At 68.7% G+C, this 113,151-nt stretch carries 108 protein-coding genes, 5 tRNA genes, 1 pseudogene and 1 riboswitch (1 of these 115 only partly in view); of the genes and pseudogenes, 39 read left to right on the top strand and 75 right to left on the bottom strand.

What is annotated here, in order from left to right:
• The 35 genes and pseudogenes from rpsN to PCA_RS17500 all read right to left on the bottom strand — a co-directional run.
• Positions 1-8 carry the beginning of a 30S ribosomal protein S14 gene (rpsN, locus tag PCA_RS03500; protein ID WP_181300999.1) on the bottom strand. Its footprint begins 298 nt before the window's first position, so the window shows 8 of its 306 coding nt (coding positions 1-8); the start codon lies at positions 6-8; its stop codon lies beyond the left edge, outside the window.
• A gap of 34 nt (positions 9-42) precedes the next feature.
• Positions 43-582, bottom strand: coding sequence for a 50S ribosomal protein L5 (gene rplE / locus PCA_RS03495; protein WP_181300992.1), 540 nt, complete (start codon positions 580-582; stop codon positions 43-45).
• A gap of 11 nt (positions 583-593) precedes the next feature.
• Positions 594-908, bottom strand: a complete 315-nt coding sequence (gene rplX, locus PCA_RS03490; protein WP_181300990.1) for a 50S ribosomal protein L24 — start codon at positions 906-908, stop codon at positions 594-596.
• A 14-nt stretch (positions 909-922) separates the two neighbouring features.
• Positions 923-1,291 carry a 50S ribosomal protein L14 gene (gene rplN / locus PCA_RS03485; RefSeq protein ID WP_007513359.1) on the bottom strand — a complete coding sequence of 123 codons (369 nt, stop codon included), beginning with the start codon at positions 1,289-1,291 and terminating at the stop codon, positions 923-925.
• Between the two features lie 15 nt (positions 1,292-1,306).
• Positions 1,307-1,567: a 30S ribosomal protein S17 gene (gene rpsQ / locus PCA_RS03480; RefSeq protein WP_181300988.1), complete on the bottom strand. Its 261-nt coding sequence runs from the start codon at positions 1,565-1,567 to the stop codon at positions 1,307-1,309.
• A gap of 12 nt (positions 1,568-1,579) precedes the next feature.
• Positions 1,580-1,765, bottom strand: a complete 186-nt coding sequence (gene rpmC / locus PCA_RS03475; RefSeq protein ID WP_181300986.1) for a 50S ribosomal protein L29 — start codon at positions 1,763-1,765, stop codon at positions 1,580-1,582.
• 1 nt (position 1,766) lies between these two features.
• On the bottom strand, positions 1,767-2,180 hold the full coding sequence (gene rplP / locus PCA_RS03470) for a 50S ribosomal protein L16 (protein ID WP_181300984.1): 414 nt from the start codon (positions 2,178-2,180) through the stop codon (positions 1,767-1,769).
• Positions 2,181-2,191: 11 nt separating this feature from the next.
• Positions 2,192-2,965, bottom strand: coding sequence for a 30S ribosomal protein S3 (gene rpsC, locus PCA_RS03465; RefSeq protein ID WP_181300983.1), 774 nt, complete (start codon positions 2,963-2,965; stop codon positions 2,192-2,194).
• 13 nt (positions 2,966-2,978) lie between these two features.
• Positions 2,979-3,314, bottom strand: coding sequence for a 50S ribosomal protein L22 (rplV, locus tag PCA_RS03460; protein ID WP_181300981.1), 336 nt, complete (start codon positions 3,312-3,314; stop codon positions 2,979-2,981).
• Positions 3,314-3,586, bottom strand: coding sequence for a 30S ribosomal protein S19 (gene rpsS, locus PCA_RS03455; RefSeq protein WP_077481308.1), 273 nt, complete (start codon positions 3,584-3,586; stop codon positions 3,314-3,316). Before rpsS ends, rplV begins: the two co-directional genes overlap by 1 nt.
• A gap of 12 nt (positions 3,587-3,598) precedes the next feature.
• Positions 3,599-4,420 (bottom strand): 50S ribosomal protein L2, encoded by an 822-nt coding sequence (rplB, locus tag PCA_RS03450; RefSeq protein WP_181300975.1) that lies wholly within the window; start codon positions 4,418-4,420, stop codon positions 3,599-3,601.
• A gap of 18 nt (positions 4,421-4,438) precedes the next feature.
• Positions 4,439-4,732, bottom strand: coding sequence for a 50S ribosomal protein L23 (gene rplW / locus PCA_RS03445; protein WP_181300973.1), 294 nt, complete (start codon positions 4,730-4,732; stop codon positions 4,439-4,441).
• A complete protein-coding gene (rplD, locus tag PCA_RS03440) occupies positions 4,729-5,331 on the bottom strand; it encodes a 50S ribosomal protein L4 (RefSeq protein ID WP_181300971.1) in 603 nt (200 codons plus the stop codon). The genes rplW and rplD overlap by 4 nt, the downstream gene beginning before the upstream one ends.
• Positions 5,332-5,342: 11 nt before the next feature.
• A complete protein-coding gene (gene rplC / locus PCA_RS03435; protein WP_181300969.1) occupies positions 5,343-5,984 on the bottom strand; it encodes a 50S ribosomal protein L3 in 642 nt (213 codons plus the stop codon).
• 20 nt (positions 5,985-6,004) lie between these two features.
• Positions 6,005-6,316: a 30S ribosomal protein S10 gene (rpsJ, locus tag PCA_RS03430; protein WP_014402136.1), complete on the bottom strand. Its 312-nt coding sequence runs from the start codon at positions 6,314-6,316 to the stop codon at positions 6,005-6,007.
• 419 nt (positions 6,317-6,735) lie between these two features.
• Entirely contained in the window at positions 6,736-7,926 is a 1,191-nt protein-coding gene (gene tuf / locus PCA_RS03425; RefSeq protein ID WP_181300935.1) for an elongation factor Tu, read from the bottom strand.
• 123 nt (positions 7,927-8,049) lie between these two features.
• Positions 8,050-10,179 carry an elongation factor G gene (gene fusA / locus PCA_RS03420; RefSeq protein ID WP_181300967.1) on the bottom strand — a complete coding sequence of 710 codons (2,130 nt, stop codon included), beginning with the start codon at positions 10,177-10,179 and terminating at the stop codon, positions 8,050-8,052.
• Between the two features lie 133 nt (positions 10,180-10,312).
• A complete protein-coding gene (rpsG, locus tag PCA_RS03415) occupies positions 10,313-10,780 on the bottom strand; it encodes a 30S ribosomal protein S7 (protein WP_181300965.1) in 468 nt (155 codons plus the stop codon).
• 65 nt (positions 10,781-10,845) lie between these two features.
• Positions 10,846-11,220 carry a 30S ribosomal protein S12 gene (rpsL, locus tag PCA_RS03410; RefSeq protein ID WP_181300951.1) on the bottom strand — a complete coding sequence of 125 codons (375 nt, stop codon included), beginning with the start codon at positions 11,218-11,220 and terminating at the stop codon, positions 10,846-10,848.
• A gap of 178 nt (positions 11,221-11,398) precedes the next feature.
• Positions 11,399-15,613: a DNA-directed RNA polymerase subunit beta' gene (gene rpoC / locus PCA_RS03405; protein WP_181300949.1), complete on the bottom strand. Its 4,215-nt coding sequence runs from the start codon at positions 15,611-15,613 to the stop codon at positions 11,399-11,401.
• 100 nt (positions 15,614-15,713) lie between these two features.
• Positions 15,714-19,874, bottom strand: coding sequence for a DNA-directed RNA polymerase subunit beta (rpoB, locus tag PCA_RS03400; protein WP_181300947.1), 4,161 nt, complete (start codon positions 19,872-19,874; stop codon positions 15,714-15,716).
• A gap of 350 nt (positions 19,875-20,224) precedes the next feature.
• Positions 20,225-20,596: a 50S ribosomal protein L7/L12 gene (rplL, locus tag PCA_RS03395; protein ID WP_181300945.1), complete on the bottom strand. Its 372-nt coding sequence runs from the start codon at positions 20,594-20,596 to the stop codon at positions 20,225-20,227.
• Between the two features lie 46 nt (positions 20,597-20,642).
• Positions 20,643-21,167, bottom strand: a complete 525-nt coding sequence (gene rplJ / locus PCA_RS03390) for a 50S ribosomal protein L10 (RefSeq protein WP_181300943.1) — start codon at positions 21,165-21,167, stop codon at positions 20,643-20,645.
• 340 nt (positions 21,168-21,507) lie between these two features.
• Positions 21,508-22,215 (bottom strand): 50S ribosomal protein L1, encoded by a 708-nt coding sequence (gene rplA, locus PCA_RS03385; protein ID WP_181300941.1) that lies wholly within the window; start codon positions 22,213-22,215, stop codon positions 21,508-21,510.
• Between the two features lie 3 nt (positions 22,216-22,218).
• Positions 22,219-22,647, bottom strand: coding sequence for a 50S ribosomal protein L11 (rplK, locus tag PCA_RS03380; RefSeq protein WP_077481280.1), 429 nt, complete (start codon positions 22,645-22,647; stop codon positions 22,219-22,221).
• A 370-nt stretch (positions 22,648-23,017) separates the two neighbouring features.
• Positions 23,018-23,578, bottom strand: coding sequence for a transcription termination/antitermination protein NusG (nusG, locus tag PCA_RS03375; protein WP_181300939.1), 561 nt, complete (start codon positions 23,576-23,578; stop codon positions 23,018-23,020).
• 10 nt (positions 23,579-23,588) lie between these two features.
• Entirely contained in the window at positions 23,589-23,978 is a 390-nt protein-coding gene (secE, locus tag PCA_RS03370; RefSeq protein WP_181300937.1) for a preprotein translocase subunit SecE, read from the bottom strand.
• Positions 23,979-24,059: 81 nt separating this feature from the next.
• Positions 24,060-24,135: transfer RNA gene (locus PCA_RS03365), tRNA-Trp, on the bottom strand.
• 102 nt (positions 24,136-24,237) lie between these two features.
• Positions 24,238-25,428: an elongation factor Tu gene (gene tuf / locus PCA_RS03360; RefSeq protein ID WP_181300935.1), complete on the bottom strand. Its 1,191-nt coding sequence runs from the start codon at positions 25,426-25,428 to the stop codon at positions 24,238-24,240.
• A gap of 66 nt (positions 25,429-25,494) precedes the next feature.
• Positions 25,495-25,570: transfer RNA gene (locus PCA_RS03355), tRNA-Thr, on the bottom strand.
• A gap of 137 nt (positions 25,571-25,707) precedes the next feature.
• A tRNA-Gly gene (locus tag PCA_RS03350) sits at positions 25,708-25,781 on the bottom strand.
• Between the two features lie 77 nt (positions 25,782-25,858).
• A tRNA-Tyr gene (locus PCA_RS03345) sits at positions 25,859-25,944 on the bottom strand.
• A 93-nt stretch (positions 25,945-26,037) separates the two neighbouring features.
• Positions 26,038-26,538, bottom strand: coding sequence for an acyl-CoA thioesterase (locus tag PCA_RS03340; RefSeq protein ID WP_181300933.1), 501 nt, complete (start codon positions 26,536-26,538; stop codon positions 26,038-26,040).
• A 34-nt stretch (positions 26,539-26,572) separates the two neighbouring features.
• On the bottom strand, positions 26,573-27,601 hold the full coding sequence (locus tag PCA_RS17505) for an isoaspartyl peptidase/L-asparaginase (RefSeq protein WP_343204400.1): 1,029 nt from the start codon (positions 27,599-27,601) through the stop codon (positions 26,573-26,575).
• A 198-nt stretch (positions 27,602-27,799) separates the two neighbouring features.
• Positions 27,800-28,399: pseudogene (locus tag PCA_RS17500) on the bottom strand (cyanophycinase); the annotation flags it as partial.
• 336 nt (positions 28,400-28,735) lie between these two features.
• Here PCA_RS17500 and PCA_RS03330 point away from each other — a divergent pair.
• From PCA_RS03330 to PCA_RS17770, 4 genes are all read left to right on the top strand, one after another.
• Positions 28,736-29,323 carry a sigma-70 family RNA polymerase sigma factor gene (locus PCA_RS03330; RefSeq protein ID WP_181300931.1) on the top strand — a complete coding sequence of 196 codons (588 nt, stop codon included), beginning with the start codon at positions 28,736-28,738 and terminating at the stop codon, positions 29,321-29,323.
• Entirely contained in the window at positions 29,301-30,332 is a 1,032-nt protein-coding gene (locus tag PCA_RS03325) for a FecR domain-containing protein (RefSeq protein ID WP_181300929.1), read from the top strand. The genes PCA_RS03330 and PCA_RS03325 overlap by 23 nt, the downstream gene beginning before the upstream one ends.
• 197 nt (positions 30,333-30,529) lie before the next feature.
• On the top strand, positions 30,530-33,481 hold the full coding sequence (locus PCA_RS03320) for a TonB-dependent receptor (RefSeq protein WP_181300927.1): 2,952 nt from the start codon (positions 30,530-30,532) through the stop codon (positions 33,479-33,481).
• Complete coding sequence (locus PCA_RS17770) at positions 33,474-35,546, top strand: S9 family peptidase (protein ID WP_181300924.1); 2,073 nt, start codon at positions 33,474-33,476, stop codon at positions 35,544-35,546. Before PCA_RS03320 ends, PCA_RS17770 begins: the two co-directional genes overlap by 8 nt.
• Before the next feature lie 95 nt (positions 35,547-35,641).
• Here the strand turns inward: PCA_RS17770 and ychF are convergent, their stop codons facing one another.
• From ychF to PCA_RS03275, 8 genes are all read right to left on the bottom strand, one after another.
• The gene (gene ychF / locus PCA_RS03310) at positions 35,642-36,733 is read right to left on the bottom strand and encodes a redox-regulated ATPase YchF (protein WP_181300922.1); all 1,092 of its coding nucleotides are present in this window, start codon (positions 36,731-36,733) and stop codon (positions 35,642-35,644) included.
• An 83-nt stretch (positions 36,734-36,816) separates the two neighbouring features.
• Entirely contained in the window at positions 36,817-37,401 is a 585-nt protein-coding gene (gene pth, locus PCA_RS03305) for an aminoacyl-tRNA hydrolase (protein ID WP_181300920.1), read from the bottom strand.
• 54 nt (positions 37,402-37,455) lie between these two features.
• Positions 37,456-38,130 (bottom strand): 50S ribosomal protein L25/general stress protein Ctc, encoded by a 675-nt coding sequence (locus PCA_RS03300; RefSeq protein WP_181300918.1) that lies wholly within the window; start codon positions 38,128-38,130, stop codon positions 37,456-37,458.
• A gap of 165 nt (positions 38,131-38,295) precedes the next feature.
• Positions 38,296-39,237, bottom strand: coding sequence for a ribose-phosphate diphosphokinase (locus PCA_RS03295; protein WP_181301144.1), 942 nt, complete (start codon positions 39,235-39,237; stop codon positions 38,296-38,298).
• 57 nt (positions 39,238-39,294) lie between these two features.
• Positions 39,295-39,371, bottom strand: a tRNA-Gln gene (locus PCA_RS03290).
• A gap of 100 nt (positions 39,372-39,471) precedes the next feature.
• Positions 39,472-40,869 (bottom strand): 4-(cytidine 5'-diphospho)-2-C-methyl-D-erythritol kinase, encoded by a 1,398-nt coding sequence (gene ispE / locus PCA_RS03285; protein ID WP_181300916.1) that lies wholly within the window; start codon positions 40,867-40,869, stop codon positions 39,472-39,474.
• Between the two features lie 28 nt (positions 40,870-40,897).
• A complete protein-coding gene (lolB, locus tag PCA_RS03280; protein ID WP_181300914.1) occupies positions 40,898-41,503 on the bottom strand; it encodes a lipoprotein insertase outer membrane protein LolB in 606 nt (201 codons plus the stop codon).
• Positions 41,500-43,218 (bottom strand): tetratricopeptide repeat protein, encoded by a 1,719-nt coding sequence (locus PCA_RS03275; RefSeq protein ID WP_181300912.1) that lies wholly within the window; start codon positions 43,216-43,218, stop codon positions 41,500-41,502. Before PCA_RS03275 ends, lolB begins: the two co-directional genes overlap by 4 nt.
• Before the next feature lie 148 nt (positions 43,219-43,366).
• Here PCA_RS03275 and hemA point away from each other — a divergent pair, with 148 nt between their 5' ends.
• From hemA to ppk2, 3 genes are all read left to right on the top strand, one after another.
• The gene (gene hemA, locus PCA_RS03270; RefSeq protein WP_181300910.1) at positions 43,367-44,644 is read left to right on the top strand and encodes a glutamyl-tRNA reductase; all 1,278 of its coding nucleotides are present in this window, start codon (positions 43,367-43,369) and stop codon (positions 44,642-44,644) included.
• Between the two features lie 81 nt (positions 44,645-44,725).
• Positions 44,726-45,805 (top strand): peptide chain release factor 1, encoded by a 1,080-nt coding sequence (gene prfA / locus PCA_RS03265; RefSeq protein WP_181300908.1) that lies wholly within the window; start codon positions 44,726-44,728, stop codon positions 45,803-45,805.
• Positions 45,806-45,866: 61 nt separating this feature from the next.
• A complete protein-coding gene (gene ppk2 / locus PCA_RS03260; RefSeq protein WP_181300906.1) occupies positions 45,867-46,637 on the top strand; it encodes a polyphosphate kinase 2 in 771 nt (256 codons plus the stop codon).
• Between the two features lie 10 nt (positions 46,638-46,647).
• On the opposite strand, the gene PCA_RS03255 is transcribed toward ppk2, so the two are convergent.
• Genes PCA_RS03255 through PCA_RS03245 form a run of 3 tightly spaced genes read right to left on the bottom strand, consistent with a single transcriptional unit; the run spans position 46,648 to position 48,664 of the window.
• Positions 46,648-46,914: an acylphosphatase gene (locus tag PCA_RS03255; protein ID WP_181300904.1), complete on the bottom strand. Its 267-nt coding sequence runs from the start codon at positions 46,912-46,914 to the stop codon at positions 46,648-46,650.
• The gene (locus PCA_RS03250; protein ID WP_181300902.1) at positions 46,914-47,393 is read right to left on the bottom strand and encodes a TlpA disulfide reductase family protein; all 480 of its coding nucleotides are present in this window, start codon (positions 47,391-47,393) and stop codon (positions 46,914-46,916) included. The genes PCA_RS03255 and PCA_RS03250 overlap by 1 nt, the downstream gene beginning before the upstream one ends.
• On the bottom strand, positions 47,390-48,664 hold the full coding sequence (locus PCA_RS03245; RefSeq protein WP_181300901.1) for a YihY family inner membrane protein: 1,275 nt from the start codon (positions 48,662-48,664) through the stop codon (positions 47,390-47,392). Before PCA_RS03245 ends, PCA_RS03250 begins: the two co-directional genes overlap by 4 nt.
• 182 nt (positions 48,665-48,846) lie before the next feature.
• On the opposite strand from PCA_RS03245, the gene wrbA reads away from it, so the two are divergent.
• From wrbA to PCA_RS03215, 6 genes are all read left to right on the top strand, one after another.
• Positions 48,847-49,446, top strand: coding sequence for an NAD(P)H:quinone oxidoreductase (wrbA, locus tag PCA_RS03240; RefSeq protein ID WP_181300899.1), 600 nt, complete (start codon positions 48,847-48,849; stop codon positions 49,444-49,446).
• On the top strand, positions 49,443-49,790 hold the full coding sequence (locus PCA_RS03235) for a DUF2069 domain-containing protein (RefSeq protein ID WP_181300897.1): 348 nt from the start codon (positions 49,443-49,445) through the stop codon (positions 49,788-49,790). Before wrbA ends, PCA_RS03235 begins: the two co-directional genes overlap by 4 nt.
• Before the next feature lie 31 nt (positions 49,791-49,821).
• Positions 49,822-50,289: a cupin domain-containing protein gene (locus tag PCA_RS03230; RefSeq protein WP_181300895.1), complete on the top strand. Its 468-nt coding sequence runs from the start codon at positions 49,822-49,824 to the stop codon at positions 50,287-50,289.
• Between the two features lie 146 nt (positions 50,290-50,435).
• Positions 50,436-52,076: an acyl-CoA dehydrogenase family protein gene (locus tag PCA_RS03225; RefSeq protein ID WP_181300893.1), complete on the top strand. Its 1,641-nt coding sequence runs from the start codon at positions 50,436-50,438 to the stop codon at positions 52,074-52,076.
• On the top strand, positions 52,076-52,633 hold the full coding sequence (locus PCA_RS17490; protein ID WP_255436620.1) for an AAA family ATPase: 558 nt from the start codon (positions 52,076-52,078) through the stop codon (positions 52,631-52,633). The genes PCA_RS03225 and PCA_RS17490 overlap by 1 nt, the downstream gene beginning before the upstream one ends.
• Positions 52,634-52,716: 83 nt before the next feature.
• The gene (locus PCA_RS03215) at positions 52,717-53,208 is read left to right on the top strand and encodes an asparaginase domain-containing protein (protein ID WP_181300891.1); all 492 of its coding nucleotides are present in this window, start codon (positions 52,717-52,719) and stop codon (positions 53,206-53,208) included.
• A gap of 106 nt (positions 53,209-53,314) precedes the next feature.
• On the opposite strand, the gene PCA_RS03210 is transcribed toward PCA_RS03215, so the two are convergent.
• From PCA_RS03210 to sufT, 8 genes are all read right to left on the bottom strand, one after another.
• Positions 53,315-54,610, bottom strand: coding sequence for a TolC family protein (locus tag PCA_RS03210; protein WP_181300890.1), 1,296 nt, complete (start codon positions 54,608-54,610; stop codon positions 53,315-53,317).
• Positions 54,607-54,918: a DUF3240 family protein gene (locus PCA_RS03205; protein ID WP_181300888.1), complete on the bottom strand. Its 312-nt coding sequence runs from the start codon at positions 54,916-54,918 to the stop codon at positions 54,607-54,609. The genes PCA_RS03210 and PCA_RS03205 overlap by 4 nt, the downstream gene beginning before the upstream one ends.
• Before the next feature lie 3 nt (positions 54,919-54,921).
• Positions 54,922-57,993 (bottom strand): CusA/CzcA family heavy metal efflux RND transporter, encoded by a 3,072-nt coding sequence (locus PCA_RS03200; protein WP_181300886.1) that lies wholly within the window; start codon positions 57,991-57,993, stop codon positions 54,922-54,924.
• Position 57,994: 1 nt separating this feature from the next.
• Positions 57,995-58,945: an efflux RND transporter periplasmic adaptor subunit gene (locus PCA_RS03195; RefSeq protein ID WP_181300884.1), complete on the bottom strand. Its 951-nt coding sequence runs from the start codon at positions 58,943-58,945 to the stop codon at positions 57,995-57,997.
• Positions 58,946-59,148: 203 nt separating this feature from the next.
• Complete coding sequence (locus tag PCA_RS03190; protein WP_181300882.1) at positions 59,149-59,697, bottom strand: cytochrome b; 549 nt, start codon at positions 59,695-59,697, stop codon at positions 59,149-59,151.
• Between the two features lie 202 nt (positions 59,698-59,899).
• Complete coding sequence (locus PCA_RS03185) at positions 59,900-61,270, bottom strand: histidine kinase dimerization/phospho-acceptor domain-containing protein (protein ID WP_181300880.1); 1,371 nt, start codon at positions 61,268-61,270, stop codon at positions 59,900-59,902.
• Positions 61,257-61,919 carry a response regulator transcription factor gene (locus PCA_RS03180; RefSeq protein ID WP_181300878.1) on the bottom strand — a complete coding sequence of 221 codons (663 nt, stop codon included), beginning with the start codon at positions 61,917-61,919 and terminating at the stop codon, positions 61,257-61,259. The genes PCA_RS03185 and PCA_RS03180 overlap by 14 nt, the downstream gene beginning before the upstream one ends.
• A 167-nt stretch (positions 61,920-62,086) precedes the next feature.
• Entirely contained in the window at positions 62,087-62,644 is a 558-nt protein-coding gene (gene sufT, locus PCA_RS03175; protein ID WP_181300876.1) for a putative Fe-S cluster assembly protein SufT, read from the bottom strand.
• 228 nt (positions 62,645-62,872) lie between these two features.
• Here sufT and PCA_RS03170 point away from each other — a divergent pair, with 228 nt between their 5' ends.
• Positions 62,873-63,295: a hypothetical protein gene (locus PCA_RS03170; RefSeq protein WP_181300874.1), complete on the top strand. Its 423-nt coding sequence runs from the start codon at positions 62,873-62,875 to the stop codon at positions 63,293-63,295.
• A gap of 286 nt (positions 63,296-63,581) precedes the next feature.
• On the opposite strand, the gene PCA_RS03165 is transcribed toward PCA_RS03170, so the two are convergent.
• The gene (locus tag PCA_RS03165) at positions 63,582-65,057 is read right to left on the bottom strand and encodes an NAD(P)(+) transhydrogenase (Re/Si-specific) subunit beta (RefSeq protein ID WP_181300873.1); all 1,476 of its coding nucleotides are present in this window, start codon (positions 65,055-65,057) and stop codon (positions 63,582-63,584) included.
• Positions 65,054-65,356: an NAD(P) transhydrogenase subunit alpha gene (locus tag PCA_RS03160; RefSeq protein ID WP_181300871.1), complete on the bottom strand. Its 303-nt coding sequence runs from the start codon at positions 65,354-65,356 to the stop codon at positions 65,054-65,056. The genes PCA_RS03165 and PCA_RS03160 overlap by 4 nt, the downstream gene beginning before the upstream one ends.
• Positions 65,357-65,509: 153 nt before the next feature.
• Here PCA_RS03160 and PCA_RS03155 point away from each other — a divergent pair, with 153 nt between their 5' ends.
• The 3 genes from PCA_RS03155 to PCA_RS03145 are packed head-to-tail and all read left to right on the top strand — an operon-like array spanning position 65,510 to position 67,029.
• A complete protein-coding gene (locus PCA_RS03155) occupies positions 65,510-66,097 on the top strand; it encodes an RNA polymerase sigma factor (RefSeq protein ID WP_343204399.1) in 588 nt (195 codons plus the stop codon).
• Entirely contained in the window at positions 66,094-66,507 is a 414-nt protein-coding gene (locus tag PCA_RS03150) for a hypothetical protein (RefSeq protein WP_181300870.1), read from the top strand. Before PCA_RS03155 ends, PCA_RS03150 begins: the two co-directional genes overlap by 4 nt.
• Before the next feature lie 3 nt (positions 66,508-66,510).
• Entirely contained in the window at positions 66,511-67,029 is a 519-nt protein-coding gene (locus PCA_RS03145) for a DUF3106 domain-containing protein (protein ID WP_181300868.1), read from the top strand.
• A 15-nt stretch (positions 67,030-67,044) separates the two neighbouring features.
• Here PCA_RS03145 and PCA_RS03140 read toward each other — a convergent pair whose 3' ends face one another.
• On the bottom strand, positions 67,045-68,145 hold the full coding sequence (locus PCA_RS03140) for an NAD(P) transhydrogenase subunit alpha (protein ID WP_181300866.1): 1,101 nt from the start codon (positions 68,143-68,145) through the stop codon (positions 67,045-67,047).
• Between the two features lie 134 nt (positions 68,146-68,279).
• Here PCA_RS03140 and PCA_RS03135 point away from each other — a divergent pair, with 134 nt between their 5' ends.
• Genes PCA_RS03135 through PCA_RS03115 form a run of 5 tightly spaced genes read left to right on the top strand, consistent with a single transcriptional unit; the run spans position 68,280 to position 72,103 of the window.
• Positions 68,280-68,690: a cytidine deaminase gene (locus PCA_RS03135; protein WP_181300864.1), complete on the top strand. Its 411-nt coding sequence runs from the start codon at positions 68,280-68,282 to the stop codon at positions 68,688-68,690.
• Positions 68,691-68,741: 51 nt separating this feature from the next.
• Positions 68,742-69,311 carry a nitroreductase gene (locus PCA_RS03130; RefSeq protein ID WP_181300862.1) on the top strand — a complete coding sequence of 190 codons (570 nt, stop codon included), beginning with the start codon at positions 68,742-68,744 and terminating at the stop codon, positions 69,309-69,311.
• Entirely contained in the window at positions 69,308-70,219 is a 912-nt protein-coding gene (locus PCA_RS03125) for a 5'-3' exonuclease H3TH domain-containing protein (RefSeq protein WP_181300860.1), read from the top strand. Before PCA_RS03130 ends, PCA_RS03125 begins: the two co-directional genes overlap by 4 nt.
• 26 nt (positions 70,220-70,245) lie before the next feature.
• The gene (locus PCA_RS03120) at positions 70,246-71,082 is read left to right on the top strand and encodes an AraC family transcriptional regulator (protein WP_181300858.1); all 837 of its coding nucleotides are present in this window, start codon (positions 70,246-70,248) and stop codon (positions 71,080-71,082) included.
• Positions 71,083-71,128: 46 nt separating this feature from the next.
• Positions 71,129-72,103: a DMT family transporter gene (locus PCA_RS03115; RefSeq protein WP_181300856.1), complete on the top strand. Its 975-nt coding sequence runs from the start codon at positions 71,129-71,131 to the stop codon at positions 72,101-72,103.
• Between the two features lie 38 nt (positions 72,104-72,141).
• On the opposite strand, the gene PCA_RS03110 is transcribed toward PCA_RS03115, so the two are convergent.
• Positions 72,142-72,717 carry a hypothetical protein gene (locus PCA_RS03110; RefSeq protein ID WP_181300854.1) on the bottom strand — a complete coding sequence of 192 codons (576 nt, stop codon included), beginning with the start codon at positions 72,715-72,717 and terminating at the stop codon, positions 72,142-72,144.
• Between the two features lie 141 nt (positions 72,718-72,858).
• On the opposite strand from PCA_RS03110, the gene PCA_RS03105 reads away from it, so the two are divergent.
• Positions 72,859-73,512, top strand: a complete 654-nt coding sequence (locus PCA_RS03105; RefSeq protein ID WP_181300852.1) for a glutathione S-transferase family protein — start codon at positions 72,859-72,861, stop codon at positions 73,510-73,512.
• A gap of 3 nt (positions 73,513-73,515) precedes the next feature.
• On the opposite strand, the gene PCA_RS03100 is transcribed toward PCA_RS03105, so the two are convergent.
• The 3 genes from PCA_RS03100 to PCA_RS03090 are packed head-to-tail and all read right to left on the bottom strand — an operon-like array spanning position 73,516 to position 76,863.
• Positions 73,516-74,601, bottom strand: a complete 1,086-nt coding sequence (locus PCA_RS03100; protein WP_181300850.1) for a homoserine dehydrogenase — start codon at positions 74,599-74,601, stop codon at positions 73,516-73,518.
• A complete protein-coding gene (gene metB, locus PCA_RS03095) occupies positions 74,598-75,788 on the bottom strand; it encodes a cystathionine gamma-synthase (RefSeq protein WP_181300848.1) in 1,191 nt (396 codons plus the stop codon). Before metB ends, PCA_RS03100 begins: the two co-directional genes overlap by 4 nt.
• 52 nt (positions 75,789-75,840) lie before the next feature.
• Positions 75,841-76,863: a homoserine O-succinyltransferase gene (locus PCA_RS03090; protein ID WP_181300846.1), complete on the bottom strand. Its 1,023-nt coding sequence runs from the start codon at positions 76,861-76,863 to the stop codon at positions 75,841-75,843.
• Between the two features lie 79 nt (positions 76,864-76,942).
• Positions 76,943-77,054, bottom strand: a riboswitch (SAM riboswitch).
• A 142-nt stretch (positions 77,055-77,196) separates the two neighbouring features.
• Here PCA_RS03090 and PCA_RS03085 point away from each other — a divergent pair.
• The 6 genes from PCA_RS03085 to PCA_RS03060 all read left to right on the top strand — a co-directional run bounded on the left by PCA_RS03085 (position 77,197) and on the right by PCA_RS03060 (position 85,594).
• A complete protein-coding gene (locus PCA_RS03085) occupies positions 77,197-77,832 on the top strand; it encodes a peroxiredoxin (RefSeq protein WP_181300844.1) in 636 nt (211 codons plus the stop codon).
• Positions 77,833-77,894: 62 nt separating this feature from the next.
• Positions 77,895-78,974, top strand: coding sequence for a cysteine synthase A (locus PCA_RS03080; RefSeq protein WP_181300842.1), 1,080 nt, complete (start codon positions 77,895-77,897; stop codon positions 78,972-78,974).
• A 75-nt stretch (positions 78,975-79,049) separates the two neighbouring features.
• Positions 79,050-79,769: a 2OG-Fe dioxygenase family protein gene (locus PCA_RS03075; protein ID WP_181300840.1), complete on the top strand. Its 720-nt coding sequence runs from the start codon at positions 79,050-79,052 to the stop codon at positions 79,767-79,769.
• A gap of 252 nt (positions 79,770-80,021) precedes the next feature.
• Complete coding sequence (locus tag PCA_RS03070; protein ID WP_255436618.1) at positions 80,022-82,874, top strand: TonB-dependent receptor; 2,853 nt, start codon at positions 80,022-80,024, stop codon at positions 82,872-82,874.
• 122 nt (positions 82,875-82,996) lie between these two features.
• Positions 82,997-84,598, top strand: coding sequence for a peptide chain release factor 3 (locus PCA_RS03065; RefSeq protein ID WP_181300837.1), 1,602 nt, complete (start codon positions 82,997-82,999; stop codon positions 84,596-84,598).
• A gap of 84 nt (positions 84,599-84,682) precedes the next feature.
• On the top strand, positions 84,683-85,594 hold the full coding sequence (locus PCA_RS03060; protein WP_181300835.1) for a type II CAAX endopeptidase family protein: 912 nt from the start codon (positions 84,683-84,685) through the stop codon (positions 85,592-85,594).
• Between the two features lie 43 nt (positions 85,595-85,637).
• Here PCA_RS03060 and PCA_RS03055 read toward each other — a convergent pair whose 3' ends face one another.
• The 3 genes from PCA_RS03055 to PCA_RS03045 are packed head-to-tail and all read right to left on the bottom strand — an operon-like array spanning position 85,638 to position 89,443.
• Positions 85,638-86,030: a hypothetical protein gene (locus tag PCA_RS03055; RefSeq protein WP_181300833.1), complete on the bottom strand. Its 393-nt coding sequence runs from the start codon at positions 86,028-86,030 to the stop codon at positions 85,638-85,640.
• Positions 86,031-86,034: 4 nt separating this feature from the next.
• Entirely contained in the window at positions 86,035-88,506 is a 2,472-nt protein-coding gene (locus PCA_RS03050; RefSeq protein WP_181300831.1) for an acyl-CoA dehydrogenase, read from the bottom strand.
• Between the two features lie 19 nt (positions 88,507-88,525).
• Positions 88,526-89,443: an alpha/beta hydrolase gene (locus PCA_RS03045; RefSeq protein ID WP_181300829.1), complete on the bottom strand. Its 918-nt coding sequence runs from the start codon at positions 89,441-89,443 to the stop codon at positions 88,526-88,528.
• Between the two features lie 98 nt (positions 89,444-89,541).
• Here PCA_RS03045 and PCA_RS03040 point away from each other — a divergent pair, with 98 nt between their 5' ends.
• From PCA_RS03040 to PCA_RS03020, 5 genes are all read left to right on the top strand, one after another.
• Positions 89,542-90,120 (top strand): TetR/AcrR family transcriptional regulator, encoded by a 579-nt coding sequence (locus PCA_RS03040; RefSeq protein ID WP_181300827.1) that lies wholly within the window; start codon positions 89,542-89,544, stop codon positions 90,118-90,120.
• A 70-nt stretch (positions 90,121-90,190) separates the two neighbouring features.
• A complete protein-coding gene (locus PCA_RS03035; RefSeq protein WP_255436617.1) occupies positions 90,191-92,029 on the top strand; it encodes a phosphoenolpyruvate carboxykinase (GTP) in 1,839 nt (612 codons plus the stop codon).
• A 112-nt stretch (positions 92,030-92,141) separates the two neighbouring features.
• On the top strand, positions 92,142-92,690 hold the full coding sequence (locus PCA_RS03030) for a sigma-70 family RNA polymerase sigma factor (RefSeq protein ID WP_181300823.1): 549 nt from the start codon (positions 92,142-92,144) through the stop codon (positions 92,688-92,690).
• The gene (locus PCA_RS03025) at positions 92,687-93,130 is read left to right on the top strand and encodes a hypothetical protein (protein ID WP_181300821.1); all 444 of its coding nucleotides are present in this window, start codon (positions 92,687-92,689) and stop codon (positions 93,128-93,130) included. The genes PCA_RS03030 and PCA_RS03025 overlap by 4 nt, the downstream gene beginning before the upstream one ends.
• Positions 93,131-93,148: 18 nt before the next feature.
• On the top strand, positions 93,149-94,051 hold the full coding sequence (locus tag PCA_RS03020; RefSeq protein ID WP_181300819.1) for a DUF4097 family beta strand repeat-containing protein: 903 nt from the start codon (positions 93,149-93,151) through the stop codon (positions 94,049-94,051).
• 76 nt (positions 94,052-94,127) lie between these two features.
• Here the strand turns inward: PCA_RS03020 and PCA_RS03015 are convergent, their stop codons facing one another.
• Complete coding sequence (locus PCA_RS03015) at positions 94,128-95,039, bottom strand: hypothetical protein (protein ID WP_181300817.1); 912 nt, start codon at positions 95,037-95,039, stop codon at positions 94,128-94,130.
• Positions 95,040-95,270: 231 nt separating this feature from the next.
• Here PCA_RS03015 and PCA_RS03010 point away from each other — a divergent pair, with 231 nt between their 5' ends.
• A complete protein-coding gene (locus PCA_RS03010; protein WP_181300815.1) occupies positions 95,271-98,189 on the top strand; it encodes an EAL domain-containing protein in 2,919 nt (972 codons plus the stop codon).
• On the opposite strand, the gene hslO is transcribed toward PCA_RS03010, so the two are convergent.
• Positions 98,183-99,082, bottom strand: coding sequence for an Hsp33 family molecular chaperone HslO (gene hslO / locus PCA_RS03005; protein WP_181300813.1), 900 nt, complete (start codon positions 99,080-99,082; stop codon positions 98,183-98,185). The genes PCA_RS03010 and hslO overlap by 7 nt on opposite strands.
• A 98-nt stretch (positions 99,083-99,180) precedes the next feature.
• Between hslO and mtgA the strand changes: the two genes are divergently transcribed.
• Positions 99,181-99,894 carry a monofunctional biosynthetic peptidoglycan transglycosylase gene (gene mtgA, locus PCA_RS03000; protein WP_181300811.1) on the top strand — a complete coding sequence of 238 codons (714 nt, stop codon included), beginning with the start codon at positions 99,181-99,183 and terminating at the stop codon, positions 99,892-99,894.
• A 159-nt stretch (positions 99,895-100,053) separates the two neighbouring features.
• Entirely contained in the window at positions 100,054-100,482 is a 429-nt protein-coding gene (locus PCA_RS02995; RefSeq protein WP_181300809.1) for a CBS domain-containing protein, read from the top strand.
• Between the two features lie 3 nt (positions 100,483-100,485).
• On the opposite strand, the gene PCA_RS02990 is transcribed toward PCA_RS02995, so the two are convergent.
• Positions 100,486-101,799 (bottom strand): MFS transporter, encoded by a 1,314-nt coding sequence (locus PCA_RS02990; RefSeq protein WP_343204398.1) that lies wholly within the window; start codon positions 101,797-101,799, stop codon positions 100,486-100,488.
• Positions 101,800-102,022: 223 nt separating this feature from the next.
• Between PCA_RS02990 and PCA_RS02985 the strand changes: the two genes are divergently transcribed.
• Complete coding sequence (locus PCA_RS02985) at positions 102,023-103,327, top strand: serine hydrolase domain-containing protein (RefSeq protein WP_181300805.1); 1,305 nt, start codon at positions 102,023-102,025, stop codon at positions 103,325-103,327.
• An 81-nt stretch (positions 103,328-103,408) separates the two neighbouring features.
• On the opposite strand, the gene PCA_RS02980 is transcribed toward PCA_RS02985, so the two are convergent.
• The 8 genes from PCA_RS02980 to PCA_RS02945 form a co-directional block, all read right to left on the bottom strand.
• Positions 103,409-104,431, bottom strand: a complete 1,023-nt coding sequence (locus PCA_RS02980; protein WP_181300803.1) for an energy transducer TonB — start codon at positions 104,429-104,431, stop codon at positions 103,409-103,411.
• Positions 104,432-104,770: 339 nt separating this feature from the next.
• Positions 104,771-105,304 (bottom strand): met regulon transcriptional regulator MetJ, encoded by a 534-nt coding sequence (gene metJ, locus PCA_RS02975; RefSeq protein ID WP_181300801.1) that lies wholly within the window; start codon positions 105,302-105,304, stop codon positions 104,771-104,773.
• Positions 105,305-105,888: 584 nt separating this feature from the next.
• Positions 105,889-106,284: a glycine cleavage system protein GcvH gene (gene gcvH / locus PCA_RS02970; RefSeq protein WP_181300799.1), complete on the bottom strand. Its 396-nt coding sequence runs from the start codon at positions 106,282-106,284 to the stop codon at positions 105,889-105,891.
• A 76-nt stretch (positions 106,285-106,360) separates the two neighbouring features.
• Complete coding sequence (gcvT, locus tag PCA_RS02965; RefSeq protein WP_181300796.1) at positions 106,361-107,461, bottom strand: glycine cleavage system aminomethyltransferase GcvT; 1,101 nt, start codon at positions 107,459-107,461, stop codon at positions 106,361-106,363.
• A 71-nt stretch (positions 107,462-107,532) separates the two neighbouring features.
• Complete coding sequence (locus tag PCA_RS02960) at positions 107,533-108,159, bottom strand: alpha-ketoglutarate-dependent dioxygenase AlkB (RefSeq protein WP_181300795.1); 627 nt, start codon at positions 108,157-108,159, stop codon at positions 107,533-107,535.
• A gap of 3 nt (positions 108,160-108,162) precedes the next feature.
• On the bottom strand, positions 108,163-110,046 hold the full coding sequence (cysC, locus tag PCA_RS02955) for an adenylyl-sulfate kinase (RefSeq protein ID WP_181300793.1): 1,884 nt from the start codon (positions 110,044-110,046) through the stop codon (positions 108,163-108,165).
• Positions 110,046-110,963, bottom strand: a complete 918-nt coding sequence (gene cysD / locus PCA_RS02950; protein WP_219918486.1) for a sulfate adenylyltransferase subunit CysD — start codon at positions 110,961-110,963, stop codon at positions 110,046-110,048. Before cysD ends, cysC begins: the two co-directional genes overlap by 1 nt.
• Before the next feature lie 359 nt (positions 110,964-111,322).
• Positions 111,323-112,720, bottom strand: a complete 1,398-nt coding sequence (locus tag PCA_RS02945) for an amidase (protein ID WP_181300791.1) — start codon at positions 112,718-112,720, stop codon at positions 111,323-111,325.
• A 165-nt stretch (positions 112,721-112,885) separates the two neighbouring features.
• Here PCA_RS02945 and PCA_RS17485 point away from each other — a divergent pair.
• Positions 112,886-113,151: NAD(P)-binding protein (locus tag PCA_RS17485; protein ID WP_255436616.1), on the top strand; the 266-nt coding region annotated here is incomplete at its 3' end.

Here is a 113,151-nt window from a genome sequence, read left to right as displayed (position 1 = left end):
TTTGCCATATCTATTCTCTCGCGTCTATCAGTTGCAGCGCGCTTAATTGCGGAAGGGGAAGTTGAACGCTTCCAGCAACGCCTTGGCCTCGGCGTCGGTCTTCGCGGTCGTGGTGATCGCGATGTCCATGCCGCGCATCGCGTCGACGGCGTCGAAGTCGATCTCCGGGAAGATGATCTGTTCCCTCACGCCGAAGTTGAAGTTGCCGCGGCCGTCGAACGCGCGGCCCGACACGCCGCGGAAGTCGCGGGTACGGGGCAGCGAGATGTTGATCAGGCGGTCGAGGAACTCGAACATCTGGGCGCGGCGCAGGGTGACCTTGCAGCCGATCGGCCAGCCGTCGCGGATCTTGAACGAGGCCACGGAAACGCGCGCCTTGGTCGTGATCGGCTTCTGGCCCGAGATCTTCGCCATGTCGGCCACGGCGTTCTCGAGGATCTTCTTGTTGCCCGCGGCTTCGCCCACGCCCATGTTCAGCGTGATCTTGGTGATGCGGGGAACCTGCATCACGTTCTGGTAGCCGAACTTCTCGGTGAGCTTCGGCACTACCTGCTCTTTGTAAAACGTCTCAAGGCGCGTCATGTCATTAATCCTTACGCGTCCACGACCTCGCCATTCGAACGGAACACGCGGACCTTGCGCCCATCAGCGAGCGTCTTGGTGCCAACGCGTTCACCCTTGTTCGTGGCGGGGTTGAACAGCTGCACATTGGAGAGATGGATCGAAGCCTCGCGCTCGACGATGCCGCCGGCCTGGTTGGCCTGCGGATTCGGCTTGGTGTGGCGCTTGACCAGGTTCACGTTGGAGACGAACACGCGGTCGTCTGCAACACGCAGCACTTCGCCGCGCTGACCCTTGTTCTTGCCGGCGATCACGAGGACCTGATCGCCTTTGCGGATACGGTTCATGTTCTTGACTCCGCTCAGAGCACTTCGGGCGCGAGCGAGACGATCTTCATGAACTTCTCGCTGCGCAGCTCGCGGGTGACCGGCCCGAAGATACGGGTGCCGATCGGCTCGAGCTTGTTGTTGAGGAGCACCGCTGCATTGCCGTCGAAACGGATCAGCGAGCCATCGGGACGGCGGACGCCCTTGGCGGTACGCACCACCACGGCATTGTACACCTCGCCCTTCTTCACCTTGCCGCGGGGAATGGCATCCTTCACGGTGACCTTGATCACGTCGCCGATCGCGGCGTAACGGCGCTTGGAGCCGCCGAGCACCTTGATGCACATCAGTTCCTTGGCACCGCTGTTGTCCGCCGCGGAGAGCGTGCTTTGCATCTGGATCATGTCTGCACCCTCCTCTTAGACGGCCGCGCGGGTGACGATTTCGACCACGCGGTGATGCTTGGTCTTGGACAGCGGACGGCACTCGGCGATGCGCACCAGGTCGCCCTCGTTCGCGCCGAGGTCGTCCTGCGCATGCAGCTTGGTCGACCGGCGCACGATCTTGCCCAGCAGGCCGTGCTGCACCTGGCGCTCGATCAGGACGGTGACCGTCTTGTCCATCTTGTTGCTGATGACGCGGCCCTCGAGGGTGCGCGCCTGCTTCTGGTTGTCGCTCATGTCGGCGGTCCCTTACTTCTTGCCGCCGAGCACGAACTTCGTGCGGGCGATGTCGCGCCGGACGCGGCGCAGCTGATGCGGCTGGCTGAGCTGGCCGGCACCCTTCTGCATGCGCAGGTTGAACTGCTCCTTGCGCAGGTCCAGCAGGTGCTGATTGAGCTCTTCGGCCGACTTGGTGGTCAGATCTTTGATGGCCATGTCACATCACCGCCCGGGTCACGAACTGGGTCTGCACCGAGAGCTTGGCGGCGGCCAGGCGGAACGCCTCGCGTGCCGAAACCTCGTCGATGCCCTCGATTTCATAAAGCATGCGGCCGGGCTGGATCGGGGCGACCCAGAACTCCACGCCGCCCTTGCCGGCGCCCATACGCACTTCGATCGGCTTCTTGGTGATCGGCTTGTCGGGGAACACGCGGATCCACAACTTGCCGCCGCGCTTCACGAAGCGGGTGATGCAACGGCGGCCGGCCTCGATCTGGCGCGCGGTGAGCGCGCCGTGGGTGGTCGCCTTCAGGCCGAATTCGCCGAAGCTCACGAGGTTGGCGCACTGCGCCAGACCGTCGTTGCGGCCCTTGAACTGCTTGCGGTATTTGGTTCGCTTGGGTTGCAGCATGGCAACTCTCCTTACTTCGCCGCGCGGTCGCGACGGCCTTCGCCATCACGACGCGAATCGCGGTCACGACGACCTTCGCCACCCTCGCGGCCTTCACGGCCCTCGCGGCGCGACGGTGCGGGGGACTCGTCCTTCGGCTCCTGGCCGATCTGGGCCACGTCGAAGACTTCGCCCTTGTAGACCCACACCTTGATGCCGATGATGCCGTACTGGGTCTTCGCTTCGGCGGTGCCGTAGTCGATGTCCGCACGCAGGGTGTGCAGCGGTACGCGGCCTTCGCGGGCCCACTCGGAACGGGCGATCTCGGCGCCGTTCAGACGGCCGGACACGTTGATCTTGATGCCCAGCGCGCCCAGGCGCATCGCATTGCCGACCGAGCGCTTCATCGCACGGCGGAACATGATGCGGCGCTCGAGCTGCTGCGCGATCGACTCGGCCACCAGCTGGGCGTCCAGCTCGGGCTTGCGCACTTCGTTGACGTTGATGTGCGTGGGGACGCCCATCAGGTCGCTGACTTCCTTGCGCAGCTTCTCGATGTCCTCGCCCTTCTTGCCGATCACCACGCCCGGACGGGCGGTGTGGATCGTCACGCGCGCGGTCTTGGCCGGGCGCTCGATCTGGATCTTCGAGATGCCGGCGGCGGCCAGCTTCTTCTTCAGCATCTCGCGGACCTTGATGTCCGCCACGAGATACTTCGCGTAGTCGCCCTTGTTGGCGTACCACTTGGCGTTCCAGTCCTTGGCGATGCCGAGGCGGATGCCGGTGGGATGAACTTTGTGACCCATCGTCTTCTTCCTCTTACTCGCCAACGACCACGGTGATGTGGCTGGTGCGCTTCAGGATGCGGGAACCGCGGCCTTTGGCCCGGGCATACATGCGCTTCATCGCCGGACCTTCGTCCACGAAGATGCGCGAGACCTTCAGCTCGTCGACATCGGCGCCGAGGTTGTTCTCGGCGTTGGCGACGGCCGACAGCAGCACCTTGCGGACAAGGTGGGCGGCCTTCTTGTTGGTGAACTGGAGCACGTCGCTGGCCCGGCCCACGGGCATGCCGCGGACCAGGTCTGCCACCAGGCGTGCCTTCTGCGCCGAGATGCGGGCGCTGCGCAGGATCGCTTTGGCTTCGGTGCTCATCACTTGCCCTTCTTGTCGCCGACGTGGCCCTTGAAGGTGCGGGTCACCGCGAACTCGCCGAGCTTGTGCCCGACCATGTTCTCGTTGACGAGCACCGGCACGTGCTGGCGGCCGTTGTGGATGGCGATGGTCAGGCCCACCATTTCGGGCAGGATCATCGAGCGGCGCGACCAGGTCTTGATCGGACGCTTGTTGTTGGCGGAAACCGCGGCTTCCACCTTCTTGGCGAGGTGAAGGTCGACGAACGGACCTTTCTTCAGAGAGCGTGGCATGTCGGTTTCCTGTTACTTGCGGCGACGCACGATGAACTGCTGCGTGCGCTTGTTGTTGCGGGTCTTGTAACCCTTGGTCGGCGTGCCCCACGGGCTGACCGGATGACGGCCGCCGGAGGTACGGCCTTCACCACCGCCGTGCGGATGGTCGACCGGGTTCATCACCACGCCGCGCACGGTCGGGCGGATGCCCAGCCAGCGCTTGGCGCCGGCCTTGCCGAGCTTCTTCAGGCTGTGCTCGCCGTTGCCGACTTCGCCGATGGTGGCGCGGCACTCGACCGGCACGCGGCGCATTTCGCCGGAGCGCAGGCGGAGCGTGGCGTAGCCGGACTCGCGGGCCACCAGCTGCACCGAGGCGCCGGCGCTGCGGGCGATCTGCGCGCCCTTGCCGGGCTTCATCTCGATGCAGTGGATCGTGGAACCCACCGGGATGCTGCGCAGCTGCAGGCAGTTGCCGGCCTTGATCGGCGCGTCGTGGCCCGACAGCAGGCGGTCGCCCACCTGCACGCCCTTCGGCGCGATAATGTAGCGGCGCTCGCCGTCGGCGTAGCACAGCAGCGCGATGTGCGCGGTGCGGTTCGGATCGTATTCGATGCGCTCGACCTTGGCGGCAATGCCTTCCTTGTCGCGCTTGAAGTCGATGATGCGGTAATGCTGCTTGTGACCGCCGCCACGATGACGCGTGGTGATGCGGCCGAAGTGGTTGCGGCCGCCGGTCTTGGACTGCGACTCGGTCAACGCCGCGTACGGCGCGCCCTTGTGCAGGCCCTCGGTGCGGACGCTGACTGCGTCGCGACGACCGGGCGAGGTCGGCTTGTGAGTGATCAGTGCCATCTCAATTCAACTCCTGGCTCAGGCCTTGGCCGACACGTCGATGGTCTGGCCATCGGCGAGGCGCACATAAGCCTTGCGCTTGCCCTGGCGGCTGCCAGCGCGGAAACGGAAGGACTTGACCTTGCCCTTGCTGTTGACGAGGTTCACCTGCTCGACCTTGACGTCGAACATCTGCTCCACCGCCGCGCGGACATCGGCCTTGGTCGCCTCGGGGGCCACCACGAAAACGTACTGGTTGTGCTCGCTGACGCGAGCCGACTTCTCGGAGATGTGCGGCGCGCGCAGCGTGTCGAGAATGCGTTCGTTGCTCATGCCAGCCACTCCTCGATCTTCTTCACGGCCTCGACCGTCATCACCACGTGGTCGGAACCGACCAGGCTGACGGGGTTCAGCGCCATCACGTCCAGCACATGCAGGTACGGGATGTTGCGCGCGGCCAGGTACAGCGCCTCGTTCGCATCCTCGGACACCAGCAGCACGCGACCGGACACTTCCAGCTCGGCGAGCTTGGCGACCATCGCCTTGGTCTTGGGCTGGTCGACGCCGAAGCTCTCGACCACCTTGATGCGACCCTGGCGGTTCAGCTCGGAAAGGATCGAGCGGATCGCCACGCGATAGGCCTTGCGGTTGACCTTCTGCTCGAAGCTGCGGGGCTTCGCGGCAAAGGCCACGCCGCCGCCCACGAAGATCGGGGCGCGGTAGTCGCCGTGACGGGCGCCGCCGCCCTTCTGCTTCTTGAACTTCTTGGTGGTGCCCGACAGCTCGCCACGCGACAGCTGCGCCTTGGTGCCGGCGCGACCGCCGGCCTGGTACGCAACCACCACCTGGTGGATCAGGGCCTGCTTGAACTCGCCGCCGAACACTTCGTCCGACACGCTGAGCGGCTTGGCGCCAATGACATTCAGTTCCATGGCGTCTCTCCTCAACCCTTGGTGGTCGGACGGATGACGACGTCGCCACCGGTCGCGCCGGGGACAGCGCCCTTCACCGCGATCAGGTGACGCTCGGCGTCGACCCTGACCACTTCCAGACCCTGCTGCGTGCGGTTCACCGCACCCATGTGGCCGGCCATCTTCTTGCCCGGGAACACGCGGCCCGGCGTCTGGCGCTGGCCGATCGAACCCGGCGCGCGGTGCGACAGCGAGTTGCCGTGCGTCGCATCGCCCATCTTGAAGTTGTGGCGCTTGATGGTGCCCTGGAAGCCCTTGCCCTTCGAGACGCCGGCGACGTCGACGATCTGGCCGACCGAGAACACTTCCTCGGCCTTGATCTCCGCGCCCACGCTGTACTTGCCGAGGTCTTCCGCGGTCACGCGGAACTCCCACAGGCCGCGGCCCGGCTCGACCTTGGCCTTGGCGTAATGGCCCTTCATCGGCGCCGTCAGCAGACTGGCGCGCTTCACGCCCGTCGCGACCTGCACCGCGCTGTAGCCGTCGTTGTCTTCCGTCTTCAGCTGGGTGACGCGATTCGGGGTGGCCTCAATCAGGGTCACCGGAATCGAGCGTCCGTCTTCAGTGAAGAGCCGGCTCATGCCGCACTTGCGGCCTACCAGTCCGATACTCATGTTCGTATCCTGTCTGTCGCTCAACCGAGCTTGATCTGAACATCGACGCCAGCGGCGAGATCAAGCTTCATGAGCGCGTCCACGGTCTTGTCGTTGGGGTCGACGATGTCGAGCACGCGCTTGTGCGTACGGGTCTCGTACTGGTCGCGTGCATCCTTGTCGACGTGCGGCGACACCAGAATGGTGTAGCGCTCGATCTTGGTCGGGAGCGGGATCGGGCCGAGCACCGTGGCGCCCGTGCGCTTGGCCGTCTCGACGATCTCGCTGGCCGAACGGTCGATCAGACGATGATCGAACGCCTTGAGGCGGATGCGAATCTTCTGGTTCGCCATAAAACCGTGTCCTGTTATCAAAAGAACTTGAATGTGCAACGAGGCGGCTTCTCACCGCATCGCACTGCTCTCTGGAACCATCGGGACCGTACGGAACCCAATCCCGACCTGAAAAACGCCAAGCGAGCACATGTGGGCTCGCCTGGCGCAAATCCTGCTGCGCAATGGACGTGGCGACGGGCGGGACCCGGAACTGCGCCGCATGCGATGACCGTCCACGGTCTGCGAACTCGAAGCACTTCCTGTGCCTCATTTCGCTGTAAGTCGAACCAGAATGTCATCTGGCTGACAAGTGAGCTGCGAAGTATATCCGCAAACTCCCCCGAAGGGAATAGGGTCCGGAAGAGGAACCCGGTCCATGCGGAAAGGCGTGCCTTTCCGTATCCCGAATCCCGCCTCCCGAATCCCCGCTTTGTTGCTTACTTGATGACCTTCGCCACCACGCCGGCGCCGACGGTGCGGCCGCCTTCGCGGATCGCGAAACGCAGGCCCTGGTCCATCGCGATCGGGTGGATCAGCGTCACCACCATCTTGATGTTGTCGCCCGGCATGACCATTTCCACGCCTTCCGGCAGCTCGATCGCACCGGTCACGTCGGTGGTGCGGAAGTAGAACTGCGGGCGGTAGCCCTTGAAGAACGGGGTGTGACGGCCGCCTTCGTCCTTCGACAGCACGTACACCTCGGCCTCGAACTCCGTGTGCGGGGTGATCGTGCCCGGCTTCGCCAGCACCTGGCCACGCTCCACGTCGTCGCGCTTCAGGCCGCGCAGCAGCAGGCCGGCGTTGTCGCCCGCCTGACCCTGGTCCAGCAGCTTGCGGAACATTTCCACGCCGGTCACGGTGGTCTTCTGCGTCGGACGGATGCCGACCACTTCGATTTCGTCGCCCACCTTGATCACGCCGCGCTCGATACGGCCGGTCACCACGGTGCCGCGGCCCGAGATCGAGAACACGTCTTCCACCGGCATCAGGAACGGCTGGTCGATCGCGCGCTGCGGCTCCGGAATGTAGGTGTCCAGCGCGTCCACCAGCGAGATGATCGCCGGCACGCCGATTTCCGACTGGTCGCCTTCCAGCGCCAGCTTCGCCGAACCCTTGATGATCGGCGTGTCGTCGCCCGGGAAGTCGTACTTCGACAGCAGCTCGCGCACTTCCATCTCGACCAGCTCGAGCAGCTCGGCGTCGTCCACCATGTCGGCCTTGTTCAGGAACACGACGATGTACGGCACGCCCACCTGGCGCGACAGCAGGATGTGTTCGCGCGTCTGCGGCATCGGGCCGTCCGCGGCCGAACACACCAGGATCGCGCCGTCCATCTGCGCCGCGCCCGTGATCATGTTCTTCACGTAGTCGGCGTGGCCCGGGCAGTCCACGTGCGCGTAGTGGCGCGTCGGCGACTCGTATTCCACGTGCGCCGTCGAGATCGTGATGCCGCGCGCCTTTTCTTCCGGCGCCGCGTCGATCGCGTCGTAGGCCTTGAATTCGCCGCCGAAGCGTTCCGCACCGACCTTCGTCAGCGCCGCCGTCAGCGTCGTCTTGCCGTGGTCCACGTGACCGATCGTGCCCACGTTCACGTGGGGCTTGGTGCGCTCGAACTTGCCCTTTGCCATGACTTGAGACCTCTGGATAGAACTTCTGTCAGTGCGGCGATTGCCGCGTCGCTTGATTCACGCGACCCGCAGGCCGCACTGGTTTTTTCTTCTGAAAGTGCGGCCACGGATGGCCGCAAAGGTTTAAGCCTTCTTCACCACCTGCTCGGCGATGTTGTTCGGCGCCTCGGCGTAGTGGTCGAACTCCATCGTGAAGGTGGCGCGACCCTGGGTCAGCGACCGGATGGTGGTCGCGTAACCGAACATCTCGCCCAGCGGAACGAACGCGTCGACGGTCTTGCCCGACGGCGTGTCTTCCTGGCCGCGCAGGATGCCGCGACGACGGCTCATGTCGCCCATCACGTCGCCCACGTATTCCTCCGGCGTCACCACCTCGACCTTCATGATCGGCTCGAGCAGCACCGGCGAGGCCTTCGCGAAGCCCTGCTTGAACGCCATGGAGGCGGCCAGCTTGAACGCCATTTCGGACGAGTCGACGTCGTGGTACGAACCGAACACCAGCTTGACCTTGACGCCCACCACCGGGAAGCCCGCCAGCGGACCGCTGGTGATGGTTTCGCGCAGACCCTTTTCGACCGAGGGGATGAACTCCTTCGGAATCACGCCGCCGGTGATCTCGTTCTGGAACAGGAAGTCGTCCTTGATCTGCGAGGACAGCTTCTCGTCGGCGCGGTCGGCCTCGCTGATCGGCGACATCTCGATCACCACGTGACCGTACTGGCCCTTGCCGCCGGACTGCTTGGCGTGCTTGTAGTCGGACTTCACGTCGCTGCTGCGGATCGTCTCGCGGTAGGCCACCTGCGGCTTGCCCACGTTCGCTTCCACGTTGAACTCGCGCTTCATGCGGTCGACGATGATGTCGAGGTGCAGCTCGCCCATGCCGGAGATGATGGTCTGGCCCGACTCCTCGTCGGTGCGCACGCGGAAGGACGGATCCTCCGCGGCCAGGCGACCGAGCGCGATGCCCATCTTTTCCTGGTCGGACTTGGTCTTCGGCTCGACCGCCATCGAGATCACCGGCTCCGGGAACGTCATGCGCTCCAGGGTGATGATGTGATCCTGCGCGCACAGCGTGTCGCCGGTCGTCACGTCCTTCAGGCCGACCGCGGCGGCGATGTCGCCTGCGCGGACTTCCTTCAGTTCATGACGATCGTTCGCGTGCATCTGCAGCATGCGGCCGATGCGCTCCTTCTTCGACTTCACCGGGTTGTAGACGGCGTCGCCGGCATTCAGCACGCCCGAATAGACGCGGAAGAACGTCAGCGAACCGACGAACGGGTCGGTCATGATCTTGAACGCGAGCGCGGAGAACGGCGCGGCGTCGTCCGCCTTGCGGGTCGCCTCCTGGTCGTTCTCGTCCATGCCGGCCACCGGCGGACGATCCACCGGCGACGGCAGCAGGTGCACCACCGCGTCCAGCATCGCCTGCACGCCCTTGTTCTTGAACGCGGTGCCGCAGTAGACCGGAATGATCTCGCTGGCCAGCGTGCGCGCGCGCAGGCCGCTGATGATCTCGTCCTCGGTGAGGGTGCCCTCTTCGAGGTACTTGTTCATCAGCTCCTCGGTCGCCTCGGCGGCCGACTCGACCATGAAGTTGTGCGCCTCGGCGGACTTGTCCGCGAGGTTCGCCGGGATGTCCTGGTACTCGAACTTCATCCCCTGGGACGCCATGTCCCAGATGATCGCCTTCATCTTGAGCAGGTCGACCACGCCCTCGAAGTCGTCCTCGGCGCCGATCGGCACCACCATCGGCACCGGGTTCGCGCCCAGGCGCGCCTTCAGCTGGCCGACGACCTTGTCGAAGTTCGCGCCGGTGCGGTCCATCTTGTTGACGAACGCGAGGCGCGGCACCTTGTACTTGTTGGCCTGGCGCCACACGGTCTCGGACTGCGGCTGCACGCCGCCGACCGCGCACAGCACGAACACCGCGCCGTCGAGCACGCGCAGCGAACGCTCCACCTCGATGGTGAAGTCGACGTGCCCGGGGGTGTCGATGATGTTGAAGCGGTACTGGTCCATCGACCCGTCCATGCCCTTCCAGAACGCCGTGGTGGCGGCGGAAGTGATGGTGATGCCGCGCTCCTGCTCCTGCTCCATCCAGTCCATGGTGGCCGCACCGTCGTGCACCTCGCCGATCTTGTGCGAGACGCCGGTGTAGAACAGGATGCGCTCCGTGGTCGTGGTCTTGCCGGCATCGATGTGGGCCATGATGCCGAAGTTGCGGTAGCGCTCGATGGGAGTGGTGCGTGCCATAGTCGTATCCGACGGAGATCCATCCCCGAATGGGCAAGAGCGGCCATCCTGGCCGCGCTGTCGTGAAAAAAATCCGGCAGGCATGCCGGTTCACTCGGCGTCGCCCGTCATGGGCGACGCGGCATGCCGCCGATTACCAGCGGTAGTGCGAGAACGCCTTGTTCGCTTCCGCCATGCGGTGGGTTTCCTCGCGCTTCTTGGCGGCGCCGCCGCGGCTCTCGGAAGCCTCCTGCAGCTCGGCAGCCAGCTTGCGCGGCATCGAGGTCTCGCCGCGCTTGCGCGCCGCCTCGATCACCCAGCGCATGGCCAGCGCCATGCGGCGACCCGGACGCACTTCGACCGGCACCTGGTAGGTGGCGCCGCCGACGCGACGGGACTTCACCTCGACGGCGGGCGCGACGTTGTTCAGCGCCTTCTCGACCAGAGCCACCGGCTCGGCGTGCTTCTCGCCCAGATGCTCCAGCGCGCCGTAGACGATGCTTTCGGCCACCGACTTCTTGCCGCTCTTCATCACCATGTTGATGAAACGGGCGATCAGCTGGCTGCCGTGCTTCGGATCGGGCAGCACCAGGCGGGCGGGGTGGGAACCTTTACGCGACATGTTTGGTATCCGTTGTTACTCGGGCATCCAGGGCCCTGAACGCGACCATGGATGGCCGCTGCTGATTAACTCTTGGGACGCTTGGCGCCGTACTTCGAGCGCGACTGGCGACGCTTGGTGACGCCGGCGCAGTCCAGGCTGCCGCGCACCGTGTGGTAGCGCACGCCCGGCAGGTCCTTGACGCGGCCGCCGCGGATCAGCACCACCGAGTGCTCCTGCAGGTTGTGGCCTTCGCCGCCGATGTAGCTGATCACCTCGTAGCCGTTGGTCAGGCGCACCTTGGCAACCTTGCGCAGGGCCGAGTTCGGCTTTTTCGGGGTGGTCGTGTAAACGCGCGTGCAGACGCCGCGACGCTGCGGGCTGTTCTGCAGGGCAGGCGAATCGCTCTTGTAGCTCTTCGGGCTGCGGGATTTGCGCACCAACTGGTTGATAGTCGCCATGCGAAGCCTATTCTGAAAACATAAAGGCAGCCCGAACAAGCTCGGTCTGCCAAGAAGCGGGAATATAACACGGACGGCCTGTCAGAGACAAGCCAAGGTCCCGCCTTCCATGACCCGAACACGAGGTGCATCCATGCACCTCATTTCGTATGTCTAGCGAGATGAGCCCGGAACGGGCTTACTCGACGCCACTTTCACTACCGGCCGGCGCCTCGGCGAACGAGACGGCGGAAGCGGTACCGGAAAGCGTCTGCAACTCCGAGGCGGTCAGGCCGCCCTGACCGCGACGCGAGGCGTGATACGCCAAGCCGGTACCCGCGGGAATCAGACGTCCGACGATAACATTTTCCTTCAGGCCCCGCAAGGTATCGCGCGTGCCACGGACCGCCGCCTCGGTGAGGACGCGGGTGGTCTCCTGGAACGAGGCCGCCGAGATGAACGACTCGGTGGCCAGCGATGCCTTGGTGATGCCGAGCAGCACCGACTGGTACTCGGCCGGACGCTCGCCCTTGCTCACCGCGCGATCGTTCTCGGCATTGATGCGCACGCGCTCCACCTGCTCGCCGCGCAGGTAGTGGCTGTCGCCCGTCTCGGTGATCTCGACCTTGCGCAGCATCTGGCGAATGATCGCTTCGATGTGCTTGTCGTTGATCTTCACGCCCTGCAGGCGGTAGACGTCCTGGATTTCCTTGACCAGGTAGCCGGCCAGCGGCTCCACGCCCAGCAGGCGCAGGATGTCGTGCGGGCTGGGCTCGCCGTCCACCACGGTTTCGCCCTTCTCCACGTGCTCGCCTTCGAACACGATGACCTGGCGCCACTTCGGGATCAGCTCCTCGTGCTCGTTGCCGTCGGCGTCCTTGATGATCAGGCGCTGCTTGCCCTTGGTGTCCTTGCCGAAGCTGATCACGCCCGAACGCTCGGCCAGGATCGCCGGCTCCTTCGGCTTGCGCGCCTCGAACAGGTCGGCCACGCGGGGCAGACCGCCGGTGATGTCGCGGGTCTTGGAGGCGTCCTGCGGGATACGCGCCACCACGTCGCCCACGCCCACCGCCGCACCGTTCTGGATCGACACCAGGGCGCCGGCCGGCAGCATGTACTGCGCCGGCACGTCGGTGCCCGGCAGCTTCAGCTCGCGGCCCTTGGCGTCTTCCAGGCGCACGATGGGACGCAGGTCCTTGGCGGCCGTGCCGCGACGCTTCGGATCGGTCACCACCGCGGATTCCAGGCCGGTCAGTTCGTCGGTCTGGCTCTGCACGGTGACGCCGTCGATGAAGTCGATGAAGCGCACGGTACCGGCCACTTCCGACACGATCGGATGGGTGTGCGGGTCCCAGTTGGCCACGGCCTGGCCGGCCTTGACCGCGGCGCCGTCCTTCACCGCGATGGTGGCGCCGTACGGCACCTTGTAGCGCTCGCGCTCGCGGCCGCTGGTATCCAGCACCGACACTTCGCCCGAACGCGACACCGCCACCAGGTGGCCCTGCGCGTGCTGCACGGTCTTGATGTTGTTGAACTTCAGCGTGCCGGTGGTCTTCACCGTCACGTTGTCCACCGCGGCCGCACGCGATGCCGCGCCGCCGATGTGGAAGGTACGCATGGTCAGCTGGGTGCCAGGTTCGCCGATCGACTGCGCGGCAACCACGCCCACGGCCTCGCCCATGTTCACCAGGTGGCCACGGGCCAGGTCGCGGCCGTAGCACAGCTTGCACACGCCGTGGCTGGCGGCGCAGGTGATCGGCGAACGCACCTTGATCGACTGCACGCCGGCCTTGTCCAGCTTCTCCACCAGCGCCTCGTTGAGCAGCGTGTCGCGCTCGACGATGGGCTGGTCGTCGTTGCCGGGGGCGTAGACGTCCTCGACCACCACGCGGCCCAGCACGCGCTCGCGCAGCGGCTCGACCACGTCGCCGCCTTCCACGATCGGCTGCATGATCAGGCCTTCCTCGGTGCCGCAGTCGTCCATGGTGACCACCACGTCCTGCGCCACGTCCACGAGGCGGCGGGTGAGGTAACCGGAGTTCGCGGTCTTCAGCGCCGTATCCGCGAGGCCCTTGCGGGCGCCGTGGGTGGAGTTGAAGTACTGCAGCACGTTCAGGCCTTCGCGGAAGTTGGCCTTGATGGGGGTCTCGATGATCGAGCCGTCCGGACGCGCCATCAGGCCGCGCATGCCGGCGAGCTGGCGGATCTGCGCCACCGAACCACGGGCGCCGGAGTCGGCCATGATGTACAGCGAGTTCATCGACTTCTGGGCGACCTGCTTGCCGTCGGCGTCGGTCACCGTCTCGGTGCCGATGCCGTCGATCATCGCCTTGGCCACCAGCTCGTTGGTGCGCGACCAGATGTCGACCACCTTGTTGTAGCGCTCGCCGGCGGTCACCAGGCCCGACTGGTACTGCTGCTGGATCTCGACGACTTCCTTCTCGGCTTCCTCGAGGATCGCCTTCTTCTCGGCCGGGATCTTCATGTCGTCGATGCCGATGGAGATGCCGGCGCGCGTCGCGAAACGGTAGCCGGTGTACATCAGCTTGTCGGCGAAGATCACCGTTTCCTTGAGGCCCAGGCGGCGGTAGCTGGCGTTGATCAGGCGCGAGATGGCCTTCTTGGTCAGCTCGGTGTTGGCGAGCTGGAACGGCAGGCCTTCCGGCAGGATCTCGGCCAGCAGCGCGCGACCCACGGTGGTCTCGACCAGCGAGAGCTCGCTGTGGCGCTCGCCGTGCTCGTCCACGCGCACCTGCTTCAGGCGCACCTTGATCTTCGCATGCAGCTCGACCGCGCGGTTGTCGTAGGCGCGGCGCACCTCGCTGATGCCGGAGAACACCATGCCGGTGCCCTTCGCGTTCACCAGCTCGCGCGTCATGTAGTACAGGCCCAGCACCACGTCCTGGGTCGGCACGATGATCGGCTCGCCGTTCGCCGGCGACAGGATGTTGTTCGTCGACATCATCAGGGCGCGCGCTTCCAACTGCGCCTCGATCGACAGCGGCACGTGCACGGCCATCTGGTCGCCGTCGAAGTCCGCGTTGAACGCGGTACACACGAGCGGGTGCAGCTGGATCGCCTTGCCTTCGATCAGGATCGGCTCGAACGCCTGGATGCCGAGGCGGTGCAGCGTCGGCGCGCGGTTCAGCAGCACCGGATGCTCGCGGATCACCTCTTCCAGGATGTCCCACACCTGGCCTTCCTCGCGCTCGACGAGCTTCTTGGCGGCCTTGATCGTGGTCGCCTCGCCGCGGGCCTGCAGCTTGGCGAAGATGAAGGGCTTGAACAGTTCCAGCGCCATCTTCTTCGGCAGGCCGCACTGGTGCAGGCGCAGCGTCGGACCCACGGTGATCACCGAGCGGCCCGAGTAGTCCACGCGCTTGCCCAGCAGGTTCTGGCGGAAGCGGCCCTGCTTGCCCTTGATCATGTCGGCCAGCGACTTCAGCGCGCGCTTGTTCGTGCCGGTGATGGCACGGCCGCGGCGGCCGTTGTCGAGCAGCGCGTCCACCGACTCCTGCAGCATGCGCTTCTCGTTGCGCACGATGATGTCGGGCGCATTGAGTTCGAGCAGGCGGCGCAGGCGGTTGTTGCGGTTGATGACGCGGCGGTACAGGTCGTTCAGGTCGGACGTGGCGAAGCGGCCGCCGTCCAGCGGCACCAGCGGACGCAGGTCCGGCGGCAGCACCGGCAGCACGGTCAGCACCATCCACTCCGGCTTGTTGCCGGACTCGACGAACGCCTCGATCAGCTTCACGCGCTTGGTGAGGCGCTTCAGCTTGGTCTCGGAGTTGGTGGAGGCGATCTCTTCCTTCAGGCGGATGATCTCGCCCGGCAGGTCCAGCGACTTCAGCAGCTCGTACACCGCCTCGGCGCCCATGCGCGCGTCGAACTCGTCGCCGTGCTCCTCGACCGCTTCGAGGTACTGGTCCTCGCTGAGCAGCTGGCCGCGCTCCAGCGCGGTCAGGCCCGGATCGATCACCACGAAGGCTTCGAAGTACAGGATGCGCTCGATGTCGCGCAGCGTCATGTCCAGCATCAGGCCGATGCGCGAGGGCAGCGACTTGAGGAACCAGATGTGCGCGGTCGGGCTGGCCAGCTCGATGTGGCCCATGCGCTCGCGGCGCACCTTGGCCAGGGTGACCTCGGTGCCGCACTTCTCGCAGACCACGCCGCGGTGCTTCATGCGCTTGTACTTGCCGCACAGGCACTCGTAGTCCTTCACCGGACCGAAGATCGCGGCGCAGAACAAGCCGTCGCGCTCGGGCTTGAACGTGCGGTAGTTGATGGTTTCCGGCTTCTTCACTTCGCCGTAGGACCAGGAGCGGATCAGCTCCGGCGAGGCGAGCGCGATCTTGATCGCGTCGAACTCGGGCGTGGCGCGCTGCTGGTTGAACAGATTGAGCAAGTCTTTCATGTGAGTCTCCGCTTGGAGCTGTCTCTATGGTCGGGAGCCACGGAATAACCGGGGGTCTGGCTTATCCGGGACCCGGGGGATCGCCCCGGGTCCCGACCATTCACTTGATCTCTTCCAGGTCGATGTCGATGCCCAGCGAGCGGATTTCCTTCACCAGCACGTTGAAGGATTCCGGCATGCCGGCCGCCATCTCGTGGTTGCCGTCGACGATGTTCTTGTACATCTGGTTGCGGCCCTGCACGTCGTCGGACTTCACCGTCAGCATTTCCTGCAGGGTGTAGGCCGCGCCGTAGGCTTCCAGCGCCCAGACTTCCATTTCGCCGAAGCGCTGGCCGCCGAACTGCGCCTTGCCGCCCAGCGGCTGCTGGGTGACCAGCGAGTACGGGCCGGTGGAGCGGGCGTGCATCTTGTCGTCGACCAGGTGGTTGAGCTTCAGGTAGTGCATGTAGCCCACGGTGACCGGGCGATCGAACGCCTCGCCGGTGCGGCCGTCGAACAGCGTGGTCTGGCCCGACTCGGGCAGATCCGCCAGCTTCAGCATCGCCTTGATCTCGGTTTCCTCGGCGCCGTCGAACACCGGCGTGGCCATCGGCACGCCCTGTTGCAGGTTGTTCGCGAGCGCGAGGATCTCGTCGTCGGTCAGCGACTTGAGGTCCACGTGCTGCACGGCGCCGGCGACGTGGTGGTTGTAGATCTGGTCGAGGAACTCGCGGATCTGCTTGACCTTGGCCTGCGCCTCCATCATCTGCTGGATCTTCCTGCCCAGGCCCTTGGCCGCCCAGCCCAGATGCACTTCCAGGATCTGGCCGATGTTCATGCGGCTCGGCACGCCCAGCGGGTTCAGGCAGATGTCCACCGCCGTGCCGTCGGCCATGTGCGGCATGTCCTCGACCGGCACCACGTTGGAGACCACGCCCTTGTTGCCGTGACGGCCGGCCATCTTGTCGCCCGGCTGGATGCGGCGCTTCACGGCCAGGAACACCTTGACCATCTTCAGCACGCCCGGCGCGAGGTCGTCGCCCTGGGTGATCTTGCCCTGCTTCTCCTTGAAGCGCTTGTCGAACTCCTCCTTGTGGCGCTTGACCTGCTCGGACGCGCGCTCGAGGAACTCGGTGACGGACTCGTCCTTGACGTTGATCTTGAACCAGTCGTCCTTCTTCAGGCCGTCGAGGTAGGCGTCGGTGATCTCGGTGCCGCGCTTCAGGCCGCCCGGACCGCTCATCGCGCTCTGGCCGACCAGCTGGACGCGCATGCGGTTGTAGATCGCGCCTTCCAGGATGCGGAACTGGTCGTCGAAGTCCTTGCGGATGCGCTTGACCTCGGTTTCCTCGATCTGGCGCGCGCGCTTGTCCTTCTCGATGCCGTCGCGGGTGAACACCTGCACGTCGATGACGGTGCCGTCCATGCCCGGCGGCACGCGCAGCGAGCTGTCCTTCACGTCGCTGGCCTTCTCGCCGAAGATCGCGCGCAGCAGCTTCTCTTCCGGCGTGAGCTGGCTCTCGCCCTTCGGCGTGACCTTGCCGACCAGGATGTCGCCCGCCTTCACTTCGGCGCCGATGTAGACGATGCCGCTCTCGTCGAGGCGGGCCAGCGCCTGCTCGCCCACGTTCGGGATGTCGGCGGTGATTTCCTCGGCGCCCAGCTTGGTGTCGCGCGCGACGCAGGCCAGCTCCTCGATGTGGATCGAGGTGTAGCGGTCTTCCTGCACGACGCGCTCGGAGAGCAGGATCGAGTCTTCGAAGTTGTAGCCGTTCCACGGCATGAACGCGATCAGCATGTTCTGGCCGAGCGCGAGCTCGCCGAGGTCGGTCGAGGAACCGTCCGCCAGCGTGTCGCCCTTCGCCACCACGTCGCCCACGTTCACCAGCGGACGCTGGTTGAGGTTGGTGTTCTGGTTGGAGCGGGTGTACTTGGTCAGCGTGTAGATGTCGACGCCGGCGTCGTTCTCGCCCACCTCGTCCTCGTTCACGCGCACCACGATGCGGCCGGCGTCGACCTGGTCGATCAGGCCGCCGCGCTTCGCGCTGACGGTGACGCCGGAGTCGCGCGCCACGGCACGCTCGATGCCGGTGCCCACCAGCGGGGTCTGCGAGCGCAGCGTCGGCACGGCCTGGCGCTGCATGTTCGCGCCCATCAGCGCGCGGTTCGCGTCGTCATGCTCCAGGAACGGCACCAGCGCCGCCGCCACCGACACGGTCTGCATCGGGGAGACGTCCATGTAGTCGACTTCGGCCGCCGGACGCAGCTCGGACTCGCCGCGGAAACGGCAGGACACGAATTCCTCGACGAAGGCGCCGTGCTTGTCCAGCGGCGAGTTCGCCTGCGCGATCACGTGGTCGCCTTCCTCGATCGCCGACAGGTAGTCCACCTTGTCGGTGACCTTGGCGTTCGCGACCTTGCGGTACGGCGTCTCCAGGAAGCCGTACTGGTTCGTGCGCGCGTACACGGCGAGCGAGTTGATCAGGCCGATGTTCGGGCCTTCCGGCGTCTCGATGGTGCAGACGCGGCCGTAATGGGTCGGGTGCACGTCGCGCACCTCGAAGCCGGCGCGCTCGCGGGTCAGGCCGCCCGGGCCCAGCGCCGAGACGCGGCGCTTGTGCGTCACTTCCGACAGCGGGTTGTTCTGGTCCATGAACTGCGAAAGCTGCGAGGAACCGAAGAACTCCTTCACCGCGGCCGCCACCGGCTTCGCGTTGATCAGGTCCTGCGGGGTGAGGCCGTCGGCCTCGGCCAACGACAGGCGCTCGCGCACCGCGCGCTCCACGCGCACCAGGCCGATGCGGAACGTGTTCTCGGTCATCTCGCCCACCGAACGCACGCGGCGGTTGCCGAGGTGGTCGATGTCGTCCACGGTGCCGTGGCCGTTCTTGATGTCGATCAGCACCTTCAGCACGTCGAGGATGTCGGAGGTGTCGCCCTGCGCCTTGACCAGCGCCTGCGCGGCCTCTTCCTTGCGCTCGCCGAAGTACTTGTGGTCGTACAGCACGCCCGGGCCCAGGATGTCCTTGCGGCCCACGCGGCGGTTGAACTTCATCCGGCCCACCGCCGACAGGTCGTAGCGGTCGAACGTGAAGAACAGGTTGAAGAACAGGTTCTGCGCGGCGTCCTTCGTCGGCGGCTCGCCCGGGCGCATCATGCGGTAGATCTCCACCAGCGCCTCGAGCGGGGTGCGGGTGTTGTCGATGCGCAGCGTGTGCGAGATGTAGGCGCCGCGGTCGAGGTCGTTCACGTACAGCGTGGGCACCACTTCGATGCCGGCCTTGCGGAAGTTCTCCAGCTGCTCGGCGGTGATTTCGTCGTTCGCCGAGGCCAGCAGCTCGCCGGTCTTCGCGTCGACGATGTCGGTGGCGAGGATGCGGCCCACCGGGTAGTCGTCCGGCACTTCCAGCGCGGTGATGTTCTCGGACGCGAGCTGGCGCACGTGGCGCGCGGTGATGCGCTTGCCCGCCTCCACCAGCACCTTGCCGCCGACCGCGAGGTCGAACGACAGCGTCTCGCCGCGCAGGCGCTCGGCGACCAGCTCCAGCGTGGTGCCACCCTTCTTGCCGAGGTGGAACACGTTGTGCTCGAAGAAGATCGCCAGCATCTCCTGGTTGCTGTAGCCCAGCGCGCGCAGCAGCACGGTCACCGGCAGCTTGCGGCGACGGTCGATGCGGGTGAACAGCGCGTCCTTCGGGTCGAACTCGAAGTCCAGCCACGAGCCGCGGTAGGGGATCACGCGGGCGGAGAACAGCAGCTTGCCCGAGCTGTGCGTCTTGCCGCGGTCGTGGTCGAAGAACACGCCCGGCGAACGGTGCAGCTGCGAGACGATGACGCGCTCGGTGCCGTTGATGATGAAGGTGCCGGTGTCGGTCATGAGCGGGATCTCGCCCATGTAGACCTCCTGCTCCTTGACGTACTTCACGGCCTTGCGCGAGGCCGGGCTGTCCTTGTCGTAGATCACCAGGCGCACGGTCACGCGCAGCGGCGCGCCGAAGGTCATGCCGCGGTTGCGGCACTCGCGCTCGTCGAAGCCCGGCTCGCCGAGGCGGTAGTCCACGTATTCCAGTGCGGCGTTGCCCGAGTAGCTCACGATCGGGAACACCGACTTCAGGGCGGCGTGCAGACCCTTGTCTTCGCGCTGTTTCGGAGCGGTGTGCTCCTGCAGGAATTCCCGGTAGGAATCGGTCTGGATGGTCAGCAGGTTGGGCACGCCCAGCACGGGGGGCCGCTTGCCGAAATCCTTGCGGATGCGCTTCTTCTCGGTAAACGAGTAGGTCATGGGTTGACGCCTCGGTTCGCAGTGACGCCGGTGGTGCACGCACCGGCTGAATGGGGATGCTTGGATCTTGGGGAATCGCGGTTGAAGACTTGTCACCAGTCCTCAGCCGCCATGCCCCACAGCAAAAGCATCCGTGCCTGATGTGTCCGGAATGGGCTCCTGCCCATTTCGGACTCGCCCGCCGGAGGCGGGCTCCGTGAACCAGGCGCAAGCACCTGGTTCACGGCGAGCCATCCATGGCTCGCAGCACGCTCCGCGCCGCCCGGTTCCTCAAGCGGGCAAAGCCCGGGGGCTTTCGCCCCCAGGCTTGCTTGACGCTAAGCCAAACTGACGGCGCGCAAGGGCGCCGATTACTTCAGTTCGACCGTGGCGCCGGCAGCTTCCAGGTCCTTCTTGAACTTGTCGGCGTCTTCCTTCGACACGGCTTCCTTCAGGACGCCGCCCTGCTCGGTCAGGTCCTTGGCTTCCTTCAGGCCCAGGCCGGTGATGGCGCGGACGGCCTTGATCACGTCGACCTTCTTGTCGCCGGCGGACTTCAGGATCACGTCGAACTCGGTCTGCGCCTCGGCGGCCGGGGCGGCAGCGCCACCGGCGGCGGCCACGGCGACCGGGGCAGCGGCGGAAACGCCAAACTTCTCTTCGATGGCCTTCACCAGCTCCATCACTTCCATGAGCGACTTGGCGGCGACGGCGTCAACGATCTGTTCGTTGGTCAGGGACATTTTGATTTACCTCTGGAAATGGATTCGATACGGATAAGCGTCGGGATCAGGCGGCCGCAGGGGCTTCGGCGGCGACTTCGCCACCACCCTGCTTGTCGGCCACGGCCTTGACGGCGCGCGCGAACATCGCAGCCGGCTCGGCCAGCACGCGGGCCAGCATCGCCAGCGCCTCTTCGCGGGTCGGCAGCGAGGCCAGCACGTCGACGTGCGCGGCGGGCAGCAGCTTGCCTTCCACCGAGACGACCTTGGCCTTGAGCTTTTCGTTGGTCTTCGCGAATTCCTTGATCAGGCGACCGGCAGCGCCGGGCTCCTCGGTCGAGAACGCGTACAGCAGCGGACCGGTCAGGACGTCCTTGACGACCTCGAACTCGGTACCTGCCACGGCGCGCGACGCCAGCGTGTTCTTGACAACCTTCAGGAACACGCCGGTCTCGCGGGCCTTCTTGCGCATCGCGGTCATCTGTTCGACCGTGGTGCCCGCGTACTCGGCAGCGACCAGGGAGTGAGCCTTCGCGGCGACTTCTGCCAGCTCGGCGACTACTTCTTGCTTCTGGGACAGATTGAGAGCCATTGCACTCCTCCAAATGAACTCCGCTCACGGCTCCTGCCGCTTGCGGTCCTGGGCGACGCCTTCCGTGACGTCGGGGACACTGGGTGTCCCGGGTGGTGGCCTTTCCAGAACGACGAATCATTCCAGTGGGGGCGACACCATCTGCGCAGGCCGGATGCGGGCATCCGATTAAGCGACCGGCTTGGCGACGACGGCGATTCCCTGCCATGAGCGAGCTCCCTGCCCGTCGTCGTCGCGCGCTGGTCGCGCCTGCGGTCTTTGACGGCTGCCCGGATCGCACGACCCGGGCCGCCCTCAAAAACGGTCCGCGCGGCAACCGGCCGCGCGGGAAAAACCTTGCTTACTTGGTCGCGATGTTCAGCGACGAGGCATCCACGATGACGCCGACGCCCATCGTGCTGGACAGCGCCACCTTCTGCAGGTACTGGCCCTTGGCGGTGGCCGGCTTGGCCTTCAGCAGGTCGTTGACCAGCGCGTTGAGGTTGTCCGCGAGCTGCGCGGCCTCGAACGTGGCCTTGCCGATGGTGGCGTGGATGATGCCCGCCTTGTCGTTGCGGAACTTCACCTGGCCGGCCTTGGCGTTCTTCACCGCGGTGACGACGTCGGCGGTGACCGAGCCGTCCTTCGGGTTCGGCATCAGGCCGCGCGGGCCAAGCAGCTGGCCGAGCTTGCCGACCACGCGCATCGCGTCCGGCGTGGCGATCACGCGACCGAAGTCGAGGTCGCCGCCCTGCATGCGCTCGGCCAGGTCGTCCATGCCGACGGCATCGGCGCCGGCGGCCTTGGCGGCCTCGGCCTTCTCGCCCGCCGGGCAGAACACGGCGACCTTGATGGTCTTGCCGGTGCCGTGCGGCAGCAGCGAGGAACCGCGCACGCCCTGGTCCGACTTCTTGGCGTCGATGCCGAGGCGGACGGCCACGTCCACGGACTCGGCGAACTTCGCCTTGGCGTTGTTCTTGACGATGTTCAGGGCCTCTTCGAGACCGTAGACCTTGCCCGGCTGCACTGCGGCCTGGGCGGCCTTCATACGCTTGGTGATCTTTGCCATGTCTTAACCCTCCACCACCAGGCCCATGCTGCGCGCGCTACCGGCAATGGTGCGCACCGCGGCGTCCAGATCGGCAGCCGTGAGATCCGGCTCCTTCTGCTTGGCGACGTCTTCGAGCTGCTTGCGGGTGATCTTGCCGACCTTGTCGGTGTTCGGCTTCGACGAACCCTTGGCGACGCCCGTGGCCTTCTTGATCAGGATCGTGGCCGGCGGGGTCTTGGTGATGAAGGTGAAGCTGCGGTCGGAGTACGCGGTGATGATCACCGGGATCGGCAGACCCGGCTCCATCTTCTGCGTGGCGGCATTGAACGCCTTGCAGAATTCCATGATGTTCAGGCCGCGCTGACCCAGCGCCGGACCGACCGGCGGGCTGGGGTTGGCCTGACCGGCCTTGACCTGCAGCTTGATGTAGCCAACTACTTTCTTTGCCATTGGATTTTCCTCGCGAGTTCAGGCGCCTTGCGGCTCCTCGCCGTGCAACTTCCCTGGTTGAGAGGGGAATCCGCAGTCCCGCGGATTCCTGAAACACGGACACGCCGGGTCGAAAGACCCCGGCGGGAACCGTGCAGTATAAAGATTGACCAACCTCCAAGCAAGCCCCATGCCGAAACCCTTCTCCCCTCCGGGGAGAAGGTGGCCCGAAGGGCCGGATGAGGGGCTGGACTGGCCTTGACGCCAGACCAAGGTGCGCACTGAATCAATCTTCGCGCAAGCCCCGGCCCCTCACCTCAATCCTCTCCCCAAAGGGGAGAGGAGGCGGACGTGCGGTGCAATACCGCTTCGCCCCAATGTTCCGGCCGGATCAGGCCTTCTCGACCTGCCCGAACTCCAGTTCGACAGGAGTGGAGCGGCCGAAGATCAGCACCGCCACGCGCAGGCGGCTCTTCTCGTAGTTGACTTCCTCGACCACGCCGTTGAAGTCGTTGAACGGGCCGTCGGTGACGCGCACCATCTCGCCCGGCTCGAACAGCACCTTGGGCTTGGGCTTTTCCACGCCTTCGCGCACACGGCTGAGGATGGTGTCGGCCTCGCTGTCGCGGATCGGCAGCGGACGGTCGGCGGTGCCGCCGATGAAGCCCATCACCTTGGGCGTTTCCTTGACCAGGTGCCAGCACTCGTCGTCGATGCGCGGCGCCTTGCCCTCGGTGTTGGTCTCGATCTGCACCAGCACGTAGCCGGGGAAGAACTTGCGGTCGCTGCGGCGCTTCTGGCCGCCGCGCATCTCGATCACTTCCTCGGTCGGCACCAGCACTTCGCCGAACTTCTCTTCCATCCCGGCGCGCAGGATGCGCTCGGACAGCGCCCGCTTCACCTGGTTCTCAAAGCCCGAATAGGCGTGCACCACATACCAACGCTTGCTCACGGCTTTGACCTCACAGCTTGAGCAGCCAGTCCAGAATGACCGACTTGAGAAGAAGGTCGATCAGGCCCAGCAGCAGCGACAGGATGATGACCACCAGAATGATGATGCCCGTGGTCTTGATCGTCTCGTCGCGAGTCGGCCAGACCACCTTGCGCATTTCGAACTGCGATTCGGCGAGGAAGTGGCGCACGCGGCGCCCCAGCGCGGTGAACGCGGCGATCGCCAGCGCGATCACCAGCGCCGCCAGCACGCCCAGCAGGCGCGCCACCGGCGGCACCCGCGTGTCGTTGCCGAACCACGAATACGCCACGATGCCGGCCACCAGGATCACGGCGGCCAGCACCAGCTTGCCGATATCGCCGGCGGTCGTGCCCTTGGGCTGTTCTGCCTTGGTATTCATGCGCTGCCTGCGGATGTCGTCGGCCGCCGGATGGCATAAAGCGTCCGGCACGCCACCATCCGTCGTCTATCCTCGGAAAGATGGCACGCCAGGAGGGACTCGAACCCCCAACCTGCGGTTTTGGAGACCGCTGCTCTGCCAATTGAGCTACTGGCGTACTAAAACGGGATTGGGGACCCGCGATGCGGGACCCGGTCAATGCGAAAGAGCATGCCCTTCCGAATGCCGAATCCCGCCTCCCGAATCCCCGCTTTGTTGCTTACTTGATGACCTTCGCCACCACGCCGGCGCCGACGGTGCGGCCGCCTTCGCGGATCGCGAAACGCAGGCCCTGGTCCATCGCGATCGGGTGGATCAGCGTCACCACCATCTTGATGTTGTCGCCCGGCATGACCATTTCCACGCCTTCCGGCAGCTCGATCGCACCGGTCACGTCGGTGGTGCGGAAGTAGAACTGCGGGCGGTAGCCCTTGAAGAACGGGGTGTGACGGCCGCCTTCGTCCTTCGACAGCACGTACACCTCGGCCTCGAACTCCGTGTGCGGGGTGATCGTGCCCGGCTTCGCCAGCACCTGGCCACGCTCCACGTCGTCGCGCTTCAGGCCGCGCAGCAGCAGGCCGGCGTTGTCGCCCGCCTGACCCTGGTCCAGCAGCTTGCGGAACATTTCCACGCCGGTCACGGTGGTCTTCTGCGTCGGACGGATGCCGACCACTTCGATTTCGTCGCCCACCTTGATCACGCCGCGCTCGATACGGCCGGTCACCACGGTGCCGCGGCCCGAGATCGAGAACACGTCTTCCACCGGCATCAGGAACGGCTGGTCGATCGCGCGCTGCGGCTCCGGAATGTAGGTGTCCAGCGCGTCCACCAGCGAGATGATCGCCGGCACGCCGATTTCCGACTGGTCGCCTTCCAGCGCCAGCTTCGCCGAACCCTTGATGATCGGCGTGTCGTCGCCCGGGAAGTCGTACTTCGACAGCAGCTCGCGCACTTCCATCTCGACCAGCTCGAGCAGCTCGGCGTCGTCCACCATGTCGGCCTTGTTCAGGAACACGACGATGTACGGCACGCCCACCTGGCGCGACAGCAGGATGTGTTCGCGCGTCTGCGGCATCGGGCCGTCCGCGGCCGAACACACCAGGATCGCGCCGTCCATCTGCGCCGCGCCCGTGATCATGTTCTTCACGTAGTCGGCGTGGCCCGGGCAGTCCACGTGCGCGTAGTGGCGCGTCGGCGACTCGTATTCCACGTGCGCCGTCGAGATCGTGATGCCGCGCGCCTTTTCTTCCGGCGCCGCGTCGATCGCGTCGTAGGCCTTGAATTCGCCGCCGAAGCGTTCCGCACCGACCTTCGTCAGCGCCGCCGTCAGCGTCGTCTTGCCGTGGTCCACGTGACCGATCGTGCCCACGTTCACGTGGGGCTTGGTGCGCTCGAACTTGCCCTTTGCCATACGCCTGAATCCCGGTGAGTCAGAGAGAGAAAGCAACCGCCCGGTGCGGGCGAGACCTGCAGATGATGGTGCTCATGACTGGAATCGAACCAGCGACCTCTTCCTTACCAAGGAAGTGCTCTACCGACTGAGCTACATGAGCGTGACTTTCGGCCATCCTCCGTGACGGCGAAGAGCGGACCTGCCTCCATGCAGGACGCTTCAAATTTTCGACAAGCCCCGCCGGGTGGCGGGCCTGTCGCTTGCCGTCGCCATGGAAGGCGACCCGGGGCAGCGCAATGGAGCGGGAGACGGGAATCGAACCCGCACCATCAGCTTGGAAGGCTGAGGTTCTACCATTGAACTACTCCCGCCCTGCGTGGAGCCCGTTGCCGGAACGACCGAATCGTTCCGGCGGACCAGCCCACCCGCAGACTTTCGCGGAATCGACTGGTGGAGGGAGGTGGATTCGAACCACCGAAGGCGTAAGCCAGCAGATTTACAGTCTGCCCCCGTTGGCCGCTTGGGTATCCCTCCAACAAAGAACGCGTATTGTGTGGATCGCCCCGCTGACTGTCAACACCTTCGGGTGCCTTCCGGCACCCTGCAGGCATGCCCCGCACTGGGATTTCAGGCCGGATTCCGCCGGTTTTCGTCCGCGCGCAGGTCGACCAGCTGGCCCATCTCGCGCGACAGCGCCTGCAGCCGGCGCGCATGCGCCTGCAACTGGCGTTCGCCGTCGTCGCGCGGCTCCCAGTGCGGCACCGGGGTGGGCTTGCCGTCCGGGGCGTCCAGCGCCACGAACACCATCACGCAACTGGTCGCCAGGCGCCGCTCGTCCTTGCGCAGGTCGCTGGCCAGCACGTCCACCGCCATGTGCATGCTGGTGGTGCCGGTATGGATCAGCCGCGCCTGCACCGTGACCAGGTCGCCGATCAGGATCGGCGCCACGAACTGGATGCCGCTTACTGACGCGGTGACGCAGTACGCCCCGCTCCACGCCACCGCACAGGCGTAGCCGGTCTGGTCTATCCACTTCATCACCATGCCGCCGTGCACCTTGCCGCCGAAATTGACGTCGGTGGGCTGGGCAAGGAAACGGAAATTCACCTCGTGCTGCTGGCCTGGCATGCGCGACTGGCTCCGGACGCGGGATCAGCCCGCATTATGCCCCGCCGTCATCGCCCCGGACGCCCCCGTTTCCCGCCGACGCCGGCATGGTGAGCGTATCGTCGCGATAGATCGCCACGTGCGGCACGCCGTCGGCGCCAATCCAGCCACGGTACATGCCCTCGGTGTTGAACGGCAGCGCCACTTCGCCGTTGCCGCCCAGCACGATGGCGCCGCCATCGCCGCCCATGCCGGGAATCTCGTCCTCGATCACCGCGCGCCCGGCCCGGGCGGCCGATTCGCCCTCACGCCCCATGCGCATGCAGATGTCCCGGGCGGCGCTGACGCGCAGGTAGTACTCGCCCCAGCCGGTGCCGGACACCGCGCAGCCGGCATCCGCATAGGTACCCGCGCCGATCACCGGGGAATCGCCCACCCGACCGTAACGCTTGTCGGTCATGCCACCGGTGGACGTGCCCGCGGCGAGTCGTCCCATGCTGTCGCGCGCGACCGCCCCCACCGTGCCGAAGTGCCGCGCGCCTTCGCGCGCAGCACTCGCCTGCTTGCCATCCGCCTCGAGCGCCTTCTGCAGCTCCTGCCAGCGGCGCTCCGTGCGGAAGTAGGACGGCTCAACCAATGTCACGCCCACCTCCGCCGCGAACTGCTCCGCACCATCGCCGACCAGCATGACGTGCGACGAATGCTCCATTACCGCGCGGGCCAGCAGCACCGGATTCTTCACCCGGTGCACGCCCGCCACGGCACCGGCAGCCAGAGTGGCGCCGTCCATCACCGAGGCATCGAGCTCATTGCGCCCGTCGTGGGTGAACACGGCTCCACGCCCGGCGTTGAACATGGGATCGTCCTCCAGCGTGGTGATCGCGGCGGTGACTGCATCCATCGACGGATGCCCCTGCTTCAGCTGTTCGTATCCGCGACGCAGTGCAAGCTCCAGCGCAGCGCGCGCCCGCGCTTCGTCGGCTGGCGTCATGCTCGCCCTGTCCACGCCGGCCCCGCCGTGAACGGCCAGCACGACGGGCTGTTCGCCATGCAGGCGCAGCGTGCCCTGCTCGACGTCGGCGATCGCCCGGAAGGCGGCCTTGTCCACCTGCCAGCCGTTCGCATCGACGCGACTTTGCGGGCCCACGCCCACGATGCGCAGATTCCGGTACGTCAGCGGCTGTCCGGCGCTTGCGCGCTCAGGCTTGCCGCCAGGAACGACCAGCCAGGCAAAGCCGTTGCGCGCAGTGAACACCTGTCCCCGGCCGAGGCCATCGATGCACAGCGCGGTGCGCTCGTCCACGCCGATGCCGATCGCCGCTGGATCGCCCTCGCTGCGTTCGCGCGCCAGAAGCGCCACCAGACGCCCGAGGCGATTCCGTGCCGAGAAATGGGTGTCGGTGACGACATGGCCAAGGAACGGAAGGCGCAGAAAGTCCTCGACGATGGTCACCGGCGCCCCGAACGGGTCAGCCAGCGCCTGCTTCGATTCCAGGCTGCCCCCGTCCATCGCACCATAGACGTGCGCCCCCAGCACGGCCAGACCCGCACTGCTTCCACCGATGGGTTTGCCCGCATGCACGTGCGCATTCAGGGCTTCCTGCAGCGGCGCATCTTTCCAGTAGCGCACGTAGTTGGACTGGTCGCCTCCCGCGAGGAAGATGACATCTGCACGCTTCACCAGCGCCAGCACGTCCGGATCGCTGGCCGCCGCACGCGAACTGAATACCAGCGTTTCCACCGAGGCGACGCCGCCGACGCGGCGATACCAGTCTTCCTGGAGATCCTGTGCACCGGAGGCACGCAGGATCAGTGCGTGGCCATGCCCCCCGCGGGCCGACAGCCAGGTGAACGCCTTGTCCACCCACTCGCCGCCGCCCATCAGCATGGCGCCCGGTTCCACCTTGCCCGGGGTGGGCGCGTGTACGTCGCCGATGGCGTAGTACGCGTAACCGTTGCCGTGCGGCGACAACGCGGCGCGCACGTGGAACGGCGCAACAGCCATCATCGCCAGCAGCATGGCGGAACAGAGGCGCAACGACAGTCGAATGGAGGACATGGCGATTCCTGCGACAGAGCGGCGACTTGCCGGCCCCGCACTCCCTGGCGACCGGCCCCATTCCGTACCGAGACGATTGGCGCACCCGCATCCCCCACGTCTGCGGCGAACGCCGATGGCACATACCCAGGCCTGTGAAATGCCGTTATGGTCGATGGCATGGACGATACCCTCGACGCCTGGTTCATCCGCGAGATCGTGGTGCACGAAGCCGCCCTGACGCGGTTGTTGCAGCGCATCTGCCTGCAGCGCGACGACGTCCACGACCTGCGCCAGGAAGTCTATGTGCGCGTCTACGAGGCAGCGGGCAAGAACCTGCCGACGCAGCCCAAGGCCTTCCTGTTCTCCACCGCACGCCATCTGGTCACCGATCGGCTGCGTCGCAGCCGCGTGGTGGCCATCGACGCCGTGGGGGATATCGACGCCCTGAACGTCTTGATCGATGAGATCTCGCCGGAACGCCGGCTGGACGGGCGGCAGATCCTCAAACGGCTTGCCGATGCCTTCGACCAGTTGCCGGCGCGCTGTCGCGAGGTGGTCTGGATGCGCAAGGTGCAGGAACTGCCGCAGAAGGCCGTGGCCGAACAACTCAGAATTACCGAGAAAACGGTGGAGAAACAGGTCGCCAAGGGAGTCAGGCTGATCGCCGACCACTTCTACGGCGAGGGTGTCGGCCACCGCGCTGCGCCGCAGCAACATGCCTCATTGCCGAACGAAGCAGTCCATGGTCAGCAGCCGACAGATTGAGCACATCGCCGCCGCATGGCTGGCACGCCGCGACAGCGGGCGATGGTCTGCGGCCGATGAGGCGTCGCTGGACGAGTGGCTGGCCGATGCGACGGCGCACAAGGTGGCGTTCCTGCGCCTGGAAGCCGCGTGGCGCGAAGCCGGCCGCCTGCAGGCGCTGGGCGCCGGCCTGTCCGGTGACCGCGTCCCTCCGCCCGGCCGCTGGGCACAGCCGCACGAGGTGGAACTGGCTGCACCGTCCGTATCGCGCCGGCGCCACACCCGGCGCCGCCCGCTCCTGCGTTGGCTCACCGGTGCCGCGGCGGTGGCGGTGCTGGCCGTGGCTGGCACCGTGTCCTGGCAGCGCGGCGGCATCGAACCGGTCGTGCAATACGACACGGCGGTCGGCCAGCTCAGCGAGGTTTCGCTGAGCGATGGTTCGCAGGCGACCTTGAGCAGCGACAGCCGCATCCGCGTCGCGTGGACGCGCAACCGACGCCAGATCGACCTGGAACGCGGCGAAGCGTATTTCCACGTCGCCAAGAACCCCGGCAAGCCGTTCGTGGTGGAAGCGGGCAAGCGTCAGGTCGTGGCGGTAGGCACCCGTTTCGCGGTGCGCCGCGACGGCGACGCATTGCGCGTGGTGGTGACCGAGGGCGTGGTGCGGCTCGAACCGGCGGGAGCCGACGGCAAGGGCAGCCTGTCCACGTTGCTGCCTGCCGGCAGCGTTGCGCAGCTTGACGGCAACGGCCTGCTGGTGCGCTCGCTGCCACTCGCACAGGCGAAGCGCTACCTGGACTGGCGTGACGGCTACGTAAGCTTCCACGACACGCCGCTGGCCAGTGCGGTCATGGAATTGAACCGCTACAGCGTGCGAAAGATCGTGGTGGTCGACCCGGCCATCGCCCACCTGCCGCTGGGCGGCCATTTCCGCTGGTCCAACACCCAGGCGTTCGTCAACCTGCTCACTGCTGCCTTTCCGGTGCGAGCGGTGCAACAAGGCAACCAGGTGCTGCTCTACGCCCGTTGAGCAACAACTTGCGTCGCGGGTGCGGGGTTTTCACGATTCGTTCGTCATGACAGTCAGTACGACGTCACCACAACGTCTCGGGGGAGACCATGATCGCACTACGCACCACGCTGTTCTTCGCGCTGGCCAGCGCGCTGTCTTTGATGGCACACGCCCAGGAAGCCTCGGCCCGCATCGACATTCCGGCCGGCAACCTGGTGGACGGACTGGACAGCCTGGCCAGACAATCGGGCGCACAGTTTCTCTATCGATCCGACCAGTTGAAGGGGCTGTCGACCACCGGCGTGCACGGCGACATGACCCCGCAGGCGGCCCTGGCGCTCTTGTTGCGGGGCACCGGCTACACCATGCAGCGTGATGCGTCCGGCGCCCTGGTGATCGTGAAACAGACCGCCAAACCAGCCGCGCCCGCCACCGCCAGACCGCCCGCCGCGTCGACGGTGCCCGCCCCGCCGGTCACACGCGACCTGGAAGCGGTGACCGTGACCGGCTCGCGCATTCCGCGCTCGGAAATCGAAGGACCGGCTCCGGTAATCGCGATCACCGCGCAGGACATCCAGCAGCGTGGCTTCGCCAGCGTCCCCGAACTCATGACATCGCTGACCCAGAATCTGGGGGCATTGGACAACAACCAGTACACCAGCGGGTTCACGGTGGGCGCCCAGGCCGTGGACCTGCGCGGACTCGGACCCAACCACACGCTGGTGCTGGTGAACGGACGGCGCATCGCGGACTACCCGCAGTCCTACGGCGGCAACAGCAACTTCACGGACATCTCCAACATCCCGACCTCGCTGATCGAACGAGTGGAAGTCCTGTCGGGAAGCGCCTCGGCGGTATACGGATCGGACGCCATCTCGGGCGTGATCAACATCATCCTGAAGAAGAAAGCCGACGGCACCACCATCGACTACCGGGCCGGCGCCACCGAGCACGGCGGCGGCGGCTCGCAGCGACTGGACATCACTTCCGGTTTTTCGAAAGGTCCGTTCGATGCCGTGTTCGGCCTCGAGTTGATCGACCAGAAACCGCTTTGGGCCTACCAGCGCAGCTACACCGACTCGCGTTTGGACAGCCCCGTCGCGCCCTCGCGCAACTATCCGGGCCAGGTGTGGCTGCGCTCGAACATCGACGACGACTACCTCGATCCGGGCAAGGCCACCTGCGATGCATTGGCCAGCTACGACAAGGGCACCATCATCCACGGTTATCGCCGCAACTATGGCTACTACTGCGGCAGTTACTCCGATGTCGGCTTCGGCACGCTGCAGAACAGCCGCAAGATGGCCAGCTTCTTCGGTTCGGCCACCTACCACTTCAACGACCACACCGACTTTTACCTCGACGTGCTGGCGGGCACCTCGCACCAGGACAGCTACAGCTCGCCCAAGGCCTGGTTCAACTGCGAGCCGCTGAACGGCGACTGCGCGGACACCCCGTTCTACAACACCGCGACCGGCCAGGTCGAACAATGGGGGCGTCGCTATTTCACGATCGAGGAATGGGGCGGATTCAAGCGCGGCATGATCCGCAGCATCAACAACACCCTTTCGCTCAACACCGGCATCAGGGGCACCTTCGGTTCCGACCGGGCCTGGACCTACGAGGCCAACTTCGGACACACCCAGAACACGCTGGAACAGAAGTGGCCGGCGATCGTGGCGGCCAAGGCACAGGCGCTGTACCTGGGACCCTCGCTCGGGATCGATCCGGATAGTGGCTACAAGATGTACGACGCCCCGGTCAGCCGCCTGTACACGCCGCTGACGGTGGACCAGTTTCGTTCGATCAGCCAGGACTCGAACGATCACGACAAGGCGCGCGCCGAGAACTGGTCGCTGACGCTCACCAACACCGACTTGTTCAAGTTGCCTGCCGGCTCGGTCGGATTCGCGGGCGTCGCGGAATACGGCACCTCGTACTTCGGACTCAAAGCCGACCCGATGTCGCTTGACGGCTCCTACTACAACCTGCACAACACCGACGCGGTCGGTTCGCGCAGCCACGCCGCGCTCGGCTACGAGTTCAACATCCCCGTGTTCTCGCAGCTTACGGTCACCACCGCGGGGCGCTATGACCGTTACGAGTACAGCGACACGCGCAACGGCAAGTTCACGTACGCGTTCGGCTTCGAGTACCGCCCCGTCCAGAGCCTGCTGTTGCGCGGCTCCTTTTCCACGGGCTTTCGCGCACCCGACCTTTCCTATCTGTATGCCGGCATGAGCGGCTCGGGTTCCAGCGGAACGGACTACTACCAGTGCCGCCTTGCCAATCCGGAGCACGGCTACGACTGCGTGGGCGATTCCGATTACGACGCGAGCTACAACGGCCGCAGCCACGGCAGCACGACGCTGCAGAACGAAACCAGCAAGTCGTTCACCTATGGCTTCGTGTTTGCGCCGACGTCCAACCTGGACATCAGCGTCGACTATTACCGGATCAAGCTCAAGAACGAAGTCGAATACCAGGGCAGCGACGACATCCTGCGCCGCGAAGCCGATTGCCGGCTGGGCCAGACCACGGGCGGCGCGCCAGTGGACGGCGGTTCCCAATACTGCCAACAGATCGAAAGCCAGGTCGTGCGCAATGCGCCTGACGCGTCGTACAACCCCAACGCCGTCACCTCGGTGCTCGTGCTTCCGATCAACGCCGCGATAGACCAGACCTCCGGCGTGGACATGAACACCCGCTATCGCCTTGGCACGTCGCGCGCCGGTTCGTTCGACTTCAACCTCGGCGCGACCTACGTGATCATGCACAAGACCCAGTTGAGTGCGGATTCACCGGTCGAGAACCAATTGACCGACCTGTACAACTACCTGATCCCGCGCACCAAGATCAACGCCTCCGCAACCTGGAACTTCAAGGACTTCACCACGACGCTGTACGGCGCGCGCCTTGGCGGGATTCCGAACTATGTCGGCACCCAGCGCCTGGGACCGACCTTCATGTACAACCTGACCATGGGTTACCGGATATCCCCAACCATCAACGTTTCGTTGACGGTGGACAACCTGTTCGACAAACGGCCTCCACGCGACTCCACATGGACGGCATGGCCCTATTACTACCGTGCGTGGTTCAGCCCCGTCGGACGCGCCTACTTCCTCAACCTGAGCATGAAGTTCGGGGGCAGGAACGGTGGTTGAACCTTCGCTCCCCGAAGGCGATCCGGGCGGCAACACATGGAACCACCGATCCCACGCGCCATCCGCCGGTGTCGCCGTCTTCCTGCTCGCATGCCTTCTTGCGGGGCCCGCCACAGCGGCGCCGGCGCAAACGTTCCGGCTGGACGACCTGGAACGGATCGTGACGCTGCGCGACGCGCAGATTTCCCCAGACGGGAAAAGGGTCGCGATGATCGTGTCCGTTCCGGACTCGAAGACGGACGAATCCACCAGCGAAATCACCCTGGTCGATGTCTCCAGCGGCACGCGCCGGGCCTTGACCCGGGGTCGCAAGGGCATTTCCTCGCCGCGTTGGTCGCCGGATGGGGAGAACCTGGCCTTTCTGGCAAAAGATGCAGGAACGCGGAAGAACCAGATTTTCATCATGCCGATGCAGGGCGGCGACGCAAGGTGCGTGACAAGCAGCAGCGAGGGCGTGGAGCGTTTTTCGTGGAGCCCGGACGGAAAATACATCGCGTTCGTCGCACAGGACCCGCCGCTCAACGCCGAGGCGATCAAGGCGCACAACAAGGTGTTCCGTGTCACCGACGGGCACTTCCTGCTGAAGCAGGAAGTGGCGCCCTGGCATCTGTGGATCGTTCCGGCAGCGGGTGGCGATGCGCGTCGGCTGACCCAAGGGAAATTCAGCCTGGGCACCGAATCGGGAAGCATCGCCACCCCGGCATGGAGCCGCGACGGCGAACGCATCGCTTTCACGCAGTTTCCCGGCGCTTACTGGGCACCCTCATTCCGCTCCGTGATCGGCGAAGTGGATGTCGGCCTCGGTACCACACGCGTTCTGGTCGCGGACCAGGGTGCGCGATACTTCACGTACGCGCCCGCTGGCGACGCCTATGCATTCCAGCGCTCGCGAAATGGCGATCAGAACAACGGCACCGCGGTGTACGTGCACGCGAATGGCCGGAGTTACGACGCAACCGCAGCGCAGGCGCGCCATTACAGCAGTTACGCGTGGATGCCGGACGGCAAGACGCTGATCATGGCAGGCCCCTCGGGGACGCACTCGGTACTTTGGCGACAGCCACTTTCGGGCAAGGCCACATTGCTGGACCTCGGCAACGTCGAGGCCAACAACGGGCTCGGAACCACGACCAGCGCCAGTTCCTCCGACATCAGCGTTTCCAACACCGGGACCATCGCCTTCATCGGCAGCACCGCCAACCACCCTGGCGAGCTGTACGTTCTGGATTCAACCAGCAGCAGACCACGCCGGCTCACTCACGTGAACGACTTCGTGGATGGCCTGGACCTGGGACGAACGACAGCCGTCGAATGGACGACATCCGACCACCTGGCTGGCGACGGCGTACTCACCTACCCGGTCGGGTTTCAGGCAGGCAACAAGTATCCCCTGGTCCTCCTGATCCACGGCGGCCCAACGCTCTCGTCGAATCAGGGTTTCCAGCGACTGGCGCAATTGCTGGCCGCATCGGGCTACCTGGTATTCCAACCGAACTACCGCGGCAGCAACAATCTCGGCGATACGTACCAGCACGCCATTTACCGCGACACGGGAGACGGACCCGGCAGGGACGTGATGGCGGGGTTGGCGGCCGTTGAAAAGCTCGGCATCGTCGATCCGGATCGGATCGGCGTCAGCGGCTGGTCCTATGGCGGCTACATGACGGCATGGCTCACCAGCCACTACGACATCTGGAAGGCCGCCGTTGCCGGCGCGCCCGTCACCGATTGGCTGATGGACTACAGCATTTCCTTCTACCAGGAAGGCGACGCCTATCTTTTCGGCTCATCGCCCTGGACCAGCGAGGGCTGGGACATCTGGCGCGCGCAATCGCCGATCAACCATGTCCGGAACGTGAAAGCCCCCACGCTCATCATGGGCACCGTGATGGATACCAACGTACCGCTGGTGCACGCATTCGAGTGGTATCACGGGCTGCGCGACAATGGCGTCCCCGTCGAGTTCTATGCCTACCCCATCGAATCACACGTGCCCAACGACACGGTGCAGGTCACCGACATGTATCGCCGCTGGATAGGGTGGATGCAGAAATACCTCCGGTGAAGGAACCTCACCGGAGGCTGCTGTTCTCGCGGGCTCGTGGCGCGACGTCCGGCCGCCACGCACCGAGCGCTCCAGACGGACCGGCCCGAACGGACTCAGACGTTGAACAGGAAGTGCAGCACGTCGCCGTCCTTCACGACGTAGTCCTTGCCTTCCTTGCGCAGGCGGCCCGCCGCGGCGGCGCCCTGCTCGCCCTTGTACTGGATGAAGTCGTCGTAGGAGACGGTTTCGGCGCGGATGAAGCCGCGCTCGAAATCGGTATGGATCACGCCGGCGGCCTGCGGCGCGGTAAAGCCGCGCTTGATGGTCCAGGCGCGCACTTCCTTCACGCCTGCGGTGAAGTAGGTCTGCAGATCGAGCAGTTTGTAGCCGGCGCGGATCACGCGGTTCAGGCCGGGCTCGTCCAGGCCGAGATCCTTGAGGAATTCGTCGCGGTCGGCGTCGTCGAGCTGGGCCAGTTCCTCCTCGATGGCGGCGCACACCGGCACCACCTCGGCGCCCTCCTCCGCGGCGCGTGCGCGCACGGCGTCGAGGTGCGGGTTGTTCTCGAAGCCGTCTTCCAGCACGTTGGCGATGTACATCAGCGGCTTGAGCGTGAGCAGGAACAGGTCGCGCACCAGCGCCTTTTCCTCGTCGTCCAGCTTCACGCTGCGCGCCGACCGGCCCTCGTTGAGCGCCGCGGCGAGCTTCTGCAGCACCGGCTTCTTCGCCAGCGCTTCCTTGTCGTTCGCCTTGGCCGCGCGCTCGGCGCGGTTCAGCGCCTTGTCCACCGAATCCAGGTCGGCCAGCGCCAGCTCGGTGTCGATGGTCTCGATGTCGGCGATCGGGTCGACCCTGCCGGCCACGTGCACGATGTCGCCGTGCTCGAAGCAGCGCACCACGTGGGTGATCGCGTCCACCTCGCGGATGTGCGCGAGGAACTTGTTGCCAAGGCCCTCGCCCTTGGACGCGCCGGCGACCAGGCCGGCGATGTCGACGAACTCCACCGCGGTGGGCACCAGCTTCTGCGGCTTGACGATCACCGCCAGCGCGTTGAGGCGCGGATCGGGCACCGGCACCACGCCCACGTTGGGCTCGATGGTGCAGAACGGGAAATTCGCCGCGGCGATGCCCGCCTTGGTCAGCGCGTTGAACAGGGTGGACTTGCCGACGTTGGGCAGGCCGACGATGCCGCATTTGATGCCCATGTGAAGCTCCGGGATTCGGGGTGGAGGGATGGGGGATCAGGGAAAACGGGGCGCCAGACTTCTGACGAATCCCGAATCCCGAATCACGAATCCCGGCTTGTATGCAACTGCTGCATCGCCTTCTCGAACTGTCCGGCCGCCGCCAGCGGCAGCACGTCCAGCGCGCGGGCGATGCCGTCCACGATCGCGTCCTCGTCCTGCGCCGACGGGCGGCCCAGCACCCACGGGGTGACCTGGTCGCGATGGCCGGGATGGCCGATGCCGATGCGCAGGCGATGGAACTTGCCGTGGCCCAGGTGGGCGACGATGTCGCGCAATCCGTTCTGGCCGCCGTGGCCGCCGTCGAACTTCAGGCGCGTGGTGCCGGCGGGAAGGTCCAGGTCGTCATGGGCGACCAGGCACTCCTCCGGCGAAATCTTGTAGTAGCGCAGCGCGGAGGCGACCGCGATGCCGCTCTTGTTCATGAACGTGGCGGGCTTGAGCAGCCACACCGGCTCGCCGCCCAGGCGCACCTTGCAGCTCTCGCCGTGCAGCTTGCCGTCGAAGCTCCAGCGCCCGTCCTGCCCCGTCGCCAGGGCGTCCACAAGCCAGAACCCGGCGTTGTGCCGGGTTCGGAGGTATTCGGCACCGGGATTGCCCAGCCCGACGACGAGTCGCAAACCTGCCATGACGGCCAGCAAGCGCCTGGGCCCGCACCCCGGCGGGGTGCGGGCCGCAGCGGCTTACTTCTTGGCGTCCTTGGCCGGGGCGGCGGCGTCCTTGGCCGGCGCAGCCTCGTCGGCGGCACCCTCGGCGGCCGGCGCTTCCTCGACCTCTTCCTTCACCGTGTTCGCGGTGACGACGGCCGCGTCGTGGTCGGCGCCCAGGTGCAGCGCCACGATCTCCACGCCCTTCGGCAGCTTGAGCTGCGACAGGTGGACGATGTCGCCGGAGTCCAGCCCGGCCAGGTCCAGCTCGATGAACTCGGGCAGGTCCTTGGGCAGGCAGGAGACTTCCACTTCCGTGAGGTTGTGCGAGATCAACACGCCGGCGGTCTTGGCGGCGGGCGACTTCTCCTGGTTCAGGAAGTGCAGCGGCACGTTCACGCGCACCGCCTCGTTCTCGTTGATGCGCAGGAAATCCATGTGCATCATCTGCTGCTTGAACGGGTGCTTCTGCCAGTCGCGCACCAGCACCTTCTGCACCTTGCCGTCGACGTTCAGGTCGAGCACCGAGGAGAAGAACCACTCGTGCTTGGCGGCGAGCAGGATGGTGTTGTGCTCGATCTGGATGCTCTGCGCGGGCTGGCCCGCACCATAGACGACGGCCGGGACGTAGCTCGCGCGACGCAGGCGGCGGCTCGCACCCTTCCCTTCGTCCTTGCGGCTCTCGGCCTTGATTTCATGAGTCTTTGCCATTGCTTTCACTACCTTGGGAGTTGGGCCACCTTGCGGTGGCTGGGTGACTCCCCCGCGACCAGGGGAGTCGGGTTTTCGGACCGGGAAACCGGGCTGGAGGCTCGAATGGCGGTGGTGCCGCTGTTCCGAATCCCCGATCCCGTCTCCCGAATCCCGTAATCCAAATCAATCCACGTACAGCGAACTCACCGATTCGCCGAACGCGATGCGGCGTATCGTTTCGGCCAGCAGTTCGCCCACCGAGAGCTGGCGGATCTTCGCGCAGGCCTGCGCCTCGGCGCTGAGCGGCAGCGTGTTGGTGACCACCAGCTGGTCGAGCTGGGAATTCTCCAGGTTGCTCATCGCCGCGCCGGAAAGCACCGGGTGCACGCAGTAGGCCACCACCTTGCGGGCGCCGCGTTCCTTCAGCGCCGCGGCCGCCGCACACAGCGTGCCGGCGGTGTCGACGATGTCGTCCACCATCACGCAGGTCTTGCCGTTGACGTCGCCGATGATGTTCATCACCGTGGCCACGTTCGCCTTCGGGCGGCGCTTGTCGATGATCGCCAGGTCCGCGTCGTCCAGCCGCTTGGCCAGCGCGCGGGCGCGCACCACGCCACCCACGTCCGGGCTGACCACGATCATGTCGTCCATGCTGAAGTGGCGCCAGATGTCGGCCAGCAGCACCGGCGAGGCGTAGACGTTGTCTACCGGAATGTCGAAGAAGCCCTGGATCTGCTCCGCATGCAGGTCCACCGTGAGCACGCGGTCGACGCCGGCGGTGCTGATCAGCTTGGCCACCAGCTTCGCGGTGATCGGCACGCGGGCCGAGCGCGGGCGGCGGTCCTGCCGCGCGTAGCCGAAGTACGGGATCACCGCGGTGACGCTGGCGGCGGATGCGCGCTTCAGCGCGTCGGCCAGCGCCAGCAGCTCGACCAGGTTCTTCGCGCTCGGTGCGCCGGTGGGCTGCAGCACGAACACGTCCTGGTTGCGCACGTTCTCCTCGATCTCGATCTGCACCTCGCCGTCGCTGAAGGTGCTGACCAGGGCCTTGCCCAGCGGCACGCCAAGGCGGTGGGCCACATCCTCCGCCAGCGCGGGGTGCGCGTTGCCGGTAAACAGCATCATCGGGCTGGACCTGTCCACGCTTGCGTTCCTCGGAAAATTCAACCTGTGCTTGCTGGGTGGCTGGGGCGGCAGGATTCGAACCTGCGCATGCGGGAATCAAAATCCCGTGCCTTAACCAGCTTGGCGACGCCCCATCATCTCGTTTGCTGCGCCACGCTCCGGTGGCCTGAAACTCCCCGGCCATCCTGACCGGACTTGCGATACCTGCCGCGCCGCTCGCGTCGCGGCATGGCCTCAACCCGTTTTTGTTCCGCCCGAAACCGCACGATGGCGTTCCAGCGCCGCGAGCAGCGGCGAGCGGTTGACGCCGTTCGCCACGTGGACGCCGAACTCGCCCGGGCACTGCGCCGCCACGGCCTCGGCCTGCTCCCGCGTCGCCGTTTCCAGGAACACGCAGCCGCCGCTGCCGGAAAGCCGTGCCGCCCCGTGGCGTCCCAGCCAGTCCAGCGCCGCCGCCACCCGCGGATGGCGCTCGCGCACCACCGGAGTGAAGGCGTTTTCCGCCGATTCGCCCGAAACAAAGGACGAAATTGTCGCCGGAGGCGCATTTCGTGTCAATTCAGGGGCTTGAAACAGCGCTGCGGTGGGCACCTGCTCACGCGGATCCAGCACCACGTAATGCCGGCGTGGCAGCGCCAGCGGGGTGAGCCGCTCGCCCACACCCTCGGCCCAGGCCGAGCGGCCGCGCACGAACACCGGCACGTCGGCGCCCAGTTGCCGGCCCAGTTCGGCCAGCGCGTCCTCGTCCAGCCCGCAGCGCCACAGGTGGTTCAGCGCCACCAGCACGGTGGCGGCATCGGAACTGCCGCCGCCCAGGCCGCCACCCATGGGGATGCGCTTTTCCAGCGCGACCTCGGCCCCGGACGCGCTGCCGGTGCACTGCTGCAGCAGCCACGCGGCGCGCACCACCAGGTCGTCCGGCTCGGGCACGCCCGGCACGTCTCCCAGGCGGCGGATCACGCCGTCCCCGCGCACGCGCAGGCGCAGGGCGTCGCCCCAGTCCAGCAGGCGGAACACGGTCTGCAATTCGTGGTAGCCGTCCGCACGGCGGCCGGTGATGCGCAGGAACAGGTTGAGCTTGGCCGGCGCCGGCCAGCGCGTCCAGCCGTCCGGCGAGACGCGCAGCCGGCGGCGCATGAATACGCGCAGATGCAGGGGGAAGCCGCGCTCGCGGTCGTGCTCGTGGTGCTCCGCCAAGGCCCGCGTGTAGTGCCGCGGATCGATGGCCTCGAAACCGTGGCGCGCATAGAACGGCGCATTCCACGGCACGTCCGACAGCGTGCCCAGCACCACCGACGGATAGCCCGATTCGGCCGCCCACGCGCAGGCGTGCTCCAGCAGCGCCGCGCCGATGCCGCGCCGACCGTGGCTGGGCAGCACGTCGATCTCGGCGATGCCGGCCTCGCCGTCCTCCACCTCCACGCCCACGAAGCCCACGGCGTCGCCGCCCTCGTCCAGCGCGACCCAGACGCGGCCGGCGGCGATGGCGGCTGCCAGCGCCTCCGGGTCCATCGTCGCAGCGGCGTAGGAGGGCCACGCCGGATGGCCGCGGAACAATTCCTGCGCCGCGCGCTCGATGTCGCGCAGCGTGTCGGCCTGGTCGAGGCGGGCGGGAACGATGGTGCAGCGCATGCTGGGAAACCCTGGCGGGCCGCGCAGTCTAGCGGATCGTCCAGTTCTCCACCGACAGCCGCACCTTGTACGGCGGCCGCGAGGCGAAGATGGTGGTGGGCAGCGGCGGTTGGCGGGCGGTGTCCCACGCACGGTAGTCCACCGCCCAGCCGTCCTGCTGCAGCAGCGACGGCAGGCGGTTGTCGCCGAACGCCAGTTCGGCCGGGCCGCTGTCCGCGCGCAGGCCCAGTACCCAGGCGCGCAGGTCGTGCAGCGGCACCTCCCAGCCCAGCGCGCGGCGCATCAGCGCCTCGGCGTCCGGGCCCTGCAGCGGGCCGCCGTCCAGCCCCTGCAACAGCGCGCTGCCGGGGCTGCCGCTGAGCTCGAAGCTGCGGCCGGTGATCGGCGTGCGGAACACGAAGCGGTAGCTGTCCCCGTCCTGGGTCCAGGTGAAGCCGCCGCTGCCGCCGTCGCGGCCGTCGGACACGCCGAGCCGGCCTTCCAGCGTCCAGTGGTCGGTGTGCGCCAGCGCCTGTTCGCGCGCGGCCTGCGCATCGAGCAGGGCGGCATCGCCCTTGATGCGCACGAGCTGCGGCGCACAGGCGGCGAGCAGCAGCGGCAGCGCCGCCGCGAGGAATCGAAAGGAACGCTTCATGGATGCAGCCGCTTCAAGGTGCTTTGCAGGCTGGCGTTGTGCGGATCGATCTTGTGCACCTCGTCGAACACGTGCTGCGCGTCCTGGTGGTCGCCCTGTTTCCAGAGCACCTCGCCCAGGTGCACGCCCACGTCGGCGTCCTTGGCCGCCTGCCACGCGACGCGCAGCGCCTGCACCGCCTGGTCCAGATGGCCCAGCCGGTACTGCAGCCAGCCCCAGGAGTCGGCGATCGCGGGATCGTTCGGCCGGGCGGCGCGCGCCTTGCCGATCAGCTGCTCCGCCTCGGGCAGGTCGCGGCCCGCGTCGGCCAGCGTGTAGCCCAGCGCGTTGCTGGCGTCGATGTCGTCCGGCTTGAGCTTGAGCAGGCTGCGGAAGTCCTGCACCGCGAGATCGGTCTGGTCGGCCTCGGCGTAGGCCAGGCCGCGGCCGTACAGCAGGCCCGGATCGTTCGGCACCACCTGCAGCGCACGGGTGAACGCCTCGACCGCCTGCGGGTAGCGCTGCTCGCGCATGTAGAGCTCGGCGTCGAGCTGGTAGGCCTGGCGCAACCGGGTCGGCTGGTCCAGGTAGTCCAGCTGCAACTGCCCCAGCAGCTCGTGGGCCTCGGCGCTCTTGCCCTGTGCCTGCAGCAGCACGGCGCTGCGCAGGTCGGCGTCGAACGCGTGCGGGTCGTCGTCGCCGACCTGGCCGTACCAGGCCAGCGCCTCGGCGCCGCGATGCTGCATCTCGGCGAGCTGGCCCAGCAGGAACGCGTTCTGCGCGCGCACGCGGGGCGTCGCCTGCTGCAACTGGCGGTACAGCCCGGCCAGCGTCCTGGTGTCGTTGCTGCGCGCGGCCAATGCGGCGCGCAACTGGTAGGTGTCGGCGTTCTGCGGGCCGTGGTCCAGCAGCTTCGCGGCGGCCGCGTAGTCGCCGGCCGTGCTGAGCATGCTGGCGTAGACCAGGCGCAGGTGCACGTTGTCGGGGGACTTCGCGATGGCTTGCTGCAGCAGCTCGCGCGCGCCCTTGGCGTCGCCGTTACGGGCCTTCATCTGCGCTGCCCAGGCGTAGACCTCGGCATTGCTGCGGAAGCGCGTCATCGCGGCGTCCGCGATGCGCTGCGCGTAGGCGTGGCGGCCCAGCTTGTCGCCCAGTTCGCTCATCGCCAGCCAGGCCTGCGGATCGGCCGGCAGGCGCTGCGGGGTGGCCAGCGCCTCCAGCAACTGCCCGGCCTGAGCCTGGTCGCGTGCGCCCAGCAGCACCTGGCCGAAGCCGCGCCAGGCGTCCTTGTGGTGGCTGTCCGTGAGTATCTTCAACTGGCGCTGCGCCTCGGCGGTGTCGCCGCGGTTCAGTGCGAGCTGGGCGCGCGCCTGCGCCATTCCCGCCGGCTTGGCGCCCAGCGCCTGCCAGCGGTCCAGCGCGCGTCCGGTGGCCGCATCGTCGTGCACCGCGATCGCCAGCATCGCGGCATGCTCGGCCACGGCGGGATCGTCGCTCAGCGCCATCGCCTTGCCGTAATACCGCGCCGCGGCCTCGAGGTCGCTCCGGCCCAGCGCCATTTCGCCGGCCAGCAGTTGCGCCAGCAGGTCGTGGTCCTCGTCCGGGGTCGCCACCGTCATCCGCGCCATCGGCTGGACGGGCGCGGCGGCCGGCTGGGCGGCGGGTTGCCGCAGCGGCGCCTGGGCACAGCCGGCCAGGCCGAGCATCAGCGCCGCGGCTGCCGTAAAATGCCGCATCTGCTTGAATCCGCAACGCCTGCTTCGCACACTGACCACCGTCTGTCCGTACTCTGCCCATCCTGCCACGACCGCGTCCATGTCCGCGGCGCCTCGACGACAAGCTTAGCCTACGCCGCCAGACATCCGCCGGAACCTTCGCCCAGCCATGCCTCTCGTCGCCCTCGGGCTCAACCACCTCACCGCGCCGGTCACCCTGCGCGAACAGGTGGCGTTCGACCCCGAAGCCACCACCGCCGCGTTGTACGAGCTGCAGCGCGAACCCGGCGTGGAAGAGGCGATGATCCTGTCCACCTGCAACCGTACCGAGCTGTACGTGAGCGTGGCCGCCGGCGCCGAGCAGTTGCCGCAGGCATGGCTGAACCGCCATCACCGTCTGACTCCCGGCAAGCTGGACGAGTTCCTGTACCGCCACGACGAGCAGAACGCGGCGCGCCACCTGTTCCGCGTCGCCACCGGACTGGATTCGATGGTGCTCGGCGAACCGCAGATCCTCGGCCAGGTGAAGGACGCCTACCAGCTCGCGCGCGAGGCGCACACGCTGAAGGCGCCGCTGGACCGCCTGCTGCAGCACACCTTCGCGGTCGCCAAGCGGGTGCGCACGGAAACCCGGATCGGCGCGCACACCGTGTCGGTCGCGTTCACCGCGGTGCGCCTCGCCGAGCAGGTGTTCGCCGACCTGCGCGAGGCCTGCGTGCTGCTGATCGGCGCCGGCGACACCATCGAACTGGCCGCGCGCCACCTCGCCGACAAGCAGGCGCGCCGGCTGATCGTGGCGAACCGCACGCTGGAAACCGCGCAGGACCTCGCCGGCCGCTACGGCGGCTACGCGGTCGCGCTGGCCGACCTGCCGCAGCACCTGGCCGAGGCCGACGTGGTGATCTCCTCCACCGCCGCGCGCCAGCCCGTGTTGACCCGCGCGATGGTCGAGCAGGCGCTGGCCGCGCGCCGGCGCAAGCCGATGTTCCTGGTGGACATCGCCGTGCCGCGCGACATCGAGCCCTCGGTGGCCGAGCTGCCCGACATCTACCTCTACGGCATCGACGACCTGCAGCAGGTGATCGACGACAACCGCCGCTCGCGCGCCGCCGCCGCGCGCGAAGCCGACGCCATCATCGACCTGCAGGTGGACCGCTACATGGCCTGGCGCCGCGCGCTCACCCTGCACAATCCGGCGCTGGACCTGCGCCAGCACGCGGAGGGCTATCGCGACGAGGTGCTGGACAAGGCCCGCGCCATGCTTGCGCGCGGCAAGTCGCCCGAGGAAGCGCTGGGCTTCCTCGCCCACACGCTCACCAACAAGCTGTTGCACCACCCCAGCGCGCGCCTGCGCGAAGCCGCGCTGTCCGGCGACCTGGACCTGCTGCACGCGGCCGGCCGCCTGTACGGCCTGGACGAGGAAGACCCGGAAACGCGGAAGGTCTAGCGAGGGCGGCTGGCTGCCGCCTCCTGCGTCTCGCGCGGCCGCCCCGTCGGCCGTTCCGTTCCCGCTTCCCGCCTCGTGCCCATGACGCCATCCATCCACCGCAAACTCGAAACCCTCGCCGAACGCCACGAGGAGATCGGCCTGCTGCTGGCCCAGCCCGACGTGCTCGCCGGCGGCGCGCGCTTCCGCGAGCTGTCGCGCGAATACGCCCAGCTCGAACCCGTGGCCGCCGCGCTGCGCGAGCACGCGGCCGCCACGCGCGAACTGGCCGAGGCACGCGCGATGCTGGACGATCCCGAACTGGCCGACATGGCCGCCGACGACATCGCGCGGCTGGAGCGGCGCCTGGCCGAACTCGACGGCGAACTGCAAGTCCTGCTGCTGCCGAAGGACCCGCGCGACGAGGCCAACCTCTACCTCGAAGTGCGCGCGGGCACCGGCGGCGACGAGGCGGCGATCTTCGCCGGCGACCTGTTCCGCATGTACGCGCGCCATGCCGAGCGCCGGCGCTGGCAGGTGGAAATCCTCAGCGAACACGCAGGCGAGCACGGCGGCTACAAGGAGATCGTCGCGCGCATCGACGGCCAGGGCGCGTATTCGCGGCTGAAGTTCGAATCCGGCGCGCATTGCGTGAAGCGCGTGCCGGCGACCGAGGCGCAGGGGCGCATCCATACGTCGACGGCCACGGTCGCGGTGCTGCCGGAGATGGACGAGATCGAGGACGTGGCGATCAATCCGGCGGACCTGAAGATCGACACGTTCCGCGCTTCCGGCGCCGGCGGCCAGCACGTCAACAAGACCGACTCGGCGATCCGCATCACCCACCTGCCCACCGGCACGGTGGTGGAATGCCAGGACGAGCGCAGCCAGCACAAGAATCGCGCCCGCGCCATGAGCCTGCTGAAGGCCCGCCTGCTCGACGCCGAACGCGAGAAGCAGAGCCACGCGCAGGCGCAGCAGCGCCGCCTGCAGGTCGGCACCGGCGACCGCAGCCAGCGCATCCGCACCTACCGCTACAAGGACAACCTGGTCACCGACCACCGCATCGGGCTGGAGCTGCACGACCTGCCGCAGATCATGGAAGGCGAGCTGGACGAACTGTTCGACGCGCTGGCCCGCGAGGCGCAGGCGGACGAGTTGAAGGCGCTGGCCGGCGGCTGAGCCGCCGTCGCGCGCGAGCGCGCGGCCTATACTGCCCCGACCTTCCGCAGGAGCGTCGCGCATGGCCAAGACCACGAACTACCGGAAGCAACTCGAGGCGCTGCAGATCGAATTGCTGGGCGTGCAGCGCTGGCTGCACACCAGCGGCAAGCGCCTGCTGGTGATCTTCGAAGGCCGCGACACCGCCGGCAAGGGCGGCACGATCAAGGCGATCACCGAGTCCATCGACACCCGCGGCTACCGCGTGGTGGCGCTGTCCAAGCCCAGCGAGCGGGAAGCCGGGCAGTGGTATTTCCAGCGCTACGTCGCGCACCTGCCCAACCCCGGCGAAATGGTGCTGTTCGACCGCAGCTGGTACAACCGCGGCGTGGTCGAGCCGGCCATGGGCTTCTGCAGCAAGGCGGACACCGAGCGCTTCCTGGAGGCCGCGCCGGTGTTCGAGAAGCTGCTCACCGACGACGGCATCATCCTGCTCAAGTACTGGCTGGCGGTGGACCAGGAGCAGCAGGAGCAACGCTTCGCCGAACGCGCCGACGATCCGCTGAAACGCTGGAAGCTGTCGCCGGTGGATATCGCCGGGCGCGACAAGTACGCCGAGATGGGCAAGCTGCGCGACCGCATGATCGAGCGCACGCATGCGCCGAACGCGCCGTGGTTCGTGGCCGACTACAACGACCAGAAGCTCGGCCGCCTGAACCTGATCCGCCACCTGATCGACCAGTTGCCGAACACCGACGTGGAGGCGCCCAAGGTGAAGCTGGCGAAGCTGCACGGCAAACCCAGGAGCGAACGCGTCACCGCGCGGGCGTTGCGGGTGCCGCAGGTGTATTGAACGCGCGGCTTCAGCCGATGCCGAAACCGTGCAACGGCTGTTCCGCCAGGTCTTCCCGCGTCAGCGATTCGACGCGGGCCAGGGGCGGCCCATGGCGCAGCCAGCGTTCCAGTTCGGCCAGCGCGCCGGGCTCGCCCTGGGCCAGCACTTCCACGGAACCGTCGGCGCGATTGCGCGCATGGCCCGTCAGCCCAAGCTGCAGCGCCTCTTCGCGCGCGCTGGCGCGGAAGAACACGCCCTGCACCTTGCCTGCGACGAGGAAGCGCGCTGCCGGCATCAGCGCTTGCCCGCGCCGATCGCCGCATCCAGCCTGGCGGCATCGATCGGGCCGATGAAGTGTGTCGCCACCGTGCCGTCCGGCGCGATCAGCCAGGTGGTGGGCAGGCCGCGCGGTTCGTCGAAATCCTTCAGCGGCTTGTCCAGCGTGACCTGGGCGACGGGATACGACACCGGGTGCTTCTTGAGGAAGGCCTGGATGTCGGCGGCCTCGCTGTCCTCGTAGGCCAGACCGATCGCGCGCACGTTCGGGTGCGTGGCCACGTAATGCGAGAGTTCCGGCATCTCCGCGATGCACGGCACGCACCAGGTGGCCCAGAAATTCACGATCACCCAGTGCCCGCGCTGCGCGGCGAGGTCGTAGGGCTTGCCGTCCAGCGTGGTGACGCGGATGGACGGATACGCGGGCATCGCGGCTTGCGCCGTGCCCAGCAACGCCAGCGGCAACAGCAGCGCGGCAAGGCGAAGGAATCTGTTCATGCGGAATGATCCTGTGGTTCGGGGGTTCCGGCGCTCACCGGAAAGACTTGGCCCAGCGGCGTCGCCAGCGTGGAACGCAAGGCGGCGGCAAGTTCGGCCAGCATCGCCAGCAGCTCCCGCGGCAGTTGCAGGCCCAGCGTCGTCGCCTCCTGCGTCGGTTGCAGCGGCAGGCGGTAGTCGCTGTGCCGATACACGCGCAGCAGGTCGGCGGTATCCAGGCTGCGACTGAGCAGCCAGCCGCCGGACTCGCCGCGCTGGATCAGGTCGGCGCGCTGCAGATCGTCGAAATACGCCGCCACCCGGGCGCTGCTCAGGCGCGGCTCGCGCGCGCGGATCGACGCCGGGTCCACGCTGGCGCCGCAACGCTGCGCGTCGATGAAGTGCCGCAGCACCAGCAGCAGGCCCAGGAACTCGGCGCCGGCCGGCAGCGTCTCGGTGGGCGGCTGGTAATCGAATGCCGACACCGATGCGGCAATCGACGCGCCGAGGATCACGATCACCCACGACAGGTAGATCCACAGCAGGAAGATAGGGATCACCGCCAGCGCGCCGTAGATGTCCTGGTAGGTCTGCGCATGCTGCACGAAGCGCGCGAAGCCCCAGCGCGCGATCTCGAACAGCAGCGCGCCGAGCAGCGCGCCGATCGCCGCGTTTCGGCGCGACACCCGGCTGTTGGGGATCAGCACGTACATCATCCACAACGTGACGAAGGTCACCACGAACGGCAGCGTGCTCAGCAGGCGCTGGCCCATGCTCATCAGCTGGCCGCTCGCGGCCTGCAGCATCGGTATCGCGGTGACGTAGGAAGTGAGCACGATGCCGCCCATCACCAGGATCGGCCCCAGCGTCAGCGCCGCCCAGTACAGCAGCAGCCGCGAGCCCCAGCCGCGCGGCTGGTGCACGCGCCAGATGCGGTTCAGCCGGTCCTCGATGCTCACCATCATCGAGAGCGCGCTGAACAGCATCACCAGGATGCTGATGCCGGTGAGCTTGCGCGCGTTCGTGGCGAACGCCAGCAGCGTCTCCTGCACCTTCTCGCCCGCCGCCGGCACGAAATTGCTGAACACGAAATTCAGCAGGGTCTCGCGCGCGTTCTCGAACATCGGGAACGCCGCGAACATCGTCAGCACCGCCACGGTGAGCGGCACCAGCGACACCAGCGTGGTGTAGGACAGCGCACCGGCGGTCTCGAAGCACTTGTCGTCGACGAAGCGCTGCCACAGGAAGCGGCCGAAACTCTGCAGGCGGTCGCGATCGAAACGCAGATTCATGGGTGGCTCGCAAAATCGGCTGCGTTCGGGCCGGGCGTGGCGGAACGGGGTTCCGCGAGAAGGGACCGCCGGGCGTCCGCGACGCCCTGCACTCCGGCTTCGGCCCTGCGGGCCCGCGCCCGGGCGAACGAATGCCGGGATAGCTTCTACACTAACGCATTGCCCCCACCGCGCCCACACGCATGAACGACATCCTCGTCCTCTACTACAGCCGCAACGGCCACACCGCGCAGCTGGCGCGATTGATCGCACGCGGCATCGAGGAAGTTCCCGGCATGCGCGCGCGCCTGCGCCAGGTGCCGCCGGTGGCGCCGGTCACCGAAACCGCGCAGCCGCCGGTGCCGGACGAGGGCGCGCCCTACGCGACCAGGCAGGACCTCGCCGACTGCAGCGGCCTCGCACTCGGCAGCCCCACCCGCTTCGGCAACATGGCCGCGCCGCTCAAATACTTCCTCGACAGCACCGGCGCCGAATGGGCCAGCGGCGTGCTGGTGGGCAAGCCCGCCGCCGTGTTCACCTCCACCAGCACCATGCATGGCGGCCAGGAATCCACCCTGCTGACGATGGCCCTGCCGCTGCTGCACCACGGCATGCTGCTGCTCGGCATCCCGTTCACCGAACCCGCGCTCACCGCCACCCAGAGCGGCGGCTCACCCTACGGCGCCAGCCACGTCGCCGGCCCCAGGGGCGAGAACGCGATCAGCGAACACGAACGCGAACTGAGCCGCGCGCTGGGCCGCCGCCTCGCCGAAACCGCCCGCAAACTGGCCGCGGGCGCATGAGCGCTGCTGCATTGCCGATCGAACAGAAGCTCGGCCTTGCCGCCTGGGCCGCGCTCGCCACGCTGCAACTGCTCTGGCACGGCTGGCTGCAGCCGTCGCAAAGCCTGCCCGTGGCAGCGGTGCTGGCGATCACCGTGGTCCCGCTGCTGCTGCCGCTGGCCGCGTTGCGCCAGCCGCGCCGCGCACTGCTGTGGGTAGGCATCCTCGCCTTGTTCTATTTCTGCCACGGCGTGGCCGAAGCGTGGAGCGCGCCGGCCGAACGCGCGCTAGCGCTGGCCGAGATCGCGCTGACCCTGCTGCTGATCGGCGCCCTGGGCGCAGGCGTGCGCCGTCCGCGCCGCTGACGCCGCTTCATCCACCGACCGGGAGACCCGCATGAACCAGCCCCGCGCGTTGCTGAAAGCCGCCGACATCGAGGCCATGCAGGCGGTGCCCAGTCCCCACCCGCTGAACCCGAACGCGCTGCGCCTGCGCAAGTCGCTGGGCGACGCCACCGGCCTCACCCGGTTCGGCTTCCATCGCATCGAGCTGGCGCCGGGCCGCGACTCCAGCGAATACCACGTCCATCACTACGAGGAAGAGTGCGTCTACGTGCTGGCCGGACACGGGCACGCGCTGATCGACGAGCAGAGCCACGCCATCGGCCCCGGCGATTTCCTCGGCTTCCCGCGCAACGGTCCCGCCCACGTCATCACCAACACCAGCGACGCCCCGCTCGTGCTGCTGGTGGCCGGCCAGCGCCTCGAACAGGACATCTGCGACTACCCGCACCGCCGCAAGCGCCTGTACGTGCGCGGCGAAGCGGGTGACCTGGTGGATTTCGATGCGATCGTGGCGGACTGAGGCCGGACGCTTCACGGCACGCCACCGCCATTTGCCTATACTCCTCGGGAAGGTCTGATTGATCGACTGATTGCTCCTCATTCCTGCGAAGGCAGGAACGACGGGCAAGATCAGATCTTCCTCGGCAGGCCACGCCTGGAGTGCCCATGGGATTCCTGCAAGACGCACCGCAACTGCCGCATCCGTGGCGCAGCGACCGCCTGCTGCATGCGCTGCTCGACCGCGCCCTGCCCGCCTCGCGCCGTGCCGCGCTGGATGCCGATCTCGATGCGCTGGGCGACTACGCGCTGATGGCGTGGCAGCGGGCCGGCGTGACCACGCGGCGCAAGCCGGTGCTCACGCAGTGGGATGCCTGGGGTCGGCGCGTCGACCGCATCGAGCTGACCGCCGCGTGGCAGGAAGGGCCGCAGCTCACCACGCGCCACGCGGTGCTCGCCAGCGGCCACGAGAACCACGAGCACGCGCGGCTGGAGGAATTCGCCCGCGTCTACCTCTACCACGTGGCCAGCGAGTTCTACACCTGCCCGCTGGCAATGACCGACGGTGCGACGACCGCGCTGAAGGCTTCCGGCAACCGGGCACTGATCGAGCGCGCGCTGCCGCATTTCCTCAGCCGCGACGCCGCGACGTTCTGGCTCAGCGGCCAGTGGATGACCGAGACGCACGGCGGTTCGGATGTGGGGCACACCGAAACCGTGGCGCGGCAGGGCGCCGATGGCCAGTGGCGCCTGCATGGCCGCAAGTGGTTCAGCTCCGCCGTGGTCGGCGAGGCCGCCCTGGCGCTGGCGCGCCCCGAAGGCGCCGGTGCCGGCTCCGGCGCGCTGGCGCTGTTCTACGTGGAAACCATGGACGGCGCGCAGCGCAAACCCGGGCTGCTGATCGACCGCCTCAAGGACAAGCTGGGCACGCAGGAACTGCCCACCGCCGAGATCCATCTCGACGGCCTGCCCGCATGGCCGCTGGGCGAACTGGCGAACGGCGTGCGCCAGGTGGCGCCGATGCTCAACGTCACGCGCACCTGGAACGCGGTGTGCGCCATCGCCAGCATGGCGCGGGCGATCGCGCTGGCGCGCGACTACGCCGCGCGGCGCCAGGCGTTCGGTCGCCCGCTGATCGAGCAGCCGCTGCACGCGCAGACGCTGGCCGACATGCAGGCCGAATTCGAGGGCGCGTTCGCGCTGGCCTTCGAGGTGGCGCAGCTGCTGGGCCGCGTGGAACACGGCGCAGCTGCGCCGCATGAGGCGCAGCTGCTGCGCCTGCTCACCCCGCTGGCCAAGCTGTGGACCGGCAAGCTCGCCGTGCGCATCTGCTCCGAGGCCATGGAATGCTTCGGCGGCGCCGGCTACATCGAGGACACCGGCCTGCCGCAACTGCTGCGCGACGCGCAGGTGTACGCGATCTGGGAAGGCACCACGAACGTGCTGTCGCTGGATGCGCTGCGCGCACTGGCGGGCGACGGGCTGGGCGGCCTGCGCAGCGCGGTGGCCGGCTGGCTGCAGGGCGCGGACCCGCACGCCGCGTTCGCCATCGACGCCGCGCTGGACGCCGCCGCCGGCCACCTCGACACGCCATCCACCGACCGCGCCACGCTGGAAGCCGGCGCGCGTGGCCTCGCGCTTACGCTCGCGCGCAGCGCGGCGGCGGCGCTGCTGGCCCGGCAGGCGGCATGGGCCCAGGCGCGCGGCGACAACCGCCCTGCCGCCGCCCTGCGCCGCTTCCTCGGCCACGGCCTGCTGCGGCTGGCCGATACCGGTGCGGACGACACCCATCTGCTGCTGGGCGAGTGATGGCGCCCTCCGGCGAAGCCGCGTGGCTGCCGCTGCCGGAACTGGGGCGGCGCATCTGCATCCTCGGCCCCTCCAACAGCGGCAAGTCCACGCTGGCGGAGGCGATCGCGCGCAAGTGCGGGCTGGCGGTGGTCCATCTCGACCAGTTGCACCATCTTCCGCACACGGACTGGCAGCCGCGGCCTCCGGGCGAATTCCTGGCCCTGCACGACGAGGCGATCCGGGGCGACGCCTGGGTGATGGACGGAAATTATTCCGGATGCATGCCGCAGCGGTTCCGCCGGGCGACGGGCGTGATCCTGCTGGACATCCCCACCCCGCTCAGCCTGTTCCGTTACGTGAACCGGTGCCTGTCCGGGCGCACGCGCGCTGGCGGGCTGGCAGGCGGTCGCGACCGCATCACGTGGGCGATGCTCCACCACATCGCGATCGTCACGCCGGGGAACCGCCGGCGCTACGCGGAAATCCATCGCCAGCTCGCCCTGCCCAAGCTCCGGCTCGCCTCGGCGCGCGCCATGGACGCGTGCTGCCGGCAATGGGGGCTGGAACGAGCGTAAGCCGACCGGGGCGCAACTGCCGGTTACGGCCGCGAACGGCGGAGCGTTAGACTGGCGGCCTTTCCATCCACTCGGCTTCGACCATGCAGCATCTCACCATCGTCACCACCGGCGGCACCATCGACAAGATCTACTTCGACGACAAGTCGGACTACAAGATCGGCGCGCCGCAGATCGGCGAGATCCTGGGCCAGCTGGGCGTGGCGTTCCAGTTCGACGTGATCCCCATCCTGCGCAAGGACAGCCTGCACGTCACCGACGAGGACCGCGCGCTGATGCGTTCCACCATCGAGGCGCAGCCGCACCGCCACGTGCTGGTGACGCACGGCACCGACACCATGGTGGAAACCGCGAAGGTGCTGGCCGGCATCCCCGGCAAGGTGATCGTGCTCACCGGCGCGCTGAACCCCGCGCGCTTCCAGGGCTCGGACGCGGTGTTCAACATCGGCTGCGCGGTGGCCGCGGTGCAGACCCTGCCCGACGGCGTCTACATCGCCATGAACGGACGCGTGTGGGACCCGGCCAAGGTGCGCAAGAACCGTGCGGAAAACCGCTTCGAGGAAGTGAAGGGCTGAGCGGCGTCTTCGTTGCGGAGGCAGCGGCAGGGTGGTCCCTGCGGCGGCACGGGCTCGTCACGACGCCCATGCCCGGCATGGGCCGCGGCGAAATCCGCAGCGCCACTTACCCACCGGAATCGGGAAGCGCGGGCGGACCGGCAGCGTCGGACGGCTCGTCATGGTCGTCGTGGCGGTGCCAGATCGTATGGGCATCCACCTGCACCCGCGTCACCGCTTCCAGCGCGTCGATGGCCGACTGGCGCTCGGCCAGCATCGCCTCCTGCTCGGCGCGCCGCGCGGCCAGCAGCTCGGCGATGCCGGCCTCGCCCAGCGCATAGGCGCGGGCCGCCTTGGCGGCGCTGGCGCTGGTGACCTGCAGCGCCTCGCGCCGGCTTTCCCAGATGGCGTGACCCGCCCGCGCGGCCGCCACCACCATGCGCGCGTCGCGCCCGATGTCGCGCCGCACGGTCGCAAGATCCGCTTCGGCCGCCAGCGTGTCGGCGTCGGCCTTGAGCGCAGCCGCGCGCCGATAGCTGCCGCCCAGCGGAATGCCCAGCACCACGCCGTAGGCGCGCTCGCGGCCGCCCAGGTCGTTGAGCATGCGTATGCCCAGCGTGGGGTCGGCCACGCGGTCGGCGCGCGCACGGCGCGCTTCGGCGTCCTTCTGCCGCGCCAAGGCTTCGCTCGCGCCGATTTCGTGGCTGCGCGTCACGATCAGCTGCACCCAGGCACCGTCGTCGCCGTCCAGCGCGGGCGGCGCGTACGTGCCGTCAGCGGTGCGCTCCGGCAGCGGCACGGAGGGAAACTCGCTGCGCCACGCCAGCTCCGCCCCGGTCAGGGTCGACTGCGCGCGCAGCAGCGCCGCCTGCGCCTGCGCCAGCGCCGACTCGGTGGCGAGGCGCTCGCGCTCGGCGGCATCGCCCAGTTGCACCCGCCGCGCCACCGTGTCGCGGTCGCGCCGGGCGATCTCGACCAGTTGCCGCAATTGCTCGTGTTCCGCCCGCGCCCGTTGCCACTGCGACCACGCGGCGAGCAGCCGCCGCGCGGCGGCATGGTGGGCGTCTTCCAGCAACAGCCGGGCGGCTTGCTGCCCGGCGGCGCCGATCTCGCGATCCAGCCGCGCCTTGCCGGGCAGGCGCACCGGCCGCGCCACATCCAGCTCCCATTCGTTGTAGTCGCGGTCGCCCTGCACGCGGCGGCGCTGGGGGATCACCGTCACCTGCGCCTCGTGGCTGCCCACGGCACGCATGCGCGCCTGCGCATCGGCCGCCGCCACCCAGGCTTCGGCGCGATGCACCTCCGGCGTGGCGCTGACCGCCTGCAGCACCAGGCTGGCCGGCGGCAGCATGGGATCATCGCCATCGGCCGCATGCGCCGCCGCACAGGCCATGACCAGCAGCAGTCCGATCCAGCGCTTCATGCCAGCCGCCCCATGGTCTCCACCGGTTCGACCCACCACACCACCTCGCTCTGCGGCAGCGCCGCGCGCAGCCGGGACAGCACCCGGTCCACCGTTTCCGCCGGCAGCACCAGCCACAGCAACACGCGGTCGATGCGCCCCTGCACCCGTTCCGCCACCCGCGCCTGCTCGAAGCCCTCGCCGTGGCCGGCGACTTGCGCGGTGGTGAAGCCGGGCAACGCCGGATGCATTTCCAGCAGGGCCGCGACGAGGTCCTCTTCCAGCGCGCGCGGCGCCACCAGGGTCAATCTTTTCAGTACGTACGGCATGGCTTATCTCGTGGCGCAAAAGCGACGGAACAACACCGGCATCAGCAACAGCGTCAGCGCGGTGGAGGTCACCAGGCCGCCGATCACCACGACCGCGAGCGGCCGCTGCACTTCGGAACCCGGGCCGCTGGCGAACAGCAGCGGCACCAGCCCGAGCGCGGTGATGGAGGCCGTCATCAACACCGGACGGAGGCGGCGCAGCGCGCCCTCGCGCACCACGTCCGCCAGGGGCATGCCGGACTCGCGCAACTGGTTGAAGAACGACACCAGCACCAGGCCGTTGAGCACGGCGATGCCGAGCAAGGCGATGAAGCCCACCGACGCCGGCACCGAGAGGTACTGGCCCGACAGCCACAGCGCGACCACGCCGCCCACCATGGCGAAGGGAACGTTGCAGAGGATCAGCAGCGCCTCGCGCACCGCGCCGAAGGTGAAGAACAGCACCAGGAAGATCATGCCCAGCGCCGCCGGAACCACCAGCCCCAGGCGCGCCGCCGCGCGCTGCTGGTTCTCGAACTGTCCGCCCCAGCTCACGCGGTAGCCCGATGGCAGGTGCACTTCGCGATCCACGGCGGCGCGCGCCTCGGCGACGAAGCCGACCAGGTCGCGCCCGCTGACGTTGGCCTGCACCAGCGCATAGCGCGCGGCGTTCTCGCGCCGCACCTGCACCGGGCCGCTGGTGGCTTCGAGTTTGGCGAGCTGTTCCAGCGGCACTTCGCCGCCATCGCCACGAGCCACGCTGATCTGCCCGAAGCGTCCGGGCGCGTGGGCGATCTGCTCGTCGCCGCGCACCAGGATCGGCGTGCGGCGCTGCTGTTCGATCACCACCCCGGCGCGGCGCCCTTCGAGCTGGGCGCGCAGTTCGTCCTGCACGGCGGCGACGTCCAGCCCGTAGCGACCCGCCGCCTGGCGATCGATCCGCACGCCGAGGTAGCGCATGCCCTCCTGGGTCTGCGCAAGCACGTCCTGGCTGCCCTTGGTGCGCTCCAGGATGGCGGCGACGCGGTTGGCCAGTTCGTTGAGCATCTGCAGGTCGGTGCCGAACACCTTGACCGCCACGTCGCCGCGGCTGCCGGTGAGCATTTCGGACACGCGCATCTGGATGGGTTGGGTGAAGCCGTATTCCACGCCGGGGAAACCGCCCATCACTTCGCGCAGCTGCTGTTCCAGCCACGCGGCATCCGGGCCGCGCCACTGCTTGCGCGGTTTCAGCTGCAGGAACATGTCGGTCTCGTTGAGCCCCATCGGATCGAGGCCGAGTTCGTCCGAGCCCAGGCGCGCGATCACGTGCTCCACTTCGGGCAGCTTCGCCTTGATGGCACGCTCGATCTCCAGGTCGAGGTCGCGCGAGGCCTCCAGCGAGACCGAGGCCGGCTTCACCAGCTGCACCAGCATGTCGCCCTCGTCCATGGTGGGCATGAATGTCTTGCCGGTGCCCATGTAGGCCACGGCGCCGACGCCGAGGCTGACGACCGCGATCGCCGCCACCGCGCGGCCATGGGCGAGCGACCAGTCGAGCAGCGGGCGATAGCCGCGTTCGAGCTGGCGCATCAGCCAGGGTTCGCGATGCGCGCCTTCGCGCAGGAACATCGAGCACAACACCGGTATCACGGTGAGCGACAGCAGCAGCGACGTCGCCAGCGCGAACACGATGGTCAGCGCAACCGGCGCGAACAGCTTGCCTTCCAGTCCCTGCAGGCTCAGCAAGGGCGCGAACACCAGCATGATGATGACGATGCCGGCGGCGACCGGCGCCGCCACCTCGCGCGCGGCGCGGTAGACGAGGTGCAGGCGCGGAAGCGCCGCCGCCTCGCCATGCGCCGCGGGAGCAAGGCGGCTGACCGTGTTCTCCACCACCACGACGGCCGCATCGACCAGCATGCCGATGGCGATGGCCAGGCCGCCGAGGCTCATCAGGTTGGCGCTCATGCCGACGAAGTGCATCAGCAGGAAGGTGCCGAGCACGGCCAGCGGCAAGGTCACCGAAACCACCAGCGCCGCGCGCACGTCGCCGAGGAACAGCAGCAGCAGGATCACCACCAGGATGCTGGCTTCGATCAGGGCCTCCTGCACCGTGCCGACCGCGCGCTCGACCAGGCCGCCGCGGTCGTAGAACGTCTCGATGCGCACCCCGGCCGGCAGGCTGCGCTGCAGCTCGGCCAGCCGCTCGCGCACCGCGGCGACGGTCTGCGATGCATCGGCGCCGCGCAATCCCACCACCAGGCCTTCGACGGCCTCGCCTTCGCCATCGCGCGTGACGGCGCCGTAGCGCGTCACCGCGCCGTAGCCGACCTTGGCGACGTCGCCCACGCGGATCGGCACGTCGCCGCGCATGGCGACCACCACCTGGCGCAAGTCGTCGAGCGTGACGATGGCGCCGGCCGTGCGCACGATCAGCGCATCGCCGCCATCGCGCAGGCGGCCCGAGCCGTCGTTGCGGTTGTTGCGCTCGACGGCATCGACGACGTCGCGAAAATGCAGGCCGGCCGCGGACAGCCGCGCACGGTCCGGCGTCACCAGAAAACTGCGGACCTCGCCGCCCAGCGCGTTGAGATCCGCCACGCCGGGAATCGTGCGCAGGGCGGGCCGGATGGTCCAGTCCAGCAGATTGCGGCGCTCCGCCAGCGAAAGATGCCCGCCCTCGATGGTGAACATGAACATGTCCGACAGCGGCGTGGACATCGGCGCCAGCCCGCCGCTCACGTCGGAGGGCAAGACGGCCGATGCGCCGGCGTAACGCTCGGCCACCTGCTGGCGCGCCCAGTAGATGTCCGTGCCCTCCTGGAAATCGAGGGTGATGTCCGCGATGGCGTACTTGGCGGTCGAGCGCAGCATCACGGCCTTGGGCACGCCCAGCAGTTCCATTTCCAGCGGCACGACCACGCGGCTCTCCACCTCTTCGGGCGTCATGCCGGGCGCCTTGAGGATCAGCTTGACCTGGGTGGGCGCGATGTTCGGGTAGGCGTCGATCGGCAGGCGCAGGAACGCCCACGCGCCAGCCGCGACCAGGCCGAGCGCCACGACCAGCACGAGCAGGCGTTGCGCCAGCGAGAATGCGATGAGTCGCTGCAACATCTCACCGCCCCTCCGTGGCCGTGCGCGCCTGCAGCGTGTCGAGCGCGCCCGTGGCGACTTCGTCGCCGTGCTTCAGCTCGCCGCGCACGATGCGCCGCGATTCGCCGTCGCGGGCCAGCAGGCTCACCTTCACGGCGCGGAACCCGGCGGCCGTGCGCACGAAGACGCGCATGGCGTCGCCTTCGCCCAGCAGCGCATTGCCGGGCACCGAGACGGCATCCGGCGGCGCGGGCAGCCACAGCGTGGCGCTGGTCTGCATGCCGGGCAGCAAGGCGCCGGCATCTCCTTCCGCGCGGACAAGCACCGTCTGGCTGGCCGCATCGAGCACGCCGGCGGTTTCGCTGACGTGCGCCACGGCGCCTTCGCTGGTGCGCACCTCCTGGCCACGGCGCACCTGGCCGGCCAGCGAGGCGGGCACCCGCAGCTCGAGCATCACGCGCTGTCCGGCAGTCAGCACGAAGGCCTTCGCGAGAGCATCGTAGGTGCCGCCGGGCTGCACGGCGCGCTCGATCACGCGGCCCGCCATCGGCGCCCGCAGTTCGTAGACGCCCATGCCCGACCCAGTCACCGCGGGCGCCCAGGCACGGGCGGCCTGGAGTTCGCGGACGCGCGCCGCCGCGGCGTCGCGCGAAGCGATGCTGGCCTGCACCCGCGCCTGCGGCACGATGCCTTCCTTCAGCAGTTGTTCGTCGCGCTTCGCCTGCGCCGCAGCGACGCCATAGGCGCCCTGTGCAGCCGACAGGTCCGCGCCCAGCGTCATCGCCTCGCGGCTCTGCAGCCTGGCGAGCGCCTGCCCGCGCTTCACCGCATCGCCTTCGCGCACCAGCACGTCGAGCACGATGCCGCTCAACGGCACCACCACCACCGACGTCCCTTCCAGCGGGAGTTTCACGGTGACCGGCAACTGTTCCAGCGGAACGCGTTCGGTGCGTTCGACCCGCGCCGTCGGCACGGCGACCACCGGCCCAGCTGCCAACGCAGCTTGAGCCACCAGGGACGCGAGTCCGAGGCCTGCAAACCAACGGCGCATGCTTGATCTCCCGAATCGACTGCTGGGGAGTATCGGAATGGCCAGCTTTGAAGGCGCTTAAAGCTGCGGACAGATCGCTGCCTGCGACAGCACGCCGCAGCAAAGTGCGGCGTGCGCGGCATGCATCAGCGGATGCGCTTGCGTCCTTCGGGCAGCATGCGGACCAGCGTGTCGTCGCGTTGCACGAAGTGATGGAACACGGCGGCGGCGGCGTGGGCGATGGCAAGCCACATCAGCACGTTGCCGATGGTCTCGTGTATGCCTTCCAGCGCGTGCGCGAGATCGGGATCGGGCGTCGCCATCACGGGCAGCGGCAGCCCGAGCAGGTTCCACGGCTTGCCGGCGATGAACATCATCGACACGCCGAGCAAGGGCACGGCGAACGCAAGCAGGTACAGGCTCAGGTGGACGAGCTTGCTCAGCACATCCTGCCAACGCGGTAGCGGCGGCGTGATCGGGGGCGCCGCATGGCGCAGGCGAACCAGCAGGCGGGGCAGCATCAGCAGCAGCACGGCGATACCGAACTGCATGTGCCCCCACTTCACGGCCGTGCGCGTGGCCGAACCCCGCGGGAACCATCCCTTGATCTCGATGAGCACCAGGGCAAACACGATGAACCAGGCGACCGCCCAGTGCAGGCGCCGCACCCATGGCGCGTAACGGTTGGCAGACATGATGACCTCTCTCTGTAGTGGCGACAGGGCCAGGTCTTCGCGGCATGCGTCGGGACCCGCCTTGGCAAGCTTTGGATGCTCGAGCTTTGGCTTTGCTTAAGCGCGGGTCCGGATCAAGCGCCTGCGACCCCATGGACAGGATACGGAGGGTCTGATTTTGCCCGTCATCCCGGCGAAGGCTGACGAGCAAAATCAGGCCGTCCTAGGTATTGATGGAATCGATGTCCGGCATTGGCCCCAGGATGGCCCACAGCACGCCTTCGCGCAGCTCGAAGCGCAACACCGTGGCAAGCACGGCGGCCAGCGTGCTCGCCAGCGCCAGGCCCAGCCCGCCGTGCCGCGTCGCCTCGCGCGCCGGCGACTTGCGCCAGAAGCGCTGCCCGAGGTGCGGCAGGTCCGCCTCGGTCAAGTCGGGCGCCGCATTGCCGATGCGCAGCAGCCATTGCCCCTGGTCCTTGCCCAGCACGACCGCGATGCGACTGCCGGGCGGCGCGTATTCGTGCGCATTCAGCAGCAAGTTGTCGAAGATGCGCTCCAGCAAGGCGGGGTCGGACTGCACCCAGGCCTCCGCCGGCAGCGTCGCATCGATCCGCGCACCGGCGCCCATGGCCCGGCGCAGCAGGGGCACCACGTCCATCGGCTCCAGTTCCGGTTGCGCGAGGCCGGATTCGTAGCTGGATACCGCCAGCAGGCTGTCGATGCAGCGCTGCATGCGGTCGATGGCGGCGACGGCGTTGTCCAGCGAGCCGCCCTCCGGATCGCGCCGCGCCAGTTCCAGCGTGGTGCGCATCTCGGCCAGCGGCGTACGCAGTTCGTGGGCAACGTCGCGCGAGAAGCGACGCTCGCGCTCCATGCCCGCATGCAGGCGGTCGAAGGCCGCGTTGAGGGTTTCCGCGAACGGCGCCAGTTCCCGCGGCAACTGCTGTTGCGGCAAGTGCGGCGCGGCGTCCGGCGCGCGCGCCGCCTTTCCGAACGCCAGCAAGGGCCGCAGGCCGCGCCGTACCGTGACGATGGCCAGCAGCGCCGCCGACAGGGCCGTGCCGATTACGCCCATCAGCAGCGCAACGTGCACGCTCTGCTCGAAGCGGTCGACATGCTCGCGCTCCTCCGCCACCGCCAGCGTGGCCGGCTCGCTGGTGCCCGGGAACAGCAGTCGCAAGGCCACGGCGCGACCGCGATGGTTGTCGGGCAAGGCGAGGTCGTAGAAGAGCGGCTGGTTGGCCTTCACGCCCGTCGGCAGTTCGAGCCGCCCGCCCACATTGCTGCCGGACACCGCCAGGGTACGGCCCTCGGCGTCCCACACCTGCAGGAATTCGGTGTGGCCGCCGCCGGCATAGGCGGGATGCAGGGTCTGCAGGCGCGCCATCGCCACGTCGATGGGCGGGGTTTCCAGCAATGCCGCGACGCCACGCGCACGCTGCAGCAGGTCGTCGTCGAGCCGCTGGTAGATCTTGCGGTCGATGTTGTAGTCGAGCGAGACGAACATGGCGGCCATCAGCAGGCTCAGCCCCACGCACAGCGTGAGCAGCAACCGCCCATGGATGGAACCGGACAGCCAGTCACGCAACGACATAACCGTACCCGCGACGCGTTTCGATCAGCTCCGGCACGCCGGCGCGCGCGAGCTTGGCGCGCAGCGTGCTCACCAGCACCTCGATCACCTTGTCGGAAGCCTCGCTGCGCGCGTCGTACAGGCGCTCGAACAGCTCGCCGCGCGCCAGCACCGTGCCGCGCTGGACCAGCAGGGCTTCCAGCAGCGCGTACTCCTTGGGCGTCAGCGCCAGCACTTGGCCGTCGAGGCGCGCCAGCCGGGCGCGCGGGTCCACTTCCAGCGGGCCAGCGCGCAGCAGCGGCGACTGCGTGTGCCCGCGCCGGGAAATCGCAAGGATGCGCGCCAGCAGTTCGTCGTAGGCGAACGGTTTCACCAGGTAGTCGTCCGCGCCGAGGTTGAGCGCCTGCACCCGGTCAGCCACCTGGTCGCGCGCGGACAGCACCAGCACGGCGGGACGCCCCTCGCCCTGGCGGATACGCTGCAGCACCTCCCAGCCGTCCACCTTCGGCAGCATCAGGTCGAGGATCACCACGTCGTAGGCATAGGCGGCGGCGAACGCCAGCGCCTGCGCGCCATCGACGGCGAGGTCCGCCGCGTGCCCGTCGCGGGCGAGCGCCGCGCGCAGGTCCGGCCCCAGCGTGGGCGAATCCTCGGCGATCAGCAGCCGCATGGGGACCGCCGCCGAAACGGCGCCTCGCCGGGACGGGCGGCGCTCCGCCCGGCACCTTGCTGCTGCAGGAGTCGCAAAATCATGCGGCGATCATAGGACATGCAAGGAATCCCGCCTGCCGGCGCCGCCCGAATCGTCCGGTGGCGCATCCCGGGGGAAGCAACGGTTCACATCATCCCGGTCTCGAGCTTGGCCGCGTCGGACATCATGGAGTAGCTCCACGGCGGATCGAACACCAGGTCGACGTCGGCCTCGGCGATGGTGGGAATCATCTCCAGCTTGGTGCGGGCGTCGTCCACCAGGATGTCGCCCATGCCGCAGCCGGGCGCGGTGAGCGTAAGTTTGACGTAGACCTTGCGCTGGCCGTCCTCGCGCTGCTCCAGGCTGAGGTCGTAGACCAGGCCCAGCTCGACCACGTTCACCGGGATCTCCGGGTCGAACACGGTGCGCAACTGGTCCCAGGCCAGCTTTTCCACGTCGGCGTCGGTGGCGTCCGCCGGCACCTCGATCGGCGGCGGCGGCTCCTTGCCCAGTGCGTCGGCGTCGCTGCCGGCGACACGGAACAGGTTGCCGTCCACGTACACGGTGAAGCTGCCGCCCAGCGCCTGGGTGATGTAGCCGATCTGGCCGGCGGGCAGGCGCACCGTCTCGCCTTGCGGCACCATCACCGCATCGCAGTCGCGCATCAGGGTGAAGGGTTCGCTGCTCAGACTGAAACCGCTCATGCCACTCGCCAATCCGTCGTCCAGGGGGGCGCGCGACACGGCGCCCAGGCTGCCCATTATGCCGCGGCGCGGCACCGTCCACCTGTTCCAGATCAGGGCACCGCGGGCGGAACGCAATCGCGGCACGCCGGCGCAGCGCCAGGCGGCGACCGGCGGCGACCGGCTATGATCGGCGCTTTGCCTGACGGACCCCCGCATGCCCCGTTTCCCCTTGCACGGCCATCCGCAATGAAGCCGCGCGACGTGCCGCTGTACCTCTTCGCCCTGTTCTGCGCCGCCATGATGGGCCTGGCCGTGGGCGCGACGTGGATGGTGGCGGCCATGTACCTGCGCCAGCCGGCGCCCTGGCTGGCGCTGCCGGCCGGCGTGCTGCTGGCGTGGGCGATCCGCCACTGGGTACGCCGCCCCGGCCCCGGCGCCGCCGTGCTGGCAGCCATCGCCACCTTGCTGGCGGCGCTCTACTTCAACGTGCTGATGAGCGCGGTGAGGCTCGCCGGCGACTTCGGCATGGGACTCACCGAGGCCTTGCGCACGGCCGGTGCCGGCATGCTGCTGGCGCTGGTGCGGCTGGGCCTGCGCCCGGCCGATGCGGCCTGGTACGCGGCAGGCGCGCTGCTGGCGGCGTGGGTGGCGTGGCGGCGGAAGAGGTAGGAAGGCGGCGGCCTGCCGGCACCCTTGCGATCGTCCCTGGTCGCGAGGATCAAACGGGCGGCCATCCACGGCCGCACCACGTTTGCTTTTGCGATCGTCCCTGATCGCGGAAATCAAACGGACGGCCATCCATGGCCGCACCACGTTTGCTTTTGCGATCGTCCCTGATCGCGAGGATCGAACGGGCGGCTATCCATGGCCGCACCACGTTTGCTTTTGCGATCGTCCCTGATCGCGAGAATCAAACGGGCGGCCATCCATGGCCGCACTCTTCAATGGAGGGGCTTCAGCCGTCCAGCGTCTTCAGCTCGCTTACCAGCTGGCCGGCGGCGGCCTGGCCGTCGCCGTAGAGCATGCGGGTGTTGTCGGCGTAGAACAGCGCGTTCTCGATGCCGGCGAAGCCGGTGCCCTTGCCGCGCTTCACGACGATCACGTGCTTCGCCGCGGCCACGTCCAGGATGGGCATGCCGTAGATCGGCGAGGTCGGGTCGGTCTTCGCCATCGGGTTCACCACGTCGTTCGCGCCGATCACCAGCACCACGTCGGTGTTCGGGAACTCGGGGTTGATGTCGTCCATGTCCTCGATCAGGTCGTAGGGCACGCCCGCCTCGGCCAGCAGCACGTTCATGTGGCCCGGCATGCGGCCGGCCACCGGGTGGATCGCGAACTTCACCTTCACGCCGCGCTCGATCAGCAGCTTGGCGAACTCCCACACCTTGTGCTGCGCCTGCGCCACCGCCATGCCGTAGCCGGGCACGATCGCCACGCGCTCGGCGTAGGCCATCATCACCGCCGCGTCCGCAGCGTCGATCGGCTTCTGCGCGCCGGCGATCTCCTGCGCCACGCCGCCCGCCGCCGCGCCGAAGCTGCCGAACAGCACGTTGCCCAGCGAGCGGTTCATCGCCTTCGCCATCAGCTGGGTCAGCAGGGTGCCGGCCGCGCCCACCACCATGCCGGCGATGATCATCGCCTCGTTGCCCAGCACGTAGCCCTCGAACGCCACCGCAAGGCCGGTGAATGCGTTGTACAGCGAGATCACCACCGGCATGTCGGCGCCGCCGATCGGCAGCGTCATCAGCAGGCCGAACAGCAGCGACAGCGCGAAGAACGCCACGATCACCGGCAGCGTGAGGTGCCCGGTGGCCAGGATCACCCCCAGCACCAGCGCCGCCAGCAGCACCAGCAGGTTCACCACGCGCTGGCCCGGGAACACGAAGCGCTTGTCCATCCAGCCCTGCAGCTTGGCGAAGGCGACCAGCGAACCGGAGAAGCTCACCGCGCCGATCAGCGCGCCCAGCACGCCCAGCGCCAGGGCCACCGCCGACAGCGGCTCCGGCGCGCCCGCCTGGGCCTGGTGCACGGCGTCGATCGCCCAGGCTTCCGGGCGCAGCGGCGAGGTGTCCGGAATCCCCGGCAGCGCGCGGCGCACGTGGGCCACCAGCTCCACGGCGCCGATGCCGGCCGCCGCGCCGCCGCCCATGCCGTTGTACAGCGCCACCATCTGCGGCATCGCGGTCATCGCCACGCGGCGTCCGCTCCACCATGCCGCCGCCACGCCGATCAGCACGGCGGCGAGGATCAGCCCGCGGTTGTGCATGTCCGGCAGCGCGAACGTGGCCAGCACCGCCAGCAGCATGCCCACGCCCGCCCACACGATGCCGCCGCGCGCGGTGCGCGGCGAACTCATGCGCTTGAGACCCAGGATGAACAGCAGCGCGGCCAGGAAATAGCAGGCCTTGACCAGGGTGGGCAGCCAGTTCATGCCTTGTCTCCCGGCTTGCCGGCGCTGGGCTTGAACATCTCCAGCATGCGCTCGGTGACCACGTAGCCGCCGGCCGCGTTGCCCGCGCCCAGCAGCACCGCAACGAAGCCCAGCGCCGTCTCGAACGGCGTGGTGGCATGGCCCAGCGCTATCATGGCGCCCACCAGCACGATGCCATGAACGAAGTTGGACCCGGACATCAGCGGGGTGTGCAGGATCACCGGCACCCGCGCGATGATCTCGTGGCCGGTGAAAGCGGCCAGCATGAATATGTAAAGCGCCAAGAACCCGTCGATCATGAACCCCGCTCCCATGAGTGCAGCCAGCCTGGACAGTCCCGCTCCCGCATCATACGGGCGCCGGTCAACCCGCGCGAGTCTGCAACGTTGAGCACGGGTGTCGAACCGATGGAGCCCAGGCATGCAGCAGCCGACGATGCGGACGAGGCGGCCGTGAACGGCCTCGCCGGCGCACTCGATGCCGACCTGCTGGAAACGACCGCACGGGAGGCCCCGGCCACCTTCGACGGCTTCCTGGCACAGGTGGAGCGGCGCGCCTTCCGCGTAGCCGAACTCAACCTGCGCCACCGGGAAGACGCCATGGACGCGGTGCAGGACGCGATGCTGCGCCTGGTCAAGCACTACCGGGACAAGCCGGCCGCCGAGTGGGCGCCGCTGTTCTGGGGCATCCTGCGGCGGCGCATCGTCGACTTGCAGCGCCGCCGCAAGGTGCGCTCCATCGTGGTGGGCTGGCTGGGCGGCGGCCGCGACGACGATGGCGACGAGCTGCCCAGCTGGGACCCGGCCGACCACGGCCCGGGCCCGGAGGACCGCCTGCAGGATGCGCAGTCCTGGACCGATCTCAGCGCCGCGCTTGGCAAATTGCCGCGGCGCCAGCGCGAGGCCTTCATGCTGCGCATGCTGGAGGGTCTGGACGTGGCCGAGACCGCAGAGGCCATGGGCTGCTCCGAGGGCAGCGTGAAAACGCATCTTTCGCGCGCCATGCAACGGCTGCGCGAGCAACTGGAGGACTGGCGATGAAGACGAACACGCCGGACGGCACGACCGACAAACGGCTGCAACAACGCGCCCGCGAGCTGTACCACGAGGCTGCCCGGCGCATCGACCCCGTCACCGCCGGCCGCCTGCGCGCCGCGCGCCGCGAGGCGCTGGCCGGGACGCGGCACGCGCCCCTGCAGCACCCGTTCGCGCGCTGGCTGGTGCCGTCCGGCGCCTGCGCGGTGATCGCGCTGGCGGCCGTGCTGGCCTGGCCCACCGCGCCGCGCTCGATCACCGCGACGCCCACCGCGGTGACCGCCATCGCCGGCAACGGCGGCGAAACCGACAACATGCTGCCGCCCGACCCCGAGCAGGCCGATCCCAACCTCTACCAGAACCTGGACTTCTACGGCTGGCTGGCCGCCCACGACGACCAGCCCCCCACCCGCTGAGCCATGATCCTGCCCGCACGCCTGCTGCAACCGCTCGCCTTCGTCGCCCTGCTCGGGAGCCTCGCCGTGCCGGCCCTGCATGCCCAGGACGCGCCGCCCGCGCCGATCGCCTGGAACAGCCTCACGCCGGCCCAGCGCGACGTGCTGGCGCCGCTGCAGCAGGAATGGAACGGCATGCCGCCCGGCCGGCAGCAACACCTGCTGGAGAAGAGCCAGCAATGGGTGACGTTGCCACCGGCCAAGCGCGAGGAGATCCGCCAGCGCATCGCGCGCTGGCAGCAGATGACGCCGGCCGAGCGCGACCAGGCGCGCGAGAACATGCGGCTGTTCCGCGAACTGCCGCCGGCCCAGCGTGCGCAATTGCATTCGGCCTACGAACGCTTCCAGCAACTGCCCCCGGACCGCCGTGCCCAGCTGATGAAGCAATGGCATGCGATGCCGCCCACGCAGCGGCTGCACTGGCTGCACCAGGGCAACGGCATGCCGCCGGGTCCGCGGCCGGCAATGCCGCCGCGCCGCTGATACGGCGGCGGCGGATCAGTTCCCGAACAGCACCTCGCCGCCGCGCACCAGGCAGCTCTTCGCCACCAGCTCGTCGTCGAAGTCCGGCTGCAGCGCGCCGTCCTTCAGCAGCAGCTCGGCGAAATTCACCACGTTGCGCGCATACATTTCCGAGGCATGCAGCGGCGTACCGGCCGGCAGGTTGAGCGGCCCCAGGATGGTGACGCCGCCCTGCTCCACCCGCTCGCCCGGCTTGGTCAACTCGCAGTTGCCGCCGCCCTCGGCGGCAAGGTCCACGATCAGCGCACCGGGCTTCATGCCCGCGACCATCGCGGCCGTGAGGATCTTCGGCGCCGCACGCCCCGGCACCGCGGCGGTGGAGACCACCACGTCGAAGACCTTGAGGTGGTCGGCCAGCGCCTGCTGCTGGGCGGCGCGCTCCTCCGCCGACAGCTCGCGCGCGTAGCCGCCGCTGCCGGCGGCGCTGACGCCGAGGTCGAGGAACTTCGCGCCCAGCGATTCGACCTGTTCGCGCGTTTCGGGGCGCACGTCGTAGCCCTCGGTCTGCGCGCCCAGCCGGCGCGCGGTGGCGATTGCCTGCAGGCCGGCCACGCCGGCGCCGATCACCAGCACCCGGGACGGGCGGATGGTGCCGGCCGCGGTGGTCAGCATCGGGAAGAATTTCGGCGCCGACTCGGCGGCGATCAGCATCGCGCGGTAGCCGGCCACGGCGGCCTGCGAGCTCAGCACGTCCATCGCCTGGGCACGGGTGGTGCGCGGCAGCAGCTCCAGCGCGAACGCGGTGAGCTTGCGCGCGGCCAGTGCCGCGATGCGCGAGTCCGCGCCATAGGGACGCAACTGGCCCACCACCACGGCGCCTTCGCGCAGGCTGGCGAACACCGCGTCGTCCGGCGGCTGCACGCAGGCCAGCAGGTCGGCCTGGGCCAGCACGCCCGCGGCGTCGGCGAAGTCCACGTTCGCATAGGCCTGGTCGGGAAAACCCGCCGCCGTGCCCGCGCCGTGCTCCAGCAATACGCGCAGGCCCTTGCCGCCGAGCTTCTTCGCCATCTCGGGCGTGATCGCCACGCGGCGTTCGCCCGGGGCGGTTTCGCGCAACGCGGCTACGGTGACTGGCATGGTGCATCCCCTCGTGGACGATTCCCGCATCTTAGAGCCTGTGCGGCCTCTGCGCACCGCCTGCGCGGGAACGCTTGGACGCACCGGCGACGCGCGCTAATCTGGCCCGCCGCCGGGGGTTCGCGGAGAACTCGATGCCCGTAACCACCCCGAACCACGACTTGCTGGCGCTGGCCCGTGCCGCGCGCGAGCAGGCCCACGCCCCCTACTCCGGCTTCGCCGTGGGCGCCGCCCTGCTGGCCCGCGACGGCCGCCGCTTCGCCGGCTGCAACGTGGAGAACGCCTCCTACGGCCTGTGCAACTGCGCCGAGCGCACCGCGCTGTTCGCCGCGATCGCGGCCGGCTGCAAGCCGGGCGACTTCGCGGCCATCGCGGTGATCGCCGACACCCCGGAACCGGTGAGCCCCTGCGGCGCCTGTCGCCAGGTGCTGAGCGAGCTGTGCGACGGCGACATGCCGGTGCTGCTCGCCAACCTGCGCGGCGACACCGCGCAGACCAGCGTGGCGGCACTGCTGCCCGGCGCGTTCACGCTGCCGCCACGCTGAAGCCCCGCGGCCTGCGGGTTACCATGCGGCTTTCCGCATCGCGATCCCGCCATGGCCGCCCCGCTCGAACTGCTGCAGCAGCGCCACTCCGTCCCCTCGCGCCAGCTCGGCGCGCCCGCGCCCGACGAGGCCACCCTGCGCGAGCTGCTCGCCGCCGCGATCCGCGTGCCCGACCACGGCAAGCTGGTGCCGTTCCGGCTGATCCGCCTCGAAGGCGACGCCAAGCTGCGCTTCGGCGAGCGGCTGGCCGAACTCGCGATCCGCAAGCAGCCGGAACTCTCCGACGCCAAGCGCGAGAAGGAACGCCTGCGCTACACCTTCGCGCCGCTGGTGATCGCGGTGGTCGCGCGCCTGGACGCCGCCAGTTCGGTGCCCGAGATCGAGCAGCGCCTGTGCGCCGGCAACGTGGCCTACAACCTCGTGCTGGGCGCGTACGCGCTGGGCTACGGCGCGCAGTGGCTCACCGGCTGGGCCGCCTACGATCCCGACGCCGCGTCCCTGCTGGGGCTGGCCCCGAACGAACACGTGGTCGCCTTCGTGCACCTGGGCACGCCGCAGGTCGAGGTGCCCGACCGCGAGCGCCCCGCGCTGGACGACGTGCTGAGCACGTGGGCGCCATGAGCGCGAAGCGCGCCGCCGCCCATCTGGTGGACGGCAGCCTGTACGTGTTCCGTGCCTGGCACTCGATGCCGGACGAGTTCCGCGATGCCGACGGCCATCCCGCCAACGCCGTGCACGGCTACACCCGCTTCCTGTGCGAACTGCTGGAGAAGGTGCGGCCGGAGCGGCTCGCGGTGGCCTTCGACGCCTCGCTCACCAGCTCCTTCCGCAACGCGATCTACCCGCCGTACAAGGCCAACCGCGAGCTGCCGCCGCCCGACCTCGAACGGCAGTTCGTGCTGTGCCGCGAAGTGACCGCGGCGCTCGGCATCCCGGTGATGATCGACCACAGCTACGAGGCCGACGACCTGATCGGCAGCGCGCTGTGGAACCTGCGCGCGCACGCTGTGCCCGCCGTGATCGTCTCCGCCGACAAGGACTTCGGCCAGTTGCTGGGCGAACACGACGAACAATGGGACTACGCACGCAACCTGCGCTGGGGTCCCGCGGGCGTGCACGAAAAGCTCGGCGTGCACCCGCACCAGGTGGCCGACTACCTCGCGCTGTGCGGCGACGCCGTGGACAACATCCCCGGCGTGCCCGGCATCGGCGCCAAGACCGCCGCCGCCCTGCTCACGCACTTCGGCAATCTCGAAGCGCTGCTGGAACGCGTCGACGAAGTGGCCTTCCTGCGCCTGCGCGGCGCCGCCAGCTGCGCCGCGAAACTGCGCGAGCACGGCGACCAGGCCATGCTCTACCGCCGGCTCACCCGCATCGCGCTGGATGCGCCGGTGCCGGAAGGCGCCGACGCCCTGCGCCGCGGGCGCGGCGACGGCACCGCGCTGCAGGCCCTGTGCGAACGCCTGCGCTTCGGCCCGCTCACGCGCGCCCGGCTCAACGCGCTGGTCGACGGCGGCACGGGCGGCTGACGCCGGCAGCGTGGCATCATCGCCGCATGCAAGGCGTACCGGGCCAGTTCGACCATCCCACCGACATCGCGCAGTTCCGGCATCCACCGCACCGTGCCGGCGTGGAGCTCTACCGCGCGCACATCGTGCAGCACGCGTTCGAGCTGCACTGCCACGACGGCTTCGGGCTGGGGGCGATCGAATCCGGCGTGGAGCGGTTCCGCTACCGCGGTGCCGAGCATCTGGCGCCACCCGACTCGCTGGTGACAATGCACGCCGACGAGCTGCATACCGGCAGCGCCGTCACCGCCGCCGGCTGGCGCTACCGCATGCTGTACATCGAGCCCGCGCTGGCCGCGCGAATCACCGGCGAGCCAGGCTGGTGGTTCGACCAGGCGGTACGCGCGGACCCGGCCGGCACGCGCGAGATCACCGCGTTGCTGGATGCGCTGTGGCAGGCGGACGAACCGCTGGCGTTCGACAGCCTGCTCGCCGTGCTGCTGGACCGCTTCCGCCGGCACGCACGGGTGCCGCGCGCGGTACCCGTGCGGGCGCCGTCCCGCTTCGCACCAGTAATCGACTACCTGCATTCGCACCTGGCCGAACGCCTGAGCCTGGATGAACTGGCCGCCGTGGCCGGGCTCAGCCCGTTCCATTTCCTGCGCCAGTTCCGCACGCAGCATCACGCCACCCCGCAGCAGATGCTGATGGCGCTGCGGCTGGCCCGCGCCAAGCGCCTGCTCGATGCGGGCGAGCCGCCCGCCCGGGTGGCGGCAGACACCGGGCTCAGCGACCAGGCGCATCTCACCCGCGCGTTCCTGCGGCGCTACGGCGTCACGCCGGCGCGTTACCAGCGCCAAGTGGCGGCGCCGCTGCGCCCATAGCAATCTGCTGCAAGACGGCCGCGCCGGCAGCTGCCATGCTGCGCGCATGTTGAAAGGAACCCTCTACGCACTGGTGGCCGGCCTGATGTGGGGCATGGTCTTCGTCGCCCCCTTGCTGCTGCCGGAGTACCCGCCGGCCCTGCAATCGGTGGCGCGCTACCTCGCCTTCGGCCTGATCGCGATGCCGCTGGCGTGGCTGCACCGCGACGCCTTGCGCCAGCTGACCCGCGCCGACTGGATCGAGGCGCTGAAGCTGGTCGCGGTCGGCAACCTGCTGTACTACCTGTGCCTGGCCAGCGCGGTCCAGCGTGCCGGCGCGCCGCTGCCCACGATGATCGTCGGCACCCTGCCGGTGGTCATCGCCATCGCCGCGAACCTGCGCAACGGCCGGCGCGATGGCCGGCTGCCGTGGCTGCGGCTGGCGCCGCCGCTGCTGCTGATCGTCGCCGGCATCGCCAGCGTGAACCGCGCCGAGCTGGTCGCGCTGCAACACGCGCCGGGCGGCCTCGCGCGCTACGCCTCCGGCGCCCTGTTCGCCTGCGCCGCCGTGGCCTGCTGGACCTGGTATCCCCTGCGCAACGCCGACTGGCTGCGCCATCATCCCGACCGCAACCCGCGCGCCTGGGCCACCGCACAGGGCGTGGCCATGCTGCCGCTGGCCGCGCTCGGCTACGCCGCGGTGTGGGGCACGATGAAGGCGGGCGGCAGCACGTTCCCGATGCCGCTGGGACCGCACCCCGTGCTGTTCGCGTGCCTGATGGCGGCGATCGGCCTGTTCGCCTCGTGGCTGGGCACGCTGTGCTGGAACGAGGCCAGCCAGCGCCTGCCCACGGCGCTGGTGGGGCAACTGATCGTGTTCGAGACGCTCGCCGCGCTGACCTACGCCTTCGTGCTGCGCCACCAACTGCCCGCGCCGTCGGCGATGCTGGGCATCGCCCTGCTGGTGGCCGGCGTGGTGCTGGCCGTGCGCGTGAAACCGGTGCCGCTGCCGGCGACGGACAGCGGCCGCGTGGCCGGCTGAGCGCGGTTGCGCGCCAGCCTGGCGCGCGAAGCCGCCGGTCAGTTTCCCGTGTCCTCCGTGGACTGCTTGTCGCCACCCACGGCCAACGTGCGCACCTGCAGTTGCTTGCCGTCCGGGCTCAGTTCGGAGACCTGCAGGTTGCCGCCCTTGTCGCCGCCCTGCGCCATCACCACCGGCATGGCCCGGGCATCCAGCAGCATGAACATCGTGTTGCCCTTGCCGTCGACCATCAGGCCGACGCGATCGCGCGCCGTGCCCTTGGGCGTGGTCGGCGCATCCAGTCCCAGCGCCACGCGGCCATTCGCCATGGTTGCCATGCCGCCGCGCTCCAGGCCCGTGCCGTCGTAGAGCACGACACCGGACACAGGACTCATCCGATGGTCGGCGCCGGCGGGATCCTGGCCGATGCGCACACGCACCGTGCCGCTGTCATCCACCGCATAGATGCGATGCACCCGTATCTCGCGCTGCACGATGCCGCCTACGCCGTACCAGGCGAGGAACATCGCCACCACCAGCAGCAACAAGCCGAACAGGCCCCAGCGCGCGCGTCGCAAGGAACGCTCCAGCCGGACCAGACGCACTTCAAGGGCTTCCGAAGTCACGGAATTCATGCACGTTCCTTGGTGGGGATGGGGTGGCGCCAACGCTAGCACTCGCCCGACTCCGGCGACAATCGGCCGGCCTGTCGAAAACCTGCGAGCCTGTTCGTCGCTGCCATGAAGGGCCGCCGTCGCGGCCAGCCGGGAAACCCCATGAACCTGCAGCTCTACATGCACCCGCTGTCCTCGTTCTGCCACAAGGCGCTGATCGCCCTGTACGAGAACGACACGCCGTTCGAGCCGCGCATGGTGCGGCTGGACGACGAAGCCTCGCGCGAGGCATTCCGCAAGGTGTGGCCGATCCTGCGCTTCCCGGTGCTGCGCGACGAGGCGCGCGGGCGCATCGTGCCGGAGTCCAGCATCATCATCGAATACCTGGCGCTGCATTACCCCGGGCGCACGGCGCTGCTGCCGGCCGATCCGCAGGCCGCGCTGGAGGTGCGCGAGCGCGACCGCTTCTTCGACCTGTACCTGCACGTGCCCACGCAGAAGGTCATCACCGACCGGATGCGCCCCGCGGACGGCCACGACGAGATCGGCGTGGCGCAGGCGCGCGCGCAGTTGCGCACGGCCTATGCGCTGCTCGAACGGGAGATGGGCGGGCGCACCTGGGCAACGGGCGACGATTTCACCATGGCCGACTGCGCGGCGGCGCCGCCGCTGTTCTACTCCGCCTGGGCCGAGCCGCTGGACGATTTCCCGCACGTCGCCGCCTACCGGCAGCGGCTGATGGAACGCCCTTCCTTCGCCCGCGCACTGCGCGAGGCGGAGCCGTATCTCCACCTCGTGCCGAAGGCGCCGGCGTGAGGCTCAGACCAGGGCCAGTACGTCGCCCAGCAAGGCCTGCGCGGTGACTTCCGGCCCCGCGCCCGGTCCCTGGATCACCAGCGGCTGGGTGTGATAGCGGGTGGTGGTGAGCGCGAACTGGTTGTCGGTGCCGTAGAGGCGTGCGGCCGGATGGTTCCCGGGCACCTCGGACAGGCCCACGCGGGCGTGACCGCGCTGGTTGAGGCGGGCGAGGAAGCGCAGCACGTTGCCGCGCGCCCTGGCCTCGGCGTGGCGGGCGGCCAGCGGTTCGTCGAGTTCCTCGAGGCGGGCGAGGAACTGCCCGGTATCCACCGCGCGCAGCGGCTCCGGCACCAGGCCTTCCACCTGCACCTCGTCGGCGCCCAGCGCGAAGCCGGCGTTGCGGGCCAGGATCAGCAGCTTGCGCGCCACGTCCTCGCCGGAGAGGTCGGCGCGCGGATCGGGCTCGGTGTAGCCGCGCTCGCGCGCCTCGCGCAGCAGCACGGAAAACGGCCGGCTGCCGTCGTAGCTGTTGAACAGGTACGAAAGCGAGCCGGAGAACACGCCTTCCAGCGTGAGCAGCGCGTCGCCGCACTGGCGCAGGCGACGCAAGGTGGAGAGCACCGGCAGGCCGGCGCCCACGGTGGCCGCATCGCCATAGCGCGCGCCGTTGGCCAGCGCGGCCTGCAGCGTGCGCCAGCCCGACAGCTCGCCGCCGCCCAGCGACTTGTTCGCGGTGACCACGTGGTAGCCACGCGCCAGCCATTCGGCGTGGCGCGCGGCAAGTTCGGCACTGGCCGTGGCGTCCACGATCACCTTGACCGCGATGTCGCTGGCATCGAGCGCGGCGAGCAGGGCCGCATCGTCGCGCGGCGCGCCGCTGGCCTTGAGCTGCTCGCGCAGGTTGCGCTCGGCCAGCTTCGCGGGCTCCGTCTGCTGGCGGCGCGAGTTGGCCGCGCCCACCAGCCGCAGCGCGGCGGCGGCCGGCGTGTTCAGCAGCTTGAGGAAGGCGCCGCCGACGACGCCGGTGCCGAGCAGCACCACCGCGATCGCGGACGCCGCTTCGCGCCTGGCCGACGGCTTGGCCTCCTCCGCCAACACCGCGCTCATGCGCTCACCCGGCGTTTGGATTTGTCCGCGGCAACGGCGCGGGCCAGGCCAGCGTCGAGGTCGCGCAGCAGGTCGTCGCCCTCCTCGATGCCCACCGACAGCCGCAGCAGGGTGTCGGCAATGCCCGCCTTGTGGCGCGCCTCCGGCGCCATTGCCGCATGGGTCATGCTGGCCGGGTGCGCCACCAGGCTTTCCACGCCGCCGAGCGACTCGGCCAGCGAGAAGTATTCGAGGCCGTCGACGAAGGCGGCGATCTGCGTCTCGTCGCCTTCCAGCTCGAAGCTGAGCATCGCGCCGAAACCCTGCTGCTGGCGCGCGGCCAGTGCGTGGTAGGGGTTGGCGGCGAGGCCGGGGTAGTAGACCTTGCGCACGGCGGCGTGGCCGTTCAGGTGGTCGGCGATGCGCGTGGCGTTTTCCTGGTGCTGGCGCAGGCGCACGCCCAGGGTGCGCAGGCCGCGCAGGGTGAGGTAGCTGTCGAACGGCGCGCCGGTGAGGCCGTTGCAGTTGCCCCACCATTTCAGCTGATCGGCCACCGCCGGGTCGCGCGCCACCACGGCGCCGCCGACCACGTCGCTGTGGCCGTTGATGTACTTGGTGGTGGAATGCACCACCACGTCGGCGCCCAGCGCCAGCGGCTGCTGCAGCGCAGGCGAGAGGAAGGTGTTGTCCACCACCACCAGCGCGCCGACGGCATGCGCGGCCTGCGCCACGTGGCGGATGTCGGTGATGCGCAGCAACGGGTTGGACGGCGTCTCCACCCACACCAGCGCGGGCTTCGCGGCGAGGCCGGCGGCCAGCGCGGCCGGATCGGTGAGGTCGGCGAACTGCAGCGCGAAGCGGCCCTTCTTCGCCCACGCGTCGAGCAGGCGCCAGGTGCCGCCGTAGCAATCGTGCGCGGCGAGCACCGTGGCGCCGGCCGGCACCAGTTCAAGCGCCAGCGCCACCGCGGCCATGCCGCTGGCGGTGATCACCGCCCCGGCGCCCTGCTCAAGCTCGGCGAGCGCGCCGGCGAGCAGGTCGCGCGTGGGGTTGCCGCTGCGCGAGTAGTCGTAGGGCCGCTTCTTGCCGAAGCCCTCGAAACTGTAGTTGGTGGACAGGTGCAGCGGCGGCACCACCGCGCCGTGCTGGGTGTCGCTCTCGATGCCGGCGCGGACGGCGCGGGTACAGGGGGACGTGGTCTCGCTCATGGTGATGCTCCGGAAATTTCGATGTGTCGCGGGGATGTCGTGATGGTTATGTTCAGCGCAGGGCTTCGCGCAGCAGCGGCGCGAGCTGCTCCGGTTCCTTGAGGAAGGCGTCGTGGCCGTAGGGCGACTCCACCACCTCCAGCGTGGCCGGGCCGCGCAGGCGGCGCTGCAGCTCGCAGAGGTCGGCCAGCGGCACCAGGCGGTCGGAGGGAAAGCCGATCAGGGTGGACGGCACCGGCACCTGCTCGGGCGCCACGTCGTGCAGGTCGATGGACTCGGACAACGCGAGGAAGCGCTCGGCGTCGAAGCGCTCCACGAAGCGGCGGCCCTGGTGCTCCAGGTAGTCCTCGACCGGGAAGTGGAAGCGGTCGCCGCGCCATTCCGGGTCGCCGGCGAAGCGGCGGCCGAATTCGGCGCTGCCGCGGTAGGTGGTCATCGCGAGCTGGCGCGCCAGCGCCAGCGCCTCGTCCAGCTGACCGCTCTGCTGGCCCAGCCGCACGATGCCGCGCTGCACGCTGCGCTGCGCGGTGGAAAGCGGATGCGTGCGGTGCGCGCCGGCCAGCAGCACCAGCCGCTCGGTCTGCTGCGGATGCCGCGCGGCAAACGCCAGCGCCACCATCGCGCCATAGGACGAACCCACGAACGCATGCGCCCGGGCGATGCCCAGCGCATCCAGCAGCGCAGCCAGCGCGTCGGCCTGGTCTTCGCTGGAGACGGTGCTGGTGCCGAGTTCGGCCGGGATGAGCCAGTCGATCGCCAGCACGCGGAAGCGGGCGAGGTCGATCGCCGCGCCGTCGCCCACCAGCGCCTGCCACCAGCCCGGCGCGGCATCGGCCGGCGCCGTGACATAGCGATCCGCGGAGATGCCGCCCTGCACGATCACGGTGGGCGCGTCGGCCACGCCGCTCCACAGGTAGCGCACATCGACCTCGCGCGGGCCGTTGCCGTACTTCGGACTGAGGGAGATCCGCCGCGCGCTCTGCTGGTCGCCGAACGCGACGCGCACCCGCGGCGCGACCGGGAAGTCGACCACGTCGGCGGTGCGTGCGTTGCGGGTTTCGGGCAGCTGGCTCATGCGTCTCTCCGTTCGGCATCGCCTGCGGATGCCGGAGAGGAGCCCCGCGCGTACGGCATACGACGCCGCCTGCGCAAGCTGCCCATCTGCCGGGGCGCCTTGCGCCACCGCAGGAGTTGGCACCGTCGCGGAACATTCCGCAGGTTGCCCCGGCTTCAAAGGGCCTGTCCCTCAGCCGGTCTCGATGAGTGGCGGAAATAGTGCCCGTGCCACGCAACACTGTCAATAGACGTCTAAACGTCTGGACGTTCATATGCATATTCGTGATATGTATTTGCCGGTCGCGGCGCGGCCGGCGCAGGCTGGATGCACCGTTCGCGAAGGAGAACCCGCATGAGTCTGCAACTGGGCGACACCGCCCCCGACTTCACCCTCGATTCCACCGCCGGCACGGTGCGCTTCCACGACTACGCCGGCTCGCACTGGGTGGTGTTCTTCTCGCATCCCAAGGATTTCACGCCGGTGTGCACCACCGAGCTGGGCGCGTTCGCCAGCCGCAAGGCGGAGTTCGACGCGCGCGACACGAAGCTGATCGGCCTGTCGGTGGATTCGGTGGCCGACCACAAGGGCTGGGCGCAGGACGTGGCCGACGTGGGCGGCACCGCGCTCAACTACCCGCTGCTGGCCGACCCCGAGCTGGAGGTGGCGAAGCTCTACGGCATGTTCCACCCCAAGGCCGACCCCAAGGTCACCGTGCGCTCGGTGTTCGTGATCGATCCGCAGAAGAAGGTGCGGCTGATCCTCACCTATCCGCCCAGCGCGGGCCGCAACGTGGACGAGGTGTTGCGCGTGCTGGACTCGCTGCAGCTCACCGACGGCCGCAAGCTCACCACGCCGGTGGACTGGCAGCCGGGCGACGACGTGATCATCGCGCCTTCGGTGTCCGACGAGGATGCGCGCAAGCTGTATCCTGCCGGCTGGAAGACGCTGAAGCCCTACCTGCGCCTGGTGCCTGCGCTGGAAGCCTGATCCCCCGCCCCCCGCCACGCGGGAAGGCCACGCGCCGTCCCGCCCGAATCGCCGCATCGACCATGAGCATCCAAGCCGACCTTTCCGCCAGCGTGGGCCACACCCCGCTGATCCGCCTGCGCCACGCCAGCGAACTCACCGGCTGCGAGGTGCTGGCCAAGGCAGAGCTGCTGAACCCCGGCGGCTCGATCAAGGACCGCACCGCGCTGGGCCTGGTGCTGGACGCGGAGCGGCGCGGCGAGCTGCGGCCCGGCGGCGTCATCGTGGAAGGCACCGCGGGCAACACCGGCATCGGCCTGGCGCTGATCGGCGCCAGCCGCGGCTACCGCACGGTGATCTTCATGCCGGACACGCAGAGCGCGGAGAAGATCGCCGCGCTGCGCGTCACCGGCGCCGAGGTGCGGCTGGTGCCCGCGGTGCCGTACAGGGACCCCAACCACTACGCCCACCACGCGCGGCGCCACGCCGAGGCGCTGAACGCCGCGCGGCCGGGCAGCGCATGGTTCGCGAACCAGTTCGACAACACCGCCAACCGCGACTGGCACGCCGCCACCACCGGCGTGGAGATCTGGGAGCAGACCGAAGGCCGCGTGGACGGCTTCGTCTGCGCCGCCGGCACCGGCGGCACGCTGGCGGGCGTCGGCCATGCGCTGAAGGCGCGAAAGCCCCTGGTGCGCATCGCGCTGGCCGACCCGGCCGGTTCCGCGCTGGCCAGCTACGTGCGCACCGGCGAGCTTGCCGCCAGCGGCAACTCGATCAGCGAAGGCATCGGTTCCAGCCGCATCACCGCGAACTTCGAGGGCGCGGCCATCGACCTCGCCTGGTCGATCCCCGACGACGAGTCGGTGCCGCTGGCGCACCGCCTGCTGCACGAGGAAGGCTGGTGCGTGGGCGGTTCCAGCGGCGTGAACGTGGCCGGCGCGATCCGGCTCGCCCGCGCACTCGGACCGGGCCACACCATCGTCACCGTGCTGGCCGACGCCGGCACGCGCTACCAGGCCAAGCTGTTCAACCCCACGTTCCTGCGCGACAAGGGCATCCCGGTGCCGGCGTGGCTGGAACAGGCGTTTCCGGACGCAGCCCCGGCCAAGCCGCAGTCGCGAGCGGAAGTCGCGCCGCTCGCCTTCGCCAAGGCGCTCTGAAGCTGGCGCCAGGCGCCCGGCCGCCCGTGGCGGCAGCCGGATGCCGCCACGGGCGCTTCCTGCTAGCGTGCACGCATGAATGCCCCCACCCCTGCCGATCCGCGCGTCGCCCTGCGCCGCGACGGCTACGCCTTTGTCACCGCCGACGCCATGCGCGGACTGCTGGACGCCGGCACGCTGACCGACTGGCCCGCGTTCGCCGCCAGTTGGAACGACCTCGGCGACGACGCCTACCTCGCCGCGCGCGGCCGCCGGCGCCGGCGCCGCCATGCCGTGTTCGCCGCGGACGCCGGCGGCGCGATCCGCCGCGAACCGCACCAGCCGCATTACCAGAGCGTGGCCTACAACCCCCTGCAGGGCGGCATCGAGCGCTGGTTCGAGCCGGTGCAGCCGGCCATCGCGGAGAGTGCCAGCCTGCGCCGCATCCTCGGGTTCTGCCGCGACGGCTTCGGCGCACTGGCGCCGGACGTGCGGCAGTGGCGCATCGAGGTGCACCAGTTCCGCATCGAGGCGCGTGCCGACGAAGCCGGCGAACCCACGCCCGAAGGCGTGCATCGCGACGGGGTGGACTACGTGCTGGTGCTGCTGGTGGACCGCGAGAACATCGAGCGCGGCACCACCACCATCCACGCCCCCGACGGCCACGAACTTGGCCAGTTCACCCTGGTCAACGCGTTCGACGCCGCGCTGGTCGACGACCACCGCGTCGCCCACGGCGTCACCCCGGTGGCCCCCAGGGACCCCGCACTGCCCGCGCATCGCGACGTGCTGGTGGTGACGTTCAAGGCGGCCTGACGGAACCTGAACCGCAAGAATTAGCGAATTCCGTCACGCACGGACTTGTGCCTGCAATGCGGACTTAACGCGAGTATCTTCGTGAACGCAACATCAAGCGCAGCGGCATCGCTCCGCTGCATTTCATGCTGTCTTGGGGGACAGCGGTCTGCGTCAGGGAGGTGTCACATGACTGTATGTCGCCACTTGCGGCCGGCGTCGGCGTTGCGGCCGAACGGCTTCCGTCCACATGCTCTTGCCAGTGCCTGCGCCATGGGCCTGTTCGGCCTAGTGCTGTCCACCACTGCCACGGCACAGGAAACCACGCCCGCGCCGGCCAGCAAACCAGCCAACCAGACCAGTACGGCCACCGACAAGAACACCAGGAAGCCCGCCGCCAACGGGGACAAGGTGAGCACCCTCGACGCGGTGGTGGTCACCGGCATCACCGGCAGCATCGAGAACTCGATCAAGGCCAAGCGCAACTCCAACCAGATCATCGAGGCGATCTCGGCCGAGGACATCGGCAAGCTGCCCGACGCCAGCATCGCCGAGAGCCTGTCGCGCCTGCCGGGCCTGGCCACGCAACGCATGAACGGCCGCGCCAACGTGATCTCCATCCGCGGCTTCTCGCCCGACTTCTCCGGCACCACGCTGAACGGTCGCGAGCAGGCCACGGTGGGCGAAAACCGCGGCGTGGATTTCGACCAGTACCCCTCCGAACTGATCAGCGGCGTGACGGTGTACAAGACGCCCGAGGCCAACCTGATCGGCCAGGGCTTGTCGGGCACGGTGGACCTGCACACGATCAGGCCGCTGGACCAGCCCGGCCGGGTGATCACCGCGAACCTGCGCGGCGAGTACACCTCGAACGGCGACCTCAGCCCCGGCACCGACGTGGGCACGCTGGGGCACCGCGCCAGCATCTCCTACATCGACCAGTTCCTGGACCACACGCTGGGCGTGGCGATCGGCTTTGCCCAGCTCGACTCGCCGATCCAGGAGAAGCAGTACCAGGCCTGGTGGTGGAGCGTGGACAACGGCACCGCCGGCATCGACCAGAACTGGGGCGGTCCGCACACGCCGGGCATGCCCGACAACGTGGTCTCGCAGGAAGGCATGCAGTTGCGCGCGCAGTCGCAGCGCCAGGTGCGCAACGGCCTGATGGCGGTGCTGGAGTGGGCGCCGGGCGAGCACTACCACTCCACGCTGGACATGTACTACTCCAACTTCGACAACAAGAAGTTCACCAACGGCGCGCAGTGGTCGAGCAGCCCGTACGACAACGTCAGCTACGCCAACGTGGGCACTGCGCCTTCGCTGCCCTACCCGCTGGTCACCTCGGGCACGGTCATGGGCTTGTCGCCGATCCTGCAGAACGAATACACCCGCGAGCACGACAAGCTGTTCTCGGTGGGCTGGAACAACCAGTACGACTTCGGCAACGGCTGGACGGCGATGGCCGACCTGTCCTACTCCCGCGCAAACGTGAGACTGCGCGACGCCTACCTGTTCAGCGGCCTCGCCGGCGGCGCGTTGATGAATGCCACGTTCAACACGCCGGTGGGTATCGGCTACCCGGACTTCTCACCCTCGGCGAACCTGGGCGACCCGTCGAACGTCGTGTTCATCGACCCGGGCAACCCCACGGGCACCCCACGGGGCTACGGCTACAACGGCCGCGAGGAATTCGACCGCCAGAAGGACACGATCAAGGCATTCCGGATGGAAGTCAGCCACCCCGCGGGCTGGATCTTCAGCGACTTCGTGCTGGGCGTGGACTACTCCGAACGCACCAAGACCAAGCAGGCCGATGTGTTCTTCGCGTGGCTGAACGGCAACGGCTCCACCTCCGACACCTACGATCCATTGTTCAGCGCGCCCATCGGCAACCTCGGCCAGCCTACCCGGCTCCGCTACGGCGGCATTCCCGGCATCGTCTACTACAACGTGGCGGAAGCTCTGGCCAACCAGTTCTACCTCACCGAGGAGAACCGCCAGGGCGACTGGAGCCGCAATTACTCGGTGAAGGAAAAGGTGCCGGTCGGCTACCTGAAGTTCGACATCGACACCACGCTGGGCAGCATCCCCGTGGGCGGCAACGTGGGCGTGCAGGTGGTGCGCACCAAGCAGTCTTCGGAGGCCGTGCAGACCAACGGCGACACCCGCGTCGGCACGCTCACCGGCGGCGTCAGCTATACTAACGTGCTGCCCAGCCTGAACCTGGTGTTCCACCTCACCGACAACCAGGACCTGCGCTTCGGCTTCGCCAAGACGCTGGCGCGCGGCCGCATCGACGACGAGAAGGTCTCCAGCTCCGCCAGCGTGGCGGTGGTGCAGCAAGGCCCGGCGACCGGCCAGGTGCTGTGGTCGGGCAGCGGCGGCAACCCCAAACTGAAGCCCTACGTGGCGGTGGGCACCGACCTGTCCTACGAGTACTACTTCGGCAAGTCCAGCTACTTCGCCGCGGCGGTGTTCAACAAGAACCTGCTGAACTACATCTACAACCGGACCGTGCTGGACTACGACTTCTCCGGCTACACCAACAACGACCCCACGCTGACGCCCACCCGCAACATCGGCTCGTTCACCCAGCCGCGCAACGGCACCGGCGGCAAGATGCAGGGCCTGGAACTCTCCGGTGCGCTGGAAGGCGGCCTGCTGGCGGAGGCGCTGGACGGCTTCGGCGCGCAGGCGAACTTCTCGCTGACCAACAGCACCATCCCGCAGAGCGCGGTCGACTCGATACCGGGCGCGCCGTCCACCCTGCCGGGGCTGTCGCGCAAGGTGGCCAACCTCACGCTGTACTACGAAAAGTACGGTTGGTCGGCGCGCCTCGCCGAACGCTACCGCTCCTCCTACACCGGCGAGGCGGTGGCGCTGTTCGACCAGCTCGGCTACACCCGGATCCAGGCCAGCAAGCAGTACGACTTCCAGCTTGGCTACGCTTTCGACCAGGGCAAGTGGAAGGGCCTGAGCCTGCTGTTCCAGGTGGTGAACCTCACGAATTCGGCCGACAAGACCGTGCAGATCTCCGGCCTGCCGAACAACGTGCAGCTGACCCGCCCGCTGGAACTCGACACCTGGGGCCGCACCGTGATGTTCGGAGCGAGCTACAAGCTGTAACGCATCGACGCCGGCCCGGGGACTTCCCGGGCCGGCGCTGCGCATGCGGAGGGTGGGGGTCGCCCCGGCCGGGGCGGCCAACGAGGCTATAATGGGCGGTTCCCGCGCCCGCACACGCCGCCATGTCCACCCATCTCGCCGAAACCCGCCGCCGCCGCACCTTCGCCATCGTCAGCCATCCCGACGCGGGCAAGACCACGCTGACCGAAAAACTGCTGCTGTTCGGCGGCGCGATCCAGATGGCCGGCTCGGTGAAGGGCCGCAAGGCGGCGCGCCATGCGACCTCGGACTGGATGGCGCTGGAAAAGGAGCGCGGCATCTCGGTGACCTCGTCGGTGATGCAGTTCCCCTACGAGGGCAAGATCGTCAACCTGCTGGACACTCCCGGCCACGCGGACTTCTCCGAGGACACCTACCGCGTGCTCACCGCCGTGGACTCGGCGCTGATGGTGATCGACTGCGCGAAGGGCGTGGAGGAGCGCACGATCAAGCTGATGGAGGTGTGCCGCCTGCGCGATACGCCGATCATGACCTTCATCAACAAGCTGGACCGCGAAGGCAAGTCGCCGATCGAACTGCTGGACGAGGTGGAATCCGTGCTCGGCATCGCCTGCGCGCCGCTGACCTGGCCGATCGGCATGGGCAAGCGGCTGAAGGGCGTGTACCACCTGCTGCTGGACGAGGTGCACCTGTTCGAGCAGGGCAGGAATTTCACGCGGCAGGATTCCACCATCTTCAAGGGCCTCGATGCCCCCGGGCTGGAAGCAGCCATCGGCAGCGAGGCGCTGGCCGAACTGCGCGAGGAGCTGGAGCTGGTGCAGGGCGCCGCGCCCTCCTTCGACCTCGGCGACTACCTCGCGGGCAAGCTCACCCCGGTGTTCTTCGGCTCGGCGGTGAACAACTTCGGCGTGCAGCTGCTGCTGGATTTCTTCGTGGAGCATGCGCCCTCCCCGCGCGCGCGCGCCACCACCTCGCGCGAGGTGCAGCCGGAGGAAGAGAAACTCACCGGCTTCGTGTTCAAGATCCAGGCGAACATGGACCCCGCGCACCGCGACCGCGTGGCCTTCATGCGCGTCTGCTCGGGCACCTACACGGCCGGCATGAAGATGATCCAGACGCGCACGAACAAGGAAGTGCGCATCGCGAACGCGCTCACCTTCATGGCGAGCGACCGCGAGATCGTGGAAACCGCCTATCCCGGCGACGTGATCGGCCTGCACAACCACGGCACCATTTCCATCGGCGACACCTTCACCGAAGGCGAGCCGGTGAGCTTCACCGGCATCCCGAATTTCGCGCCCGAACTGTTCCGCCGCGCGCGCCTGCGCGACCCGCTGAAGATGAAGGCGCTGCAGAAGGGCCTGGCGCAGCTGTCCGAGGAAGGCGCCACCCAGTTCTTCCGCCCGCTGATGTCGAACGACCTGATCCTGGGCGCGGTGGGCGTGCTGCAGTTCGACGTGGTGGCCTACCGGCTCAAGGACGAATACGGCGTGGACGCCGCGTTCGAGCCGGTGACCGTGGCCACCGCGCGCTGGGTGCACTGCGCGGACGAGAAGAAGCTGGAGGAGTTCCGCGAGAAGAACGCGATGAACCTCGCCATCGACGGCGCCGGCGAACTGGTCTATCTCGCGCCGTCCCGCGTGAACCTGCAGCTGGCGCAGGAGCGCTCGCCCGCGGTGCGCTTCGACGCCACGCGCGAGCACGCGGCGGCCGCGGAAATTTGAACCGCGCGGCATGACGGCCGTCACTACCGTCTAGCGGTAATCGCCTGCCAGACTGGCGCACGTCCACCCGCAGAGCCTTGCGCCATGTCCAATCCGACCGTTGCCTTCTCCACGCCCGCGACCGCATCCGGGTGGAAGCGCTGGCTGGTGTTCTCGCCCGTGGCGCGCATCATGATTTTCGTGGTCGCGATGGCCGTGCTGAGCACGATCTCCGGCACCGTCGACCACTTCGCCTTCGGCGGCAGCAGGCACATGACGTTCGGAACGCCATCCGGCGTGGCCGTGTATCTCACCACGATGGTCCTGCCGGCGGTGCTGGCCTACCTGTTTCTGGTCCGCGTGGTGGAACAGCGGCGACTGGGCGAGCTGGCCGCACATCGCTTGCTGCGCGGGGTGATCTCCGGAATCCTGGGCGGCCTCGCGTTGTTCAGCGCCGTCGTCGGCATCCTGTGGTTGCTGGGCAGCTACCACGTCACCGGCACCAGTTCCGATGTGCACTGGCTGCTCGCCCTGCTGTCGGTGGGCGTGGGCGCCGGCATCGGCGAGGAGGTGTTGTTTCGCGGCGTGCTGTACCGGATCGCGGAGGAAGGCCTTGGTACCTGGTGGGCGTTGCTGATCTCCGCGCTGTTCTTCGGCTTCGCACACTCGCACAACCCGGGGGCGACGGCATGGAGTTCAGCCGCCATCGCCATTGAGGCCGGCATTTTGCTTGCGCTGCTGTATCACGTCACCCGTTCGCTGTGGCCATGCATCGGCCTGCACGCGGCATGGAACTTCGCGCAGGGCACGATCTACGGCATCCCGGTATCGGGCAGCGCGGCGAGTGGCTGGCTGGTGTCCACCCGGACCGGACCGGACTGGCTCAGCGGCGGCGTGTTCGGCGCCGAGGCCTCGGTGGTGGCGCTGGCGCTGTGCCTGTTGTGTTCGGCGGCATTGCTGGCGGTCGCGCTGCGTCGCGGCAGCTTCGTTCGGCCGTCCTGGCGGCGCAGACGCTGAATCGCCGGACACGGCCGGCGACGGGGCGCGCGCGTTGCGCCGCTCATGTCGCCCAGGGCGTGAGCGGCAGCCCAAACAGCAGCGCGCCCAGCGCGAACAACGCCGTCAGCACGTGGATCAACGGCTTGTCGTAACGCAGGAAAACGAACTGCTCGATCAGGCGGCCGAGCCAGAACAGCGCCATGCCAGCCAGCAGCGCATGGCCCAGTCGCGTGTGCAGCAGATCGCCGGGCAGGGCGAAGCACAGCGCGGCCACTCCGAGAAATACGTGGATCAAGCGCAGGTTGAGTATCTGCGTCACCGCCCGGGTCGCCACGTTCGTCTGCCGCAGCGCGGCCGGCCAGTCGAACAGTTTCCAGAATGCGAGATGGAACGCGGCGAAACCCAGGCTGTGCGCACCGCACAGGTACACCAGGGTTTCGCCGCTGACGCTCACGGCGTCAGGCCACGTCCGGCAACTTCTTCCGCGCGTCGGCGCGCGTCACCGCCGCCCGCAGTTCGGAGGGCTCGAAGTCGTCCACCGAGATGAACTCGAACGCCGCGTCGTGCACGCGCTTCAGCAGGTCGCGCTCGGCCTGGCTGATGACGTTGGCGGCCAGCGCCTGGTCCAGCTGGCCGTCGTAGTCGTGCGCGCTGAACTGACCGGCCTTCAGGCCCTTCAGGAATTTGCGCTCCACCGGCTCGGCGGCGATCACGTCGGGAAGCAGCGCGTTCATGCGACCCACCGTGTTGTTCGCCGTGGGGGTGAGATACACCCACTCGGTGAGGCGTGCGCGCGCCTCGTTCGGCGCGGTGAGCAGCGCGGCGACGCGGCGGCCCAGGCGGTCGGACGGCGGCACCTCGCGGCGGCCCAGCGGGAACACCAGCGCGCGCAGCAGCCATGCCACCGGACGCACCGGGAAGTTGCGGATCGCACCATCCAGCGCGTTCTGGATCAGCCACATGCATTCGTGGAAGCCCCAGGCGAGGAACGGACGGTCCGCCTCCGGCCGGCCGGTGTCCTCGTAGCGCTTGAGCATCGAGCTGGCGATGTAGAGGTAGCTCAGCACGTCGCCCAGGCGCGCGGAGAGCTTCTCCTTGAACTTCAGCTTGCCGCCCAGCACGCCCATGAAGACGTCGGCGCACAGCGCCAGCGCCGCGGAGTAGCGGTTGAGCTTGCGGTAGTAGCGGCGCGTATAGGCGTCGCCCGCGGCATCGCCCATGCGGCCGCCGGAAAGGCCCATCGCGAAGCTGCGCACGGCATTGGAAAGACCGAAGCCGATGTGGCCGAACAGCGCCTTGTCGAAGCTGCGCAGGCGGTGTCCGTAGTCTTCGATGGACAGCGCCCCCATCTCCTTCAGCACGTAGGGATGGCAGCGGATCGCGCCCTGGCCGAAGATCATCAGGCTGCGCGTCATGATGTTCGCGCCTTCCACCGTGATCGCGATCGGCACGCTGGTCCAGCCGCGCCCGGCGTAGTTCTTCGGCCCCAGCTGCACCGCCTTGCCGCCGTGCACGTCCATGGTGGCGCCGGCCACGATGCGCGCCCACTCGGTGGCGTGGTACTTCGCGATGGCCGAGGGCACCGCCGGCTTCTCGCCGCGGTCCACCGCAGCCGCGGTGGCGCGCGACAGCGCGGCGGTGGCGTAGGTGAGGCCGCCGATGCGGGCCAGTGCCTCCTCCACGCCCTCGAAACGGGCGATGGCGAGGCCGAACTGCTTGCGCATGCGCGCATACGCGCCGGTGGCCGCGGCCGAGCCGCGCATCGCGCCGGTGGCGTTCGAGGGCAGCGAGATCGCGCGGCCCACCGACAGGCATTCCACCAGCATGCGCCAGCCGTGGCCGGCCATGTGCGGGCCGCCGATCAGGGTGCTGAGCGGCGCGAACACGTCCTTGCCGCGCACCGGGCCGTTCTGGAACGGGATGTTGAGCGGAAGGTGGCGACGACCGATCTCCAGCCCCGGGGTGGAGCGCGGCAGCAGCGCCAGCGTGATGCCGAGGTCGTCCTTGTCGCCCAGCAGGTGTTCCGGGTCGTACATGCGGAACGCCAGGCCCACCACGGTGGCGATCGGCGCCAGCGTGATGTAGCGCTTGTCGAAGCTGAGCCTCACGCCCAGCGTCTCGACGCCGTCCACCACCTGCTTGCAGACGATGCCGAAGTCGGGGATGGAGGTGGCGTCGGAGCCCGCGTACGGGCCGGTGAGCGCGAAGCAGGGAATCTCCTCGCCCACCGCCAGGCGCGGCAGGTAGTGGTTCTTCTGCTCCTCCGAGCCGTAGTGCAGCAGCAGTTCCGCCGGGCCCAGCGAGTTCGGCACCGCCACCGTGGAGGACACCGTGGCCGACATCGTGGAGAGCTTCTGCAGCACCGCCGAATGCGCCAGCGCGGAGAACTGCAGGCCGCCGTACTGCTTGGGGATGATCATGCCGAAGAAGCGGTTCTTCTTGATGAAGTCCCAGATCTCCGGCGGCAGGTCGGCCAGCTCGTGGGTGATCTGCCAGTCGTCGATCATCCCGCAGAGTTCCTCCACCGGGCCGTCGAGGAAGGCCTGTTCCTCCACGCTCAGCTCGGGCCGGGGCTGCCGCAGCAGCTCGTGCCAGTCCGGCTTGCCGGAGAACAGCTCGCCCTCGAAACCCACGGTGCCCGCTTCCAGCGCGGTCTGCTCGGTTTCCGACAGCTTGGGCGTGACCCGGGCGAATATCTTCAGCACCGGCGCGGTGATGCGCTGGCGGCGGAAGCCGTCCATCAGCAACGGTACCGCGATGCCCAGTTCGACGATCAGCAGGACGACCATCGTCCAGTACGCACCGGTGAGCAGGCCCACGACCAGCGTGACCAGCGGCGCCACGATCGCGAACGTGCGCAGGCTGGTGCGGTGGTAGGCACAGGCGCCGCTCGCGATGAGCGCCGCCAGCAGGGTCAGTATCACGGCCATCTCGACATCCTCGTTGCGGTCATGCGTGTTGCGATGGGGTGGTGCGCCGGCCGGCACGGGTCGGCGCAGCGTCCAGCGACTGGATGAAACTTGCGATCTCGCGGGTGAACGCGTCGTTGGCGTCGCCCGCCAGCATGTGGGTGGCGCCGGGTACCTCGACATGCCGCGCATGCGGCACCAGTTGCAGGAACTCGGCGACGGTGGCGTGCGAGACCACGTCGCTGCGCTCGCCGGAGAGCAGCAGCACCGGCACGTCCACCTGCCTGGCGGCGGCGAACAGGCGCGGCTGGTAGCGCTCGCTTTCGGCAATCAGGTCGCCGGTCAGCAGCGCCGGGTCCCAGTGCCAGCGCAGGCGGCCGTCGACGCCTTCGCGCAGCAGCGGGCGCAGTTGCTCCTCGCTCTTGCGGCCGGCGCGGTGCGGCAGGTAGGCGGCGATCCGTTCCGCGGCCTCGGCGTAGCCGGCGAAACCGTCCGGATGGGCCTGCATGAAGGCGAGGATGCGTTCCACGCCGCGGGTTTCCCAGCGCGGCGTGATGTCCACCAGCACCAGCGCGCGGAACGGCGCCGGCCGCGCCTCGCCCGCCGTCACCAGGCCCAGCAGGCCGCCCATCGAGGCGCCCACCAGCACCGGCGGCGCGGGCTGCCGCTGCGCCAGTCCCAGCAGGTCGTCGATGAACTGCTGCATGTGGTAGCCGCCGCCGGCCAGATGTCCGCTTTCGCCATGGCCGCGGGCATCGAAGCTGATGCAACGGCAACCCTGCGCCGCCAGCGTGGCCGCGGCCCCGTTCCAGGCACCGCGGGTCTGGCCGAAGCCGTGGGCGAACAGCAGGGCCGGCACGCCCGGGGCGCCACCCGTCTCCACGGCCAGACGCAGGCCGTCGCCGGTGGCGACGAACTCGGTCCGGCCGGAAGGCGGCGATGGCGGGCAGATGTCCATACGGTCGAGTATGGGTCGCCCGATCCAGCCCCGTCAACCCGCCCCGGCGCCTTGCTGCCGTGGATTGCAAAGCCGGGCGCTGGGGCTACCATACGGCCATGGATCCAAGCCAGAAACCGGAACGCACCCGCCTCACCGCGGAAGATTGGGAAGTCGCCGCGCTGCAGATGATCGCAGAGCAAGGGGTGGGAGCCTTGGCCGTCGAAGCCCTGGCCCGCCAGTTGGGCGTCACCAAGGGCAGCTTCTACTGGCATTTCCGTACCCGCGAAGCGCTGTTGCAGGCGGCGCTGGAACGCTGGGAGCAATACGGCGAACGCGAGGTGCTGGGCCAGATCGAGCAGATCGCCGATCCGCATCAACGCCTGCCCGAGCTGTTCCGCCGCGCCGCGCACGAAGTGCAGCCGCACCGCGTCTACGCCGCCCTACTGAAGGCGCTGGACCACCCGCTGGTGGTGCCGGTGATGGCGCGCGTGTCGCAGCGGCGCACCGAGTTCCTGAACACCGCCTACCGCGAGGCCGGCCTGCCGCCGGGCGAGGCGCTGAACCGGGCCCGCCTCACCTACGCCGCCTACGTCGGCTTCCTGCAGCTGAACTTCACCCTGGGCCTGCCGCGCATCAACCACGAGGAATTCGACGCCTACGTGGAACACATGATCGCCACCCTGATTCCGGCCTGACCCTTCCCCCGCACCAGCTTCGAAACGGCGCCGCGGCGCCGTTTTCCATGCCTGCCTGCTGCAGGCAACCTTGCAATGCCAGTATGCGCAAACTACGGTCCCCGCACTTCTTTTCGCCAAGACCAGTGAGGACACGATGGCAAGCACGTTGGAAGCGCTCGAACGCTGGGTCGACGAGGTGGCGGCGCTGGTCCGCCCCGCGAAGATCCACTGGTGCGACGGCTCGGAGGCCGAATACCAGGCGCTGCTGGGGGACATGCTGGCCGACGGCACCCTGGTCGAACTGAACCAGCAGACGCACCCCGGCTGCTATCTGCACCGCTCCCACCCGTCCGACGTGGCGCGCGTGGAACACCTCACCCTGGTCTGCCACCCGGACGAGATCGACGCCGGCCCGAACAACCACTGGATGGACCCGGCCGCGGCGCACGCGAAGATGGACGCGCTGTTCGACGGCTGCATGGAAGGCCGCACCATGTACGTGATCCCGTACTGCATGGGCCCGATCGCCTCGCCGCTGTCGCGCTGCGGCGTGGAGATCACCGACAACCCCTACGTGGTCGCGAACATGAAGATCATGACCCGCATGGGCGACGCGGCGCGCGAGCGCATCGAGCGCGAAGGCGATTTCGTGCGCGGCCTGCACTCCACCGGCGAGCTCGACCCGGAACGCCGCTTCATCATGCACTTCCCGGCCGAACGCACGATCAAGTCCTACGGCTCCGGCTACGGCGGCAACGCGCTGCTGGGCAAGAAATGCCACGCCCTGCGCATCGCCAGCAACCAGGCCCGCGACGAGGGCTGGCTGGCCGAGCACATGCTGATCGTGGGCATCGAGAACCCGCAGGGCGAGACGCACTACATCGCCGCTGCGTTCCCCTCCGCCTGCGGCAAGACCAACCTCGCCATGCTGATCCCGCCCGAGGGCTACCGCCAGGACGGCTGGAAGGTGTGGACGGTGGGCGACGACATCTGCTGGATGCGCCCGGGCGCGGACGGCCGCCTCTACGCGATCAACCCGGAGGCCGGCTTCTTCGGCGTGGCCCCGGGCACCAGCGGCGACACCAACCCGAACGCGCTCGCGAGCATCTCGCACGACACCATCTTCACCAACGTCGCCGTCACCGCCGACAACCAGCCGTGGTGGGAAGGCCTGCCCGGCACGCCGGTCACCGACTGGCAGGGGCGCCCCTGCGACCCGGCCAACGGCCCGGCCGCGCATCCCAACTCGCGCTTCACCGTGAGCGCCCGGCAATGCCCCACGTGGTCGGAGAAGGCCGAGGACGCGCAAGGCGTGCCGATCACCGCGATCGTGTTCGGCGGCCGCCGTCCCTCACTGCTGCCGCTGGTGATGGAAGCCCGCAACTGGACGCACGGCGTGCTGATGGGCGCCGCGATGGGCTCGGAAACCACCGCCGCGGCCACCGGCGCGGTGGGCGTGCTGCGCCGCGACCCGATGGCGATGAAGCCCTTCTGCGGCTACCACTACGGCGACTACTTCCGGCACTGGCTGTCCTTCGACCGCCCCGGCGCGAAGCTGCCCAAGGTCTTCCACGTCAACTGGTTCCGCAAGGACGGGAACGGCCGGTTCCTGTGGCCTGGCTACGGCGAAAACCTGCGCGTGCTGGAGTGGATGATCGCCCGAGCGCAGGGCACGGTCCCCGGCCGGGAAACGCCGGTAGGCATCCTGCCCGGCGCCGGCGAACTGCGACTCGACGGCCTGGACCTGGGCCGCGCCGCGCTGGACGAACTGCTCGCGGTGGACCCGGCCGGCTGGCAGGCCGAGATCGCCGCGATCGGCGAGTACCTCGAAGGCTACGCGCCGCGCCTGCCGCCGGCCCTGCACGCCGAGCAGCAGCGCGTGGCGGCCGCGCTGAATCCCCCGCCGCTCCAGGCGGCCGCGGGCTGAGCGCCCCGGCATCGCCGCGGACCATTCCGGCCGCGGCGATGCAAACCCTGACGCTCCCGGCGGCATCCAAGCTGGCAAGATGATCGCTGCCTGTCCAGCCACCGACCCCTCGATGCCGCCAGCTTCCGCTGCCGCCGACAACGACACCGACGACGCGCGCGCGGCGGCCGGCGGCGACCGCCTGGCGTTCCAGCGGCTGTACCGCCGGCACGCCGACCGCATCCACGGCGCGGTATGCCGCCTGGCCGGCTACGACCACGCCCGCGCCGAGGACCTCACCCAGGAAGCGTTCGTGCGCGCCTGGCAAAAGCTGCCCGGCTTCCGCCACGAAAGCGCGTTCGGCACCTGGCTGTACCGGCTGGCGATCAACGTGGCGCTGATGGAAATCCGCGCCCGCCGCGCGGACCCGGTCGGCTTCATGGACGAAGACCACTTGCCCGACCACGGCGAGACGCCGTTCTGCGCCGCCGAGCGCGAAGAGCTGGAACGGGCGATCGGCAAGCTGCCGCCGCGCGCCCGCGCCGTGCTGGTGCTGCACGACGTCGAGGGCTGGCGCCATGAGGAAATCGGCAACGAACTGGAAATGGCGGTAGGCACATCGAAGGCGCAATTGCATCGAGCGCGGCAACTGTTGCGCCGCGCGTTGGGAGATACACCATGAACGAATTCGAATGGCGACAGCAGATGCGCAGGCTGCGTCAGCCGATCGCCCCGCAGCGCGATCTCTGGGGCGCCATCGAGCTGGCCCTGGAGCAGCGCGACGCCGGCACGGCATCGCCGCAACCGCTGCGCCACGCGACGCGCCGCCGCTGGCTGGTGGCCGCCGCGCTGACCGCCGCATTCGCGCTGGCCGGCGGCATCGGCCTGCACCTGCAGCATCAGGCGCCTGCCGCGGCAGGCGATACGCCCACGCTGGCGAACGCGGCCTGGAACCCGTCCGACCCGCGCCTCAGCGGCGCGGCGATCGAGCTGGGCGCGGCGCGCCTGGAACTGGAGCAGGCCATGCAGCAAGCTCCCCACTCGCCCTCGCTGCAGCGCCTGCTGGCGCGCACCGAACAGCAACAGGCGCAACTGCGCCATCTCGGCCACGAGGCCGGCTGAACCATGCCAGGAACGACCATGAAGATCTCCCGCTACGCCCCGCTGCTGCTGTGCCTGTACATGGGCCAGGCGCTTGCCGACACGCCGATCGACCTGCAGCACGCGGCCACGCCCACCGCGCGCATCACCGTCAGCAACATCTCCGGCGAAGTCCGCATCACCGCCTGGGACAGGCCGATGGTGCAGGTGGGCGGCCAGCTCGGCGACGGCGCCAAGCCGCTGGCGATCACCGGCAGCGACGACGACCTCTCGATCAAGGTGCAACCGCAGGGCGGCGGCGGCATGTTCAGCTGGGGCAGCAACAACCGCATGGGCGCCACCCAGCTGGACCTGCACGTGCCGCGTGCCGCCACGCTGGACGTGCAGGTGATCAGCGCGCCGCTGGTGATCGACGGCATGGACGGCGGCCGCATCAAGGTCGGCACGGTGAGCGGCCGCGCCCGCATCAACACGCGCACGCCCGTGCTGGACGTCGAGAGCGTCAGCGGCAACATCGAACTGGCCGGGCATGCCGCCCAGGCGGACCTGCAGACGGTGAGCGGCGACATCCTGGCGCCGGTGCTGGGCGAGCAGGCGAAACTGCAGACCATCTCCGGCCGCATCCAGGCCAGCGGCGGCCCCTGGCGCCAGCTCACGCTGAGCACGGTATCTGGCGACGTGCAGCTCGCCGGCGGCCTCGCGTCGAACGGCCGGATCGGCGTCGACAGCATGAGCGGCAACGTGCAGCTGCAACTGCCCGCCGGCAGCTCCGCCACCGTGCACGCCAGCAGCTTCAGCGGCGACCTGCGCAGCGACTTCGGCACCACGCAGAAATCCGAGCACGGCCCGGGCAGCAAGTTCGACGGGCGCCTCGGCAACGGCAACGGCTCGATCAACGTCGAGACCTTCAGCGGCGACCTGCGCATCCGCACCACGCACTGAGCCGCGCCCCCGCTTCCGTCGCCGCAAACGAAAACGCCGTCGCTGTGCGACGGCGTTTTCACGGATGCGAGCGGACTCAGAGGTCCTGGTGGTATTGCACGTAAGGCGTGCGCGACTGGTCCGGCTCGGGCCCCATCGGGGTGCTGGCGGGCGTACCCGACGACCACAGGTTCTGCGCACCCACGCTCAGCGAGCCCTGCCACGGCAGGCGCCAGGTCACGCCCAGGTCGATGCTGTTCCAGCGGCGATCCGGGGCGTAGCCGTTGCCCGGCACGCCGGCCAGCGGCGCCATGGTGCGGCCCACGATGGTGCCGCTGACGGGGCCATGGTCGACGCCGAAGCTGACCGCCTTCTGGTCCAGCGTGCTGATGCCCAGCAGGTTGCCCGGCAGCAGATGGATGCGTCCCACGCTGGCGCCCACGTCGATGCCGCTCTTGCTGCCCAGCGCCAGGCGGCCGCGCGCGTTGAGTTCGGAACTGCTGTCGAAACCGGACAGGCCATCCACGCCCGGAGCGACGCCGGGCAACACCCGCGGCAGGCTGGGAGTGTTCGGCGTGCTGCTGGTGCCCACGCTCAGGCCCAGGCTGTAGCGGCCGTCGTTGTACGTGGCGCCCACCTCGCTGCCGACCACCCGCAGCGGGCTGTTGACCCAGGAGTGCTGGTTGACGTCGGCATGCGCCTGCCAGTTCGGCGCGAGGCCGTACTGCAGTCCCGCACTCGTCACGGTGGACGCATCGACGGCATGGAAGGACAGCGGCGTGTCGCGCTGGGCCGCGGCGCCGTTGCGGCTATCGGCCTTGAGCGCGAACAGGCGGCCGTCCGTGCCGCGCCACAGCGGCACCACCAGCCCCGGCTTCACCTCGGCGACCTGCGCCGGCGGCTGCTTCAGCAACTGCGCGGCCAGCTTGCCGTTCGCATCGTCCACGGTCTGACCGGCCGCCGCGAACGGCAGCAGGCACAGCAGCAGTGGAGCAAGCAGGCGACGCATGGCAGGCAGTTCCGTTCCCGTGGGTATCAGCCGGATTGGGCGGCAGAAGTATACCGCATTTTACATTTAACTAACACCAATACAAGCCCTCGGTACAGTAATGAATGGCGTATCGTGACCGTCGTCTCGATAGACCAGCCGCGGCCCGGGCAGGTTCCTGCTGGCGGCGGTACCGACCCGCAGGATATAAGAGGCGTCACACTCCGTCCCGATACCCGGGTTCCGCTTTTCATGAACGCAGCTCCCACCCCGCACCCCGCACTCGCGCCCTCGCCGGCGGACACCCCGCCAGGCGTACCCGTCGTGCCCGCGGCGATCGAACGGCTGCTGAAGGTGCACGACAGCGCGAGCGTGCTGGAGATCTGCGAACACGTGTTGCGGGACCTCGGGATCAGCGGCCACCTGCACTGGCGTCCCCTGGACCACGACCCGGCGGAGGACGCGGGCCGGCGGTTCGACCTGGCGGAAGATACCCAGCACCAGCACGTACTCACCCTCAGCCGCGCCGAACCGATCGGCGAGACCGCCCGCGGGCAGCTTGCCTGGCTGGGCCGGCTCGTCGACACCCGCCTGCGCCAACTTGCCGAATCCAGCCGCCTGTACGAGGCGATCTCGCGACTGGCGCTGGCCGAACGGCTGCAGCGCGCGCTCTATGCGATCGCCGAACACGCCAGCGCCGAGCACGACATGTCCGCGCTGATGCGTTCGCTGCACACCATCGTCAGCAGCCTGATGTATGCGGAGAACTTCTACATCGCGCTGTACGACCCCGCCAGCGACAGCGTGCGCTTCCCGTATTACGTCGACACGCTCGACACCGACCCGCCCTCCCCCGAGCGCAACGTGCCGCTGCACGAGCTGCTGCACGGCATCACCTGGAACCTGCTCCGCCACGGGCGCCCGCTGTTCGGCGCCACCGACGAGATCACCCAGCAGCTCGACGGGCAATTCCAGCTGCACGGCCCGCGTTGCGAGCACTGCATCGGCGTGCCGCTGTTCCGCACCGGGCAGGTGGTCGGCTGCATCGTGGTGCAGAGCTACCGCGCCAACGTGCGCTATACCCGGCACGATCTCGACCTGCTGAGTTACGTGGCGCAGCACGTGCAGACCGCGATCGAGCGGCACAACGCCCACGTGGAACTGGAGCGCCGGGTCGCCGACCGCACCACCGCGCTGCGCGAGGCGAACCGCGTGCTGCGCCAGCAGGTACTGCAGCGCCAGCGCGGCGAGCGGCTGCAGGCGTCGCTGTTCCGCATCGCCGAACTGGCCAGCACCACCGACAGCCTGGAGGATTTCTACCCCGCCGTGCACCGCGTGATCGGCGGCCTGCTGTACGCGCGCAACCTCTACATCGCGCTCAGCGACGAGGAGAACCAGCAGATCAGCTTCCCCTACTCGGTGGACGAGGTGGACAGCGATCGCCCGCCCCGCAGCCACGGCAACGGCGCCACCGAATACGTGCAGCGCAGCGGCCGGCCGCTGCTGGCCGACGCGGCGACGATAGACCGCCTGTTCGCCAGCGGCGAGATCACCCGCTTCGGCTCGCGCTCGGTGTGCTGGCTGGGCGTGCCGCTGATCTGGGGCGAGAAGGTGCGCGGGGTACTGGCGGTGCAGAGCTATTCTCCCGAGCACACCTATACCGAGCGCGACCAGGAACTGCTCACCTTCGTCAGCTACCACGTCGCGAACGCGCTGCAGCGCAAGCATGCCGACGCCACGCTCAAGCAGGCCTACGCCGGCCTGGAACGCCGCGTGGTGGAACGCACCCGCGCGCTGGGCCTGGCGAACCGCGACCTGCGCGAGCAGATCGCCGAGCGCGAGCGCATCGAGCGCCGGCTGAAGTACGAGACCTTGCACGACTCGCTCACCGGGCTGCCCAACCGCACCCTGCTGCTGCAGCGGCTGGAGCAGGCCATGCAGCGCTACCGCGCGAACCCGGAGGAACAGTTCGCGGTGCTGTTCATCGACCTCGACCGCTTCAAGGTGATCAACGACTCGGTGGGCCACCTGGTCGGCGACGACCTGCTGTTCCAGGTCGGCGGCCGCATCCGCGCCTGCGTGAAGACCCGCGACGTGGTGGCGCGGCTCGGCGGCGACGAATTCGCCGTGCTGCTGGAGCACGTGCCCGACGTCGGCGCCGCGCAGCGCAGCGCCGAGCACGTCCTGAACGAATTGCAGACGCCGTTCCGGCTGGGCGCGCGCGAGATCTTCACCTCCGCCTCCATCGGCATCGCGATGTCCGGGCCGCACTACCAGCAGCCGGAAGAACTGCTGCGCGACGCGGACTCGGCGATGTACCACGCCAAGGACGGCGGCCGCCATCGCGCCTCGCTGTTCGACGACCGCCTGCGCCGCGAGGCGCTGTCGCTGCTGCGCATGGAAAGCGACCTGCGCCACGCGCTGACCCGCCGCGAGTTCGTGCCGTTCTACCAGCCCATCGTCTCGCTGGTCGACGGCCGCGTGGCGGGCTACGAGGCGCTGCTGCGCTGGAACCACCCCGAGCGCGGCCTGCTGCTGCCGCAGGACTTCCTGCTGATCGCGGAGGAAACCGGCTGCGCCGAGGCGATCGACTGGCTGATCTTCGAACAGGTCTGCGCCCAGATCCCGCAGCTGGTCGGCGACAAGGGCACCGTGAGCATCAACGTCTCCGGCCTGCATTTCCGCTACGCCGATTTCGACGCCCGCCTGCTGGTGCTGCTGGAGAAGCACCGCGTGCCGCCGTCCAGCATCCGCATCGAGGTCACCGAGCGCACCCTGCTCGACAATCCCACCCAGGTGAAGCAGATGCTGCTGAACCTGCGCAACCAGGGCGTGGGCATCGTGCTCGACGACTTCGGCACCGGCTACTCCTCGCTGAGCTACCTGCACCAGTACCCGTTCGACACGCTGAAGGTCGACCGTTCCTTCGTCACCGGGCTGGGGGACGAACAGAAGGGGCACGGCACGGCGGTGATACGCGCGATCCAGGTGCTGGCCGATTCGCTGGGCATGCAGGTGATCGCCGAGGGCATCGAGCACGACGCGCAACGGCAGGCGTTGCTGGACGTGGGTTGCCGCTACGGCCAGGGCTTCCTGTTCGCGCACCCGCAGACCGGCGGCCACTGGCTGCGCCCCGAGCACGCGCTGGCGGGCGAGGAAGCGGGCTACTGAGACGTGCCCGGGGCGCCCGTCGCCGCCGCATCGCGCAGCAGGTGCTCCGCGTCGACCCGGTCGAACTCGTAACGCTGCGCGCAGAACTCGCAATGCACCTCGATGCGGCCGTCCTGCTCGTCCAGCGTCGCCTCCACCTCGTCGCGCCCCAGCGAACGCAGCATCGCCGCCACGCGCTCGCGGCTGCAGCTGCAGCCGAACGCCAGCGGGCGCGGCTCGAACAGGCGCACGGACTCCTCGTGGTACAGGCGGTACAGCAACTGCTCCGGTGTGGTGGCCAGCATTTCCGCCGCGCCCAGCGTGGCGGTGAGGTGCATGACGCGCGTCCACGCATCCTCGTCCTCCACCGCGCTGTGGCCGCCTTCGCCCGGCAGCTTCTGCAGCATCAGGCCAACGGCGTGCTCGCCGTCGGCGGCCAGCACGAGGCGTGCAGGCAGCTGCTCGGACTGTGCGAAGTAGTTTTCCAGCACGCCGGCCAGGTGCGTTTCGCGCAGTTCCACCAGTCCCTGGTAACGCTGGCCGCGCTCCACGTTGCCGATGGTGATCGCCATCACTGCCTGCGGCAGTTCCGCGAGCGACAGCGGCTGCGGCAACGGCGACTCCCAGCGCGCAAGTCCGCGCAGGCGGCCCTGGTCGGTGCATTCGGCGAACAGCAGGCGCAGGGCCCCGGAACTCTTCAGTTGTACCGAAAGCTCGCCGTCCAGCTTGATGTTGGCGGTCAGCAGCGCGCTCGCCGCCAGCGCCTCGCCCAGCAGCTCGCGCACGGCAGGCGGATAGTCCGCGCGGCCGGCCACCTCGCGCCACGCCGGACCCAGCCGCACCAGCGCGCCGCGCACGCCGGCGCGTTCGAGCAGGAAGCGGTGCAGCACATCTTCGACCAGTACGGTTTCCACGCCATCACCTCGCAAGCCAATCCAGCCAGATGGGGGCGCCTGGCCTCGCCTCAATGGCCCCACTCTATACTGCCGCCGTGCCCCTTCTCCGCCCCGCCATGCCGCGTCGTTCCCTGCCCCGCCGCCTGCTGCGCTGGCTCGCGCTCGCCGCACTCGCGTGGCTGCTGCTCACCTGGCTGGCGGTGCTGCTGTTGCGCTTCGTGCCGCCCGTCACCTCGGCGGTGATGCTGGAGCGCCGCGTCGGCGCGTGGGTGCATGGCGAGCGCGACTTCCGCCTGCGCCAGCACTGGGTACCGTGGTCGCAGGTGTCGCCCTGGGTGCCGCTGGCGATGGTCGCGGGCGAGGACCAGAAGTTTCCCTACCACCACGGCTTCGACTTCGACTCCATCCACGAGGCGATCGACGCAGCCGACGACGGCGCGCGCCTGCGCGGCGCCAGCACGATCAGCCAGCAGACCGCGAAGAATCTGTTCCTGTGGAACGGACGCAGCTTCGTGCGCAAGGGGCTGGAGGCGTATTTCACGGTACTGCTCGAACTCACCTGGCCGAAGCGGCGCATCCTCGAGGTGTACATGAACATCGCCGAGCTGGGCGACGGCATCTACGGCGTGGGCGCGGCCAGCGAGATGTATTTCCGCCAGCCGCCGTCCCGCCTCTCGCCCGCGCAGGCGGCCCGGCTGGCCGCGGTGCTGCCCAGCCCGCGCCGCCTGCATGCGGATCGCCCCAGCGCCTACGTGCAGCGCCGCGCGGACTGGATCGAGCGGCAGATGCGCCAGCTCGGCGGCCCGTCCTATCTCGGCGACCGCCGCTGAGCGCGGGCTTTTTGCAATCGCCCCGATCGCGAATACCTGGCGCGCCAACGCTGCAGCCTCCCGTTTTTCCACGCGCCGCACGCCCCCGCTGTACCCGGCGCGAGCAGCGGCGCTAGACTGGCATGGCCCTCATCCACGGGTTCAACCGGAGGTCCAGGCATGCGTCAGGTCAGGCATCTGCTGGAAGGCAAGGGTGGCAGGATCTACAGCATCGCGCCGGATGCGCCGGTGCTGGAAGCGATCAAGCTGATGGCCGAGCACCGCATCGGCGCGCTGCTGGTGATGCGCGGCGAGCAACTGCTGGGCGTGGTGTCCGAACGCGACTACGCGCGCAACGTGATCCTGCAGGGGCGCTCCTCGGCGCAGACCCCGGTGGCCGAGATCATGCGCGGCGACCCGCTCACCGTGGGGCTGCAGACCGACGTGCTGGACTGCATGCGCCTGTGCACCGACAGCCGCGTGCGCCATCTGCCGGTGCTCGAAGGCGGCAAGGTGGTGGGCATCATCTCGACGGGCGATCTCGTGAAGGCGGTGATCGACGCTCAGGCCGAGCAGATCGAGCACCTGGAGCGCTACATCACGGGCTGAGGCTCAGCCTGGGCGCTTCGCCCCGGCCTGCTCGGGCGTAGCGTCGGGCTCCTCCGGCAGCAGGTCGGGCGAATGCCCGGCCCGATGCGCCACCCATACCGATGCGCTGGAGATCACGGCGCCGAGCAGCGCCATGCCAGCCACGCCCACGCCCAGCTTGCCCAGGCCGCTGACGCCGCTGGTGACCAGCAGGTCGCCGAAGCGCCACACCGCGGTCTCGACGAAGTTCTTGCCCTTGTAGCGCGTCTCGCGCGACACCCGGGTGTACAGCGCATCCACCGCCGGCTTGGTCATGCCGTAGGCGAAGCCGCGCGTCATCACCATCATCACCGCCACCAGCGGCGTGACCGCGGCGCCCAGCACCGACAGCGTGGCGTGCCCGCCCACCGTCACCATCAACAGCAGCGCCACGTTGACCATCGCGGGCAGCACCAGTCCCCAGCCGGCGCCGCGACGGACCAGCAGCCAGCGCGTCAGGGTGAGCTGCAGCACGGCGCCCAGAGTGTTCACCGCCAGGTCCAGGTGGGCGTAGAACGCGGTGCGTTCCGCGCTGGCGGCGAAATGGGCCTTGGCGTAGTCCGCCACCAGCGCGTAGGCCAGCGTGCCGATGCCGTCGCCCAGCACCATCAGTATCGCCATGTAGCGCAGGAACGGCTGCGACCACAGCTCGCGCACGCCGGCCCACAGCGAGCCGCCGATCGCCTCCTCGCGGTGTGCGTGTCCGCTGCCGCGGTATTCGGACAGGCGCAGCAACAGCAGCAGCGCCATGCTCAGCATCAGCGCCGAGACCACCAGCAGCGGCGCCACGCCGAGCAGGCCCACGAGCAGGCTGGTCACCACGGGGCCGAATACCGCGCCGGCCATGCCGCCCAGCGCGATCAGCGGAAACGTGCGCCGCGCCTGCCCGCTGTCGAAGATGTCGGCCATGAAGCTCCAGAACAGCGACACCACGAACAGGTTGAACACGCTGACCCAGACGAAGAACACCGCGCCCAGCACGCGGGCGCCGATCTGCGCCTGCGCCATGAAGGCCGGCACGAACGCGAACAGGCAGGCGATGAAGAAACAGTAGCTCCAGCCCAGCAGGCGCCGGCGCGGGAAACGCGCCACCATCGCGCCGAACACCGGCGTCAACAGCAGCATCGCCACGAACGTGGCGCCGTAGAACAGCGGCAGCTGCGACGAACCCACCGCGCCGCTCAACTGGTCGCGCACCGGCCGCACGATGTAGTACGCGGTGAGCACGAAGAAGAACGCCAGCGCGGACAACGCGGGTTGGGCGCCCTCACGGGTCGCTGCGGCACGGATCGGGCTCACGCGGACATCCAGCTCGGGCAAGGCCCGGGGGGCTGCAAGGCTAACATGCGGCCACATGCCGCGCCCCCGGTGGACCGCGACGGCATCGAACGAATCCGCCCGCATGCGGTCGCGTTGTTCCTCCGCGCAAAGTGCCGGAGAATCGGTGCCTTCACGCGGCCAGCCGCACCGCCTGCGGCCCGTCCATCGGCATATCGCGCCTCCCGAGGGCCTTGCGAAGAACATGCAACTCCGATACCTCCCCCTCGCCCTTGCCTGCACCCTCGGCCTGAACTGCACCGGCCTCCACGCCGCGCCGGCCAGCCAGACCGGAACGTTGCCGCCGGCCAGCGCGCACGTGGTGGCGGAGGAACTTCCGCAGGCGCGCGTGAAGGCCACGCTCGCGGATTACCGGCGCTGGCTAGACGAACTCGACGCGCGCCACGGCGTCGCCGGCATGGCCACGGCGGTGGTGATCGACGACAAGGTGGTGTTCGAGCACACCCTGGGCTTTGCGGATGCGAGCAAGCAGACGCCGATCACGCCCGACACCGTCTTCCGGCTGGCCTCGCTCTCCAAGGCGTTCGCCACCGCCGTCACCGGGGTGATGGTGGACAGCGGCAAGCTGCGCTGGGACATGAAGCTGGTCGACGTGCTGCCCTACTTCAAGCTCAAGGACATGCAGTCCGCCGACCAGGCCACCGTGGCCGACATCCTCGGCCAGCGCCTGGGCCTGCCGCACAACACCTACGACAACCTGCTCGAAGGCGACATCTCCTACCAGGAGCTGGTGCGCAAGCTGGACGAGGTGGACAACACCTGCCCCGCCGGTCAGTGCTACGGCTACCAGAACGTGGCCTTCAGCATGATCGGCGACGTGCTGTTCGCGCGCACCGGCAACTTCTTCGACCGCCTCGTGGACCAGCGTATCTTCCATCCGCTGGACATGGAGACCGCAAACTACGGGCGCTCCGGGCTGGAATCCAGCAAGAGCTGGGCGCGCCCGCACCGCCCCGGCAGCGGCCACAGCTGGATTCCGTTCGAGCCCACCGAGACCTATTACCGCCTGGCGCCGGCGGCCGGCGTCAACGCCAGCATCCGCGACATGGAGAAATGGCTGATCGCGCAGATGGGCGGTCGCCAGGACGTGCTGCCTACCTCGCTGCTCGACGTGCTGCACGCACCGGCCGTGGCGACCCCGACCGAACTGCGCGCCACGCCGTGGCGCCGCGCGCGGCTGAGCGCGGCCCAGTACGCGATGGGCTGGCGCGTCTACACCTACGGCGGCGAAACGCTGATCTACCACGCGGGCGCCGTGGCCGGTTACCGCACCATGATCGGCTTCTTCCCGAAGTACCACGCCGGCGTGGTCACCCTGTGGAACTCCACCGGGCCGATGCCCAGCGGCCTGATGCCGATGGTGTTCGACGGCCTGCTCGGCCTGCCGCACGTGGACTGGGCGGGCGTGGAAAGCCCGGCGCCCGTCGAGGCGGCGCCGGTCAGGAAGAAGCCGGCGCGCAAGGCGCGCGCGCGCCACCATCGCCGCTGATCGTTCGCACCGCAGATCCGCCAGACGAAGACGGCGCATGCCATGCATGCGCCGTCTTCGCTGGTGCGGGCCCCGGGCGCGTCAGCGCCCGGTGCTGAACTCGATCTTCTGCTGCTTGGTGCTTTCCACCGCGACGCCGTCGCGCATCGCCGGCTTGAAGCGGTAGCGGCTCACCGCCTCGATGGCGGAACGATCGAACACGTGGCGCGGCTGGGCGTCGACCACATGCACGTCCGAGGTGCGGCCTTCCGCCGTGACCGTGAAACCGACCACCACCCAGCCGGCCTGGCCGGCGCGCAGGGCCGCGGTGGGATAGCTCGGATTCGCCGCCTTCAGCAGCACCGCATCGGCGGTCTCGGCGCTGGCGACCGGAGCGGCGACAGGCTGCGCCTTCTCCTGGGCGGCCGCCTGTTGCTGCTGCTCCAGCCGCTGCTGCTTCGCCTTGGCCTGCTCGGCCGCCAGCTGCGCCTGCTGCTGTTCGGCCTGCTTCGCGGCCTCCTGCTTCTCGGTGGCGGCCCTCTGCGCAGCCAACTGCGCGGCCTTCTCCTGGTCCTGCGCCTGCTGTTGCTGCTGGCTGGCCAGCTTGCGCTGGGCATCGAGCTTGGAACGCAGGATGGTCAAGGTGTAGTTCGTCGGATCGGCCTTGGCCAGCAGTTCGATCTCGCGCTGCGCCTCGTTGAGGTCGCGTGAATTGACCACCTGCTCGGCATCCGAGGCCGCGTACGGGAAGGTCTCGCGCAAGGCGCTGGTCGCCACCGGATTGTCCGGCTGCTTGGCCAGCACGCGCAGATAGAACTCGAACGCGTTGTTGCCGGCCGGCGCCAGCAGGCGCTGCTCCTTGAGGGCCTTGCTGGCCTCGGCGAGCAACTGGTTGACGTCCATCGCCTGCACGTTGGCGGGCGCGGCCTGGGTCGGCGCCTTCGCCGCGGCGGACACCGCGGGCGCGCCGCCGGCATCCAGCCGCATCTGCTGCTGGTACGGCCGGACGATCAGCAGCCACGCCGCGGCGGCAAGCGCGGCGATGATGGCAACGATGGCGATGGCAACGGGCCGGACGGCCCCGCGCACGCGATGGCGCGCGATAGATGTGTATCGGGTATCCATTGGTCTCTCACCGAGTGTCGACAGATACCCGCGCTTTTTCCCCCTGTCTATCCAGGAGCGACGAGTCCCCTGACTGCATCGCGGCGCGGATGTGTGAAAGGTAACCGCATTGCAACGCACGGGCAAATCGCATGGATTTCCGCCCGCGGCGTCCTGCGCCGCGGCACGGCAAAGACAAATCCTTCACGACTGGAGGCTGGCACGGGAGTCGCCCGGCGGCGCCGGTTTCCGGTTCCGCAAACGAAACGTCCCGGCAAGGCCGGGACGAAGTTTCCGAATCGACCTCCCCGCGCTGGGCACCGCGGGGAGGCAAGTCGATGACGCGTGTTGTTGTGGTGCTTACTTCTTGGAGGTCTTGCTGGTCTTGCTGGTCTTGACGGCCTTCACCACCTTGGCGGCGGCGGGCTTCTTGGCGGCAGCCTTCTTCGCCGGCTTCTTGGCGACCTTCTTGGCCGTGGTCTTCTTCGCAGCCGCCGGCTTCTTGGCGGCAGCCTTCTTCGCCGCCGGCTTGCGGACGGCCTTCTTCGCGGCAGCCTTCTTGACGGCCGGCTTCTTGGCGGCGGTCTTCTTCGCGGTGGTCTTCTTGGCGGCCTTCTTGGCAGCCGGTTTCTTTGCAGCGGATTTCTTGGCAGTGGCCATGGTTCGTCTTAGCTCCTCATCGGTTGGCAGTGGTTGCCCAGTAAAAGCGTGGAGGAACGCCTCGACCAGCAAATCGCTGTTGGTGGCGTGCCTCAAATTTTTCACCTGACGCTCGGTGCGCAGGTCGGACAGCGTTCGCAAAACGTGGAGCGGAATCGAAACGGTGATCTTGCGTACCGCATTCGCCTTCTCACCGTGCTCAACGTAAGGCTTGATGTATTTCGGTGTCACCATGTTGCAGTTCCCCATGAACTTGGGCGAAAGCTATTCCGTAAGATTTCGGCTGTCAATGGATTTTGGCCGAAGAATCAATCCGTTTCGACAACAGGCAAGCGCCGACCGCGCGAATGGCGGCGGAAGCCGGACGCTTCCGTTTTTCTCGTTTGGACGTATGGACATCCAAACGAAAATTGCACGAAATGACACATCCATTCATGGAAAGCGCATGAAACAAGGGGTTTCGTGCTATGCGCGCGTGCCATCGCGAGGAATCTCCGACGCGCGATCGCCATGCACGCGCATGCGCCCGACGACCGTCCCTGCGGCGTTCCCGGCAGATGAACGGGACGCGACCGAATTTTTCGCGCGCGGGTCGCCGCCGGGGCGTTTCGGCACCGGCAAGGGCGGCGAACGCACCCCGTCGGCGCCTCGCGCGCGGCGGCGGCGGGGAGCGGAATCACCCGTCCGCGACGCGCCATCCGGCCCGGAACGCGATTCAAATAGCCGTCCATTTGCCATGTCGCCGCGCGGCAGCGGGGAACGGAAACGACGACGGCCGCACGCGGCGGCCGTCGTCTATCGCACTGCAGCGGGGATGCTCAGTGGTCTTCGTTCTCGACCAGTTCCTCGTAGGCGCTGGCGTCCAGAAGCTGGTCCAGCTCGGCACGGTCGCTGATGCGCACGGTGAAGATCCAGCCGTCGCCGTAGGCGTCTTCGTTGATCGTCTCGGGCTTGTCGGCGAGCGTCTCGTTGACCTCGACCACCTCGCCGGACACCGGCGAGTAGATGTCCGAGGCGGCCTTCACCGACTCCACCACGGCAGCGGCGTTGCCGGCCTGCACGCTGGAGCCGATTTCCGGCAGCTCGACGTAGACCAGGTCGCCGAGCTGGGCCTGGGCGTGGTCGGAGATGCCCACGCGCACCAGGCCGCCGTCCTCGACGCGGGCCCATTCGTGGGATTTGTTGAACTTCAGATCGCCGGGAATCTCGCTCATGGTCGGGTTCCAGTTTGGGTCGGGAAACAGGCGGCCATTCTATCCATAGCCGCCGGGGGATGTCCGGGGTGCGGCCTCAGATGCCTTCGCAGGCCTTGCCGTCGCGCACGAACGGGTACTTCACCAGGCGCACCGGCAATTCGCGGCCGCGGATGTCCACCCGCACCGCGCCGGGTTCGCCGGCCGGGATGCGCGCGAACGCCACCGCCTTTTCCAGCGTGGGCGCGAAGCTGCCGGAGAGGATTTCGCCCTCGCCGTTCGCGGTGAGCACCTTCTGGCCGTGGCGCAGCACGCCCTTGTCGTCCAGCACCAGGCCCACCATCACGCGCTTCACGCCTGCGGCCTTCTGCTTTTCCAGCGCGGCGCGGCCGATGAAGTCGCGGCCCGCGTCCAGCGCGATGGTCCAGCCGAGGTTGGCCTCCCACGGCGAGACGGCCTCGTCCATGTCCTGGCCGTAGAGGTTCATGCCGGCCTCGAGGCGCAGCGTGTCGCGCGCGCCCAGGCCGGCCGGGTGCACGCCGGCGGCGGCCAGCGCCTCCCACAAGGCCACGGCGTGCTCGCCCGGCACGACGATCTCGAAACCGTCCTCGCCGGTGTAGCCGGTGCGTGCCACGAACAGCGGCATGCCGTGCGGGCCCTGAGCGGCGGCGGCGGCGAACTTGCCCAGCTTCTCGATGCGCGCGCGATCCACCTCGTGCAGCAGGCCGAGCACCTTGGCGCGGGCATTCGGGCCCTGCACCGCGATCATCGCGAACTCGGGACGCTCCTTCACTTCCACGCCGAACGCGGCGGCCTGCTTTTCGATCCAGGCCAGGTCCTTGGCGCGGGTGGCCGCGTTCACCACCAGGCGATAGAACTCGTCGCCGAGGAAATACACGATCAGGTCGTCGATCACCCCGCCCTGCTCGTTGAGCATGCAGGAATACAGCGCCTTGCCGTGCGCCTTGAGCTTGTCCACGCTGTTCGCCAGCAGGTGGCGCAGGAAGTCCCGGGTGCGCGCGCCGTGCAGGTCGACCACGGTCATGTGCGAGACGTCGAACATGCCGGCGTCGCGGCGCACCGCGTGGTGTTCCTCGATCTGCGAGCCGTAGTTGATCGGCATGTCCCAGCCGCCGAAGTCGACCATGCGTGCGCCGAGCGCGCGATGGGTGGCGTTGAGTACGGTCTTCTCGGTCATCGCGGGGCGCCTTGCGGGTAAGTGAGACGGGCATTATCCCCTGCCCTCGCCCCCCTTTCCAAGCAAGGCGCTCAGCGCGCCGACGGATCGGTGCGGCGAAACGTGAGGTTGACGCGGGGCGCGGCCAGGCCGCGCACGCGGGGCAACGCGTGCCGGTACAGGTGCTGGGTGGCGCCGGCCATGCGCAGCAGGCTGCCGTGCGGCAGCACCAGCTCGACGGTGTCGCCGGGCTGCGCCGGCTCGCCGCGTGCCCGGCGGCGGCGGAAACGGAAACGCCGCTCCGCGCCCAGGCTCAGCGAGGCGATCACCGGCCGGGCGCCCAGCTCCGGCTCGTCGTCGCTGTGCCAGCCCATCGCATCGTCGCCGTCGCGATACAGGTTGGCCAGCACGCTGTTGAAGCGCGCGGCGCAGGCCTGTTCCAGCCGCGCGCGCAACGCGGCCAGCGCGGCCGGCCATGGCCGCGGCTCGAAGCGGGTACCCGAATAGGTGTAGCCGGCACCGGGATCGCCGATCCAGCAGCTCAGCCGCGGCGAATCGATCTCGCGGCCGAACAGGCGGATGCGGTGGGTTTCCCAGGCGACCGCCTGCCGCAGCTCGGCGAACAGCGCATCCGCCTCGCCCGGCTCCAGCCAGTGCGGCCACAGCGCCACGTCGGCACCCGGCAAGGCGACGCGTTGCCAGCCTGCCGTCGCGTCCATCGCTCAGGCTGCGCCGTCGCCGCCCGGCGTGGCGATGCGCCCCAGCAGTTGTTCGGTCATCTGCTCGGCCAGCCGCTCGGCGCGTTCGCCAGCCGTGTGCAGGTGCACCTCGGGCGCCTCGGGCGCCTCGTAGGGCGCGTCGATGCCGGTGAAGTTGCGGATCTCGCCGGCGCGCGCCTTGCGGTACAGGCCCTTGGGGTCGCGCTGCTCGCATTCGGCCAGCGGCGTGTCGACGAACACCTCGATGAATTCGCCCGCGTCGAACAGTTCGCGCACCGAGTCGCGCTCGCTGCGGTAGGGCGAGATCGCGCTGACCAGCACGATCAGGCCCGCGTCCACCATCAGGTGCGCCACCTCGCCGATGCGGCGGATGTTCTCGACGCGGTCCTCGGGCGTGAAGCCCAGGTCCTTGTTGATGCCGTGGCGGATGTTGTCGCCGTCCAGCAGGTAGGTGTGGTGGCCGAGCGCGTGCAGGCGCTTCTCCACCAGGTTGGCGATGGTGGACTTGCCGGCGCCCGACAGGCCGGTGAACCACAGGCACAGCGGCCGCTGCCCCAACACGGCGCCGCGCACCGCCTTGTCCACGTCCACGTGCTGCCAGTGCACGTTGGCGGAGCGCTTCAGCGCGAAGTCCAGCATGCCGCAGGCCACGGTGGCGTTGGTCTGGCGGTCGATCAGGATGAAGCCGCCGAGCGTGCGGTTGGCGGCATAGGACTCGAACGCGATCGCCTCGTCCAGGCCCACGGTGCAGTAGCCCACCTCGTTGAGCGAGAGATGGCGCGCGGCCAGCTTCGCCTGCGTGTTGACGTCCACCTTGTGCTTGATCGCCATCACCCGCGCATTCACCGTGCGCGCGCCGATCTTCAGCCAGTAGGTGCGGTTGGGCAGCAGCGCGTTATCGCCCAGCCACACCACATGGCAGGCGAACTGGTCGGCCACCGGCGCCGGGCGCAGCGCGTCGGCGATCACGTCGCCGCGGCTGGCGTCGAGCTCGCGGTCCAGGCACAGCGTCACCGCCTGGCCTTCGCCGGCGCTCTGCAGATCGCCATCGGCAGTGACGATGCGCTCGATGCGTGCGCGCTGCACGCCGGGCTGCACCACCACCTCGTCGCCGGTGGCCACGCGGCCGCCGCAGATCGTGCCGGCGTAGCCGCGGAAGTTCTGGTCGGGCCGGTTCACCCATTGCACCGGCATGCGGAAATCGGCCGCGCGCGCGGGCGTGGCGTCGGCCGCTTCCAGCAGTTCCAGCAGGGTCGGCCCCTGGTACCACGGCAGGCGCGCGGAGCGCGCGCCCACGTTGTCGCCGCCCGGCGCGATCACCGGCAGGCAATCGACCTTCGCGATGCCCAGCGCCTGCGCCAGCGTACGATAGGCGTCGGCGATCTCCCGGTAGACGCGCTCGTCGCAGCCCACCAGGTCCATCTTGTTGACCGCCAGCACCACCTGGCGGATGCCGAGCAGGCTGCATATGTAGGAGTGCCGGCGCGTCTGCGGCAGCAGGCCCTTGCGCGCATCCACCAGCACCACCGCCAGCTCGGCGTTGGAGGCGCCGGTGGCCATGTTGCGGGTGTACTGCTCGTGCCCCGGGCAGTCGGCCACGATGAAGTGGCAGCGCGCGGTATGGAAATAGCGGTAGGCCACGTCGATGGTGATGCCCTGCTCGCGCTCGGCGTCAAGGCCGTCGGTGAGCAGGGCGAAGTCCAGCGCCTCGCCCGCATCCGCGTGCAGGCGCTGGCTGTCGCGCTTGAGCGCGGCGAGCTGGTCCTCCGGCACCATGCCGGCGTCATAGAGTAGGCGGCCGAGCAAGGTGCTCTTGCCGTCGTCCACGCTGCCGCAGGTGATGAAGCGCAGGAGACCCTGGCCGGTGCTGTTGGCGTTGGCGGCCATCAGAAATAGCCCTCCTGCTTCTTGCGCTCCATCGAGGCGGTGGGGTCGTGGTCGATCACCCGGCCCTGGCGTTCGGAACTGCGCGACTCGGCCATCTCCCGGATGATCTCGTCCAGCGTGGCGGCGGTGGACTCCACCGCGCCGGTGAGCGGGTAGCAGCCCAGGGTGCGGAAGCGCACCATGCGCGTCTCCACCGTTTCGCCTTCGCGCAGGATGAAGCGCTGGTCGTCCACCATGATCAGCGCGCCGTCGCGCGCCACCACCGGGCGCGGTTTGGCGAAGTACAGCGGCACCACCGGGATGTCCTCGCGGCGGATGTACTGCCACACGTCCATCTCGGTCCAGTTGGAGAGCGGGAACACGCGCACGCTCTCGCCCTTGCGGATGTTGGTGTTGTAGGTGTGCCAGAACTCGGGGCGCTGGTGCTTGGGGTCCCAGCGGTGCTGCGCGTTGCGGAACGAGAACACGCGCTCCTTGGCACGCGACTTCTCCTCGTCGCGGCGGGCGCCGCCGATCGCCACGTCGAACTGGTACTTGTCCAGCGCCTGCTTCAGCCCTTGCGTCTTCATGACGTCGGTGTGCACGGTGGCGCCGTGGGTGAGCGGGGAAATGCCCTGGCGCACGCCGTCCTCGTTGACGTGCACCAGCACCTCGACGTCGCCCTGCGCGGCGACCTGGTCGCGCAGGGCGATCATCTCGCGGAACTTCCAGGTGGTGTCCACGTGCAGCAGCGGGAACGGCGGCTGTGCGGGGAAGAACGCCTTGCGCAGCAGGTGCAGCAGCACCGAGGAATCCTTGCCGATGGAATACAGCATCACCGGCCGGCGGAAGCTGGCCGCCACTTCGCGGAAGATGTGGATGCTCTCCGCCTCGAGTTCGTCGAGGTGGGAAGGCGCCTGCGCCATGTTTTTGCTCATGCTTGGACCGTGACCGACTAGCCGTGCCCGCGCAAGCGCGCGGCGCTGAACCCGGGATGTTACGCGTCCCCTGCCCACGGCCGAAATAACCAGGCCGGCCCGTCTCGCCCGGACGCGGCATATATGTCTTGGCGACGCCCCCGCTTTTGCCCGTCATCCCGGCAAAGCCGAAGGCGCTTCACGGCGGCGCAGCCGGTTATCCGGTGCCTTGATGTTCGATAGCGTGAAGACGCTGGATCCAGGCATTCGCCGGGATGACGCGCAAAGGCATGGAAGGCTCTGGATAACCGGCTGCGCCGCCGTGAAGCGCCTCGTGCCGGTCCTGGAACGACGGCCAAAAACTCGTTGTTCGCCCCTCCTCAGACCATCGCCGGATAGACCGGATCGGCATCCAGCGTTGCCGCGCACACTGCGGCCAGCTCCAGCAGGCGCAGATCCGAGCCGCGTGCGCCCACCAGTTGCAGGCCCACCGGCAGCCCGTTCGACAAGGTGCCCATCGGGATGCTCACCGCGGGACAACCGGCGAGGCTGGCGAAACTGGTGAGGTCGGCCTGGTTGTCCGGCACCGGGCCGCCCAGCGGGAACGCGCCCTGTGGCGTGGTGGGCAGCACCAGCACGTCGATCTGCGAGAACAGCCGGCGCATCTTCAGCGTGGCCGCGTCGAGCACGCGGTCGGCCTTCGCGTAGTCGGCCGCGCTCTTGCGCCCGGCATAGCCCAGCAATTCGCGGAAACGCGGGGAGACCGGGCGCGCCTCGTCGGCTAGGTCGTCGGCGAAGGTGCCGAGCATTTCCGCTTCCATCAGCAGCAGGCCGGCGCGGCGGGTGCGCGCGAAGTCCCAGTCGGCGAAATCCACCGTGCGTTGTTCGCCCAGCGCATGCGCCAGCTGGGCCACCGCCGATTCGAACAGCGCCGCCACCTCGGGCTCCACGCCCAGGGCGGCCAGGTCCCCCAACAGGCCGGTGCGCAGCTTGCCCGGCTCCCAGTCGGGCGGCGCAAACGCCACCCGGCGGCGGCGCGAGCGCGCATCGTCGGCGTCGTAGCCGGCCAGCACCTGCAACAGCACGGTGAGGTCGGCCACGCTGCGCGCGATCAGGCCCACCGCATCCAGCCGGCGCGCCGCCGGCACCAGGCCGCGCGCGGAAATCTCGCCGTGGGTGGGCTTGAGCGCATACACGCCGCAATAGCTGGCGGGGATGCGGATGGAGCCCAGGCTGTCCGAGCCCACCGCCGCCGCCGCAAGGCCCGCGGCGATGGCCGCCGCGGAACCGCCGGAGGAACCGCCGGCGGTGTAGCCCGGCTTCCACGGGTTGTGGGTGGGGCCGAAGTGCGGGTTGTCGGTGACTGCGCCCAGCGCGCCTTCGTCCATGTTGGTCTTGCCCACCAGCACCGCCCCCGAGGCACGCAGGCGGGCCACCACGTGGGCGTCGTCCACTGCCGGCTGTTCGCGCCCCGGCAGGCCGGCGCGGGTGAGCCAACCGGCGATGTCGAGGTTGTCCTTGATCGCCACCGGGATGCCGTCGAGCCGGCCGATCACGCCATCGCGGCGCCGGTGCTCGGCCGTGCGCGCCTGCTCCTGCAGCAGCCCGGGGCTCAGGCCCACGTAGGCGTTGAGCTGCGGGTTGATGCGCTCGATCGCCTCCACGTAGGCCTCCGCCAGCGCCTGCGGATGGGTGCGCCCGGCGGCCATCCAGTGCAGCAACTGGCATACGGTGGCTCGGCGCAGGTCCAGGTCGGTGATCGGCGGCAGCGAACTCATCGGCATTCCCTTGGTGCGGTTGGCGGATTATCGCCATCACCGGCGCGGTTTGCGCAAGTTCGGGCAAGCGGTTTGCCGCGCAAGGCCCGAAAACGGACAATAGCGCATTCGATGCGTCGCGCCGGCCACGGCCGCGATCGCCCGCACAACCTGCCGGAGTCCGCGATGAGCGAACGCGAAACCATGGAATACGACGTCGTCGTGGTCGGCGCCGGGCCGGCCGGACTGTCGTTCGCGATCCGCCTGAAGCAGCTGAAGCCCGACACCACGGTGTGCGTGATCGAGAAGGCTTCCACCATCGGCGCGCAGATCCTTTCCGGCGCGGTGATCGAGCCCGGCCCGCTGGACGCCCTGCTGCCCGGCTGGCGCGACCATCCGCCGCCCGTCTGCGTGCCGGCCGGCGAGGACGAGTTCTGGCTGCTGAGCAAGAC

Origin of the sequence: Rhodanobacter sp. PCA2, from assembly GCF_013620825.1 — a bacterium.
Taxonomy (GTDB): domain Bacteria; phylum Pseudomonadota; class Gammaproteobacteria; order Xanthomonadales; family Rhodanobacteraceae; genus Rhodanobacter_A.
This window is presented reverse-complemented; position numbering and strand designations above follow the sequence as displayed.

Coding starts and splice junctions, on each gene's coding strand:
- rpsC (WP_181300983.1), bottom strand. CDS start 2,965: ATGGGTCACAAAGTTCATCCCACCGGCATCCGCCTCGGCATCGCCAAG.
- PCA_RS03015 (WP_181300817.1), bottom strand. CDS start 95,039: ATGCGTCGCCTGCTTGCTCCACTGCTGCTGTGCCTGCTGCCGTTCGCG.
- PCA_RS03140 (WP_181300866.1), bottom strand. CDS start 68,145: ATGCCAGTCACCGTAGCCGCGTTGCGCGAAACCGCCCCGGGCGAACGC.
- PCA_RS03210 (WP_181300890.1), bottom strand. CDS start 54,610: ATGAAGCGCTGGATCGGACTGCTGCTGGTCATGGCCTGTGCGGCGGCG.
- PCA_RS03275 (WP_181300912.1), bottom strand. CDS start 43,218: ATGCGGCATTTTACGGCAGCCGCGGCGCTGATGCTCGGCCTGGCCGGC.
- rpsS (WP_077481308.1), bottom strand. CDS start 3,586: ATGCCACGCTCTCTGAAGAAAGGTCCGTTCGTCGACCTTCACCTCGCC.
- gcvT (WP_181300796.1), bottom strand. CDS start 107,461: ATGACCGAGAAGACCGTACTCAACGCCACCCATCGCGCGCTCGGCGCA.
- PCA_RS03090 (WP_181300846.1), bottom strand. CDS start 76,863: ATGAGCCAGCTGCCCGAAACCCGCAACGCACGCACCGCCGACGTGGTC.
- PCA_RS03340 (WP_181300933.1), bottom strand. CDS start 26,538: ATGCCAGGCCAGCAGCACGAGGTGAATTTCCGTTTCCTTGCCCAGCCC.
- mtgA (WP_181300811.1), top strand. CDS start 99,181: ATGCCGCGTCGTTCCCTGCCCCGCCGCCTGCTGCGCTGGCTCGCGCTC.
- rplE (WP_181300992.1), bottom strand. CDS start 582: ATGACGCGCCTTGAGACGTTTTACAAAGAGCAGGTAGTGCCGAAGCTC.
- sufT (WP_181300876.1), bottom strand. CDS start 62,644: ATGAGCGGTTTCAGTCTGAGCAGCGAACCCTTCACCCTGATGCGCGAC.
- PCA_RS03020 (WP_181300819.1), top strand. CDS start 93,149: ATGAAGATCTCCCGCTACGCCCCGCTGCTGCTGTGCCTGTACATGGGC.
- PCA_RS03135 (WP_181300864.1), top strand. CDS start 68,280: ATGCCCGTAACCACCCCGAACCACGACTTGCTGGCGCTGGCCCGTGCC.
- PCA_RS02960 (WP_181300795.1), bottom strand. CDS start 108,159: ATGGACGCGACGGCAGGCTGGCAACGCGTCGCCTTGCCGGGTGCCGAC.
- lolB (WP_181300914.1), bottom strand. CDS start 41,503: ATGAAGCGTTCCTTTCGATTCCTCGCGGCGGCGCTGCCGCTGCTGCTC.
- PCA_RS03075 (WP_181300840.1), top strand. CDS start 79,050: ATGAATGCCCCCACCCCTGCCGATCCGCGCGTCGCCCTGCGCCGCGAC.
- ispE (WP_181300916.1), bottom strand. CDS start 40,869: ATGCGCTGCACCATCGTTCCCGCCCGCCTCGACCAGGCCGACACGCTG.
- PCA_RS03145 (WP_181300868.1), top strand. CDS start 66,511: ATGATCCTGCCCGCACGCCTGCTGCAACCGCTCGCCTTCGTCGCCCTG.
- PCA_RS03330 (WP_181300931.1), top strand. CDS start 28,736: ATGGACGATACCCTCGACGCCTGGTTCATCCGCGAGATCGTGGTGCAC.
- PCA_RS03080 (WP_181300842.1), top strand. CDS start 77,895: ATGAGCATCCAAGCCGACCTTTCCGCCAGCGTGGGCCACACCCCGCTG.
- PCA_RS03295 (WP_181301144.1), bottom strand. CDS start 39,237: ATGATGCTGTTTACCGGCAACGCGCACCCCGCGCTGGCGGAGGATGTG.
- PCA_RS02945 (WP_181300791.1), bottom strand. CDS start 112,720: ATGAGTTCGCTGCCGCCGATCACCGACCTGGACCTGCGCCGAGCCACC.
- rplV (WP_181300981.1), bottom strand. CDS start 3,314: ATGAGCACCGAAGCCAAAGCGATCCTGCGCAGCGCCCGCATCTCGGCG.
- PCA_RS03085 (WP_181300844.1), top strand. CDS start 77,197: ATGAGTCTGCAACTGGGCGACACCGCCCCCGACTTCACCCTCGATTCC.
- wrbA (WP_181300899.1), top strand. CDS start 48,847: ATGAACGACATCCTCGTCCTCTACTACAGCCGCAACGGCCACACCGCG.
- secE (WP_181300937.1), bottom strand. CDS start 23,978: ATGAATACCAAGGCAGAACAGCCCAAGGGCACGACCGCCGGCGATATC.
- PCA_RS03025 (WP_181300821.1), top strand. CDS start 92,687: ATGAACGAATTCGAATGGCGACAGCAGATGCGCAGGCTGCGTCAGCCG.
- PCA_RS03300 (WP_181300918.1), bottom strand. CDS start 38,130: ATGGCAAAGACTCATGAAATCAAGGCCGAGAGCCGCAAGGACGAAGGG.
- PCA_RS03185 (WP_181300880.1), bottom strand. CDS start 61,270: ATGTCGTTGCGTGACTGGCTGTCCGGTTCCATCCATGGGCGGTTGCTG.
- rplC (WP_181300969.1), bottom strand. CDS start 5,984: ATGAGTATCGGACTGGTAGGCCGCAAGTGCGGCATGAGCCGGCTCTTC.
- rplW (WP_181300973.1), bottom strand. CDS start 4,732: ATGAGCAACGAACGCATTCTCGACACGCTGCGCGCGCCGCACATCTCC.
- PCA_RS03160 (WP_181300871.1), bottom strand. CDS start 65,356: ATGATCGACGGGTTCTTGGCGCTTTACATATTCATGCTGGCCGCTTTC.
- rplP (WP_181300984.1), bottom strand. CDS start 2,180: ATGCTGCAACCCAAGCGAACCAAATACCGCAAGCAGTTCAAGGGCCGC.
- rpsQ (WP_181300988.1), bottom strand. CDS start 1,567: ATGAGCGACAACCAGAAGCAGGCGCGCACCCTCGAGGGCCGCGTCATC.
- rplJ (WP_181300943.1), bottom strand. CDS start 21,167: ATGGCTCTCAATCTGTCCCAGAAGCAAGAAGTAGTCGCCGAGCTGGCA.
- PCA_RS03180 (WP_181300878.1), bottom strand. CDS start 61,919: ATGCGGCTGCTGATCGCCGAGGATTCGCCCACGCTGGGGCCGGACCTG.
- PCA_RS03010 (WP_181300815.1), top strand. CDS start 95,271: ATGAACGCAGCTCCCACCCCGCACCCCGCACTCGCGCCCTCGCCGGCG.
- rplL (WP_181300945.1), bottom strand. CDS start 20,596: ATGTCCCTGACCAACGAACAGATCGTTGACGCCGTCGCCGCCAAGTCG.
- PCA_RS03255 (WP_181300904.1), bottom strand. CDS start 46,914: ATGCCGGCAGCGCGCTTCCTCGTCGCAGGCAAGGTGCAGGGCGTGTTC.
- rpsJ (WP_014402136.1), bottom strand. CDS start 6,316: ATGGCGAACCAGAAGATTCGCATCCGCCTCAAGGCGTTCGATCATCGT.
- rplB (WP_181300975.1), bottom strand. CDS start 4,420: ATGGCACTGATCACTCACAAGCCGACCTCGCCCGGTCGTCGCGACGCA.
- PCA_RS03100 (WP_181300850.1), bottom strand. CDS start 74,601: ATGAGCGCGGTGTTGGCGGAGGAGGCCAAGCCGTCGGCCAGGCGCGAA.
- PCA_RS03205 (WP_181300888.1), bottom strand. CDS start 54,918: ATGCCGTACGTACTGAAAAGATTGACCCTGGTGGCGCCGCGCGCGCTG.
- PCA_RS03215 (WP_181300891.1), top strand. CDS start 52,717: ATGCAGCATCTCACCATCGTCACCACCGGCGGCACCATCGACAAGATC.
- PCA_RS03060 (WP_181300835.1), top strand. CDS start 84,683: ATGTCCAATCCGACCGTTGCCTTCTCCACGCCCGCGACCGCATCCGGG.
- PCA_RS03115 (WP_181300856.1), top strand. CDS start 71,129: ATGTTGAAAGGAACCCTCTACGCACTGGTGGCCGGCCTGATGTGGGGC.
- PCA_RS03130 (WP_181300862.1), top strand. CDS start 68,742: ATGGCCGCCCCGCTCGAACTGCTGCAGCAGCGCCACTCCGTCCCCTCG.
- PCA_RS03150 (WP_181300870.1), top strand. CDS start 66,094: ATGAAGACGAACACGCCGGACGGCACGACCGACAAACGGCTGCAACAA.
- PCA_RS02980 (WP_181300803.1), bottom strand. CDS start 104,431: ATGGATACCCGATACACATCTATCGCGCGCCATCGCGTGCGCGGGGCC.
- PCA_RS03325 (WP_181300929.1), top strand. CDS start 29,301: ATGGTCAGCAGCCGACAGATTGAGCACATCGCCGCCGCATGGCTGGCA.
- rplK (WP_077481280.1), bottom strand. CDS start 22,647: ATGGCAAAGAAAGTAGTTGGCTACATCAAGCTGCAGGTCAAGGCCGGT.
- PCA_RS03040 (WP_181300827.1), top strand. CDS start 89,542: ATGGATCCAAGCCAGAAACCGGAACGCACCCGCCTCACCGCGGAAGAT.
- prfA (WP_181300908.1), top strand. CDS start 44,726: ATGACGCCATCCATCCACCGCAAACTCGAAACCCTCGCCGAACGCCAC.
- PCA_RS03245 (WP_181300901.1), bottom strand. CDS start 48,664: ATGAATCTGCGTTTCGATCGCGACCGCCTGCAGAGTTTCGGCCGCTTC.
- PCA_RS17490 (WP_255436620.1), top strand. CDS start 52,076: ATGGCGCCCTCCGGCGAAGCCGCGTGGCTGCCGCTGCCGGAACTGGGG.
- PCA_RS03105 (WP_181300852.1), top strand. CDS start 72,859: ATGAACCTGCAGCTCTACATGCACCCGCTGTCCTCGTTCTGCCACAAG.
- pth (WP_181300920.1), bottom strand. CDS start 37,401: ATGGCAGGTTTGCGACTCGTCGTCGGGCTGGGCAATCCCGGTGCCGAA.
- PCA_RS03030 (WP_181300823.1), top strand. CDS start 92,142: ATGCCGCCAGCTTCCGCTGCCGCCGACAACGACACCGACGACGCGCGC.
- ychF (WP_181300922.1), bottom strand. CDS start 36,733: ATGGGCATCAAATGCGGCATCGTCGGCCTGCCCAACGTCGGCAAGTCC.
- rplN (WP_007513359.1), bottom strand. CDS start 1,291: ATGATCCAGATGCAAAGCACGCTCTCCGCGGCGGACAACAGCGGTGCC.
- hemA (WP_181300910.1), top strand. CDS start 43,367: ATGCCTCTCGTCGCCCTCGGGCTCAACCACCTCACCGCGCCGGTCACC.
- gcvH (WP_181300799.1), bottom strand. CDS start 106,284: ATGAGCGAGATTCCCGGCGATCTGAAGTTCAACAAATCCCACGAATGG.
- tuf (WP_181300935.1), bottom strand. CDS start 25,428: ATGGCAAAGGGCAAGTTCGAGCGCACCAAGCCCCACGTGAACGTGGGC.
- PCA_RS03070 (WP_255436618.1), top strand. CDS start 80,022: ATGGGCCTGTTCGGCCTAGTGCTGTCCACCACTGCCACGGCACAGGAA.
- rplA (WP_181300941.1), bottom strand. CDS start 22,215: ATGGCAAAGATCACCAAGCGTATGAAGGCCGCCCAGGCCGCAGTGCAG.
- PCA_RS03235 (WP_181300897.1), top strand. CDS start 49,443: ATGAGCGCTGCTGCATTGCCGATCGAACAGAAGCTCGGCCTTGCCGCC.
- rpsL (WP_181300951.1), bottom strand. CDS start 11,220: ATGGCGACTATCAACCAGTTGGTGCGCAAATCCCGCAGCCCGAAGAGC.
- rplX (WP_181300990.1), bottom strand. CDS start 908: ATGAACCGTATCCGCAAAGGCGATCAGGTCCTCGTGATCGCCGGCAAG.
- PCA_RS03190 (WP_181300882.1), bottom strand. CDS start 59,697: ATGTCTGCCAACCGTTACGCGCCATGGGTGCGGCGCCTGCACTGGGCG.
- tuf (WP_181300935.1), bottom strand. CDS start 7,926: ATGGCAAAGGGCAAGTTCGAGCGCACCAAGCCCCACGTGAACGTGGGC.
- cysC (WP_181300793.1), bottom strand. CDS start 110,046: ATGGCCGCCAACGCCAACAGCACCGGCCAGGGTCTCCTGCGCTTCATC.
- PCA_RS03065 (WP_181300837.1), top strand. CDS start 82,997: ATGTCCACCCATCTCGCCGAAACCCGCCGCCGCCGCACCTTCGCCATC.
- PCA_RS03050 (WP_181300831.1), bottom strand. CDS start 88,506: ATGGCCGTGATACTGACCCTGCTGGCGGCGCTCATCGCGAGCGGCGCC.
- PCA_RS03230 (WP_181300895.1), top strand. CDS start 49,822: ATGAACCAGCCCCGCGCGTTGCTGAAAGCCGCCGACATCGAGGCCATG.
- PCA_RS03225 (WP_181300893.1), top strand. CDS start 50,436: ATGGGATTCCTGCAAGACGCACCGCAACTGCCGCATCCGTGGCGCAGC.
- PCA_RS03110 (WP_181300854.1), bottom strand. CDS start 72,717: ATGAATTCCGTGACTTCGGAAGCCCTTGAAGTGCGTCTGGTCCGGCTG.
- metB (WP_181300848.1), bottom strand. CDS start 75,788: ATGAGCGAGACCACGTCCCCCTGTACCCGCGCCGTCCGCGCCGGCATC.
- ppk2 (WP_181300906.1), top strand. CDS start 45,867: ATGGCCAAGACCACGAACTACCGGAAGCAACTCGAGGCGCTGCAGATC.
- PCA_RS02995 (WP_181300809.1), top strand. CDS start 100,054: ATGCGTCAGGTCAGGCATCTGCTGGAAGGCAAGGGTGGCAGGATCTAC.
- rpsG (WP_181300965.1), bottom strand. CDS start 10,780: ATGTCGCGTAAAGGTTCCCACCCCGCCCGCCTGGTGCTGCCCGATCCG.
- PCA_RS03200 (WP_181300886.1), bottom strand. CDS start 57,993: ATGTTGCAGCGACTCATCGCATTCTCGCTGGCGCAACGCCTGCTCGTG.
- PCA_RS03170 (WP_181300874.1), top strand. CDS start 62,873: ATGAAGCCGCGCGACGTGCCGCTGTACCTCTTCGCCCTGTTCTGCGCC.
- PCA_RS03120 (WP_181300858.1), top strand. CDS start 70,246: ATGCAAGGCGTACCGGGCCAGTTCGACCATCCCACCGACATCGCGCAG.
- PCA_RS02985 (WP_181300805.1), top strand. CDS start 102,023: ATGCAACTCCGATACCTCCCCCTCGCCCTTGCCTGCACCCTCGGCCTG.
- rpmC (WP_181300986.1), bottom strand. CDS start 1,765: ATGGCCATCAAAGATCTGACCACCAAGTCGGCCGAAGAGCTCAATCAG.
- rpoC (WP_181300949.1), bottom strand. CDS start 15,613: ATGAAAGACTTGCTCAATCTGTTCAACCAGCAGCGCGCCACGCCCGAG.
- rplD (WP_181300971.1), bottom strand. CDS start 5,331: ATGGAACTGAATGTCATTGGCGCCAAGCCGCTCAGCGTGTCGGACGAA.
- metJ (WP_181300801.1), bottom strand. CDS start 105,304: ATGGTGACACCGAAATACATCAAGCCTTACGTTGAGCACGGTGAGAAG.
- PCA_RS03165 (WP_181300873.1), bottom strand. CDS start 65,057: ATGAACTGGCTGCCCACCCTGGTCAAGGCCTGCTATTTCCTGGCCGCG.
- PCA_RS03045 (WP_181300829.1), bottom strand. CDS start 89,443: ATGGACATCTGCCCGCCATCGCCGCCTTCCGGCCGGACCGAGTTCGTC.
- PCA_RS03125 (WP_181300860.1), top strand. CDS start 69,308: ATGAGCGCGAAGCGCGCCGCCGCCCATCTGGTGGACGGCAGCCTGTAC.
- cysD (WP_219918486.1), bottom strand. CDS start 110,963: ATGAGCAAAAACATGGCGCAGGCGCCTTCCCACCTCGACGAACTCGAG.
- PCA_RS03250 (WP_181300902.1), bottom strand. CDS start 47,393: ATGAACAGATTCCTTCGCCTTGCCGCGCTGCTGTTGCCGCTGGCGTTG.
- rpoB (WP_181300947.1), bottom strand. CDS start 19,874: ATGACCTACTCGTTTACCGAGAAGAAGCGCATCCGCAAGGATTTCGGC.
- fusA (WP_181300967.1), bottom strand. CDS start 10,179: ATGGCACGCACCACTCCCATCGAGCGCTACCGCAACTTCGGCATCATG.